At 25.7% G+C, this 115,343-nt stretch carries 91 protein-coding genes and 2 riboswitches; of the genes, 85 read left to right on the top strand and 6 right to left on the bottom strand.

Going from position 1 to position 115,343, the window contains the following annotated elements:
- The first annotated feature begins 167 nt into the window (after positions 1-167).
- From BN346_RS18520 to BN346_RS18440, 17 genes are all read left to right on the top strand, one after another.
- On the top strand, positions 168-944 hold the full coding sequence (locus BN346_RS18520) for a nitroreductase family protein (RefSeq protein ID WP_040330547.1): 777 nt from the start codon (positions 168-170) through the stop codon (positions 942-944).
- A gap of 16 nt (positions 945-960) precedes the next feature.
- Entirely contained in the window at positions 961-1,326 is a 366-nt protein-coding gene (locus tag BN346_RS18515; protein WP_040330546.1) for an ArsR/SmtB family transcription factor, read from the top strand.
- An 87-nt stretch (positions 1,327-1,413) separates the two neighbouring features.
- Positions 1,414-1,749, top strand: coding sequence for a hypothetical protein (locus BN346_RS18510; RefSeq protein ID WP_040330545.1), 336 nt, complete (start codon positions 1,414-1,416; stop codon positions 1,747-1,749).
- Positions 1,750-1,775: 26 nt separating this feature from the next.
- A complete protein-coding gene (locus BN346_RS18505) occupies positions 1,776-2,429 on the top strand; it encodes an HD domain-containing protein (RefSeq protein ID WP_040330544.1) in 654 nt (217 codons plus the stop codon).
- Positions 2,430-2,480: 51 nt separating this feature from the next.
- Positions 2,481-3,065 carry a sugar O-acetyltransferase gene (locus tag BN346_RS18500; protein WP_040330543.1) on the top strand — a complete coding sequence of 195 codons (585 nt, stop codon included), beginning with the start codon at positions 2,481-2,483 and terminating at the stop codon, positions 3,063-3,065.
- 184 nt (positions 3,066-3,249) lie between these two features.
- Positions 3,250-3,807: a class I SAM-dependent methyltransferase gene (locus BN346_RS18495; RefSeq protein WP_040330541.1), complete on the top strand. Its 558-nt coding sequence runs from the start codon at positions 3,250-3,252 to the stop codon at positions 3,805-3,807.
- Complete coding sequence (locus BN346_RS18490) at positions 3,800-4,477, top strand: response regulator transcription factor (protein WP_040330540.1); 678 nt, start codon at positions 3,800-3,802, stop codon at positions 4,475-4,477. Before BN346_RS18495 ends, BN346_RS18490 begins: the two co-directional genes overlap by 8 nt.
- The gene (locus tag BN346_RS18485; RefSeq protein WP_040330539.1) at positions 4,474-5,769 is read left to right on the top strand and encodes a HAMP domain-containing sensor histidine kinase; all 1,296 of its coding nucleotides are present in this window, start codon (positions 4,474-4,476) and stop codon (positions 5,767-5,769) included. The genes BN346_RS18490 and BN346_RS18485 overlap by 4 nt, the downstream gene beginning before the upstream one ends.
- 238 nt (positions 5,770-6,007) lie before the next feature.
- The gene (locus BN346_RS18480) at positions 6,008-6,685 is read left to right on the top strand and encodes an ABC transporter ATP-binding protein (protein WP_040330538.1); all 678 of its coding nucleotides are present in this window, start codon (positions 6,008-6,010) and stop codon (positions 6,683-6,685) included.
- 14 nt (positions 6,686-6,699) lie between these two features.
- Positions 6,700-9,207 carry an ABC transporter permease gene (locus tag BN346_RS18475; RefSeq protein WP_040330537.1) on the top strand — a complete coding sequence of 836 codons (2,508 nt, stop codon included), beginning with the start codon at positions 6,700-6,702 and terminating at the stop codon, positions 9,205-9,207.
- Between the two features lie 66 nt (positions 9,208-9,273).
- Complete coding sequence (locus BN346_RS18470) at positions 9,274-9,948, top strand: response regulator transcription factor (RefSeq protein ID WP_040330535.1); 675 nt, start codon at positions 9,274-9,276, stop codon at positions 9,946-9,948.
- Between the two features lie 4 nt (positions 9,949-9,952).
- The gene (locus BN346_RS18465) at positions 9,953-10,993 is read left to right on the top strand and encodes a sensor histidine kinase (protein ID WP_074432742.1); all 1,041 of its coding nucleotides are present in this window, start codon (positions 9,953-9,955) and stop codon (positions 10,991-10,993) included.
- Positions 10,994-11,277: 284 nt separating this feature from the next.
- Positions 11,278-12,045, top strand: a complete 768-nt coding sequence (locus tag BN346_RS18460; protein ID WP_040330534.1) for an ABC transporter ATP-binding protein — start codon at positions 11,278-11,280, stop codon at positions 12,043-12,045.
- Positions 12,035-14,053 (top strand): FtsX-like permease family protein, encoded by a 2,019-nt coding sequence (locus BN346_RS18455; RefSeq protein WP_040330533.1) that lies wholly within the window; start codon positions 12,035-12,037, stop codon positions 14,051-14,053. The genes BN346_RS18460 and BN346_RS18455 overlap by 11 nt, the downstream gene beginning before the upstream one ends.
- 218 nt (positions 14,054-14,271) lie before the next feature.
- The gene (locus BN346_RS18450; protein WP_040330532.1) at positions 14,272-14,943 is read left to right on the top strand and encodes a response regulator transcription factor; all 672 of its coding nucleotides are present in this window, start codon (positions 14,272-14,274) and stop codon (positions 14,941-14,943) included.
- Complete coding sequence (locus BN346_RS18445; protein WP_040330530.1) at positions 14,940-15,965, top strand: sensor histidine kinase; 1,026 nt, start codon at positions 14,940-14,942, stop codon at positions 15,963-15,965. The genes BN346_RS18450 and BN346_RS18445 overlap by 4 nt, the downstream gene beginning before the upstream one ends.
- 70 nt (positions 15,966-16,035) lie before the next feature.
- The gene (locus BN346_RS18440; RefSeq protein ID WP_040330529.1) at positions 16,036-16,893 is read left to right on the top strand and encodes an AAA family ATPase; all 858 of its coding nucleotides are present in this window, start codon (positions 16,036-16,038) and stop codon (positions 16,891-16,893) included.
- Between the two features lie 42 nt (positions 16,894-16,935).
- On the opposite strand, the gene BN346_RS18435 is transcribed toward BN346_RS18440, so the two are convergent.
- Positions 16,936-17,526, bottom strand: a complete 591-nt coding sequence (locus tag BN346_RS18435; protein ID WP_040330528.1) for an ATP-dependent Clp protease proteolytic subunit — start codon at positions 17,524-17,526, stop codon at positions 16,936-16,938.
- 389 nt (positions 17,527-17,915) lie between these two features.
- Here BN346_RS18435 and BN346_RS18430 point away from each other — a divergent pair, with 389 nt between their 5' ends.
- The 38 genes from BN346_RS18430 to BN346_RS18255 all read left to right on the top strand — a co-directional run bounded on the left by BN346_RS18430 (position 17,916) and on the right by BN346_RS18255 (position 69,826).
- The gene (locus BN346_RS18430) at positions 17,916-19,718 is read left to right on the top strand and encodes a 5'-nucleotidase C-terminal domain-containing protein (RefSeq protein WP_051540516.1); all 1,803 of its coding nucleotides are present in this window, start codon (positions 17,916-17,918) and stop codon (positions 19,716-19,718) included.
- 91 nt (positions 19,719-19,809) lie between these two features.
- Entirely contained in the window at positions 19,810-21,891 is a 2,082-nt protein-coding gene (locus tag BN346_RS18425) for a 5'-nucleotidase C-terminal domain-containing protein (protein WP_051540515.1), read from the top strand.
- 114 nt (positions 21,892-22,005) lie between these two features.
- Positions 22,006-23,613, top strand: a complete 1,608-nt coding sequence (locus BN346_RS18420) for a 5'-nucleotidase C-terminal domain-containing protein (RefSeq protein WP_040330527.1) — start codon at positions 22,006-22,008, stop codon at positions 23,611-23,613.
- Positions 23,614-23,723: 110 nt separating this feature from the next.
- Positions 23,724-24,257: a chromate transporter gene (locus BN346_RS18415; protein ID WP_040330526.1), complete on the top strand. Its 534-nt coding sequence runs from the start codon at positions 23,724-23,726 to the stop codon at positions 24,255-24,257.
- A 5-nt stretch (positions 24,258-24,262) separates the two neighbouring features.
- On the top strand, positions 24,263-24,826 hold the full coding sequence (locus BN346_RS18410) for a chromate transporter (RefSeq protein WP_040330525.1): 564 nt from the start codon (positions 24,263-24,265) through the stop codon (positions 24,824-24,826).
- Positions 24,827-25,126: 300 nt separating this feature from the next.
- A complete protein-coding gene (locus BN346_RS21055; RefSeq protein WP_074432741.1) occupies positions 25,127-26,989 on the top strand; it encodes a sensor histidine kinase in 1,863 nt (620 codons plus the stop codon).
- A gap of 56 nt (positions 26,990-27,045) precedes the next feature.
- Positions 27,046-27,209: riboswitch (M-box (ykoK) riboswitch) on the top strand.
- A gap of 190 nt (positions 27,210-27,399) precedes the next feature.
- Entirely contained in the window at positions 27,400-28,746 is a 1,347-nt protein-coding gene (mgtE, locus tag BN346_RS18400; protein ID WP_040330522.1) for a magnesium transporter, read from the top strand.
- 375 nt (positions 28,747-29,121) lie between these two features.
- Positions 29,122-29,286 carry a hypothetical protein gene (locus tag BN346_RS21810; protein ID WP_158644515.1) on the top strand — a complete coding sequence of 55 codons (165 nt, stop codon included), beginning with the start codon at positions 29,122-29,124 and terminating at the stop codon, positions 29,284-29,286.
- A gap of 12 nt (positions 29,287-29,298) precedes the next feature.
- Positions 29,299-29,847 (top strand): class D sortase, encoded by a 549-nt coding sequence (locus tag BN346_RS18395; protein ID WP_040330521.1) that lies wholly within the window; start codon positions 29,299-29,301, stop codon positions 29,845-29,847.
- Between the two features lie 50 nt (positions 29,848-29,897).
- Positions 29,898-33,479, top strand: coding sequence for a DNA polymerase III subunit alpha (locus tag BN346_RS18390; protein WP_040330520.1), 3,582 nt, complete (start codon positions 29,898-29,900; stop codon positions 33,477-33,479).
- 490 nt (positions 33,480-33,969) lie between these two features.
- On the top strand, positions 33,970-35,604 hold the full coding sequence (locus BN346_RS18385) for a carbon starvation CstA family protein (RefSeq protein ID WP_040330518.1): 1,635 nt from the start codon (positions 33,970-33,972) through the stop codon (positions 35,602-35,604).
- A 402-nt stretch (positions 35,605-36,006) separates the two neighbouring features.
- Positions 36,007-36,525 (top strand): DUF8052 family protein, encoded by a 519-nt coding sequence (locus tag BN346_RS18380; protein ID WP_148361122.1) that lies wholly within the window; start codon positions 36,007-36,009, stop codon positions 36,523-36,525.
- Positions 36,526-37,138: 613 nt separating this feature from the next.
- The gene (gene pfkA, locus BN346_RS18375) at positions 37,139-38,110 is read left to right on the top strand and encodes a 6-phosphofructokinase (protein WP_040330516.1); all 972 of its coding nucleotides are present in this window, start codon (positions 37,139-37,141) and stop codon (positions 38,108-38,110) included.
- A gap of 98 nt (positions 38,111-38,208) precedes the next feature.
- Complete coding sequence (pyk, locus tag BN346_RS18370; protein WP_040330674.1) at positions 38,209-39,975, top strand: pyruvate kinase; 1,767 nt, start codon at positions 38,209-38,211, stop codon at positions 39,973-39,975.
- A gap of 368 nt (positions 39,976-40,343) precedes the next feature.
- Positions 40,344-42,374 carry a methyl-accepting chemotaxis protein gene (locus tag BN346_RS18365; RefSeq protein ID WP_040330515.1) on the top strand — a complete coding sequence of 677 codons (2,031 nt, stop codon included), beginning with the start codon at positions 40,344-40,346 and terminating at the stop codon, positions 42,372-42,374.
- Positions 42,375-42,705: 331 nt separating this feature from the next.
- The gene (locus BN346_RS18360; RefSeq protein ID WP_051540514.1) at positions 42,706-44,736 is read left to right on the top strand and encodes a methyl-accepting chemotaxis protein; all 2,031 of its coding nucleotides are present in this window, start codon (positions 42,706-42,708) and stop codon (positions 44,734-44,736) included.
- Positions 44,737-44,894: 158 nt separating this feature from the next.
- Positions 44,895-45,254: a DUF1540 domain-containing protein gene (locus BN346_RS18355; protein WP_040330514.1), complete on the top strand. Its 360-nt coding sequence runs from the start codon at positions 44,895-44,897 to the stop codon at positions 45,252-45,254.
- A gap of 211 nt (positions 45,255-45,465) precedes the next feature.
- Positions 45,466-46,437 carry an MBL fold metallo-hydrolase gene (locus BN346_RS18350; protein WP_040330513.1) on the top strand — a complete coding sequence of 324 codons (972 nt, stop codon included), beginning with the start codon at positions 45,466-45,468 and terminating at the stop codon, positions 46,435-46,437.
- A 164-nt stretch (positions 46,438-46,601) separates the two neighbouring features.
- Positions 46,602-47,990, top strand: coding sequence for a 23S rRNA (uracil(1939)-C(5))-methyltransferase RlmD (gene rlmD / locus BN346_RS18345; protein ID WP_040330512.1), 1,389 nt, complete (start codon positions 46,602-46,604; stop codon positions 47,988-47,990).
- A gap of 192 nt (positions 47,991-48,182) precedes the next feature.
- Complete coding sequence (locus tag BN346_RS18340; RefSeq protein ID WP_242838456.1) at positions 48,183-49,784, top strand: methyl-accepting chemotaxis protein; 1,602 nt, start codon at positions 48,183-48,185, stop codon at positions 49,782-49,784.
- Positions 49,785-50,039: 255 nt separating this feature from the next.
- Positions 50,040-50,765 carry a LytR/AlgR family response regulator transcription factor gene (locus tag BN346_RS18335; RefSeq protein ID WP_040330510.1) on the top strand — a complete coding sequence of 242 codons (726 nt, stop codon included), beginning with the start codon at positions 50,040-50,042 and terminating at the stop codon, positions 50,763-50,765.
- Positions 50,765-52,018 (top strand): sensor histidine kinase, encoded by a 1,254-nt coding sequence (locus BN346_RS18330; protein WP_040330509.1) that lies wholly within the window; start codon positions 50,765-50,767, stop codon positions 52,016-52,018. Before BN346_RS18335 ends, BN346_RS18330 begins: the two co-directional genes overlap by 1 nt.
- A 126-nt stretch (positions 52,019-52,144) precedes the next feature.
- Positions 52,145-52,288 (top strand): cyclic lactone autoinducer peptide, encoded by a 144-nt coding sequence (locus tag BN346_RS21050; protein WP_074432740.1) that lies wholly within the window; start codon positions 52,145-52,147, stop codon positions 52,286-52,288.
- A complete protein-coding gene (locus BN346_RS18325; RefSeq protein WP_040330508.1) occupies positions 52,288-52,890 on the top strand; it encodes an accessory gene regulator ArgB-like protein in 603 nt (200 codons plus the stop codon). The genes BN346_RS21050 and BN346_RS18325 overlap by 1 nt, the downstream gene beginning before the upstream one ends.
- 279 nt (positions 52,891-53,169) lie before the next feature.
- Positions 53,170-53,823: a response regulator transcription factor gene (locus BN346_RS18320; protein ID WP_040330507.1), complete on the top strand. Its 654-nt coding sequence runs from the start codon at positions 53,170-53,172 to the stop codon at positions 53,821-53,823.
- A 2-nt stretch (positions 53,824-53,825) separates the two neighbouring features.
- Positions 53,826-55,238, top strand: coding sequence for a sensor histidine kinase (locus BN346_RS18315; protein WP_040330506.1), 1,413 nt, complete (start codon positions 53,826-53,828; stop codon positions 55,236-55,238).
- A complete protein-coding gene (locus BN346_RS18310) occupies positions 55,228-55,920 on the top strand; it encodes a hypothetical protein (protein WP_040330504.1) in 693 nt (230 codons plus the stop codon). The genes BN346_RS18315 and BN346_RS18310 overlap by 11 nt, the downstream gene beginning before the upstream one ends.
- A 94-nt stretch (positions 55,921-56,014) precedes the next feature.
- Positions 56,015-57,181: a hypothetical protein gene (locus BN346_RS18305; protein ID WP_040330503.1), complete on the top strand. Its 1,167-nt coding sequence runs from the start codon at positions 56,015-56,017 to the stop codon at positions 57,179-57,181.
- A 403-nt stretch (positions 57,182-57,584) separates the two neighbouring features.
- Positions 57,585-58,055, top strand: coding sequence for a GNAT family N-acetyltransferase (locus tag BN346_RS18300; RefSeq protein WP_040330502.1), 471 nt, complete (start codon positions 57,585-57,587; stop codon positions 58,053-58,055).
- 44 nt (positions 58,056-58,099) lie between these two features.
- Positions 58,100-59,143 (top strand): aldo/keto reductase, encoded by a 1,044-nt coding sequence (locus tag BN346_RS18295; protein WP_040330501.1) that lies wholly within the window; start codon positions 58,100-58,102, stop codon positions 59,141-59,143.
- 116 nt (positions 59,144-59,259) lie between these two features.
- Entirely contained in the window at positions 59,260-60,168 is a 909-nt protein-coding gene (locus BN346_RS18290; RefSeq protein ID WP_040330499.1) for a MerR family transcriptional regulator, read from the top strand.
- A 1,052-nt stretch (positions 60,169-61,220) separates the two neighbouring features.
- Positions 61,221-61,844 carry a CDP-alcohol phosphatidyltransferase family protein gene (locus BN346_RS18285; protein ID WP_040330497.1) on the top strand — a complete coding sequence of 208 codons (624 nt, stop codon included), beginning with the start codon at positions 61,221-61,223 and terminating at the stop codon, positions 61,842-61,844.
- Positions 61,844-62,716 (top strand): phosphatidylserine decarboxylase, encoded by an 873-nt coding sequence (locus BN346_RS18280; RefSeq protein WP_051540513.1) that lies wholly within the window; start codon positions 61,844-61,846, stop codon positions 62,714-62,716. Before BN346_RS18285 ends, BN346_RS18280 begins: the two co-directional genes overlap by 1 nt.
- An 822-nt stretch (positions 62,717-63,538) precedes the next feature.
- Positions 63,539-64,141, top strand: coding sequence for a DUF2284 domain-containing protein (locus BN346_RS18275; RefSeq protein WP_040330496.1), 603 nt, complete (start codon positions 63,539-63,541; stop codon positions 64,139-64,141).
- Between the two features lie 176 nt (positions 64,142-64,317).
- Positions 64,318-66,318 (top strand): methyl-accepting chemotaxis protein, encoded by a 2,001-nt coding sequence (locus BN346_RS18270; RefSeq protein WP_148361121.1) that lies wholly within the window; start codon positions 64,318-64,320, stop codon positions 66,316-66,318.
- A gap of 183 nt (positions 66,319-66,501) precedes the next feature.
- On the top strand, positions 66,502-67,503 hold the full coding sequence (locus tag BN346_RS18265; protein WP_040330495.1) for a CobW family GTP-binding protein: 1,002 nt from the start codon (positions 66,502-66,504) through the stop codon (positions 67,501-67,503).
- Positions 67,504-67,516: 13 nt separating this feature from the next.
- The gene (locus BN346_RS18260; RefSeq protein ID WP_040330494.1) at positions 67,517-69,082 is read left to right on the top strand and encodes a permease; all 1,566 of its coding nucleotides are present in this window, start codon (positions 67,517-67,519) and stop codon (positions 69,080-69,082) included.
- Positions 69,083-69,094: 12 nt separating this feature from the next.
- On the top strand, positions 69,095-69,826 hold the full coding sequence (locus BN346_RS18255) for a TIGR03943 family putative permease subunit (RefSeq protein WP_040330493.1): 732 nt from the start codon (positions 69,095-69,097) through the stop codon (positions 69,824-69,826).
- A 91-nt stretch (positions 69,827-69,917) separates the two neighbouring features.
- On the opposite strand, the gene BN346_RS18250 is transcribed toward BN346_RS18255, so the two are convergent.
- The gene (locus BN346_RS18250) at positions 69,918-70,328 is read right to left on the bottom strand and encodes a Fur family transcriptional regulator (protein ID WP_040330492.1); all 411 of its coding nucleotides are present in this window, start codon (positions 70,326-70,328) and stop codon (positions 69,918-69,920) included.
- 518 nt (positions 70,329-70,846) lie between these two features.
- Here BN346_RS18250 and BN346_RS18245 point away from each other — a divergent pair.
- From BN346_RS18245 to BN346_RS18180, 14 genes are all read left to right on the top strand, one after another.
- Positions 70,847-71,800 carry a metal ABC transporter substrate-binding protein gene (locus BN346_RS18245; RefSeq protein WP_040330491.1) on the top strand — a complete coding sequence of 318 codons (954 nt, stop codon included), beginning with the start codon at positions 70,847-70,849 and terminating at the stop codon, positions 71,798-71,800.
- A 1,321-nt stretch (positions 71,801-73,121) separates the two neighbouring features.
- The gene (locus tag BN346_RS18240; protein ID WP_040330490.1) at positions 73,122-73,745 is read left to right on the top strand and encodes an HD domain-containing protein; all 624 of its coding nucleotides are present in this window, start codon (positions 73,122-73,124) and stop codon (positions 73,743-73,745) included.
- A 190-nt stretch (positions 73,746-73,935) separates the two neighbouring features.
- Entirely contained in the window at positions 73,936-74,736 is an 801-nt protein-coding gene (locus tag BN346_RS18235; RefSeq protein WP_051540511.1) for a class I SAM-dependent methyltransferase, read from the top strand.
- Positions 74,737-74,868: 132 nt separating this feature from the next.
- Positions 74,869-76,695: a S8 family peptidase gene (locus BN346_RS18230; protein WP_040330489.1), complete on the top strand. Its 1,827-nt coding sequence runs from the start codon at positions 74,869-74,871 to the stop codon at positions 76,693-76,695.
- Complete coding sequence (locus BN346_RS18225) at positions 76,685-78,403, top strand: S8 family peptidase (RefSeq protein ID WP_040330488.1); 1,719 nt, start codon at positions 76,685-76,687, stop codon at positions 78,401-78,403. The genes BN346_RS18230 and BN346_RS18225 overlap by 11 nt, the downstream gene beginning before the upstream one ends.
- Positions 78,404-78,735: 332 nt before the next feature.
- Positions 78,736-79,425 (top strand): early set domain-containing protein, encoded by a 690-nt coding sequence (locus tag BN346_RS18220; protein WP_040330487.1) that lies wholly within the window; start codon positions 78,736-78,738, stop codon positions 79,423-79,425.
- A 32-nt stretch (positions 79,426-79,457) separates the two neighbouring features.
- Positions 79,458-80,504: a methyl-accepting chemotaxis protein gene (locus BN346_RS18215; RefSeq protein WP_040330485.1), complete on the top strand. Its 1,047-nt coding sequence runs from the start codon at positions 79,458-79,460 to the stop codon at positions 80,502-80,504.
- A 192-nt stretch (positions 80,505-80,696) separates the two neighbouring features.
- Positions 80,697-81,914, top strand: coding sequence for an NAD(P)/FAD-dependent oxidoreductase (locus BN346_RS18210; RefSeq protein WP_040330484.1), 1,218 nt, complete (start codon positions 80,697-80,699; stop codon positions 81,912-81,914).
- Positions 81,915-82,833: 919 nt separating this feature from the next.
- The gene (ord, locus tag BN346_RS18205; protein WP_040330483.1) at positions 82,834-83,880 is read left to right on the top strand and encodes a 2,4-diaminopentanoate dehydrogenase; all 1,047 of its coding nucleotides are present in this window, start codon (positions 82,834-82,836) and stop codon (positions 83,878-83,880) included.
- A gap of 55 nt (positions 83,881-83,935) precedes the next feature.
- A riboswitch (cobalamin riboswitch) is annotated at positions 83,936-84,132 on the top strand.
- A 130-nt stretch (positions 84,133-84,262) separates the two neighbouring features.
- A complete protein-coding gene (locus BN346_RS18200) occupies positions 84,263-85,315 on the top strand; it encodes an ABC transporter substrate-binding protein (protein WP_051540510.1) in 1,053 nt (350 codons plus the stop codon).
- Entirely contained in the window at positions 85,302-86,315 is a 1,014-nt protein-coding gene (locus BN346_RS18195; RefSeq protein ID WP_203226308.1) for a FecCD family ABC transporter permease, read from the top strand. The genes BN346_RS18200 and BN346_RS18195 overlap by 14 nt, the downstream gene beginning before the upstream one ends.
- Before the next feature lie 3 nt (positions 86,316-86,318).
- Positions 86,319-87,104, top strand: coding sequence for an ABC transporter ATP-binding protein (locus BN346_RS18190; protein WP_051540509.1), 786 nt, complete (start codon positions 86,319-86,321; stop codon positions 87,102-87,104).
- Positions 87,105-87,132: 28 nt separating this feature from the next.
- On the top strand, positions 87,133-90,918 hold the full coding sequence (gene bchH / locus BN346_RS18185) for a magnesium chelatase subunit H (protein WP_040330478.1): 3,786 nt from the start codon (positions 87,133-87,135) through the stop codon (positions 90,916-90,918).
- Positions 90,919-91,237: 319 nt separating this feature from the next.
- Complete coding sequence (locus tag BN346_RS18180; protein ID WP_040330477.1) at positions 91,238-91,885, top strand: FMN-dependent NADH-azoreductase; 648 nt, start codon at positions 91,238-91,240, stop codon at positions 91,883-91,885.
- Positions 91,886-91,971: 86 nt separating this feature from the next.
- Here BN346_RS18180 and BN346_RS18175 read toward each other — a convergent pair whose 3' ends face one another.
- Positions 91,972-92,412 carry an Hsp20/alpha crystallin family protein gene (locus tag BN346_RS18175; RefSeq protein ID WP_040330476.1) on the bottom strand — a complete coding sequence of 147 codons (441 nt, stop codon included), beginning with the start codon at positions 92,410-92,412 and terminating at the stop codon, positions 91,972-91,974.
- Between the two features lie 328 nt (positions 92,413-92,740).
- Between BN346_RS18175 and citG the strand changes: the two genes are divergently transcribed.
- The 5 genes from citG to BN346_RS18145 all read left to right on the top strand — a co-directional run bounded on the left by citG (position 92,741) and on the right by BN346_RS18145 (position 98,600).
- Complete coding sequence (gene citG, locus BN346_RS18170) at positions 92,741-94,009, top strand: triphosphoribosyl-dephospho-CoA synthase CitG (RefSeq protein ID WP_081771070.1); 1,269 nt, start codon at positions 92,741-92,743, stop codon at positions 94,007-94,009.
- Between the two features lie 376 nt (positions 94,010-94,385).
- On the top strand, positions 94,386-95,693 hold the full coding sequence (locus BN346_RS18165; protein ID WP_040330475.1) for a sensor histidine kinase: 1,308 nt from the start codon (positions 94,386-94,388) through the stop codon (positions 95,691-95,693).
- Positions 95,694-95,698: 5 nt separating this feature from the next.
- Positions 95,699-96,439, top strand: coding sequence for a LytR/AlgR family response regulator transcription factor (locus BN346_RS18160; RefSeq protein WP_242838459.1), 741 nt, complete (start codon positions 95,699-95,701; stop codon positions 96,437-96,439).
- 829 nt (positions 96,440-97,268) lie between these two features.
- Positions 97,269-98,024 carry a hypothetical protein gene (locus BN346_RS18150; protein ID WP_040330472.1) on the top strand — a complete coding sequence of 252 codons (756 nt, stop codon included), beginning with the start codon at positions 97,269-97,271 and terminating at the stop codon, positions 98,022-98,024.
- A gap of 168 nt (positions 98,025-98,192) precedes the next feature.
- Positions 98,193-98,600: a hypothetical protein gene (locus tag BN346_RS18145; protein WP_040330471.1), complete on the top strand. Its 408-nt coding sequence runs from the start codon at positions 98,193-98,195 to the stop codon at positions 98,598-98,600.
- 53 nt (positions 98,601-98,653) lie between these two features.
- Here the strand turns inward: BN346_RS18145 and BN346_RS18140 are convergent, their stop codons facing one another.
- On the bottom strand, positions 98,654-99,214 hold the full coding sequence (locus BN346_RS18140) for a hypothetical protein (RefSeq protein WP_040330470.1): 561 nt from the start codon (positions 99,212-99,214) through the stop codon (positions 98,654-98,656).
- Between the two features lie 468 nt (positions 99,215-99,682).
- Between BN346_RS18140 and BN346_RS18135 the strand changes: the two genes are divergently transcribed.
- From BN346_RS18135 to BN346_RS20730, 7 genes are all read left to right on the top strand, one after another.
- The gene (locus tag BN346_RS18135) at positions 99,683-99,886 is read left to right on the top strand and encodes a zinc ribbon domain-containing protein (RefSeq protein WP_040330469.1); all 204 of its coding nucleotides are present in this window, start codon (positions 99,683-99,685) and stop codon (positions 99,884-99,886) included.
- Positions 99,887-99,919: 33 nt separating this feature from the next.
- Positions 99,920-100,264: an arsenate reductase family protein gene (locus BN346_RS18130; RefSeq protein WP_040330663.1), complete on the top strand. Its 345-nt coding sequence runs from the start codon at positions 99,920-99,922 to the stop codon at positions 100,262-100,264.
- Positions 100,265-100,526: 262 nt separating this feature from the next.
- On the top strand, positions 100,527-101,252 hold the full coding sequence (locus BN346_RS18125; protein ID WP_040330468.1) for a lysoplasmalogenase: 726 nt from the start codon (positions 100,527-100,529) through the stop codon (positions 101,250-101,252).
- 329 nt (positions 101,253-101,581) lie between these two features.
- Entirely contained in the window at positions 101,582-103,099 is a 1,518-nt protein-coding gene (gene murJ, locus BN346_RS18120) for a murein biosynthesis integral membrane protein MurJ (protein WP_040330466.1), read from the top strand.
- Between the two features lie 85 nt (positions 103,100-103,184).
- Positions 103,185-104,012 (top strand): MerR family transcriptional regulator, encoded by an 828-nt coding sequence (locus BN346_RS18115; RefSeq protein ID WP_040330465.1) that lies wholly within the window; start codon positions 103,185-103,187, stop codon positions 104,010-104,012.
- 141 nt (positions 104,013-104,153) lie between these two features.
- On the top strand, positions 104,154-105,509 hold the full coding sequence (locus tag BN346_RS18110) for an MATE family efflux transporter (protein WP_040330464.1): 1,356 nt from the start codon (positions 104,154-104,156) through the stop codon (positions 105,507-105,509).
- A 627-nt stretch (positions 105,510-106,136) separates the two neighbouring features.
- Positions 106,137-108,221 carry a putative bifunctional diguanylate cyclase/phosphodiesterase gene (locus tag BN346_RS20730; RefSeq protein WP_051540508.1) on the top strand — a complete coding sequence of 695 codons (2,085 nt, stop codon included), beginning with the start codon at positions 106,137-106,139 and terminating at the stop codon, positions 108,219-108,221.
- Positions 108,222-108,291: 70 nt separating this feature from the next.
- Here BN346_RS20730 and BN346_RS18100 read toward each other — a convergent pair whose 3' ends face one another.
- Entirely contained in the window at positions 108,292-109,035 is a 744-nt protein-coding gene (locus BN346_RS18100; protein WP_040330463.1) for a TIGR03915 family putative DNA repair protein, read from the bottom strand.
- An 18-nt stretch (positions 109,036-109,053) separates the two neighbouring features.
- The gene (locus tag BN346_RS18095; RefSeq protein WP_040330462.1) at positions 109,054-110,358 is read right to left on the bottom strand and encodes a putative DNA modification/repair radical SAM protein; all 1,305 of its coding nucleotides are present in this window, start codon (positions 110,356-110,358) and stop codon (positions 109,054-109,056) included.
- Between the two features lie 293 nt (positions 110,359-110,651).
- Between BN346_RS18095 and BN346_RS18090 the strand changes: the two genes are divergently transcribed.
- The 4 genes from BN346_RS18090 to BN346_RS18075 all read left to right on the top strand — a co-directional run.
- Positions 110,652-110,984, top strand: coding sequence for a hypothetical protein (locus BN346_RS18090; protein WP_040330461.1), 333 nt, complete (start codon positions 110,652-110,654; stop codon positions 110,982-110,984).
- 85 nt (positions 110,985-111,069) lie between these two features.
- Positions 111,070-113,157 carry a helix-turn-helix domain-containing protein gene (locus tag BN346_RS18085; protein ID WP_040330459.1) on the top strand — a complete coding sequence of 696 codons (2,088 nt, stop codon included), beginning with the start codon at positions 111,070-111,072 and terminating at the stop codon, positions 113,155-113,157.
- A gap of 237 nt (positions 113,158-113,394) precedes the next feature.
- The gene (locus tag BN346_RS18080; RefSeq protein ID WP_040330458.1) at positions 113,395-114,783 is read left to right on the top strand and encodes an MATE family efflux transporter; all 1,389 of its coding nucleotides are present in this window, start codon (positions 113,395-113,397) and stop codon (positions 114,781-114,783) included.
- Positions 114,784-115,042: 259 nt separating this feature from the next.
- On the top strand, positions 115,043-115,343 hold a 301-nt coding region (locus tag BN346_RS18075; protein ID WP_040330457.1), incomplete at its 3' end, for a dihydrofolate reductase.

Here is a 115,343-nt window from a genome sequence, read left to right as displayed (position 1 = left end):
AGAGTGTTTGTATACTTAATATAGCAAACAGATAAGAATGCTTAGAATAATTCCAAATATGTATATTAAAAATTTAATGGTAAACAAATTCTTTACCAATGAATATAAATAATATTTAAATGCTACAATAGTTTAAACAAATAAACGAAAGGAAGATGAATATATTTATGAAAGAAAAGCACATAATTGAAGTTAATAGAAATCTTTGTATTGGATGTGGTCTTTGCAAAAATGATTGTCCGGTAAATAATATTGAAATGAAAGATAAAAAATCAGTAATAAAAAATCAAGAGTGTATAAAGTGTGGTCATTGTGTAGCTATTTGTCCCAAGGCGGCTATTACAATGAATGGGTTTGATGAATCACCAATTGAACTTGTAAAACAGCCTAAGTTAGATTCCAATGAATTGTTAATGTCAATTAAAGCAAGAAGAACAATTCGTAAGTTTAAAGATAAAGAAGTACCTTTAGACATTATAAAGCAAATTATTGAGGCAGGTCGATTTACACCTAGTGCTAAAAATGCACAAGATGTATCATACATTGTTTTAAAAGATCATAAGGAAAAGTATGAGGAAGTTGCAGTGAAGTTTTTTAGAAGAATAAAACCAATTGCAAGTATTTTTATGAAAGATGCAAAGGAAGTTACAATTGATGATAATTTCTTTTTCAAGAAAGCATCTATTGCAATAATGGTACTAACAAAGGATAAGATTAGTGGTTCACTTGCAGCATCCAATATGGCATTAATGGCAGAGTCTTATGGATTGGGTGTATTGTATAGTGGATTTTTCTCAGAGGTTGTAAAACATTCATCAAAGTTACGAAAAATTTTAAATGTAAAGAGTAAGAATCATGTAGTTACAACTCTTGTAATTGGATATCCAGATGTGAAATATAGACGGACTGCACAAAAAGAAACTGCTAATGTTAATTATTTATAAAGATTAGGAGAAACTTATGGAAAAAGAATGTCAGGAAAGATTAAAAGAAATAACATGCAAATTTAAAATATGTCGTAAAGCTTTCTCTGCTATGGGTGATGAGACTAGACAGTTAATTTTGATTACACTTTTAGAGAGTGAATTTAATGGAATTAGAGTAGGGGAGATTACGAAGAAGACGCATCTTTCGCGCCCAGCTGTATCACATCATCTTAAAATATTGAAAGAAGCAGAAATTGTGAATGTACGTAGAGAAGGTACAAAAAACTATTACTATCTTGATTCAAATGAATCCCAGTGGCAAACACTAACAGAGCTAATAAATCTTATATTTAATGGAATACAACATATTGGAAAAGATGATTTAAGAAAAGAGGAATAAACTACTGTAACCGTGCAAAAAATTATATGTTCAAGAGATTAAGAAAACAAGTTTAAAGCAAAATGGGAATTTGTAGAGGTGATTATAATGGCAAAGCATGAGTTTGGACTTATGCAAATTGAACCACAATATAAAGAAAGATTTGATGAGTCTCAACCCAACAAATATAATTGTATTAAGGTTGATGATGAGTTTATTGAACCAATTTTAATAGAATTAGAAAGCTTGAATTGTTATTGGCATACTCTTCAAGTTGAAGGAAAAGGTATTGCATATTGTGGAATTACACTTATACCACCTGAGTCAATGGATAATTTAACGAAAATTTTAGTAGCACAAAATAAATTAGAATATAATGAGTTAATTCTTTTATGTAAAAAGGCAAGAGAAGAAAATAAATATATAATTCATTTTGGAATATAAATTGTTATTTAAAAGAGGTTAAAGAAATGAGTAAGTTTGAGCAAATAGTAAATGATGAGAAGATTATTCAACAGTATAATAAGATATCTGAGTTTGAAGATTTAGATAAAGGGTGGGCACATCATAATTTAGAACATGTAAAAAATGTTTCAAAGTTAGTTGAAGTTTTATTGAAAAAATTAAATTATGATGAGAATTTTATAGAAGAAGCAAAGATAGCAGCTATATTACATGATGTTGGTGCAGTAGAAGGTAAAAATAATCATGCCTTACGAAGTTATGAGTTTGCTAAAAAGTATTTTGATGAAAATAATATTTTATTAAAAAATAGAGAGTTAGTTTTAGATTCAATAAAAAGCCATAGTGATGGATTTAATAGTGATAATATTATGACTTTAACATTAATTATAAGTGATAAACTAGATATAAAACATACTAGAGTTGCAAAAGAAGGATATAATGTAAAAGGAATGAGGCAGTTACAATATATAAAAGATATATTAGTTGATATTTATAATAAAAATTTAGAAATTAAATTTATCTGTGATGATAAAATTAACATAAATGAATTAGAAGAATTTTATTTTATGATTAAAGTGTTTAGAGCAATAAAAACTTTTTCGGAAAAAATGAATTTAACACCTAAGGTATTTTTAAATAATTGTAAATGGGAGTACTAGAATAATATTAAATTTAAAGTAGAATATAAATGGGTTAGTGAGGAGATTGTTATGACTGAAAGGGAGAAAATGCTAGCAGGAGAACTTTATGACTGTGGAGATGATGAACTAATTAAACAATGGCATAAAGCTAAAGATTTAATTAGAGAATACAATAATTGTATATCATCTGATATGAATACTAAAAATAGAATTTTAGATAATTTACTTGGAGGTAAAGGAAAGAATCTTTGGATTACAGCTCCATTTTTTGTTGACTATGGAAATAATATTTACTTTGGGAATAATTGCGAAGTTAATATGAATTGTACTTTTTTAGATGATAATAAAATAACTATTGGAAACAATGCATTAATTGCACCAAATGTTCAAATATATACAGCATTTCATCCAACGAATGCAAAGGATAGGTTTGGAAAAACTAAAGAAGATGGTTCATTTGAGTTTTGTAAGACTAAAACAGCACCAGTAGTTATAGGTGATAATGTGTGGATTGGTGGTGGTGCAATAATAATGCCAGGAGTAACAATTGGAGATAATGTTGTAATAGGTGCAGGAAGTGTTGTTACTAAGAATATTGCTTCTAATAAGGTGGCTTATGGTAATCCATGTAGAGTTGTTAGAGAAAATACTTAATAGAAAATAGTAGCATCCAATTATAATTGGGACTATTATTTTTTTTGAGTGTGCACACATTTATGTTAACAAATTTAATGATTAATAAGTAAATTATTAAGAAATCTTAAAACATTTATAGAGATTTACTTAAACAATTATTTTTATAATTAATAAAAAAGAATTTGTGGAGGTAATACTTATAATGTTTATAATAGAATATATTAAAAATCCTAGATTGGTAGGTGCAATTGCTCCAAGTGGTAGATATTTAGCTGATAAAATGGTGAATGAGATTAATTTTAATAAAGCTAAGTGTATAGTGGAATTTGGACCAGGAACAGGAGTTTTTACTGAAAAAATATTATCAAAAGTAAAAGAAGATACAAAAGTTTTATTAATTGAAGTAAATAATGAATTTTATAATATTTTAAAAGAGAAATATGGTTATAAGAATAATGTAATAATAATCAATGATAGTGCTGAAAATATTGATATAATATTAAAACAGAATAACATAAAAAATGTGGATTACATTTTATCAGGACTTCCATTTGCATCATTGCCTAAAGAAATTTCAAGAACAATTTTAAATAAAACAGCAAAAATAATTAATGAAAAAGGATGTTTCATAACTTTTCAATATTCATTATTCAAATTAAAACTTTTCGAAAACTACTTTTGTAGTATTAATTATAAAAAGGAGATACGAAATTTACCACCAGCATATATCTTACAATGCAGAGGAGAGAAAAATGGGTAAAAATATATTAGTAGTTGATGATGACAAAGACATTAGAGAACTTATAGCTGTTTATATGAAAACAGAAAATTTTAATGTAGATAATGCATCTAATGGAGAAGAAGCTTTAAAACTAATTGAAGGAAAGAAATATGATTTAGTTATTTTAGATATAATGATGCCGAAAGTTGATGGTTTACAAACTTTAATAGAAATAAGAAAAAGTTACACTATGCCAGTAATTTTTTTAACAGCAAAAGACGAGGAAATAGATATGATAAAGGGGTTAGCTTTAGGGGCAGATGATTATATAGCAAAACCTTTTAGTTCTATGGAGTTAATTGCAAGGGTTAAATCGCATTTAAGAAGATATACTATTTTTAATAACTCAGATAAGAGTTTGATAACTATAGGAGATTTGAAGGTAGACACTGATATGAGAAGTGTAGTAGTGGAAGGCAAGGAGATAAATTTAACGCCAACAGAATATAAAATATTAGAGTTATTGTGTAAAAACAGAGGGATGGTTTTTAGTGTTGAACAAATTTATGAAAACATTTGGAGAGATAAGTATGCTGTAGGAGATACATCTATCATGGTTCACATAACTAAACTTAGACAAAAAATAGAGAAGGATCCTAAAACTCCAGAATACATAAAAACTGTATGGGGTGTAGGGTATAAAATATGAAAAAGAAAATAAATATAAAATATAATTTAATACTAGGAATATTTATAGGATTTTTTTTAGCTCAGTTAGTAATGGCAGAGGGATATGCAATTTTAGTTAGAAAGCAACAAAATAATGGAACATTGGAAATGGGATTAACTTATACAGACACGAAGTTTTTAAAGATAATATCAATATTGGTTTTTGTATTAACAGTAGCTATTTTTTGTACAAAAAGACTTAGACAAATTAATTTAAATAAAATGAGTATATATTTATTGTCAGTTGTAATAATTTCGGTAATAGTAGCTATTGAAGGGGTTATGATTTTAGTAGCAATTGTATTAAAGTTAAATCCTAATATCAAAAACCTTATAGAAATTAACTATTTTATATCAGTGAATTTCTTCTTTATTATGTGTTTTATAGGAATAGCTATATTTTTAGCTACATTTATTTTTTTTGTAAATAGAAAAGTTAAGTATATAAAGTTTATAACAAAGGAAGTCAATGTTATTAAAGAAAAGGGATTTGGGACAACAATTGAAATAAAAGGCAAGGATGAATTATCTAAGTTATGTAAGAGTATAAATGATATGTCCATAGAACTTGGGAAAAAGATAGAAAATGAAAAGAAGATAGAAAATAATAAAAATGAGCTTATCACTAATATTTCTCATGATTTAAAAACACCATTAACTTCTATAGTTGGTTATTTAGAATTATTAAATAATAAAGATATTAATGAACAAGATAAAGAGAAATATATTAAAATAGCATATAATAAAAGTTTAAGACTTAAAGAATTAGTTAATGAACTTTTTGAATACACTAAGTTAACTGATAATAATATAAAAATAGATAAAGTAAAATACAATATTTCAAGTCTAATTAATCAAATAGTTGGTGAAAGTATATTAAGTTTTCAAGAAAATAATATAGAAGTAATATTAGAAAATCCATACAAAGATTTATATTATGATATAGACCCTAAGTTATTTGTACGTGTTATTGAGAACTTAGTAAAAAATGCTGAAAAATACAGTGATCCAAATTCAATATTTAAGGTAATAATTGAGAAAAAGATAGAAGATATAGAAATATTGTTTATAAATCATTGCGAAGGCTTAAATGAAAAAGAGTTAGAAAAAATATTTGAAAAGTTTTATAGATTAGATAAAGCAAGAAGTAGTGACAATGAAGGTTCAGGGTTAGGGTTAAGTATAGCAAAAAGAATAATAGAATTACATGGTGGAGATTTGACTGTAGAAAATAAAAATAAAGATATAATATTTAAGATTACTTTGTATTAAGAGCTATGTTAAAAATAATAAAATAGTATTTTAATTAAGGTTACTATATATAGTAGTAATTAAATTTGTTTGGATAGGTTTTAAATAGTCTATCCTATTTTTATGCATAAAATTATGATATAAAAGTTGAAGTTTAGAAGTGAAAAAATATTATAAATAAAATTACACTGTAAGAAGATTGTAAGAAGTATTGTTTAGAATAGAATTATAGGAAATAAGAAGTTTGGGAGTGAGATAAATGTATATTTTAAAAACAGAAAATTTAGTTAAGATATATGGTGAAGAACCTAATGTGGTTAAGGCATTAGATGGAATAAGTATAGATGTAAATGAAGGTGAGTTTGTTGCAATAGTAGGTACTTCAGGAAGTGGAAAGTCAACTTTATTAAATATGCTTGGTGGACTTGATAAACCTACTAGTGGAGAGACTATTATAAATAATAAAAGATTAAGTAGTATGAAAGATGAAGAACTTACAATCTTTAGAAGAAGAAGTATTGGATTTATATTTCAAAATTATAACTTAGTACCTATATTAAATGTTTATGAAAATATTGTACTTCCAATAGAATTAGATGGAACTAAGATTGATAAACATTACGTTGATTCAATAATAGATACATTAGGATTAAAAGAAAAACTAAGCAATATGCCTAATAATTTATCTGGTGGACAACAGCAAAGGGTTGCAATTGCAAGAGCATTGGCTACAAAACCAAGTATTATACTTGCAGATGAACCTACTGGAAATCTTGATAGCAAAACAAGTATGGATGTTATAGGACTTTTAAAAACAACAAGCAAAAAGTTTAATCAAACTATGGTTATGATTACCCACAATGAAGAAATAGCACAACTTGCTGATAGAATTGTAAGGATAGAAGATGGAAAAGTTGTTGTTAAAAATAATAAGTAATGTGGGGGTAAAAAATGAAGATTGAAAATAATAATAAAGAAATTATACAAAGAATAACAAAACGCTCACTAAAAACTAATAAAGTAAGAAATATCTTTGCAATTTTAGCAATAATATTAACTACATTTATGATTTCTTCTGTATTTAGTGTTGGTATAAGTTTTGTGAAAAATTATAAAACAATGAATACGCGTTTACAGGGGACTACAGCAGATACTTATTTACAAAGGCCAACATCTGAGCAAATAAATAAAATTAAAGATTTAAATATATTTAATAGTACAGGATCTGAAATTAATGTTGGAAAAGTTCACTTAGATAATTTAAGGGAAAATAGAACAGGTGTAATATTAAAATATCATGATAAGGACAACTTTAAAAATCAAATATCACCTGCACTTGGAGATATAAAAGGAAGCTATCCAGAAAGTAATAATGAAATTATGATATCAAGATTAGCTTTAGAATTACTTAATAAAAATAATTCTAAAATTGGAGATAAAATAGACATTCCATGTAAAATAAATGATGAAGTTAAGAATGAAAGTTTTACTATAAAAGGAATTTTTACTTCTTATGGATTAACTCAAGATGTTGGTTATATATTTGTTTCTGAAAAATTTGTTAGCGAAAATAATTTAACTATAGAAAAAAATGGATTATTTTCTATGAAAACAAAAAAGGATTATATGAATGCATCATCTGATATATTAAGTAAAGAAGTTAAACTTAATAAAAATCAAAAATTTGATTATTCTTATGCAGTTGATGATTTAACAGAACAAGCAATAAGTATTGCTATTATAGTTTTAGTAATTGTATCATTTATAATATTAAGTGGATATCTTTTAATTTATAATGTTTTTTATATTGCAGTTACAAAAGATATTAATTTTTATGGACTTTTAAAAACTATAGGTTCATCACCAAAACAAATTAAGAAGATAGTTAAAGGTCAAGCTTTACGACTTTCTATAATAGGAATTCCAATAGGATTAGCAGTTGGAGCAATTGTTTCCTTTGGAATAGTTCCAGCTGTTATGGCAATGTTTTTTAGTGGAACATCAAAATTGGCAATGCCAGGCGATGTGTCATTCAGCCCATTAATATTTATATTATCAGCATTATTTTCGTTAATAACAGTAATAATAAGTTGCAGAAAGCCAGCTAAAATAGCTGGAAATATTTCTCCAGTTGAAGCATTACGTTATACAGGAGCAAAAGCTAAAAAGCAAAAGAAAAATAGAAATACAACTAATGGTGGTAAACTTCATAAGATGGCTTGGTACAATGTATTTAGAGATAAAAAAAGAGCTATATTAGTATTTTTATCATTATTTATGGGTATAATTGCATTTTTAAGTGTTAACACATTTATAGACAGCATAAAAGTGGAAAATTATATAAATGAATATGTTCCAAATGACTTTGAACTTCAAAATGAAAATGCAACAGAAGGAAAAATGGATAATGATGTTTTAGATAACATTAAAAATATGACAGGTGTAGAAGAAGTAACAGACTTTAAGATTAGTACATTACGTTTAACTATGAATAATGACATAATAGTGCCATCACTAAAAAGTAGTTTTGAAAGATTTGGTCAAGAAGAAGAAAATGTTGATTTATTTATTGAAAATAGTAAAGAGAATCCTGAGTTTTTAGATACTAATGTAATTGGAATAGATGACAAAACTATTGAAAAAATAAATAAAAATAATAATGATAAATTTGATGTAGAGGCATTTAAAAATGGAGATTTAATACTTATAAGCAATTGGTACTATGGAGATAAGTATAAAGATATAAAAGGAAACCTTACAATTAATAATACTAAGGAAAAAATATCGCAAACATTTAATACACAAGTTATTAAATTTGATGATAGTTTGCCAGATGGACTGCCTACTCCATTAGGAATACCAACTATTTATATGAGTCAATTAGCACTAGAAGGATTAGATAAAAAATCTTCAAATTATGTTTTATATGTAAATGTAGATGATAAATATGAAGAGCAAATAAAAGCTAGTTTAGAAAAAATATCAAAAAGTCAGGGTTTAATGCTAGAATCAAAAACTGGAATGACAGAACTATTTAATAAAACTTCCATGGTGCAAAGAATTCTTGGTGGTGGAATTTCAATTATATTAATACTAATAGGTATTTTAAACTTTGTTAATGTTATGATTACAGGAGTAAATATAAGGTTAAAAGAACTTGCTGTTATGGAAAGTATAGGTATGACTAAAAAGCAGATTAAAAAAATGCTTACATTTGAGGGAGTTTACTATGCTGGGATAACAATGGCATTAATATACACAATAGGAATTGGAATTATATTTGGAGTGTCTGTGTTAACAAAAAATGTAGCAGATTATGCAGTATTCACATTTCCAACAGTACAACTTGTAACTTTAACAATTATAATATTTGTTATATGTTTAGTAACTCCAGTTATGGTATTTAAATCATCATCAAAGGAAAGTGTAACAGAAAGAATTAGAAAAATAGAAAAATAGACTATTATAAAAGTGGTAGATGGTTATCTACCACTTTTGTTATAATTCATAATAAGAGGTGATATAATGGCAACTATTTTAATTATAGAGGATGATAGAATTTTAAATAGAGGAGTTTCTTTTGCTTTAAAAAAGGAAGGCTATGATATTCTTTCAGCATATACAAAACTAGAGGGAAAACAAATAATATTAAATAATAAAATAGATTTTTTACTTTTAGATATTAATTTGCCAGATGGAAATGGTATAGAACTATGTACAGAAATTAGAGAAAAGGTTAGTTTTCCTATAGTATATTTTACTGCAAATGACACGGAAGAAGATATGGTTAAAGGTTTTGAAAGTGGATGTGATGATTATATAGCCAAGCCTTTTTCAGTAGAGTTATTAAAACATAAAATAAGCGCAATGCTTAGAAGAAATACTATAGTTAATAATAATATATTTGAGTATAAAGATTTAAAAATAGATTTTGATAAAATGGCGATTTGGATTAAAGAAAAAGAAATTGCATTAACGGCTACAGAATATAAACTTTTAGAATTACTTGTAAGAAATAAGGGGAAGGTTCTTACTAAAGAAATGTTATTAGAAAAGCTTTGGGATAATAGTGGTAACTTTGTTGATGAAAATACTTTAAGTGTAAATATAAGAAGACTTAGAAAGAAAATAGAATTTGACTCTAAAAAGCCAGAATATGTAGTAACTGTATTTGGTATTGGATATATATTTGGAGAATAAGATTATGAAGGATTCATTTAAAAAAGAAAATTTTATAAATAAATTAAATATTATTTTGAAAGCTAGTGTAATTATAATTAGTATTTTTTTTGTTGGATTAATATTATTTTTAACGAGAAGTATAAAATTAACTACTATAGCAAGTGTTTTTTCAATATTAATAATTTTAATAATGTTTGCATATGAAAAGATATATAAAATTTATATGCAAAATATATTTGTTCAGTTATCAGACATGTTAGATGCTATTATAAATATGAGAAATGAAAATATATTTTCTACAACAGAAGATACAGTACTTTCTAAGTTACAATATCAAACTATAAAATTAACTAATATACTTAAAAGTAAAAATAAAAAAATAGAAGATGAAAGAAATGAGATTAAATCTCTAATATCAGATATAGCACATCAATTAAAAACACCTCTTACTAATTTAAAAATGTATGGAGAGTTTTTACAGGATGAAAGTTTAACTGACGAAGAAAGAAAAGAATTTTCTGAGGTGATAAATACATCTTTAAATAGATTAAGTTTTTTAGTTGAAAGTATGATTAAAATGTCTAGATTAGAGAGCGGAGTTATTCAATTAAAAACTCATAAAAATAATTTAAATGATACAGTGTTGATGGTTATAGGACAAATTCAAAAAAAGGCAAAAGAGAAAAATATAGAAATTAAATTAGAAGAAATAGATAAGATAGAGCTTAATTATGATAAGAATTGGATATCAGAAGCAATACTAAATATTTTAGATAATGCAGTAAAATACACTGGGAAAAATGGAGAAATTCAAATTACATTACAAAGTTATGATATATTTTCTAGAGTGGATATTAAGGATAATGGAATGGGAATAGAGGAAAATGAAATACCTAAAATATTTTCAAGATTTTATAGAGGTAATAATACATTAGATGTTGAAGGAATAGGAATAGGACTTTATTTAAGTAGAGAAATAGTAGATAAACATGGAGGATACATTAAAGTAAAATCAAATGAAAATGAAACAATATTTTCAGTGTTTTTACCTAATAATATATAATAATTAGTAAGATAGAGTTTGAAAATAGCCTATCTTATTTTTATGTAATAATTTATTTTTTAATACTAAATTAAAACAACTATAAAATTTTTCAAAAGAGAAACATTACAAAAATGTAGCATTAATGAAAAGCAAATCAATATTATAAAAACGGAACAAAATATATAATGTATTCATAAGGTTTATAAAAATTAAAATTTAGTATAGCAAAAACATATGCAGATAAGAAGTAAGATTAAGGAAATATTTAATAAAAAAATTTATTATAAGGGAGAGTAAGTCTTATGAAAAATATATTAAGTGTAGAGAAGATAGAAAAATATTATGGAAATAAGGGCAATATTACAAAGGCTTTAGATAATATTAGTTTAAAAGTTTATGAGGGCGAGTTTGTTGGTATAATGGGTCCTTCAGGAAGTGGTAAAACAACTCTTTTAAATTGTATTTCAACAATAGATGAAGTTACTGCGGGAAAAATTATAATTAATGATAATGATATTACAAGATTAAAATCAAAACAGTTAGATAAATTTAGACAAAATGAGTTAGGGTTTATATTTCAAGATTTTAATTTATTAGATACATTAACAGCTTATGAAAATATAGCATTAGCATTAACCATTAAAGGGGAAAAACCATCAGAAATAGATAAAAACATTAAGGAAGTTGCTGGATATTTAGATATTCAAGAAATACTTTCAAAATATCCTTATCAAATGTCAGGTGGACAAAAGCAAAGGGTTGCATCAGCTAGAGCAATAGTAACAAAGCCATCATTGATATTAGCAGATGAGCCAACAGGAGCACTAGATTCTAAATCTTCAAGACTGTTATTAGAACGATTTGAAAAGCTAAATAAAGAGTTAAATGCAACTATTTTAATGGTAACACATGATGCTTTTACAGCAAGTTATGCTCATAAAATTTTATTTATTAAAGATGGCAAGATATTTACTGAAATAGTAAGAGGAAATGATTCAAGAAAAGAATTCTTTAATAGAATAATTGAAGTAATAACTCTAATTGGGGGGGATGACAGTAATGTATTCTAAAATGGCTTTAAAAAATGTTAAAAAAAGTTTTAAAGATTATACAATTTATTTTTTAACATTAACATTGTCAGTTTGTATATTTTATAGTTTTAACTCCATAGGAGCTCAAAAAGCTTTACAGGAAGTTTCTTCAAGTGGAAAAGAGTTTACAGAAACAATAACAGCTATCATATCATATATATCTATTTTTGTTTCTATTATACTAGGTGGACTAATTCTTTATGCAAACAATTTTCTTATAAAAAAGAGAAATAAGGAACTTGGAATATACATGACATTAGGAATGGGAAAAAATAAAATTTCAAGGATATTAATAATGGAAACATTAATAGTTGGAGTTATGAGTCTTATAAGTGGATTATTACTAGGAATTATAGCATCACAAGGACTTTCCGTACTAATATCTAAAATGTTTTATGTTTCTATGAATGATTATAAATTTGTAATATCAGTTTCAGCTATTTATAAAACAATATTATATTTTGGTGTAATGTTTTTACTTGTAATGATATTTAATACTATAGTAATTTCAAAATATAAAATAATAGATCTTTTAACAGTAGGAAGAAAAACACAAGATATAAAAGTTAAAAATCCATTGATTTTTCTAGGTACATTTATTATTTCAATTAGTTCACTTGTTATTGCATATAAATTTGTTTTATCAGTTGGAGTTAACATAGACAACCCTAAGTTTACTATCTCTATAATTTTAGGAGTTGTTGGAACTACATTATTTTTCTTTAGTTTAGCAGGCGCTATTTTATTCATAGTAAAAAGAAATAAAAATATATATTTTAATAAATTAAATATTTTTACTGTTAAACAGATAAATAGTAAGATAAACACTAACTTTATTTCAATGTCAGTAATATGCTTAATGCTTTTCTTAACAATTTCTATTTTATCTACAGGAATTAGTTTTAAAAACACAATAGAAAAAGGATTAGAGGCTTCAACACCATATGATGTAAGTATGCGTGGGTATGGTGATGATGAGAATTTAACTACAATTTTAGATTTTCTGAAGAAAATGGATTTTGAAATAGATGAAAAATCTGAGTATGTAGAATTTAATCAGTATGGAAAAGGATTATATGTAAGAGATTTAATTCCTTTAGAAGGAGTGAAAATAGTATCTGGTGCAGATGTGAAATTTGTTAAACTTTCTGATTACAACAAGTTAAGAGAACTTAGAAATGAAGAAACTTTTACATTAGAAAATGATGAAGTTTTGGCAATTTCAGATTCAGCAAAAGTTATTCCAGTGTTAGATAAATTGATAAAAGATAGAGAAAAAATTAAGTTTGATAATAATGACTATTCTATAAAGAATAAAAAAGTAATAGAAGAGAATTTAGTGACTGATTATCCAGAAATGTTTAAAAAGAATTTCTTAACTATAGTTACTAATGATAGTATTTTGAGTGATGCTGAAATTATGTTAAAAAATATTAATATAAATTATAATGATGGTGATAGTAAAGCTGAAGATAAGAGATATAAAGAACTTTCTAGAAAGAGATATAGTAGAGATTTAATGAGTATGGAAACAAATAAAGATGATTTAGGACTTGTTATGATAAATACAAGAACAGATATTTATGATAATAATAAAAGTGTTACAACTATTATGTTATTTGTGGGAATGTATATAGGAATAGTGTTCCTAATCAGTAGTATGGCAATTTTAGCACTTCAACAGTTATCAGAAGCAAGTGATAGTGTTGAAAGATATGAAGCTATTAAAAAATTAGGTGCAAGTAAAAAAGATATAAATAAAACTATATTTACACAGACTTTAGTATATTTTAGTTTACCTGTAATTTTAGCCATAGTTCATTCTATTGTAGGAATAAAAGTAGCATGTGGATTTTTAACTATGTATAATAGGCCAGATATAGGAGGTTCTGCATCATTAACAGCAGGAATATTCTTAGTGATTTATATAGGATATTTCTATGCAACTTATACTGGATATAAAAATATAGTAAAAATGGGGCTGTAGCATAAGCTACAGCCTTTTTACAACCTTATATCCCAACCTAAGACCGCCAAGGTTAAAACCTCGGCTACAAGGGAAAATAAAGTATTAATTACAAAGGAGAACGAAATCTCAGTTATAAAGAAAAAGGAAGTTTGCAGTTATGAAGGAAGGAAATAACACAAAACATTGAAAAGAGAAGTATTTATGTTAAGATAATTATGAAAATAGGAGGTGTATTTATGTTTAAAATTACTATTATAGAAGATGATGAAGTTATAAGAGAAGAACTAAAAAGCTTTTTAGAGAATTATGGATACATGGTAAAAGCACCTGTAGATTTTAAAAATATATTAAATTTCTTAGAAAATGAAGACAGTGATTTAATACTTCTAGATATTAATCTCCCAGTTTATGATGGTTATTACATTTGTAGAGAAATTAGAAAAAAATCTGATGTACCAATAATTATAGTAACAAGTAGAGATAGTGATATGGATGAGCTCATGAGCATGAATTTAGGTGCAGATGATTTTATAACTAAACCATATAATACACAAATTCTTTTAGCAAGGATTTCTGTATTATTGAAGAGAACTCATGGAAATAACAATATGAAAGCTATTTTAACTTATAAGGATTTTGAAATTAATTTATCTAATGCTACCATAAAACACATGGGAAAAGAAATGGAACTTACAAAAAATGAAGTTAAAATAATGTCTTGTTTAATAGAAAACAAAGGCTCAATAGTTTCTAGAGAAAGACTTATGGAGTATCTTTGGAACTCTGATTATTTTGTAGATGATAGTACATTATCTGTTAATGTAGCTAGACTACGTAAAAAACTAGAGAATATAGGTATAAAAAATGCAATAGAAACAAGAAGAGGACTAGGTTATATAATGCCATGAAGATAAGAGATTATATTAAAGATAAAGGTGTATTTTTGATTGTTAACTTTATTATATTCTTAGTCATAACTATAAGTATGATATTTTATGGAATTAGTTTTGTATTTATATTTATATTAGGATGTATTTGGTTTTTACCACTCTTAAGTTATATGGCTATAGATTATATAAAATTTAAAAGATACTTCTCAAATATAGAAAGTATCTTAGAGAATTTAGATAAAAAGTTTCTATTTCCAGAATTATTGGAGAAAGAAACTTTTGGTGTAGGAGAAAAATTTAATGAAGTTTTAAAAGAAATAAGTAGAGGAATGTATGAACACCTTAAGTATTACAAGGACATACAAATAGATTATAGAGAATATATAGAAATGTGGGTTCATGAAATAAAGACACCTATAGCGTCAACGAAGCTTTTAATAGAAAATAATAATAGTAATGAGACTGTTAAGAAAATAGATAATCAAATTAATAAAATAGAAGGATTTGTAGAGCAGGTATTATATTATTCTAGAAGTGATGATGTTGAGAAAGATTATATAATAAAAGAAATTGATTTAAATGAAGTTGTTAAAGGTGTAATAAAAAGAAATTCTAGAGATTTTATAAATAAAAAAATAAAATTAAAATTAGAGAATATTTATGAAACTGTGTATTGTGATTCTAAATGGATTGAATTTATTTTAAACCAAATAATAGTAAATGCTATAAAGTATTCTAAAAATAAAGGTGCTATAATAAGTGTTAAATCAATTGAGCTAAATAATTCAATTGTATTAATCATTGAAGATAATGGTGTTGGAATAGAGGAAAGAGATATATTAAGAGTATTTGAAAAGGGGTTTACAGGGGAAAATGGAAGGGTATTTGGGAAAAGTACTGGACTTGGACTATATTTATGCAAAAAAATGTGCGATAGATTAGGGGTAGGCTTAGAGATTAAATCTAAAGTAGATAAGGGAACAGAAGTAAATATAATATTTCCTAAGTGTAAAGTAATAGCAGAATGTAAAGATATATAATATTTAATTTTTAAATATTAGTGACAGTAAATAGGTTAAGATTTATAAAAATATGAGAGGAAAATAATATATGTTATATTTAAATACGTTTATATTTCCAAATGCAGATATGGAGTTTGATTTTATAATTGAAGAGAAAAGAAATTGTTACGATTCTTTTTATCCATTTAAAATACTATCTAAAAATGAATTTGAAAGAATTGATTTTGAGCCAATTACTATTTTGTATGGAGGAAATGGTTCAGGAAAATCAACAGCATTAAATGTAATAGCTGAAAAGACTAAGATAAATAGAGATTCTATTTATAATAAGTCTAATTTCTATTCAGATTATGTTAGGTTATGTGATGTGTATGTTGAAAATGATATTCCAGATAATAGCAGGATTATAACTAGTGATGATGTGTTTGATTATATGCTTAACATTAGAAATATTAATGAAGGAATTGATGAAAAAAGAGATGAACTTTTTGAAGAATATTTAGAGGCCAAGTATTCTAGTTTTCAGATGCAATCCATAGAAGATTATGAGGAGTTAAAAAAAATAAATAATGCTAGACGAAGAACACAATCTAAATTTGTAAGAGAAAACTTAATGGATAATGTAAGAGAATATTCAAATGGTGAAAATGCATTTAGATATTTTATTGAAAAGATTGATGAAAATGGATTATACATATTAGACGAGCCTGAAAATAGTCTTTCACCTAAACGTCAATTAGAGTTGGTTAAGTTTATTGAAGATAGTGCAAGATTTTTAGATTGTCAATTTATTATATCAACACATTCACCATTTATACTTGCAATGAAGGGAGCAAAAATATATAATCTTGATGAAAATCCTGTAAGCATAGAAAAATGGACGGATTTAGAAAATGTGCAAATATATTATAAGTTTTTTAATGAACATAAAAATGAATTTAAATAAATAAAAAACCTCAGTTTATCTGAGGTTTTTTTCTATAGATTATTATAATTCAGAACGGTTTGATATAATTTTACTAACTATGCCATAATCGATAGCATCATTAGAGCTTAACCAATAGTTTCTATCTGTATCTTTATCAACTTTTTCTAAAGGTTGACCAGTAGCTTCACTTATTATTGTATTGATTCTTTTTCTAACTCTTAAGATTTCTTCAGCTTCAATTCCTATGTCTGTAGCTTGACCATTGAATCCACCTAATGGTTGGTGAATCATGTATCTTGTATTAGGAAGAGAGTATCTGTTTTCCTTATCAGCAGCAAGGTAAATAGTTATACCAGCACTTGCTACCCAACCAGTTCCTATCATAATAACTTTAGGTTTAATAAATTTAATCATATCATGGATTGTATCTCCAGATTCAACATGACCACCTTGGCTATTTATAAATATTTTTATAGGTTCATCACTCATCTCTTCAAGAATTAAAAGTTGAGTAACTACTTTTTCAGCTAACGCTTGATTTATTTCACCAGAAATTATAATAGTTCTTGATTTTAATAATTTCTCTGTAAGTATACTTTGGTTTTCTTTAGATTTTTCTTCTTTTTCATTTTCTTTACCGTAAAAAAACATACTATTTTGTCCTCCTTAAAATTCAATGTATTTATAAACAAAAAATATGTATTATATTTATGTTTATAAATATAATATCACTAATTTAATTTCTTTCCAATATATTGAAAAATAAACATGAAAATTCGCAAAATAATTAAAATTTAAATTTGTAAAGACAAATTTCATTTTAATAAATTATTATTTGAAATTTTGAATATTAGTTATTAAAATTAAGAAAAATAAATATACTATATAAATAAATGAAAAAATATAGTATATCAAGAAAAAATACTACAAAAAACGACAAATGTTGTATACTTTTTAGTGCGTTAAGGCGAAAAAGTATTACATTTTTATAACAAATAGTGTATAATTTAGCTGATACTATTTCAATAAGGGGGAAAATTATGAAGAATTCATTGAAAATGAAAAAGATTTCATTAGCTGTGGCATTTTGTATGATATTTTCACTTGTTTTACAAGTAAATATGAATACAGTTTTTGCTGCTGATTCAGAGAAAGTTATTAATGTTTTAACTTTTAATGATTTTCATGGTTCAGTTCAAAATGCTGGAAAAGATTCAGGCGCAGCTAAGTTAGTTGGCGAAATAAATAAATTCAAAAGTGAAAATCCTAATACCATTGTTGTGGCAGGAGGAGATTTATTTCAAGGAAGTGCCATGTCAAATTTAACTTATGGAGCACCAGTAGCAGAAATGCTATCTTTAGCAGGTGTTAAATATTCTGCTGTAGGTAACCATGAATTTGACTGGGGACTTGATAAGTTTGCAGGTTGGGAAGAAAAAGGGAACTTTAGTTTCTTAGCATCAAACATATATGATAAATCTACAAATGCACCAGTTTCATGGGCAAAGCCTTATGCTATAGAAGAGATTGATGGAGTTAAAATAGGATTTATTGGTCTTACTACTCCTGAAACAGCAACAGCAACAGCAGCAGCTAATGTTGCAACTATAAATTTTGAAGATCCAGTTACAGTAGCTTCAGGACTTGCTAAAAAATTAAAAGAAGAAGAGAAAGTCAATGTTGTTATAGCATTAACTCATATGGCTAGTTCACAATCTGGTGATGGAAGTATTACTGGTGAGGCTGTTGAACTTACAAATGTAAAAGGCATAGATGCTGTAGTTTCATCTCATAGTCACTTAAAAGTTTGTGGAAAAGTTAATAATATACCTGTAATACAAGCTATGAAAAATGGAAGAGCTTTAGCAGGGTTACAAATAAAAATGAATGCGGATAAAACTATAAATGCTATAGAACCATCAATTGATGTATTATATGAAAGAGCAGATACTTTAGTTTCAGATTCAAATGCTGAAAATATGGTAAATAGATATAATCAAGAATTACAACCAATATTAGGTGAAAAAGTGGCAGAATTACAAGTTGATTTACCACATAATAGAGAAAATGGATTAAGTCCTCTTGGAGAATTTACAAGTAAATACTTGGCTAAAATAGCTGGAACAGAAATTTGTATAATGAACGGTGGAGGAATAAGAGATTCTTTAAATAAAGGAACTATAACTATGGGTGATATGTATAAAATATTCCCATTTGATAACACCCTAGTAAAAATGGAACTTAAAGGTTCTGATTTAAAGAAAGCTATAGAAAACGGTATAGCTCCAGCAGATTACGGTTGGGGACAATTTTATGGATTAAAAGTTTATTATGATAAAGATAAAGAATTTGGAAACAGAATAACTTATATGGAAACATTAAATGGTGAACCAATAGATATGGAAAAATACTATTCAGTAGCTACAAATGATTTCATGTTCACAGGTGGAGATAAATATGATTTCTCAGGCGCAATAAATTATGTAGACACAATGATACCTCTAAGAGATGCATTAGTTGATGAGTTCAAAAAAGAAGGAACATTAACTCATACGTATACTAATGCCCTTGTACAAGGTCCAAAACCAGAAACTAAACCAGAGGTTAAGCCAGAAGAAAAACCAGAAGTTAAACCTGAAACTAAACCAGAGGTAAAACCACAAGTAAAACCAAATACAGATAAAAAACCTTCAAATAACAAAAAACCTTCAAGTGATAAGTTACCTCAAACAGGTCAAAAACATGGAACTAATGATATGGTAGCTACAGGAACAGGTTTAATTATTATAGCAGGTATGATTTATGCTATAGGCAAAAAGAAAAATGAAAATGATGCAGCATAATTAAATATATGTCTGTAAATTAAAGTGATTGATAATTAAATTTATCAATCACTTTTGAATCAAACGAAATTTAACTATATAGGGGGACAATATGATAAAAAGTAATAAAAAAAGAACAGCATTAATGTTAGCACTTACCATGATGTCATCTATTGCATTAGGAAATATAAATAATAAAGTATTTGCAGCGGAAGAAAACAAAACTATTCAAATACTAGGAACATCTGATTTGCATGGATGGTTTGTATCTCATGATTATGCAAGCAATCAGGAAAATAAAAAGGGTGGATTAACACAAATCTCTACAGTAGTTAAGGAAATGAAAGCACAAAATAGCAGAACTATGGTTGTAGATGCTGGAGATACAATACAAGACAACATGTCAGATTTGTACATAAATGATGAGATTCATCCAATGATATATGCCATGGATGAAATCGGTTACTCATCTTGGACTCTTGGAAATCATGAATTTAATTATGGCAGTGAAGTTATTGAAAGAGTAGTTACACAACCTAAAAATATGAAAGTTCTTTGTGGAAATGTTTATAAAGCAGATGGAACATTACTTGGAGAACCATATACAGTTGTAAATTTAGATGGTATAAGAGTAGCAAACATCGGAATGACAACACCAAATATAATGAAATGGGATGGACCTAAATTAGAAGGATATAAAGTAACAGATCCAATAGTTGAAACTAAAAAGGCTATAGAAAAAATAAAATCAAATAATGAAGCTGATATTATAATTGCTACAGTTCATATGGGAAAAGATAAGGAATACATAGATGGAGACAATGCTACAGATTTAGCAAATGCTTGTCCTGAATTAGCAGCAATAATAGGCGGACATGCACATTCAAAAATTCAAGGAGAATCTGTGAATGGTGTTATAATAACGGAGCCAGGAAAACAAGGTGAACAAATATCTAAAATTAACATTGAGTTATCAAAAGATAATAATGGAAAATACAATGTTGCAAATAAAAGTTCAGAATTAGTTGATGTAAAAAATTATCCAGTAGATGAAGAATTAAATACTAAATTAAAGCCTTTTTATGATAAAGGTGTAAATGATGCAAATCAAGTTATAGGTACTTTAGTAGGTGGTGATTTAACTCCACAAGATGAAATTAAAGGAATAACACAAGCACAAATACAAGATACACCAGTAATGGACTTAATATTAAACACACAATTATATTACACTAAACCATATATTCCAGAAGGTGCTAGAAATGTTACTTCAGCAGCTTTATTTAGTAATAGTGCAAATATAAAAGAAGGCGAAATAAAGAAATCAGATGTAGTAAAAATTTATAAGTTTGATAATACTTTATATACATTAAAAGTAAATGGAGATCAATTAAAAAGATATATGGAATGGTCAGCATTATACTATAATCAATATAAAGAAGGAGATTTAACTATTTCTTTTAATCCTGAAATGAGAGGATATTTATACGATATGTTTGCTGGGGTAAAATATGATATAAATATATCTAAGCCAGCAGGAGAGAGAATAGAAAATTTAACTTATGAAGATGGAAGTAAAGTAAATCCAAGTGATGTAATATATTTAACAGCAAATGATTATAGAACAAGCACTAAGCTTTTAGGTGATCTTTATAAAGATGAAAATGTGGAAGTTATACATAAAAGTGCAGATACTGAAATAGGAGCTGTTAGGGATTTAATAAGAGAATATATAATCAATGTTAAAGGTGGAGTAATAACTCCGGAAACTGATAACAATTGGAAAATAACAGGATGTAACTTTGATAGTGCTAAAAGAAATGCATTAATAAAACTTGTAAATGAAGATAAAGTTCAAGTTCCAACTAGTGAAGATGGAAGAACTTATAATATAAGAAGTATAACATGGGATGAAATTAAAAGTTTAGTTCCAGTTATAGAAGAAGATGTTAAAAAAGATGAAGAAATTAAAGGTGAAGAAAACACATCAAAAGACACAGTTAATGCAGAAAATAGTGTAAATAAGAATGAGAAAACAAGTAGCAAAAACTCAAAAAATAATGATAAGTTACCACAAGCAGGACAAAAATATGGTAGTGAAGATATGATTATTATAGGATTAGCTTTAATAGTTGTATCAGGAATAACTTACTTTTCTTATAATACTAAAAAAAATAAGAAACATAGTGCATAGCAGATAAATATAAAAAAGCAGTTAAATATTATATTAACTGCTTTTTTATGTTTATTTTTGGAAGTTTAGGGTAGTAATTAAATATAAATGTTTTTTATGAATGGAGGAATAAACTTGATTAAGAAGAATAACAAGATAAAAGTAGTTATCTTTACTTTATTTTTGACATTTGTATTAAGCACAAAAAATTTAGCATATGGAATTGAAAATGATTGTGATATTAATATTTTAAGTATGAATATGAACAATATTATATCAATTACAAAAGAAGAAAAGGAAAATTTGATTAATAAAATTAAAATGAGTGTACAAGACAATAATAGTACAATTTTATTGATGAATATGGATTTAAATTATGATAGAAATAATTATGAAAATGATGATTGTATAAGTGAAATTTTGGAGTTATCAGATATTAAGTACTATAGTAGTAATCAATTTATAGACAATATAGATATTATTAAAGAGAAGGATGATATTAAAGTATTATGTTCTAATATGCAATTAAAAGATAATAAATATCAGATTTGCGAATATGAAATAAAAGAAGTTGGAAATAAAAAAATAGCATTTTTAGGAGCTAAAATATTAGATAAATATATATTAAATGAGGAAGAAATTAACTTTACAGAGCCAAAAGAAAAAATATTAAATATCATTGAAGAATTAAAAGAAAAAGAGAGTATTGATGAATTTGTGATAATTACTGATGTAGAAGAAAATAGTATACAATCAGATATGATAAAAACACAATTGAATGAAATTTCTAAGTTGAAGGATGTAAGTTTAGTAGTTAAAACAAATTCAAATAACTTAATAGTTGAAAATAAAATAGTTAAAGATATTAATAATTATGAGGTAGAAATAGTTGATGAAAACAAAAAAGAAGATGTTCAAAAAAGTGTTGAAAAAGGGTATATAGGAACACTAGAAACAGAACTCATACATGATAATATTGTTGGATTATCTCCATTAGGAGAATTTTTAAGTTATAACTTGAAAGAATTTGCACATACAGATATAGCTATGATAAATGGAGAAAATATAAAGGGAAAGTTACAAGAGGGATCAATTTCAAAAGAGAACATAGTTAGTTTATTTAAAGAGGATACTGAATATAAGAAAATAAATATAAAGGGAAATGAGCTAAAGAAAATTATAGAAAGTGGTATAAAGGAAAAAGGCTGTATTCAATTTTACGGAATAAAAGTAGAATACATTAAAGACAAAGATAATAAAATAAATATAAATAATATTAAGGATTTAAACAATAGTAGTATAGACGAAGAAAATATATATAATTGTGTTGTGGATGAAAAATTATTAAAAAAGTTAGATAACAAAAGTTATAAAAAAATAGATGAGTTTTATTTAAATAATGAATGTTTTATAGATTTGCTTTCAGAAAAAATAGGAAAAGAAAAAAATATAGAATATAGTTTTACTAATGCTCTAATAAAATTGGAAATTGATATTGAGAATGAAATGTGTGAAGACGAAAAACAAAATGAAGCAACTAATGTAAAAATAAAAAATTATGAAGATGAAGTAAAAAAATTAGAGAAAAAGGTTAAAAAACAAAATAGTAGTGATAAGATGTTACCGCAAACAGGATGTATTATAGGGGCTAATACATTAATAAAACAGGGCATAATTTTTGCTGTTATAGCAGTTACTATGAAGGAGTTTACAAAAATTAAAAAGTTGAAAAATATGGATTAAAATGATATTATAATTATAAGGTCATTAAAAAGGAGAGCTATATTTAGCTATGCTTTTTATGACCTTTTTTATTTGTGAAATACAATATATTAGTTTTTAGGGGGACAGAAATGAAGGAGTTATTAGACTTATTTTGGACGTTTTTTAGAATTGGAGGTCTTACTTTTGGTGGTGGATATGCAATGCTACCAATGATACAAAAAGAAGTTGTTGAGAAGAGAAAATGGGCAACGGATGAAGAAGTAGTAGATTATTACGCAGTAGGACAATGTACACCAGGAGTTATAGCAGTTAATACTGCAACATTTATAGGATATAAACAAAAAGGAATAGTAGGAGGAATTATTGCAACTTTAGGAGTTATATTTCCATCATTGATTATTATAATGACAATAGCTGCATTTTTGCAGAACTTTGCAGAAATTCAGTGTGTACAATATGCTTTTTCAGGAATTAGAGTTGCAGTAGTTGTATTAGTAATAAATGCAATAATTAAATTGTGGAAAACATCAGTTAAAGATAATATAGGAATTTTTATTGCTATATTATCTTTTATTGTAGTTGCTTTTTTAAAGTTATCACCTATATATATAATACTTGCTTCAGGGGCAATTGGATTATTATTAAAAGGAAGTAAGAGGTAAGAAAAATGATATACATAAAGTTATTTATAGAGTTTTTTAAGATAGGATTATTTTCAATCGGTGGAGGATTAGCAACACTTCCATTCTTGTATGATTTAGCGAATAAATATACATGGTTTGATAAAGAAATGATTGTAAATATGGTGGCAGTTTCAGAATCTACACCAGGTCCAATAGGAGTAAATATGGCAACATTTGCTGGATTTCATTCAGGTGGGATATTTGGAGGTGTTTTGGCAACTATAGGTCTTGTTGCACCATCAATAATAATAATAATAACTATTGCACACTTTTTAGAAAAGTTTAAAGAGAGTGAATATGTAAAATCAGTATTTTATGGACTAAGACCAGCAGTTACTGGACTTATAGCAGCAGCAGGATTTGAAGTCTTAAAAATTGCTATATTAAATTTAGATAAATTCAAAGAGTTTGGACAAATTAGAAATTTAATTAATATGAAAGCTACAATACTACTAGTAATATTATTGTATTTGACTAATAAATATAAAAAACATCCCATTGTATACATAGGATTAGCCGCTGTAATTGGGGTTGTGTTTAAATTCTAAAATTTATAAAATAATTTAATATATTTAAGAGCAAGTTTAATTATAAATTTGCTCTTTTTATAAGCTAAATAATATATAATTATTTAAAAATATACAAAATATTATAAAAAATATACAAAATTTAAAACAAATATTTAATTTTAAAGTTAATAAGTTGTATATACACTTGTAAAATATTATAATTAATTTAATATATGTAAAATAATTTCAATACTATATAATAAAATTCTATTTTAATATTTTGTGTTCTGGTACTAATTTATAATTTAAATTTATGAAGATAGCAGGAGGTAAAGTGTTTTGGGTGGGGAGAATTTTAGAGAGATACTAGAGGTCAGTCCTATTAATTATTTTTATTGTGAGGTTATAAAAAATAGCACTGGACAGATTAAAGACATTATTGTAATTGAAAGCAATTATAGAAATTTTAGCAATGAAAAGGATCTAGAGATATTACCAAAAACATTTAAAGATAACAATATAAATTTGATTGAAATTATAAAAAAAGTATTAAAAAATGGAAAGTATAAATATGGAGAATTAGAATTTACGAAATTATCAGAAAAAAGAATTGTTATATGGGGAAATATATTTAATCTATTTAGTGAAAATAATTTAGTTAATAATGAGTGTTTTAGCAAAAATCTTTTTAATTGCATTCCAACATCTATTTTTTTAAAAGATATGGAGGGACGATATGTTTTTTTCAATAAAGCATTAGAAAAGCATCTAGCATTAAAAGAATCAGATATATTATGGAAAAAAGATAATGAAATACCTTTATTAAAAAGTGATGCAGAAGCATTTGAAAGAACTGATAAAATTGTAATTGAAAATCGAATGAATATAAAGTTTGAACAGAAACTTTATAACAATAAAGGAATAAAACATTTAGAAGAATGTATTAAAAGTCCATTTATAGATGAATATAATAATGTAAGAGGAGTTGTTGGAATAATTAGAGATATATCTAAACAAAAAGAGTTTGAAAAGCGAATGAAGCGAAAAGAAGAGGTAATCAGGGAGATATTCGACAACATTCAAGATGCAATAATATTTAGCTCTAAAGAAGAGATATTATATGCAAACGAAGCTTATGAAAGATTAACTGGATTAAATTATAATAAGGTAAAAGGTTATAATAGCATAGAAATTTTAAAACAATGTATATACGATGAAGATAAGTGGATTTTAGATAATTATGATTATAAAAATGAATTTGAATGTAAATTTAGAATAATAAAATCAGATAATAAAATAAAATGGATTTGGTTTAAGGCAAATCCAATTAAAAATGAAAGTGGAAAAATTGTTAGGAGAGTAGAAGTTTTAACAGATATTACATTTGAAAAAAAACAACAGTTAGAATTAGAAGAATTAAGAACAGAATTTTTTGCTAATTTATCTCATGAATTTAGAACTCCAATAAATTTAATGTCTAGTGCAATACAGATATTAATGTTAAAATTGCAACACGATCAGGTAGAAGATAAAGAAAAATATATGGAGTATATATTTATATGTAAAAAGAATATTTTTAGATTATTAAAGTTAATAAATAATTTAACAGATTCAACAAAACTAAGTGCAGGATATCTTGAATATACTCCTGAAAACTATGATATAGTAAATTTTATTGAGGATATTTGTTTATCAGTTGCAGAATTTGCTAAAAATCATGAAATAAATGTGATATTTGATACTGAAATAGAAGAAAAAATTATAAGTTTTGACTTAGAAAAGATGGAAAGAATAATGCTAAATTTACTTTCAAATTCAATAAAGTTTGGGAAAAAGGGTGGTAATATAACTGTACTAATACAAGAGGGTAAAGACTTTATAAAAATATCTGTTGAGGATGATGGGTTAGGAATACCTAAAGATAAAATTGATTTTATTTTTGATAGGTTTAAAAATATTAACAACAGACTTACTAAAGTCAATGAAGGAAGTGGCATAGGTCTTTATATAGTAAAAGCATTAGTGGAACTCCATAATGGGAAAATAGAAGTTGATACAGAATTTGGAGTAGGTTCAAAATTTACTATTACGATACCAAACTTATTAAATGAATATAGTGATGAAGCATATGAATTATATAAATCTAAAAAATTCTCACTCAGTAAGATGGATGTAGAATTTTCGGATATATATATTAATTAATTAATTAAAAATAATTGACATATTTAAGCTAAAGCAATAATATGAAGTGAGGATAAAAAAATAACTGTTAGGTGAGGTTCCTATAAAGAAATATGCTACTGCCCAGAAAAATCGAGAGATTCCAACGGGTTAGCAGAAGTTATCGATAAGGTAATTTTTAATGTAGCTGGCTAGTTTGTCTACGCTTTATAGTGCCAAAGCTCCACAGATAGAGAGTTATAGGACTTTTTAGTGTGAGCTAAAAAGTCTTTTATAGTTTGTTTCTAATTTTATTTTAAGAAAGTGTGGTGGTATAAATGGAATCTGGTCCTCATAGTCAGACGTGTTCTAGGGAAAGATATATTAAGCTAGAGGAAGATAGTACGGACATTTATATCACGATTTCCTTTAGCAAATAAGGGAGGAAAAACATGAATATTGAAATAGATAAGGAGAATTTAAAAGAATTTTTACTTTACTCATCATTAGAAGAGATAAATGAAAATATTGAAGATATTCATCCAGCTGATATTTTAGATGTTATACATGAGAATGAAGAATTAATTTGGGATATATTAGGCAAAATACCAGAGTGGATGATAGCACAAATTATAGATGAAGAAGAAGATGACGATAAGAAATTTGAAATATTAAATAAGTTTCCAGAAAGTAAACAAAGAAAAATTGTTGAAGATATGTCATCAGATGAATTAGCAGACTTGTTAGGTACATTAGATGAAGAACAAAGTAATAAACTCTTAGGTATAATGCCCAAAGAAGATGCAGAAGATGTAAGACAACTGTTAACATATGATCCAGATACTGCTGGTGGAATAATGGCAACGGAGTTCATATCAATTAATGAAAGTATGTGTGTAAAAGAAACATTAAAATATCTTCAAGAAGTAGCTCCGGATGCAGAAACAGCATATTATATGTATGTTATAGATAATAATGAGATGTTAAAAGGTGTTGTTTCTTTAAGAGAAATTGTTGTAAGCCCTTTTGATACTCCAATTTCAGAAATAATAAATACCAATGTAATAAGCTTAACTTATGATATGGATCAAGAAGAAGTTGCACATATGTTCGAGAAGTATGGATTCTTACTTATGCCAGTTGTTGACCATAATGATAAGATGCTTGGGATAGTTACCGTTGATGATATTATGGAAATATTAAGAGATGAAACAACAGAAGATATTCACCGTCTTGCAGGTATGGATGAAGGTGAAAAAGTAAATGGCACTATGATTGAATCAGTTAAAAGTAGACTTCCATGGTTATTTGTAAATTTAGTAACAGCAATTATAGCATCAAGTGTAGTAAATTTATTTCAAGGAACAATTAGCGAAGTTGTTATTTTAGCTACATTTATGCCTATTGTTGCTGGAATGGGTGGTAATGCAGGAACACAAACATTAACACTTATTGTAAGAGGTATTGCATTAGGAGAATTAACTGGAGAAAATTCAAGGAAAATATTTTTTAAAGAGTTAGGTGTGGGATTTACTAATGGGATTTCAGTTGGTCTAGTAGCTGCATTGATTGGAATGATTTGGGCAGGAAAGCCTATTTTTGGATTAGTACTTGGCACAGCTATGATATTAAATATGACAGCAGCGACAACAGCAGGTTTTTTAGTTCCAGTTATACTTAAAAAATTAAAAGTAGATCCAGCTTTAGCATCAGCTGTATTTGTTACAACATGTACAGATGTTTTAGGATTCTTTTTCTTTTTAGGATTATCAACAGTATTTATACAATATTTAATATAAAATATGGAAAATGAAAGTTTTGATATAAAACTTTCTTTTTTTTATATTAAAAACACATTGTTTAATTTTCTATTAGATTTGCAGAGAAAATTAGTTGAAAACAATATAAAAACGTAGTTTTTATATATTTGTATTTTAAATATTAGGAATGAAATGAGTAATATTCACCATAACTTTTCACTCTTCACTCTTACTTCTTATTTGGTTTTAAATGAAAAAAGAAATAAACTGTAAGCTTAATAATATCATTTGAGAAAAACATTACTTTAAATTTGAAATTGGAACCCTATAAGTGAAATTAATATTAATTTTCAATTTAGCACTAATTATAGTAAAATAGGCTTATAAAATCTTTATTGGGATGAGGAGGGGGAAATGAATAAAATATTGAAAAAGTCTATTGGTAATATAGTTAAGGCAACATATAAAATAGGTGCTTTAAAAAGTCGCAAAACAGGTATTAAATTAGTTTCAAAAGAAGCTTTGTATGGTATAAAAATAGCGACTAAAGTTAATAAAATAAAGAGAAGTTTAAAATAGGGAGAGAGAAAAGTGAAGGTTGGAAAAATAATTTTTAATTTAGTTGTAATTTTACTGCTGTGTGCAGGTATAGCAATGGTTGGAATTGGTATTAACAATAAGTCTAAAACACAGAAAGCTCAAAATGAATATAAAGAGGCTTTTGAGAAGGGTGTGGATGAAGGAAAGGTACAAGATGAAAGTATTATTTGTATGTTAGAAATACCTAAAATTAATCTAAGTGTTGTTGTAAGAGAAGGAACTGAAGATGGAACTTTAGCATATGCAGTAGGGCATTTTGAAGATACAGCTATGCCAGGTGAAAAAGGAAATTTTGCAGTGGCAGGACATAGAAATTACACAACAGGAGAATTCTTTTTAAAAATTAATGAACTAGTTAAAGGTGATGAGATTAAAGTTACAACATATGAAAATAACTACACATACATAGTAACAGATAGTGAAACTGTAGCACCTAATAATATGGATGTGTTAAAAGAAACAGAAGGTGCAACTATAACATTAGTAACATGTAATGATGACGGAAGTGAAAGATTAATAGTTAGAGGAAATTTAAAATAGGTTAAGAGATTAAGTTGGAAAATGATAAAAACAAAAGAAAGGAGTTATAAATGGAAGAGAATTTAGGCGATTTTGTTCATTTGCATGTTCATACAGGATATAGTCTTTTAGATGGTTCAGGAAAGATTGATAAGCTAGTAAAAAGAGCTAAGGAATTAGGTATGAAGAGTTTAGCAATAACTGACCATGGTGTGATGTATGGATGTGTGGATTTTTATAAAGCTGCAAAAGATGTTGGGATTAAGCCTATTATTGGATGTGAAATATATGTATCATCAAATTCAATGTTCATTAAAGATAATAGAACAGAGAATAAGACCAATCATTTAGTTTTACTTGTGAAAAATGAAAAAGGTTATGAAAATCTAATGGAAATAGTTTCAAAAGCATCAATAGAAGGATTTTATTATAAACCTAGAGTTGATCATGAGTTTTTAGAAAGTCATAGCGAAGGATTAATTGCATTAAGTGCATGTTTAGGTGGGGAAGTACAATCACACTTATTAAAAAATAATAAAGAAAAAGCAAAAGAAGCGGCATTAAGGTTTAAAAAAATCTTTAAAGAGGGATTTTACCTAGAGCTTCAATATCATAACTTACAAGAACAATTAAAAGTAAATGAGATGCTTATAGAACTTTCGAAAGAATGTGATATACCACTTGTATGTACAAATGATGTGCATTACATAAATGAAAAAGATGCTAAATCCCATGATGTACTACTTTGTATACAGACAGGAAAAGTAGTTGAAGATAAAGATAGGATGAGATATCCTTCTAATCAATTCTATTTAAAATCTCCAGATGAAATGAAAAAAGTATTTGGATATATACCAGAGGCATTAGAAAATACAGTTAAAATAGCTGAGGAATGCAATTTTGATTATGAATTTCATAAGTCAAAGCTCCCAAAGTTTCCATTGCCAGAAGGTACTGATGCATATGAGTATTTAAAAAAGGAATGTTATGTTGGATTAATAGAACGATATGATTCCTTTAAGGAACTTAGAGGAAGAGAATATGATTTTGATGCTGTATTAAAAATTGGAGCAGAAAATTCTGAAGCAAAAAACCTTATTGACAGACTTGAATATGAGCTTGGCATAATAAAACAAATGGGATATGTAGATTATTTCTTAATTGTTTGGGATTTTATAAAATATGCAAATGATAATGGAGTGCCAACAGGACCAGGACGGGGCTCGGCTGCAGGAGCAATAGTAGCATATACTTTAGGAATAACTAAAATTGATCCAATTAAATATGGATTGATATTTGAAAGATTTTTAAACCCAGAAAGAGTTAGTATGCCAGATATTGATTCGGATTTTTGCTATGAAGGAAGACAAAAAGTTATAGATTATGTTGTTGAAAAGTATGGAAAAAACAATGTATCACAAATTATAACTTTTGGAACTATGGCACCTAGAGCAGGAATTAGAGATGTTGGAAGAGCTATGAATTATCCATATGCAGAAGTAGATAGAATAGCCAAAATGATTCCAACAGTTTTAAATATAACTATTGATAAAGCATTAGAGATGAATCCAGAGCTAAAGGAAGCTTATGATAATGAAGAAAGAGTCAAAGAACTTATAGATATAGCTAGAGATTTAGAAGGTCTTCCAAGGCATAGTTCAACACATGCAGCAGGAGTTGTTATAGCATCAAAACCACTTGTAAATTATGTTCCACTTCAAAAAAATGAGGATATGATAGTAACACAATTTACAATGGGTACACTAGAAGAACTTGGACTTTTAAAAATGGATTTCCTTGGTTTAAGAACTTTAACTGTAATGAGAGATTGCTTAAGAATTATAAAGAAAAATAAAGGAATTGATATTGACTTAGACAAGATAGATTTTGACGATCATAATGTATATAAAATGATTGGAGAAGGAAAAACAGTTGGAGTATTTCAATTAGAGTCAGCTGGTATGACAAGTTTCATGAAGGAATTAAAGCCAGATTCACTAGAGGATATCATAGCTGGAATAAGTCTTTATAGACCAGGTCCAATGGCTGAAATTCCTAGATATATAGAGAGTAAGAAAAATCCTGATAATGTTAAATATGAAACTAAAGAGTTAGAAGATATACTTGACGTAACTTATGGAGTTATGGTTTACCAGGAACAGGTAATGGAAATAGTTAGAAAGTTAGGTGGGTATTCTTTAGGTAGAAGTGATATGGTTAGAAGAGCCATGTCTAAGAAAAAACATAAAGTAATGGAAGAAGAGCGAAAAAACTTTATTTATGGAATTGTAGATGAAGATGGAAACATAGAAGTACCAGGATGTATTAGAAATGGAATATCTGAAGATGCAGCTAATCGAATATTTGACCAAATGATGGATTTTGCTTCTTATGCATTTAATAAGAGTCACGCAGCATCATATGCTGTAGTTGGATATCAAACTGCATATTTAATGAGATATTATCCAGCAGAATTTATTGCAGCTATGCTAAATTCAGTTAAGGGGATAAGTGAAAAGGTTGCATTTTATATTAGATTTGCAAATCAACTAGGTATAGATGTATTTCCACCAGATATAAACGAAAGTTATTCTGAGTTTACTGTTAATGAAAATAGTATAAGGTTTGGACTTTCTGCTATAAAAAACGTAGGAGACAATGTTATAAAATCAATAGTTCAGGATAGAGAACAAAAAGGTAAGTTTGTAGGATTGATGGATTTTTGCAATAAAATAGATACATCTATAGTTAATAAAAGAGCAGTAGAGAGTCTAATAAAAGCAGGTGCTTTTGATTCATTAGGAATATATCGTTCAAAACTATCAGCTGTGTTTGAAAGAGTATTGGAAGGTATAAACAATGAAAGAAAAAGAAATGTAAAAGGGCAATTAAGCTTGTTTAATGATATTTTGGAAGATGATAAGCCGGAGGAAGTTGAATTCCCTAATATAAAAGAATTCAATAAAAGGGCATTACTGGCTATGGAAAAAGAAATGACAGGAATATACCTTACAGGACATCCATTAGATGATTACGAAAATTCATTGAAAATGCAAACAAGTCATAAAATATCTGATTTGCTTAAAGATGAGGCTTTGGAAGAAGAAGCTTTAGATGATGAAGTTGAAATACAAGAAAGTAATATGAAAGTAAATGATGGAGATAAAGTTGTAGTTGGTGGGTTAATATCAACAGTAAGTAGAAAAATAACAAAAAATAATACAATGATGGCATTTTTGACGTTAGAAGATATATATGGCTCTATAGAAGTTGTTGTATTTCCCAAAACCTTTGATAAATGTAGAAATATGATAAATGAAGATGAAGTAGTTCTAATTAAGGGAAGAGTAGCAGTAAGAGAAGATGAACAAAATAAGATTTTGTGTGAAGAAATAACACCATTAATTAATATAGGAAAAGATAAAATCTATATATTAATTGAGAATAAGGATAAATTAAAAGATACAACTTCACTTATAAAGCAGGAATTTATAGGTGCTAGAGGGAATACTCCTGTATACTTATGCACTGCAAGTGATAGGAAATCTTATTTATTAGATAAGAGTTATTGGTTGGAAAATGAATATGACACATTAATTTTACTTAAACAATTATTTGGTGAGAATAATGTAAAAATAATAGAAGGCAAATAAAAAACTCAAATATAGAGGTGAATGAATTATTTCATTCGCCTCTATATTTTTGAGGACATATTAAATATTTAAATATGTATAATTAAATACTTGATTTATAAAATTGTAAGGTTTAAAATTAAGTCAAAGGTAGAAAAAGGAAAAAATTCAAAATAAATATATTTGTATAATCATAAAATAATATTAATTCAATATACATTTAGTAAGCATAGATATATAATTAACTTTAAATTTATAGAGTTTATACTTAACTTTTATGCACTTATGTTAATGTATTTATTAAAAATATTTTATTCAAGTAAAAGTTTACAAGACATTTAAAATCACATATTATGAATGCACTTAAAAATATTTCTAAAATTTTACACTAAATTATTTAAATTTTAAAATAAACTCCTAATTTAAATTAATATATATCTTTGTAAAATATATTATTCTAAGAAATTATATATTTCATGGAATCAATATTAAAAAGGGGGAGAGTATTTTTATGAATGCAGTAGTTTTATTGTTAGGAGCAGTAGTTATATTCATTATTGCTTATGTAACTTATGGAGCATGGTTAGGAAAAAAATGGGGCATTGATCTAAAGAGACAAACGCCAGCACATACTAAATTTGACAATGTTGATTATGTACCAGCAGATGCGAGAATATTATTGGGTCATCACTTTTCATCAATAGCTGGAGCAGGGCCAATAACAGGACCAATAGTAGCAGCGGTTTTTGGTTGGTTACCAGTATACTTGTGGATATTAGTAGGTAGTATATTTGTTGGAGGAGTTCATGATTATGGTGCATTATTTGCATCAATAAGGCATGAGGGTAAAAGTATTGGAGAGATTATAAAAGATACGTTGGGTAAAAAAGGAAAATTACTATTTAATATATTTGCATGGGCAACATTAATATTAGTTGTTGCGGCATTTACAGATATTTGTGCAGGATCATTTGCTTATGATGCTGCAAAACCTGAAAATTTAGCAGGTGCTCAAGCTGGAACTGCATCAATGCTTTTTATAGTGCTTGCAATAGGTTTTGGATATTTTGTAAATAAAAAAGGCAAAGGTGTAGGGGTATCCACTGTTGTTGGAGTAATACTTTTATTCTTATGTGTATGGATTGGGTACATGTTCCCAGTTATAAAACTAGGGAAAGGTGCTTGGATGATAATATTAATAATATATATAGCAGCAGCATCAATAATGCCAGTGTGGATATTATTACAACCTAGAGATTATTTATGTTCATTCTTACTATATGCAATGCTAATTGGTGGAATTATAGGTATATTTGTAAGTCATCCAAGTTTAGAAATAGCATCATTTACAGGATTTACAAATGTTAGAGGAGAGACATTATTTCCATTCTTGTTTGTAACAGTTGCATGTGGAGCAGTTTCAGGTTTCCATTCATTAATTGGATCAGGAACTTCTTCTAAACAGATAGATAAAGAAGGCGATGCAAGACTTATAGGATATGGTGCAATGCTAATAGAAGGTATTGTAGCAGTAGTTGCTCTTATAGCAGTTGGAGCATTTGCAAAAACAGAAGGTGCACCGGCAACAGTATTTGCAAATGGATTAGCAAGTTTTATGAATGGATTTGGAGTACCTGTTGATGTAGGTAGAGTATTTGTACTTTTAACATTTTCAGCTTTTGCATTAACAAGTTTAGACTCAGCAACAAGAATTGGTAGGTATATATTCCAAGAAACTTTTGAAGAAACAAAAGGTGAATTGAAGAAAACATGTACTAATAAGTGGTTTGCAACAATAATTACAGTTGTAGCAGCAGGACTTTTAACAGTTTGTGGTTATGAAAAAATTTGGCCAATATTTGGTTCTGCCAATCAACTATTAGCTGCTCTAGCACTTTTAGCATTAAGTGCATGGTTATTAAAAATGGGAAGAAGTTATGTAATGGCAATAGTTCCTATGGTATTTATGTTTATTGTAACAATTACAGCTTTAGTTATACTTATCTATAAAAACTTATTTGCTGGTGGAACTATAGTATTAGGAATATTGGGGCTATTATTATTAGTAGTAGCAATACTTTTACTAATAGAAGCATATAATCAACTAATAAAAAATAAGAATAAATCAACAACAAAACAAGCGTAAAATCAAATATAAAAGTATATATAAAGAGAACTTTTGATTTAAGTTCTCTTTTATTAATATAGGGTTCAAATCTCAAATTTTAAATAATAGCTTTTTCAAATGATACTACTAATATTACAGTTAATTCAAATTATTGTATCTAGAACCAATTACTGATTAACAGTTAACAATTAACAATTATGGTATATATTATTAACTTCGTTCTTAATATTTATGAATAAAAGTTCATAAAAACTAAGTTTTTATATAATCTTTAATTAATTTGTTCTACAAATTATTTTAAAAATTCCTTAAAAAAACTGAGCTTTCAGTTTTATCCTTCATTGTTAATTGTTAATTTTTTTACTATATTTTAAATTGCTTTTGCTCAATTGGAATAAGAGTAATTTATGGGAGGGGAAAATGATGAATAATAGTGATGAATATATTGAAAAATTAAGTAAAAAATATGAAAGGAATTTCAAGATTTATAAGGATGAAGTTATAGAAAATAAGAAAATAAATTTGTATGCAAGTTATAAAAATATAGCAGGAAGAACTTTTATAACTAAAAATGATGTTATAGATAGATATGAGATTAATGAGCATTGTTTAATAAAGAAGTTTGACAATATAAACAAAGATATTTTAATGGATTTTTGGGAATATGGAAAGAAGCTTACAGAGGTTTTAGTAAAACCTCATAGTGAACATAAGAGTAGTGATATAACATTAGTGATGATATGCAATGAAAGTCCTAGAGAAGATGAAATAAAGGCTATAAAAAGATTAAAGTATAGTAAGTTATATAAATTATCTTTTTATGGAAGTAGTCAAGTTAATTTAATTCTTGTAGATATAAATAATAAGAAAGTTTACAGTAGTAAAATGGCTAAGAACTTGAAAAAGGTTTATGCTCCTGAAGTTGTTTCAGTGATATAGGGTTCCAAGTTCAAATTTAAAGTAATGTCTTTCTCAAATGATATTATTAAGCTTACAGTTTATTTTTATATTTGGAACCAAGTAAGAATTAAGAGTGAAAAGTTATAGTTGATATTACTCACTTCGTTCCTAATATCTAAAAATGGAAATGCTTAAAAACTACGTTTTTATATTGTTTTCAACTAATTTGCTCTGCAAATTTGATAAAAAATTATTCTTTAAAATTGGAAATACAATTTTTATATTCACTATAAACTGTCAATTGATAAATTATATTAAATTAAAAATAAGGAATAAAATAAAAGTATCATTTTTTTATAGTCTTGTGATAATTTATATAGTGAATTATTTAAAAATATAAATGTAAAACTTAAAATGTAGTGTAAAACAAAGTTTATTCTTTTAAAATTAAAGATGAAACACTATAAAAAAGTATTTATATTATTAGTATTGGAAACTATAATTAATAAAAAGTAAACTTTTATGTTAAAAATAGATGAAACTCATTGATAAAAATACAAAATTTGCTTACTATTTATAATATAAAGTAATTTTACAAATTTAAGGTTCACATTGAAATCTTATAGTGTAGGTGAAGTATAGGAGGTTTTTTATGAAAACAATAGGCGTTTTAACAAGTGGCGGCGATTCACCCGCAATGAATGCTGCTATACGAGCAGTTGTAAGAATGGGAACAGATAATAATTTAAGAATATTAGGTGTTCAAAATGGATATAACGGACTTGTAGAAGGGAATATTATTGAATTAGATAGAAATTCAGTAGCAGATATAATTCATAGAGGTGGAACAATACTTAAAACCGCAAGAAGTGAAGAATTTAAAACCCTTGAAGGCAGAGAAAGAGCTAAAAAGGTTATGGATGTTTTTAAGATGGATGCGCTTGTTGTTATAGGTGGGGATGGTTCATTTAAAGGAGCGGAACTTTTAAGTGAACTAGGTGTTCAAGTTATAGGGATTCCAGGAACTATAGACAATGATTTAGCTTATACAGATTATACAATAGGATTCGATACAGCACTTAATACTATATTAGATTGTATAAATAAAATAAGAGATACATCAACATCTCATCAAAGAATTAGTATAGTAGAAGTTATGGGCAGAGAATGTGGAGATTTGGCATTATTTGCAGGCATAGCAGGTGGAGCTGAAAATGTAATTATACCAGAAGTAGAATTTAGTTTTGATGAAATATGTGCATCAATATTTGAAGGGAAAACTAAAGGTAAAGTCCACAATTTAATAATATTAGCTGAAGGTGTGGCTAAAAATATAGGTGGAGCAGAAACACTAGCAAAACAGTTAGAAGATGTGACAGGAATTGAATGTAGAGCAACGGTACTTGGATATATACAAAGAGGTGGAAATCCTAGTGCATTTGATAGAATTTTAGCATCTAAATTAGGTGCAAGAGCAATTGAATTACTAATTGATGGGAAAACAGCAAGGGCAGTTGGAATGAAAAATGGAGAAGTTATGGATATAGATATAAAAGATGCATTAGCAATGGAAAAGGATTTTGACCAAAAGTTATATTATATATCTAGAGCTTTATCCTATTAAAAATATATTTTATTAAAATAAATAATAACTGGGGTGAAAAAATGAAAAATATAGAGGGCTATACAGAAGAAGAACAAGTTGTAGAGAGGATGAAACGTATGAAAAAGACAAAAATAGTGTGTACAATAGGACCAACTACAGATGACAAAGAAATAATAAAAGAACTTATGAAAAATGGAATGAATGCAGCTAGACTTAATTTTTCACATGGAAGTCATGAAGAACATAAAAATAGAATTGACATGATAAAGGAAGCTAGAAAAGAATTAAAAAAACACATAGCTATAGTATTAGATACTAAAGGCCCTGAAATTAGAACTCATAAATTCGAAAATGATACAGTAGAACTTGTACAGGGAACAGAATTCTCTATATATTGTGGAGAAGAGATTTTAGGGGATGAAACTAAATGTTCAGTAACATATAGTAATTTAAATGAAGATATTGAGCCTAAAGATATAATTTTAATAAATGATGGATTAGTAGCTTTAGAAGTTGTAGAATTAGAAGATAAAGTTATAAAAACCATTGTTAAAAATTCAGGTGTTATAGGAAATAATAAAGGTATAAATGTACCTAATGTAGCAATAAATTTACCTGCTCTTACAGAAAAAGATGTTTCAGATTTAAAATTTGGTGCTGCCAATGAAGTTGATATTGTAGCTGCATCTTTCATAAGAAAAGCATCTGATGTATTAGATATAAGAAAAGTTTTGGCTAAAAATGGAGGAGAATCTATACAAATATTCTCTAAAATTGAAAATAGACAGGGTGTTAATAATATAGATGAAATAATAAAATTCTCAGATGGAATAATGGTAGCAAGAGGAGATCTAGGTGTTGAGATTCCAGCAGAAGAAGTGCCAGTAGTTCAAAAAATGATTATAGAAAAATGTAATATAGCTGGAAAACCAGTAATTACAGCTACTCAAATGTTAGATTCTATGATAAGAAATCCAAGACCGACTAGAGCAGAAGCATCAGATGTTGCAAATGCTATATTTGATGGAACTGATGCAATAATGTTAAGTGGTGAAACTGCTAATGGAAAGTATCCAATAGAAGTTGTAAAGACAATGGCTAATATAGCTAAAACAGCAGAAAAACACATAAATTATGACTCAAAATTATACCATAGTAGAAAAAGTCATATTCCAAATGTTTCAAATGCAATAAGTTTAGCAACATGTACAACAGCAATAGAATTAAATGCAGCAGCAATAATAACAGCAACACAAAGTGGCCATACAACTAAGCAAGTTTCTAAATATAGACCACAATGTCCAATTATAGCAGTAACTCCAAGTGAGAAAGTTGCAAGAAGTTTGGCTTTAAATTGGGGTGTATATTCAATAACAACAGAAAAAGTAGATAATACAGATGAACTTATGGATAAATGTGCAAAAGTTTCATTAGATGCAGGATATGTAAAAAGAGGAGATCTTGTTGTAATGGTAGCTGGAGTTCCAGCAAACTTTGTGGGAAGTACTAATATGATGAAAGTTCATATTATTGGAGATATATTATTACAAGGAATTGGAACAATTGAAAAAACATCATATGGAACAGCTTTCTATGCAGAAAATGCTAAAGATGCACAAGATAATATGCCATCAGGAAGCATTTTAGTTGTAAATAGATTAGGACGAGAATATATTGATTTAATAGATAAAGCTGAAGCTATAATAGTAGAAGAAGATGAAATGAGTTCAAGTGTAATAATAGAATGTACATCTAAAGATATTCCTATAATATACAATTCAGCAGATGCAAAATCAATAATAAAAACAGGTTCATTTATAACTATTCACTCTAAAAAGGGTGTTGGAATAGTTTATAGCGGAAAAGCAAATGTAAGTAAATAAAAAAAATAAATAAAAATTAAAATAATAGGTTTTCAAACTAAATTTTTTTTAGTATAATAATACTTTATAGGTTATCCATAAAATTTTTATACATGAATAATAGTGTAAAAAGATGGATAAAATTAAGAGGAATATGTTTGGCAACTGATTTATTTATTATTGACACCCTTAGGGGTGTTCTTTTTTGTGTAAATTTATAAGTTTTCATAATAATGCTGTTTACATATTCTTTGTATAATATATATAATAATGTTGTATATATGTAAATTTTTTGTTAAGAAAATGGGAAAACAAACGAAAAAAGTATATATAAGTATACATTTACATTTAATTTAAAGTGTTATTATGTGTATATTGGGGGGGTTTTTATGAGAAAAGCAAATATTAAAAATAATGAAAGAAGTATAGCATCAAAACTATTAATAAGTTTTATTGTAGTTACATTTGTAATATGTAGCTCATTAAGTCTAATATCTGGAATTATATCATCTAAAGCATTACATAATCTATTAAATATATCATTGCCAGAAACAACAGAGATGTGTTCATCATACATAGAGCAAATTATAAAAAGTGATAAAAGAGTAGTAGAAAATATTGCATTAGAAAATGATATAAAAAATAGTAGAGTTTCAATAGAACAAAAGATAAAAATTTTAGAAAATTATTTAGAGCCTAATAATTTTTTTAGAATAGGAATAGCAGACAAAAATGGAAATGGTGTTTTCAATGATAGTAAATTAAATGTATCTGAAAGAGAGTATTTTAAAGAGGCATTAAAAGGAAAAACAACAATTAGTACACCTATGCCAAGTATTAATGAAAAAGATAATGGTGCAGTAATAATTGGGTATGCTACACCAATAAAAGATGAAAAAGGGAATGTGGATAGTGTATTAATGGCAATAAGTGATGCATCAGTATTTAGCGACATAGTAAAAAATATAAATTTAGGTAAAGGTGGAGAAGCTTTTGTAGTTAATAGTACAGGACAGGTTGTAGCAGATAAAGATATTGAATTGGTCGGCAAACTTAATTTAAAAGAAGAATGTGAAAAAAATCCAAAATTTAAAGATCTTAAAGATCCATTAAATAGAATGTTATCTGAAGAAAATGGTATTGAGGAATATGGAAAAGGAACAGGAGCTATATTTTTAAGTTTTGAAAATATTAAAGATACAGATTGGACTGTAGGTATTCAAATGGAGAAAGGTGAAATTTTAAAAGACTTAAAAAATATGCAATTGTATATATCCATAGTAGCTTTAACATGTTTAGTACTAGGCAGTTTAATTATATTTTATCAAATAAGACCAATAGGTAAAATGTTAAAAGAAGCAACAAATACATTAGATACACTTGCTAATGGAGATATGACTGTAGAAGTAAAAAACAATTTAGTTAATAGAAAAGATGAAATTGGATTAATGGCTAAGGCTATGAAAAATATGCAACAATCCATTAATTTAGCAATAAGTACGGTAAAAGAAAATGCAGATATGATAGATTCATACAGTGAAAATTTAGCTAGTGTATCAGAAGAAATGTCAAGCTCAACAGATTCAGTAGCAATCTCTATACAAGATGTTGCAAAAGGAACAGAAAGTCAATCTGAAGACATGAATAGCATGGTAACAATGTTTGATGATTTTAATACAAGTATAGAAGAAGTTATGAGATCTATTAGAGAAATAGGAAAAGAAAATAGAAATATTTATGATTTATCAGAAAAAAATAATACAGATATGAATAGAGTTGTTATATCTGTAAAAAATGTAAATGAAGCATTTGAAAACCTAGTAAATAAAGTTAATTCAGTTGAAGGTAACATGAATAAGATAAATGAAATTATAACGGTTATGAATAGTATATCAGAGCAAACTAACTTACTAGCATTAAATGCTGCAATTGAAGCTGCGCGTGTAGGTGAAGAAGGCAGAGGTTTTGCTGTTGTTGCAGATGAAATAAGAAAACTTGCAGAACAAAGTAAATTATCAGCTAATGATATTACAGAATTGCTTAACACTGTATTTGATGAAACACATATTATGGTTGACACAACTGCTAATGTAAAAAATGAAATAGATTCTCAAGGCGATATAATTAATAATGCTATTGAGACATTTGAAAAAATAAAATACGCAGTTGATGATATGAATCCTAAAATTCAAAATAGTGAAGCTATGGGAAACATTATAATTCAAAAGAAAGATGAAATAAGTAATAAAGTACAAAATGTTATGTCAGTGTCAGAAGAAGTATCAGCATCATCAGAAGAAATAGCAGCTATATCAGAAGAAATGAATGCTTCATCAGAAGAAGTAGCAAGCTCAGCTTTAAAATTGACAGAAATGACAAAAAGTATGAAGGATGAAATAAATAAATTTAAAATACAATAGCATATATAGAAAATATTATTATATAAAAAGAGAGAATTTACTAAAAGGTTCTCTCTTTTTATTATTTATTTATATTAATTAAATTTCATATAGTTCATTTATTCTACATTTAATTTGAATATATAACTTTTAAAAGAAAAAAAGTATAAAAATTTTAATAAAAGTAAAATTAAACTAAAATTAAAGGAAAAGTATAAAATAATAAATATTCCATACGAGAATTAATATGTCAATGTTCATGACGTTAAGAAAATTATATTTTTAAATTATGTTTTTTTAATGTGATGAATATTATGGTGATAAATTATAAAGTAATTATGGAGGAATTAGAATGAAAAAAATTTTTGAAATGAGCTCAAAAAGCATTGGTTCAAAGCTAATTGCTACATTTATTGGTATTATACTTTTAATATCGTTATTGTTAGCAGCTATATCAATATATGTATCGGAGAGAGCTTTAGAAGACTTGTTAGGGGATACATTACCACAAACAACTAATATGTGTGCAAATTATATATATGAAAATATAGAAACTAGTTCGCTGGTAATAGAAAATATAGCATTACAAGATAGGATAATGGACGATAATATATCAAATAAAGAAAAAGTTAAAATTTTAGAGTCAAACATTGAAGTGAATGGATTTTTAAGATTAGGTATTGCAGACAAAGAAGGTAATGTTATTTTCAATAATAGTAGCACTAATATTAAGGAAAGAGAATATTTTAAAGATGCTATGAATGGAAAAACAGTAATAAGCAATCCTATGAAAAGTGTAAATGAAATAGATAATGGAAAATTAATTAGTGTATATGCAACTCCTATTAAAAATTCAAAAGGAGAAGTTCATAGTGTTATAGTAGCAGTTAAAGAAGCAAATGTATTTAGTGATACTGTAAAAAACATAGAAATTGGAGGATGTTCAGAGGCATATATAATAGATAATAGTGGTGAAGTGATAGCATCAAAAAATGAAAGTGATGTTGGCAATTTAAATTTAAATGATGAAGTATCTGCTGGTGGCAAATTTGAAGGATTCAAAGAATCATTAGAAAATATGATTAAAAATGAACAAGGTATAGAAATATATAAAAATAAAAGTGGAGAGAGTATATATTTAGCATATCATAATATTCCACAAACAAATTGGACATTGGGAGTGGAAATCAGTAAAAATGAAATTTTAAAGTCAGTAACAATTATTAAAATTGTTTCAATAATAGTATCTTTAATATGTGCTACATTAGGTGGATTAGTTGTATTTTATCAAGTTAGAGGTATAAGCAAGGCATTAAAAAAATCAACTAGTTTTATTGATAATATGTCTAAAGGTGATATGACAGCTGAATTTGATGAGAAGTTAATAGTGAGAAGTGATGAAATTGGAATAATGACTAAAGCCATGAAAAATATGCAACAATCAATAAATTCTGCTATAAGTACTGTAAAAGAAAATGCAGATATGATAGATTCATATAGTGAAAATTTAGCTAGTGTATCAGAAGAAATGTCAAGTTCAACAGATTCAGTAGCAAATTCTATACAAGATGTTGCAAAAGGAACAGAAAGTCAATCTGAAGACATGAATAGCATGGTAACAATGTTTGATGACTTTAACACAAGTATAGAGGAAGTTATGAACTCTATTAGAGAAATAGGAGAGGAAAATAAAAATATTTACGATTTGTCAGAAAAAAATAATACAGATATGAATAGAGTTGTTATATCTGTGAAAAATGTAAATGAAGCATTTGAAAATCTGGTAAATAAAGTTAATTCTGTTGAAGGAAATATGAATAAGATAAATGAAATTATAACAGTGATGAATAGTATATCAGAGCAAACTAATTTACTAGCATTAAATGCTGCAATTGAGGCTGCACGTGTAGGTGAAGAAGGAAGAGGTTTTGCTGTTGTTGCAGATGAGATAAGAAAACTTGCGGAACAAAGTAAATTGTCTGCTAATGATATAACTGGATTACTTAATACTGTATTTGATGAAACACATATTATGGTTGATACAACTGCAAAAGTGAAAAATGAAATAGATTCTCAAGGAGATATAATTAATAATGCTATTGAGACATTTGAAAAAATAAAGGATGCAGTGGATGAAATGAACCCTAAAATTCAAAATAGTGAAGCTATGGGTAATGTTATAATTGAAAAGAAGAATGAAATAAGCAATAAAGTTCAAAATGTTATGTCGGTATCAGAAGAGGTTTCAGCATCATCAGAAGAAATAGCAGCTATATCAGAAGAAATGAATGCTTCATCTGAAGAAGTAGCGAGTTCAGCGATGAAATTAACAGAAATGACAAAAGAAATGAAAGAAGAAGTTAATAAATTTAAAATAAAATAAAATAAATGTAGAAAAATGCTATTAAATAAAATTATTTAATAGCATTTTTTATACATAAAATATTCCTATTTTCACACAATATATCTATATAAGAAAATTAAACATTAAATTTATTTTAGTGCTTTAATGAAATATTTAATGAAATAGGATGTGATTTTATGAGTGGAACACTAAGTTGCACAGCACGAAATTGTCTATATAATGGAAATGGTTTATGTACAGCTAACACCATTAAAATAAGTGGAAGAGATGCAGAAAGCAGTATATATACTCAATGTGATACTTTTGCAGAACAAGGATTAAGAAATTCTTTATCCAATATATTTAATGTAAATATTGGAGGAGAAATAATGCAAGCATTTAGCAATACATCAATAGAAATGTCACCTCACATACAATGTGATGCTCAAAAATGTATGTACAATATGGGAAACACATGTACTGCAGATTATATATACATAAATGGTCATGCTGCATTATCAAACATAAGAACAGAATGTGAAACCTTTAGGAAATAAACATATTTTAAGGAGCTTGAATTTAGCTCCTTTTTTAGCAGTAAAATTATACTTGTAAATTAATTAAAAGTATAAATCTATCCATTAAATATGAAGTTGTAATGTCAATTAATAATCTTATAGTCAATATATTTAAATTTTATAAAAATAGAGGTGAATTTGAATTATTAATAGAATTTATAATTGAGGCAATGTATAGGGGGATAGCAATATGTTAAAAGAAGTTTATAAAAATATTTACGTAAATGAAATACCATTACCTAAAAATCCATTGAAAGCAATAAAAAGCTATATAATTAAATCAAAGGATACAAATTTAATTATAGATACAGGATTTAATATAGAAGAATGTAGAGATGTATTTTTTAAAGGAATTGAAGAATTAAAGTTGGATTTTAACAAAACAGAATTATTTTTAACTCATTTACATTCGGATCATTCAGGTATGGCATCAGAACTTTTTAAAAAAGGCGTAAAAATTTATGCTAGTGAAAAAGATGGACAACTTATAAATAAAATGACAACTATTGAGTACTGGGAAAACTTTGAAAAAAGAAAAGTTTGTTTTGACCTAGAAAAAGATAATGTTTCATATAGTAATCATCCAGGATACAAATATTGTCCTAGAGAAAAAATGAATTTTACATTTTTAAAAGATGGAGATAAATTGGAGGTTGGGGAATATAATTTTAAAGTTATAGATATATCAGGACATACTCCAGGACAAATTGGACTTTATGATAAGGAACATAAAATATTCTTTTGTGGAGACCATATTTTAGATAGAATAACTCCCAATATAACATTTTGGAATTTTGAAATGGATGCGTTAAAAGTATATTTTGAAAATTTAAACAAAATATATGATTATGATATAAAATATTTATTTACAGCACATAGAAGTGATGTAAGTGATCATAAACAACGAATAAATGAAATTTTTCATCATCATAATGAAAGAATAAATGAGATATTAGACATAGTAAAAAGTGACAAGAAAAGTCCTAGAGATATAGCCACAGAGATGACTTGGGCAATTAGATGTAAAGATTGGGATGATTTTCCGAATTCACAAAAATGGTTTGCAGTAGGGGAAGTAATGGCTCATTTACAATACTTAAAAAATTTAGGTAAGGTAAAAGAAGATATAAATAATAACATAATGTATTATAAAGCTATTTAAAGTAGAAATCAGAATAAATTCTAGCAATTTGTTCTGATTTTTACTTTACTATGCTTTAAAAATAAGTTGTTTTTTGATAAAATAGATAAATGTGAAATTTTAAGAGAAACTAATAATATTATTATATAAATTGAAAAAGTCCTTATTAATGAAAGGTGATTTTTATGAGTAAAGAAAATAAATTTAATAGTACAGTTGAAAAAAATCAAGAATATATAGTTGAGATTGAAAATAATGGACATCAATGTGAAGGTGTAGCAAAGATAGATAATTTTACTGTTTTTATAGACGGTGCATTAAAAGGTGAAAAAGTAAAAATAAAAATAATAAAAGTTAATAAAAATTATGGAGTAGGAAAATTATTAGAGGTTATAGAAAAATCTGATTATAGATCAGAACCAGTATGTGTGACTTATAAAAGATGTGGAGGTTGTAACTTACAACATACAACATATGAATCGCAATTAGAATTTAAAACGGAAAGAGTTAAAGAAGTTTTAAAGAGAATAGGGAAATTAGATGATGTAAAAGTACATAATACTTTAGGTATGGAACATCCATACAATTATAGAAATAAAGTTCAATTACCCGTTGGAAAAAATAAAGATGGTGAAGTTTTAGTAGGATTTTATGCTCCAAGAAGTCATGATATTATAAATATGGAATGCTGCTATATTCAAGATGAAGTTGGAGATAAGGTAATAAGTATAACTAAAGAATGGATAAAAGAATTCAATATACCAACATATAATGAAGAAACTAATACTGGAATAGTTAGACACATAATGATAAGAAAAGGCTTTAAGACAGGTAGTGTAATGGTTGTTATAGTAACTAATGGAAATAAGCTACCTAACAGTGAAGAATTTGTGGATAACATTAGAAAAAATATAGAAAATGTGGATAGTATTATACAAAATATAAATGATAAGAAAACTAATGTTATATTAGGACAAAAATGCAAAGTTTTATATGGAAGTGAAACTATTACTGATTTTATTGGTGAATTTAAATTTAATATATCTCCATTATCATTTTTCCAAGTAAATTCATTACAAACAGAAGTTTTATATAATAAAGCTTTAGAATATGCAGATTTAAAAGGTAATGAAGTAGTATTTGATGCTTACTGTGGGACAGGAACTATATCATTATTTTTATCACAAAAGGCTAAAAGAGTGTATGGGGTAGAGATAATACCACAAGCTATAGAAAATGCAATAAGAAATGCCAAAGAAAATAATGTAAAGAATGCACAATTTATAGTTGGAGAAGCTGAAAAAGAAATACCTAAGTTAATAGAAAATGGTGTTAAAGCAGATGTAGTAGTTGTTGATCCACCAAGAAAAGGTTGTGAAGAAAGCTTATTACATGCAATAGCTAAAATGGCTCCAGAAAAAATTGTTTATGTTTCATGTGATCCAGCAACATTAGCAAGAGATTTAAATATATTAGATACATTAGGTTATAAAACATTAGAAGTACAGCCAGTAGATATGTTTCCACAAACACATCATGTTGAAAATGTAGCAAAGTTAGTAAGAGATATATAAATTAGATATTGTAAATATGAAGTAAGGATTGGGGTGAATTTCCTGATCCTATTTTAAATTGTATCAATTTATTATGAAATACAAGTTAGAACAATTAATGATATGTCTTTTTTAGGTTTTAAAAATAAAGGCAAAAATTTAATTTGAAACACAATAATTTCAAAAAAATATATTAAAACAATATAAATAAATATGAAAATAAGTAAAAATATAGATTTTGAATTAAAGATTATGATGAAAAATGTCGATATTTACACTAAAGTTAAAGTTAAAGTTAAAGTTAAAAGAGGTGTAAAAATGGAAAAAGAGTCGCATTTTAGTTTTGAAAAAATACATAAGGTTAATTATATAACGATAATAGGTATATGTTTACTTATGAGTTTAACAACTATATCTATGAATAACTTTGAAATACGTATAGATGAGTTATTGCCATTCATAATAGTTAGTATACTTTCAACAGCAATATATTTTTTCAAAATAAAGGATATAATAAAAGCAATGTCTTTTAGTTGTATTATTATACTTTCTAATGTAGGATATTTATTATTAGGAAGTTTTAATGAAAAAACTGTTGCAGCAGATATATTAGTTTTTGTTGCAGGAATTATATGTTCAGCATTATATTTTAACAAAAAACTATTAATTATTAATGCAATGATTTTAGATATTTGTATTATAATTATATTCTTTATTAATCCTAGCAGTATTTTAAGTGAGAAATTTTCAATATCAAGTATGTTAAATTTCTTTGCTATATTAAATGGAGTTATAATATTAATTTATTTCCTTACTATTTGGGGAAGTAAGTTGATTGAAGCTGCAAACAAAAAATCTTTAGAAAGTAAAGAACTTATAGAAAAGTTAAATTTAATTCTGATAAATATTAAAGAAAACACTACTAATTTAGATGATAACATAGATGTATTTTCAAAAGATATTATGCTTGTTAATACGAACAGTAATAATATAAATGTTAATATGAGTGAAATAAATAATGGAGTTCAAAACATAGCACATAGTATTTCAGGAATAAATTTAGGAATAAGTAAATCAAGCTCATCATTAGATGAAGTTAGAAATATATCAAACAAAATATATGAAACATCAAATGATATGAGAAAAAATGTTATTAGTGGAGCTAAAGAAATTAAATCAATGAATGATACTATGAAAATGATAAGAAGCTCTGTAAATGTATCACTTGAAACAGTCAATGTATTAAAAGAAAGTATTGATAAGATAAACAATGAAATTAATAATATTTATGAAATATCAGAGCAAACTAATTTACTAGCACTAAATGCAAGTATTGAAGCTGCTAGAGCGGGGGAATATGGAAAAGGATTTTCAATAGTAGCGGAAGAAGTAAAAAAATTAGCTGAAGAGACAAATGATATTGTAAAAAATGTTTATGACATTATTACTGAAATTAATAATAGTACTAAAGATGCTGTTGTTAAAGTAGCTGATGGAAATGTTTCAGCAGAAAAAGGAATAAAAGTTGTAAATAATGTACATGATGCTTTTAGTGAAATAGAGGATTATTTTGAAATAATTAGTAAATATATATATGAAGAACATGCATTTATTGAAAATGTAATAAATAATTTCAATCCTATGAAAAATGAAATTGAAGGTATTGGAAATATTACCGAAGAACATTTAGTGTCTACTGATGAGATTGAAAAATTAATTAATGAACAAGGTGAAAAAATTAATTCAATGACTTTATCAATAGATGAAATTAAATTGTTAAGTAAAAACTTAAAAGAGCTTTCATCTAGCCGATAGTATATAGAGCAAATGCACATTAAAATTTGAGCATTTGCTTTTGTTATATTTTATATAAATTTACATTAATGTTACTATTTAATATAAAAAAGTATAAAATAGAACATGTTATAGTATATACAGTATAAATTTGGCAAAAAAATTGTTTATTAAGTAGAAAGAAAAAAATCTTTTGATATAATAAAAATATAGTTATTGAATTTCAATAGATAAATAAATTTCTATGGTTAATTATAAATTTATGGAGGTTAATTTATGATAAAGATTGCAATCTGCGATGATGAAAAGTGTACATGCTCAGCTATTGAAAATATTGTATTGGAATATGGAGAGGAAAAAAATTTAGAAATAGATACAGAGGTATTTTATTCAGGAGAAAAACTTTGTGATTATTTGGAAAAAAATGATTATTTTGATATAATATTTTTAGATATTGAATTAGAAAACTTGAATGGTGTAGAAGTAGGTCGATTTTTAAGAAATACATTAAAAAATCAAACTACTCAAGTTATTTATATATCTTCCAAGGAAAGTTATGCTATGAAATTATTTAAAATAAGACCTTTAGATTTTCTTATTAAACCTATTGTGGATAAAGAGATAAAAGAAGTATTAAATAGTGCATTTAATTTAATTGATAAAGAAAATGAATTTTTTGATTTTAGTATTAGAAAAGCGTTATATAGAATTCCACTTAAAGAAATTCTGTATTTTACAAGTGAAGGTAAAAAAATAAAGATAGTAACAATGAATGATAAAGAAGAACAATCATTTTATGATAAATTGGAAGATGTAAGAGATAGGTTGCCTAAAGATAAGTTTTTACTTATACATAAATCATATTTAGTTCAGTTTAATTATATTATGGAGTATAAATATGACTGTTTAAAAATGATTAATGGAGATGTACTTAATATTAGTCAATCTAATAGAAAAGAAGTTAGGCTTAAACTTATGAAACATAGAAAGGAGAATAAATAGTGGGAACAGATTGTGAGTTAGTTAATTTAGCATCAAATTTGTTCAGGGTATATGTTATCTATAGATTTGCAGGGGTTTTTTATAATAGAGAATTTATAAATAAAAAGTTAGAGTTAATACTATATTTTATATTTTATATTACAACAAGTGGTATATATGTAATTTTCAATGTTCCACTTTTAAATATTATATCAAATATTGTAGGTTTATTAATAATAGTATCTATTTATAATGACACCATACTAAAAAAAATATTATCAGTTGTATTAATTTATGTTATTAATATGGTGGCTGATAGTTTTATAGTTTTTTTGTTAGGTCAAAACGTTTCCAATGTACATCTTAGTGGTGTAGAAAGCATAATATCTACATTAATTATTTTTATATTGGAGTTAATTGTTGAAAAAATAGTGTCTACTAAAAATCAGTTTGAATTGTTAGCCAAGCATGGCGTTTTTTTAATTGCAATACCAACTATAAGTATTTTTATGATAGCAATTTTAGTTTTTAATTCAACAGAGAAAATGATGATTATTTCAGAGAGTACTTTTATACTATTTATTAATATGGTTATATTCTATCTATATGATTCTATTATAAAATCATATGAAGAAAAGTATTCTAAAGATTTATTAGAGCGTCAATTACATAGTTATGATAATCAATTAAAAATTATAGAAAAATCACAAAATAATATAAAATCATTAAAGCACGATATAAAACATCACTTATTACAACTTATGGATATGGCTAAAAAAAATAATGTTAAAGAAATAGTAGAATATTTGAATACAATGGATGAATTTATAAAAAATCCAGATGAATACGTGAATACTGGAAATAATGCTATAGATATAATATTGAATTATATGATTTTAGAAGCAAAAAAAATAACAGATAATATTAAGGTGAAAGTTTGTATTCCAGAGGATATAAAACTAGACAAATTTGATATGAATATTATACTAGGTAATTTACTAAAAAATTCCATTGAAGCTTTAGAAAAATGTAAAAATAGAGAATTGGATATTTTTATTCAATATGATAAAGGAGTTTTATATATAAGTATAAAGAATAATTATAACGGTGTAATAAAGAAGCAAAATGGAAAAATAATTACAAGTAAAAATGATAAAAAAATGCATGGTATAGGGTTATCTAATGTAGAGAAAATTGTAGAAAAATATGATGGGATGTTAACTATAGAAGAGGAAAAAAGCTACATAATAGTGGATGTTTTGTTGTATATATGACAAGAAGATATTAAAAAATATACACAAAACTGTAAAAAAAGGAATTAATATATACTAATTTTGTAAAGATGAAATTTAGCTAAATTATAGTGGTAAAATATATGTATAAAGAAGGGGGAGATAATTATGAAACAAGTATCAAAAAAATGTGGAAGTATGTTAGCAGAAATGGCAAGAAAGGTGACAACTGCAAGTGCTAATACAGCATGTCCATTCTTAACATATCAACCTAGATTACCAGAAAGCGCAAAAAAATTACGTAAATTCTAATGAAACTAATAAACCAAAGTAATGTTACGAATTGGCTAATAATTAAAGGTTTTGCAAATGAAGAAGAAAAGGAAATTATTGAATATGGATTATACCAAGGGTTTCTAATGTTAATAAACATTTTGACAACATTCTTTTTGGGGTTTATATTTAATGTATTTTGGCAAAGTATAATATTCCTAATATCCTACATGTTACTTAGAACTTATGCTGGTGGATATCACGCGAATACAAAAAATCGTTGTTATATACTATCTGTAGTTATAATGATAATATGTTTCTTTTTAATAAATAACTTTGAACTTACAATGAAGTTTGGAGTGCTATTAAGTGCTATTTCAGGAATTTTGATTTTTACATTAGCACCAGTAGCAAATGATGTAAAACCTTTAGAAGAAGTAGAAGTTAAAATATACAAAAACAAAGCAAGAAAAATTTTTGTTATAGAATTTGCAATTGCAATTATAGCAGAAATGTTAGGAAAAAATGGTATATTTGACACCATTGTATTATCAATATCAACGACATCAATATTGCTTGCTTTAGGATATTTAAAATACAATGTACTATTAAATGTTAGTCAATTAAATACAAAAGAATAGTTAAGCTCAGATTTAATTATATATAGTAATATTTAAATATATAAGATTTTATATATTTAAATATCTGGAACTATAAAAATTAATTGAACAATTTTAATATCTATAACTTTTACAAAATTTACTATAAAGACACACTATAATTTTCAACATTAATGGACTATTGAACTGATCTAGTTTCGATAGTCCATTAATGTTTTTTTATGAAATAAAAAATTACAACTTATATACATTAGGGGTATAGAATTAGAAGGATAATAAAAATATGGGGGATTAAAATATATGTTGAATATTTTAATTGTTGAAGATGATAAAGCTATTTCAAATTTAATTTGTAGTAATCTAAAATCAGAAGGCTACATGTGTGATTATGTTTATGATGGAGAAAAATCTGTTGATATGATAGATAAAAATAAATACGATCTAATATTATTAGATATCATGTTGCCGAATGTAAATGGCTATGAAATTATGGAATATGTTAGATATCTAGATATTCCAGTAATTTTTATTTCTGCTAAAAGTCAAGTTGATGATAGAATTAAGGGATTAAAATTAGGAGCAGATGATTATATAGTTAAGCCTTTTCAGATTGGAGAACTTCTAGCAAGAATAGAATGTGTATTGCGTAGATCTAATAAGTTTCAAAAAACTATATGCATAGATGATGTAAAAGTAGAGTTAGATTCACATATAGTTTTAAAAAATGGAAAGCAAATAGAATTAACTATTAAGGAATTTAAATTATTGGTTGAACTTATAAGAAATAAAAATATTGCACTATATAGAGATAAATTGTATGAAAATGTTTGGGAAGAAGAATATACAGGGGAAACACGTACATTAGATTTACATATACAAAAATTAAGAAAAAAACTGGATTGGAATGAAAAAATTAAAACGGTATTTAGAATCGGATATAGATTAGAGGTTTAATAATGAAAGTATTTACAAAAATATTTTTATCAACAGTAATAGTAATATCGCTATCGTTATCTCTATTAGAATATTACATGATATCAATCAATTTTAAAAATTTAATAGAACTTGAAATGAATAATACTCTAAATAATTTTAGAACTATGAGATTTATATTGCAGCCTAATATATCTATAGTAAATAATGTTAGTGGAAATGTGGAAAGTATATTATCTAAGATATCTTCACAAGCTTCTAATCTAGTTAGAGATAATTATTTTATGTCAATTTATGATAAGAAAAATAATGTAGTATTTTCTAATTCTAATAATAAATATAAAATAGATAAAATTTCTAATATAAATGATGGGAAAATACACTCAGTAATAAAAAAAATAGAAAATGATTATTTTGTTGTAATTTATGCAAATTTACAAAATAGTAAACAAAGTTTAAGTCTTATAATGGAAAAAAATATTACCAATATTTTTATAGAAAAAAATAAAATGGAGATAGAATGTAGATATATTTTTTTGATAATAATGGGTATAAGTACAATGATTATGTTTGTAACAACTTATATTTTAACTCGTCCAATCAAGGAATTAAAGCACATGAGCATAAAAATTTCTAATGGAGATTATAGCAAGAGGGTTCGCATAAGAAGCATGGATGAAATTGGAGAGCTTGGATATACATTTAATAACATGGCAGATAAAATTGAAGAAAATATAGAAGAATTAAAATTACAAGTAAGACAAAAAGAAGACTTTGTAGCAAATTTTACGCATGAATTAAAAACACCATTGACTTCCATAATTGGTTATGCTGACATGCTTTATAGAAATAAATTAGAGCAAAAACATGTAAGGGAAGCTGCTGATTATATTTTTAATGAGGGTATGAGATTAGAAGGATTATCTTTTAAATTGATGGATTTAATAGTTCTTAATAAGCAAGAATTTTTGAAGGAGATTATAAATATTGAAGAATTTTTTAAGGATATAGAAACTAGTATTGATCCAATTACTAGTGAGAGAAATGTAAAGTTCACAATAAAACATGATTATGTATATGTAAAAATAGAGTATGATTTATTAAAAACACTTATTTTAAATTTAATTGATAATTCTATAAAGGCAAATAGTAGTGAGATTAATTTAATAGGAGAAAAATGTAATGATAAATATATAATATCAATAATTGATAATGGATGTGGAATTCCTAATGAAGATATAGAAAGAATAACAGAAGCATTTTATATGGTGAATAAGTCAAGATCAAGAGAATTACATGGCGCGGGATTAGGGCTTGCATTAGCTTCTAAAATTGCAAAATTACATAATACACAATTAGTTTATAAAAGTACAATTGGAGAAGGAACAATTGTAAGTTTTTCACTTGTTATGGAGGGGGAATTAAATGAAAACTAATGTTGTAAGTATTTTAATTTTTGTGGTGATCACTATAGGGATATTAGGTGTAAATATTATACTATCAGACATTTTTTTTAGTAAACTAGAAGAAAATATAATAAATAAAGAGAAAACTATTAAAGTAGAAAGTACAAATGTAGTAAATAATAAAAAATATTATTATTTAGATAGAACTATAAATTTAGCATACATTAAAACAGGGGATGAAGAAGTAGAAGTAAACTTAAGTGAAGATAAAAACCTTGGCATTGAATTATTAGATGGTGCAATTGGAACATTTATTACAAGAATTCAAATATGCAAAGATATTTTTAATGAAAGACCAAGTAAATGGAATGAGTATAATTACAATATAAAAATTTATAGAAAATATTCAAGGGAAGAATTTCCTGATTTATATGTAGATAATGTAGAAATGGCAATTGAAAAATATAAGATAATAGGTACGATTAGTAAAGATGATGTAATGGTATTAAATTTACAAGTTTCAGGAGAAAATCTAGAGCAAATTGATACACATAATGTTATGAAAGAATTAAAAATATACTATGAATATTTTACTGGGGAAAGTTTTATTATAAGCAAAGATGAAAAATCTGCTGTTAGTGAAAATGGAAAATATGGATTCAAGTTGGAAAATGATAATAAAAAATTAAATGTTTCTTTATATGTAATTTAGTTAATATACAACTAATATACAACTAGATGACAAGAAGTAAACAACTCTTTGTTAAGATAAATATAATTTATTAAATAATAAGGAGGAGATTTCTATGAAAGGAAAAAATTTAATTGTAATTAGCATTATATTAGCTAGTACTTTAGGAGGAACAGCATTAGCAAAAGGTGGGAATGTAGAAGAATGTAAATATGAAAGTGGTAAAAATTATTTGATGGAAAATTATGTAGAAGAAAAACATAGTTATAAATTTCCTAACAAGTATCAAAATGAATTTGAAAAAATAACATTCGAAGCTGAGGTTATAGTGGAGAATGTTGGAGAATTAAAATCTTTTTATAAGTGTAATGCAAAACCACAAAGAATAAATAGAGATAAAGCATTGAAAAAGTTTTTAGGTAAAGAAAATATAAAAAAAGTATATGAGAGTCAAGAAGATGTAAAAGGGGAAACGACAAGTGTTTCTTATGAAGGCGAAAATGGCAACACAATCTCATTTGGAGACATACCTTCATCATGTAATTATAGAAAAAATGGTTTATCTAAATATTTATTGAATGCATTTAGATTACAAAGTAAAGACTCAAGATATAATGCTGATAAATTTTCATTAGATAAAGAATTTGAATTTTCAACAAGGGAAGAGGCATTTGATAATATAAAAAAAATGTTAACAGATATAGGAATAGAAATAGGTTCAAATTATAAAGCTTACTCACTTGACTATAAGACAATGAGAGATGAAGAATATGTAATGGATGTTAATGGAAATGAAGATAGAAGTAAATATAAACCTTCATGGACAGAAGAAGATAATGCATATTATTTTGTAATAAATCAAGATTATGAAAAATTGCCAACATATCATCCTTATTTCAATGTGTTTAAATCAAAAGAAGAATCAAACGCACCAATACAAGTAATATATTCTAAAAATGGAATTGAATACTTAGAAATAGAAAATGTAGTGGATTTTTCTTCAAAGAATAGTGAAGTGGAGATACTTCCCTTTGAAAATATAATTGAATCTATTAATAATAAAGCATTTTTAAATGAAGATGATAGAACCTTTAAGGTTACAAAAATGGAATTAGAATATATGGTAGATACTTATAATGGAAGGAAAGATGGAATTTATAAGGTAAAGCCTATTTGGATGGCTGATGTTGAAGAAGTAAATAAAGAATATAAATGTGAATTCCCAATAATTATAGATGCTGCAACAGGACAAATAATAGATAATTATTGTGAAAATTTTTAATTCAGTATATAAAATATAACTAAATTATAAGTGTTTTAGAAAAAATAGAAAATTATAAAATAACAGCTTTAAAATTAATAAATGTGTTATTAAAAATTTGAACTTGCAACCCTATAAAAGGCTAAATTTAAAAATAAAGGAAAAATAGTTTTAAAATGAAATATTATTTTAAAACTATTTTTTTGAGTAATTTAATTTAAAGTATCATTTTATATTTTTATAAAACATAAAGTAATTTTAACTTTAAAACTTTAAAAGCATTATGAAGTGTAGGGTTCATTTGAAGAAATATAATATATTTAAAAAAGAAGTACCTATATATTTTTGTTGATTAAATGTTAAAGAAAAATACATAATCAATATATATATATTTCATAAAATGTAAAAATGAGGAGTGTTGTTTATGAAGTATATATTAAAAAAGAATGTAGATAAAAGAATTATTAACAAATCTATTTATGACATTAGAGAAGTTAAGTTAGAAGAAGAGGAATTAAAGGTATTTTTGAAAACATATTTACCTAAGTTTATGGCTAATTCATTAGATCCGGATTTTGATCCATCTAAGCCAGAGAAATATATAGAAAACTTATTTGTAGGGAAATTAGGTGATGTGAATACATTATATACTATTTGTGCTTATGACAATGAAAAACCAGTAGGGATTTTGATAAGAATAGTAGATAAAAATATGATGTTTCATATATATACAATAGGAACTTTGGAAGCGTATAGAAATAAGGGGGTAGCTTCTGAATTATTGATAGAATGTATAAATGATATGTTTGAAAATGGGAATATGGAAGTTATTTTGGATGTCCATAGTGATAATATACCAGCATATAACTTGTATGAAAAATTTGGCTTTTGTTAAATTTTCATTACAAGATTATTATTATAAAAAATAGGAGTGATTTTATGGGAATTAAAGGTTATGCTACTATTGAAGGAACAGAAAATTACTTTAGAATGAAAAATATAAGTTTAGAGAAAACTAGGTTAAGTAAATATTTTAGAAGTTTACCTATGGCTATGGGAACTTTTATGGGAGATTTTTCAGAAGTTGATTCTAAAAAGTATGAAGAATCTTTGATTTATGGTCTTGAAAATGGTGTTAATTTTATTGATACGGCAATTTGTTATAGGGGGATGTTATCAGAAAGAGATGTTGGAAAAGTGTTGAAAAACATGATTATTGATAACAAAAAAATAGAAAGAGATGAAATTATAGTATCAAGTAAAGCAGGGATTATATTTGGAGATATAACTGTTCCATTAAGACCATTAGACTACTTAGATAATATATTTATAAAGGAAGGTATATTAAAAAGAGAAGACGTAAATATAGATGAATCTAAAAATTTCAAGCATACATTAGCACCTAATTTTCATAAATATGCTATTGATAAAAGTAAAGAAAATTTAGGACTAGATACTATAGATGTTTATTATATACATGAGCCAGAATGGTCTAAAAGTATAATAGGTGAAGATAAATTTTATAAACAGCTAGAAATTCTATTTGAATTTTATGAGAGGCAAGTAGAGTGTGGAAATATAATGAACTATGGTATTGCTACTTGGTCAGCACTTACATGTAATGAAAATAATTTAGAGTATTTATCATTGGAAAAAATAGTTAATATAGCAAGGCATATTGCTGGGGATAAACATCATTTGAAATTTTTACAATTAAACTATAATAAAATTAACACCAATGCAAACACTTTAAAAAATCAGAAAGTACATGGAAGTTATTATACAGCTATTGATGCAGCTAATGAACTGGGGATTATAGTAAATGTTAATGGTCCATTAAATCAAATGAAAGATATAAAAGAAAAAAATTATTCTACAGAAGAAATGTTGAAATTTATTACAGACACAAAAGGTGTACATGCTTCTATGATAGGAAACAAAAAAATTGAACATTTAAAAGAGAATATGAGGATTTTTATATAGAATTAATCAATTATAGATTATAAAAAGGTATTGCAATTGACGCGACGACAAGTGATATTATTTTCTTATGAGGTACTTCAGAGGTTAAAAAATATTAAAAAAATAGGAGTTGAATTATGAGTTTTAAACTAATTCACGATTTATCAGAAGAATTAAGTATAACAAGTCGTACATTGAGATATTGGGAAGAGAAGGGGCTTTTAAGGAGCACAAGAGATCTACAATCTGGTTGGAGAATGTATGATGACAAAGAAGTAGATAAAGCAAGTATAATTAAATTTTTAAGGGGATTTAATATTTATTTGAAAGATATAAAGGTTATACTTGAAAATAATGATTTAGAAACAATTATAAAGGTTATAAAGAAACGTATTAATAAATTAAATGATGAAAATATTGAAATTATTAGAGAAAAAGAGACATTAAATAATCTAATTTTAAAATTAAATTTTATGACAGCGTTTAAAGATGAATCTAGAAAAATTGTGGATATAGAAAAAATACTTTTACTTCAAATTCCTTGTAATAATATAGGAGATGATATTATGGAAAATAGTATTAAAAATTCAGAAGTAATGAAAATAATTAACTTACCTGAAATGAGGATAGCTTTTTATAATGTAATAAGTTCTTCACCAGAAGAAGAAGCTTTAGAGAAAGTATTAGAGTGGGCAGAAAGAGAAAATTTAATGGGTACAGCAAGGATTTTTGGATTTAATACTACTGAATATAATAAAGATACTGAAAAGTATGGATGGGCTGCTAGTATAACTATTCCTGAAGATATAGAAATACCAAAGTATATGGAAGAAAAAAGGTTGCCAGGAGGATTATATGCAGTATTGAGTAGTACAAATGAAGTATATGATTCATGGAACTTGTTAATAAAAATATTAGAGGAAGACAAAGAATACACTTCGGATTCAAATAGACCATGTTTAGAAGAGCATATACTAAAAATAAAGAATGAAAAAGGAACATGGGAATTTTATTTAAATTTATTAGAACCAATAAAAAAGTTATAATAAAAATATAAAAAAGAAAAGCTATCTTAAAAAGGGTTTAAGATGGCTTTCTTGATTATAAATATATGAATAAGTTTACATAAATAGTTTTAAAGAGTTAATTTATTGAATTATTAAAATAGTAAGTTTTAATAATATTAGAGGAATATTTATGATATATCATTGTAACTACTCCACTATGTTAGTATAATAATATATACATGAAAATATATATTAAAAAACAATAGAAAATAGTTTGTAGATAATGTAATAAATTTTATTATAAATGAACTTTAATTATGATTAAATTGATATTAAACATGACAACTTGTATTAATTTATAAGGAAACAAGTTAAAAAACTGAAATTATTCTTATTTCAGTTGGGAATTCTAATTAATTGAAAATGGAAAGTTGAAAGTGAATGTAAAAATTGGAGATCCAATTTTAAAGAGTGATTTTTTATTAGATGTGCAAAGCAAATTATTTGAAAACAATATAAAAATTTAGTTTTTAGGTATTTCTATTTTAAATATTAAGAACGAAGTGAGTAATATTCACCATCAATATTCACTTTTCACTCTTACTTTTTAATTGGTTTCCAACATTATAATAGGATAAATTGTAAGTTTAATAATATCATTTGATAAAGATGTTATTTAAACTTTGAACTTGAAACTTCATATAGGGTTCCAAGTTCATCTTCATAATTATTAGTTCCAAACCTTGGATACCCTTAAGAGTGAGACTAGCTCGGAATTATTTTATAATAAGCATTTCTTTTGAAAGTAATATATTTACAGCTAAAAGAATAGTTTTGAATTCGAGCTTGTTTCCCTATAGAAGTACCAGATAATATTAGGGTCATAAATATAATATATTTATAATAGAATGTTGATAAGTCGACAAACTAATTTAAAATTAACAATAGGAAATAAGCTAAAAATTTAACTTATAAATATCAATATAACTGTTTTAAGTGATTATTCAAAGTTATTATTAATAAACAGTATATAGTAAGTTAACGTATTAGTGAGAATCCTATAACAAGCTCAAATAAGTAGGGGGAAAAGAATGCTAGGTTTTTATAATTATACGGTTATTTTAACATACATGGGACTAGCCTGTTCTTTTATAGGAATGGTAAATGCATTACAAGGAAATATAAGAATTGCATTACTATGTCTTATGTTATCAGGTCTATGTGATATGTTTGATGGTAAAGTAGCTCGTACTAGAAAAAGTACAGATTTAGAAAAAAGATTTGGAATTCAAATAGATTCATTATGTGATCTTATTTGTTTTGGTGTATTTCCAGCTATAATAGGATATGGAATGGGAATAAGAAGTGTATTTGGATTATTCTGTATGTTTATATATGTACTTTCAGCACTAATTCGTTTATCATATTTTAATGTTATGGAAGAAGAAAGACAAAATGGAACAACTGAAAAAAGAAAAAATTATGAAGGGTTACCAGTTACAACTGTGGCAATAATTATTCCAGCAGTATTTTTATTAAAATTAATCAATGGTATTCCATTTGCAATTATTTATCCAATTATATTATTAATATTATCTGGTGCATTCACAATAAAATTTAATGTAAAAAAACCAATTGGTAAAGAGGTTGCATTAATGGTCAGTACTGGAATGATAGTATTTATATTAGTTGCTAAATTTGGAGGTAGACTATAGTGTATGGAGTAACTCGTAGTGGTGAAAAAATATTTTACGATACTAAGCAACAAAAAACTTTAGAATTTATATATGGGACTAAAATAGGAAGAATAATATTAAAAGTTATTTATAGACCTTTTATATCAAAAGTCTCTGGAATATTTTTAGATAGTAGTTTATCTAAATTTATGATAAAGAAGTTTATAAAGAAAAATAATATAAACTTAGAAGAGTATGAAGTAGAAGATTATAATTCATTCAATGAGTTTTTTACAAGAAAAATAAGAAGTGGCAAAAGAATTATAAATAATGATAAGAATATATTAATAAGTCCATGTGACAGTAAGTTATCAATTTATAAAATAGAAAGTGATAATAAGTTTCATATTAAGGAAAGTCATTACTGTGTTACAGATTTATTAGATAATGCAGAAATAAGTAAAGAGTACATGGATGGATATTGTTTAATCTTTAGATTAACAGTTGATGATTATCATAGATATTGCTATTTAGATAATGGTGTAAAAGATAAAAATATTTTTATTAATGGTGTATTACATACTGTTAATCCAATTGCAGATAAAAAATATAAAATATATAAAACTAATTGTAGAGAGTATACTGTATTACATACTAAAAATTTTGGAGATGTAATACAAATGGAAGTTGGAGCAATGATAGTTGGAAAAATTACTAATTATCATGATGAATATACTTTTTCAAAAGGGGAAGAAAAAGGTAAATTTGAATTTGGTGGCTCAACCATAGTTTTATTATTTAAAAAAGGTGTAATAAAGATAGATGAAGACATAGTTATAAATAGTAACAATGGTATTGAAACTATAGTAAAAATGGGTGAAAAAATAGGCTCAACGATTATTGATAAATAATCTTTCAATATTTATATAAATAAAAAAACTAAGCGAAACTGCTTAGTTTTTTTATTTTAAGATTAAATTAAGGTAAGTGTTATTTATAGTTAAGAAAGGATATGTATTATATATTACATAAGGTTAGTAAAAACATTACATGAATGTAATGAAGAATTAATATAAAAACATAGTTTGAAATTTAAATAAAAAATATAATATAAACATAAAATAAATTAATTTTTAGGAGGAATATAAAATGAAAAAGGTAATAGAAATAGTGAAAATAGTAATGATAGGTATATTTGTAGATGCAAGAATGTTATTAGATTAGTTAAAATAAAAAATTAGGAGGAATACAAAATGAAAAAGGTAATGGAAATAGTGAAAATAGCAATAATAGGTATATTTGTAGATGCAAGAATTTTATTAGATTAGTTAAAATAAAAAATTAGGAGGAATACAAAATGAAAAAGGTAATGGAAATAGTAAAGATAATAATGATAGGTATATTTGTAGATGCAAAAATGTTATTAGATTAGTTAAAATAAAAAAATTAGGAGGAATACAAAATGAAAAAGGTAATGGAAATAATAAAGATGATAATAATAATAGGTATATTTGTAGATGCAAGGATATTATTAGATTAAGATATTAAGAGGTAAAAAGTAATGAGTAATAAATATTATATAAAAATATAGAAAAGCTTTGATTAAATAAATAAAATCAAAGTTTTTTTATATTTTTATAATTTATAATATAAAATATAAGATTAGTTAAAAGCTAAAATGCTATATAATAAGGTTGTAAATAAATAAGAGATTAAGTTGGAGGAATATTATAATGTATAAAATAGAGTTGATAATAGAAAAAATGAAAACTACAGATTTACTAAAAGAATATTGTGATAAGGAAAAATTTATAGGTTTTTGTAAAAAATGCAAAAATTATAATAAAGTATGGTCATGTCCACCAGTTAAATTTAACAGTGATGAATATCTAAAAAGATATGATAATGCATATATTATAGGAACTAAAGTAATATATGATGAAAAAACTATAAAGAACACTAATACTGAAGAAAAAATTTCAAAAGTTACAGAAGAGACTTTTCATGATGTTAAAAAGTTATTGGCTACAATTTTTTTACAACTAGAAAAGGAATACGAGAACACAAAATTTATATCAAGTGGTGTTTGTGATATATGTAATGAATGCTCAAGAAGTTTAAATAATCCTTGTAGATATCCTGATAAAATGAGATATTCCTTTGATTCGTTTGGTATGGACTTAAGTCGTATATCATTTAAACTTTTAAATACTGAAATTAAATGGAGTAAGGGCCAATTGCCAGAATATTATACTTTGATAAGTGCATTTATGACTAATAATGAAATAGATAATTTAAAAGAAAAAATAGAGAATCATATAATTAAATATAATTAAAATAGAACTTAAAAATAACTATAATAACTTTATTATTATAGTTATTTTTATTGCTTATATGATATAATTATAAAAAAAATTACAAGAAAATTGATTTTCTAAATATGCCTATATAAAATTAACTTTAAAATATACGACATATAAATTATATAGAAGTGAAAAGAGGGATGCTGGAAATGAGAAAAAATAAAAAGAAAACATTTAGAAAAGAGATAATAAATTTATTGATTTTTACATCAATAATACCAGTATTAGTAATAGCTTTAGTAAATTTTTATGAATTAAATAAAAATATGCAAACAGATTTAAATACAATAATGAAAAATGGAGTTGGTATATTAAATGAAGCTGTAGTAAGAAATACAGCTGATATTGTAGGAGATCTGGAACACATAGCACTAGATGAAAATGCAAAAAATGCCAATGATGATAAATTTTCAATTTTTTTAGAAAAAAGCTTTGAAAGTTATATTCAAATCAATAGTGATATAATGTTTGCATATATGGGAACTAACACTGGTAAAGTTATAACTATGCCTAAAAGTGATTTAGGAGCTGATTATGATCCAAGAAAAAGAAGTTGGTATGAGGAAGCAATGAAAAATCCTTCAGAAGTTGTAATATCAGAGCCTTATGAAGATGCAGGTACAAAATCAATTGTTGTCACATATTCTAAAGTGGTTAAAAATGATAAAGGTGAAGTTGAAGGAGTAGTAGCTCTAGATCAAAAGCTAGACAAGCTTTCAGAATTAGTTAACAATATAGATATAGGAAATAATTCATCAGCGGCAATATTAAGCCCAACTGGAACAATAATTGCACATGAAAATCAAGAGTTAATAGGAAAAGGAGCCTCAGAAATTGAATGGGTAAATGAGGTTCAAAATATTAAAGATAATTCACGTGATGATGCAAAAATAGACGGTAAAGATTATATAGTATATAAAAAAGTTGATGAAAGTACTAAGATGTCTATGATTACTTTTATTCCTAAAGAAGAAATACAAAAATCAATATTCAATGGAATAGTAGTATCTTTAATAGTATTTATAATTGTTATAGTAGTCATTATTTTAGCTACTAAAATATATACAAGTAGGCTTACAAATCCAATTAAGGATATTGTAGCAGCACTTCATAGAATTAAGGATGGAGATTTTACAATAAAGGCTGTTTCTAAAGATTCATACAATGAAGAAGTATCATCTATGATAGATGGATTAAATATATTAATAGATGATATGGTAATTTTATTAAATGGAGTTAAAGAAGCTTCAGAAAAGGTAAGTGAAGGTTCAGATAATTTATTTAATATAATAAGTGAATCTACAAATGTAGGAGAAGAAGTTGCAAAATCAGTTCAACAAATTGCAGAAGGTGCAACAAGTCAAGCATTAGAACTTGAAACAAGTGTAGATGTAGTAACAAGTTTAGAAGAAGAAATAGACGAGTCGATATTAAATTCTAAGAAAATGCTAGAAGTTTCACATGAAGTTAAGGATTCTTCAGTGGAAGGAACGAAAGCAATAGAAGTTTTAAGTAGTAGTTATGAAAACAATATTAAGTCAAGTGATAATATATCAAAGAAAGTAGATGTATTAGCAAGTAAGTCAAATGAAATAGGTATTATAATTGATGCCATTGAATCAATTACAGAACAAACAAGTCTTTTAGCATTAAATGCAAGTATAGAAGCAGCAAGAGCCGGAGAAGCAGGACGCGGATTTGCAGTTGTAGCAGATGAAGTTAGAAAGCTTGCTGAAGAGTCAGCAAAGTCTGCAAAAGAAATAAGTAATGTAATTGGTGAAGTAAAAGAGAGTATAAGTGAGCTTTATGAAGAAACACAGGTTACTAAAAAATTAAATGAAGCTACAACTGAAAGTGTAGAAATAACAAAAGAAAAGTTTAATGTTATTGATGAAAGTATAAGAACACTTGAAGATACCATTAAGAACTTTACAACATCATTAGATGCGATAAATGATAAGAAAAATGTAGTTGTAAGTAAAATTTCAGATGTTTCAGCTGTATCAGAAGAAACAGCAGCAACTACACAAGAGGTAAGTGCAGCATCAGAAGAACAATCAGCTGGTCTTCAAGAAATAAATTTACAAGCAGAAACATTAAAGCAATATGCGGAAAATTTAACAGTGATAATTCAAAAATTTAAAATTTAGTATGTTATAAAACTTTAATATACATTACATTGCTAATTTTTATATAGGTAGGGAGAAGTAGTTCTCTTTATCTATTTTTTTTACACAAAATATTTTGTAATAATATAACTGAATCATAAATATGATTTATTGACAGGATATTTTTAAATTGTGCAGTAATAGTAATGATAAGGATGTGATTGTATGACAACTAAAATTGATATTATATCTGGATTTTTAGGTGCTGGTAAGACAACATTAATTAAAAAGTTAATTTCTGAAACACTATATAAAGAAAATTTAGTGATTATAGAAAATGAATTTGGCGAAATAGGAATTGATGGTGGTATTTTAAGAAAACCTGGTATTGAAATAAAAGAAATGAATTCTGGGTGTATTTGTTGTACTCTTGTAGGTGATTTTTCTACAGCTTTAAAAGAGGTTATACATAAATATAAACCTAACAGAATAATAATAGAGCCTTCAGGAGTAGGAAAACTTTCAGATGTGTTAAATGCTTGTAATAAAGTTGCAAAAAAAGAAGATGTAAAAATGAACATGTGTATATCTGTAGTAGATGCAAATAAATATAAAATGTATATGAGAAACTTCTCAGAATTCTTTGCTAATCAAATAGAGTTTTCTCAAACTGTAATTTTAAGTAGAACACAAAATATTGAACAAGACTCATTAACTAAAATAGTAAAAGATGTTCAAAAAATTAATAAAAAGGCAAATATAATAACAACTCCTTGGACAAGTATTAAATCTGAAACTATAATTTCTGTTGCTGAAAAAAATGCAGAAATAGAATTGGAATATCAAATTAATAAGGAAATAAAAAAATTTGAGAGCAAGGAGAAAGAGGTGGACTCTAATAAAACATTGAAAAGATTTCACATTAATAGTAGAAAGGAAGAAAAACATTCAGCTAATGATATTTTTGATGTCTGGGGAGAGGAAACTCCCAAAACATTTTCAAATAGAGAAATTGAAAATATATTAAGAGAATTAGGAAAAGACAAATATGGTGTTGTATTAAGGGCTAAAGGCATAGTACAAACTACTAATAAGAAATGGGTGCAATTTGACTTTGTGCCAGAGGAGATAGATATAAAATCAATAGAGGCTGACTACACAGGAAGATTATGTGTTATAGGTAAAAAGTTAAATAAAACAGCTATAAAAGAGCTTTTTAAAATTTAAAGAGGTAGTTTTTATGAGTGTACCAATAGATGTTATTGTGGGTTTTTTAGAGTCAGGAAAAACAACTTTGATTGAGAAACTTTTAAGAAGAAATATTTTAGGTAAAAATGAACGTGTTGTAGTTTTGTTATGTGAAGAAGGAATTGAAGAATTGAAAATAAACAAATATGATGAAAATATAATTGTAAAAACAATTGAAAATAGAAATCAATTAAGTTATCAATTATTTAAAAATATAAGAAAAGAATACAATCCTAACAGGATAATTATAGAATATAATGGAACTTGGGAAGTTAGTGATTTATTAAAAATTAGAGTTCCTAGTAATTATAATATAGAAAAAATTTTTTGTACTATAAATGCAGAAACATTTATATCGTATATGAGTAATATGAGAAATATTATACTTGATCATTTAATGAATAGTGATTGCATAATACTTAATAGACACAAAACTTTAAGTAAAAAAGAAATAAAAAATATGAGGAAAGTTATTAGTGGTATAAATAAGAGAAGTGTAATTATAAATGAAAATATTAATGAAGAAATAAGTAAATTTATTTGTAATGAGGAATTGAAATCAAAAGAAAATTTTATAATACTTATGATTTGGATAGTTATTTTTTATATGATTTTATCTATATTAAAGTATAAAAATATGATTCCTAATATAGAAAAAATAAGAGATGTGAATATATTATTTTTAAGTATTTTAATAGAAGCAATTCCTTTTGTATTAATAGGAGTGTTTGTATCTTCAATACTTCAAATTGTAGTTCCAGATTATAAAATAATAAATTTATTTGGAAAAAAGAGGTGGTTTAGCTTTCCTTTAGCTGCAATTATGGGTATATTTTTTCCAGTGTGTGATTGTGCTATGGCACCAATAACAGCTAGAATGGTAAAAAAAGGAGTTCCACTTTCAAAAGCTGTAACTTTTATGTTAGCAGCACCAGTAGTAAATCCTGTTGTTATAATATCAACATTTTATGCTTTTCCAAGCAATCCTAAAATTGTTTTTTATAGAATAATTTTAGGAATTATAGTTTCAATTATTACAGGTATAATAGTTGAAATGTTTTACAATAAAGAAAATAACATTGAGATAAATAATACATCAAGTTATTTAAGTTGTTCTAGTGGTGATATAGGAAAAATTTATAATCATGGGATTTTGGGCACTGTAGAAGCTATATTTAAGCATGCAGGACTTGAATTTTTGAATGTATCTAAATATGTTATAGTAGGGGCATTAATATCTGCAACAGTTCAAAAGTTGATTCCAAGAGAATTTTTTAGTTATATAGCTACAAACAATGTAAAGTCTATACTTGTTATGATATTAGCAGCATTTATATTATCTGTATGTGCTAATTCTAATGCGTTTATTGCAAGAAGTTTTCAGGGAACATTTCCAATAACATCACTTTTAGCATTTATGATTATGGGGCCTATGTTAGATATAAAAAATTTATTTATGCTTATTGGAAACTTTAATAAAAAATTTGTAGTTACGCTTATATGTATAGTTTTGACTGTAGGAGTATCTATTTTTTCATTAGTATCAATAATATTATAGAGGAAAATGATTATGAGAAAAAAAGTTAATATGGAAGTACTTGTTCAGTTGGGGATTTTATTTGGACTAGCAAGTATGCTTTTTATATCTTTAGTGAATGGAAATATAAAAAAATATGTGCATCCAAGGCTTGAGTTACTTCTTTGGGTTTCAGGGGCAGTGCTTATTATTATAGGAATTTTTATGATTCCTAATTTGTTTAAACCCAAACATTGTGAAAATGTTTTGTCATATGGAATAATAATATTTCCAATTATTGCTTTATTAATAGTTCCAAACATTGAAACAAGAAATGAAATAAATAGCAATGAAAAATTTTCATCTGTTATAAATAATTATGAGATAAATAGTTCAAATAAGGAAGAGTTTGATTCTCAGGATAATAATATTATTAATGTAAAGGATGAGGATTTTGCAAAATGGTATGTAGAGATTTATGAAAATAAGGATAAATATGATGGAACTAAGATAGAAATGAAGGGACAAGTATTAAAAAAAGATGGACTTAAAGAAAATGAATTTATTCCAGCTAGAAAAGTAATGGTATGTTGTGCGGCAGATGCGGAAGTTTATGGATTTATATGTAGAAGTTCTGAAACACATAAATTAAAAGAGAATGAGTGGGTTAAAGTAATTGGACAAATAAAGTATGAAGAATATGAAAATGAAATAGTTCCCATAATATATGTAGAGAAAATGGAAAAATCACAACCAGCAAAAATGGAGTATATTTATTTTCATTAACAGAAACTATTAAATTTTAAAATGAAAATGTTAAATATGGTTTATAAAAAAACAGATGTAAAAGATGAAGTTAGCTCTTACATCTGTTTTTTTATAATTTACTAGAACACTTTGGGCAAATGCCTGTGAATTCTAAACTATGGCCTGTAATTATATAACCAGTTTTATTGATTAATGATTCAGAAAAATTTTCTAATGGACAGTGATTTATAGGAATAACATTACCACATAAAGTACATACTAAATGATGTGTATGCATTGAATTATTAATCTGATAATAAGTTTTGCCGTCTTGATTTAAACTTTTAAGCAAAACTCCCTTTTCAGAAAGGGCTTTAAGAGCTCTATAAATAGTAGATAGATTTATTGTTACTTTGCTAGAAATAATATTGAAAATATCTTCAGCGGTAAGTGGTAATGGAGATGACTCTATAGTGGATAATATAATTTGTCGACGTTTAGTAGACTTTAAATCAACAGATTTTAATATTGTTTCATTCATAAGAAAAGCCTCCAGTATAATCATAATATATTATAAAATTAACAATTAACAATTAACGATGAAGGATAAAACTGAAAGCTCAGTTTTTTTATGGACTTCTAATCAAAAATATTAAGAACGAAGTGGATAATATTAACCATTATTGTTAATTGATAACTGTTAATTGGTTCAAAACATTATAATAGAATAAACTATAAGATTACTAGTATCATTTGAGAAAGCTATTATTTAAAATTTGAACTTGGATACCCTTAAGAGTGAGACTAGCTCGGAATCATTTTATAGTAAGTATTTCTTTTGAAAGCAATATATTTACAGCTAAAAAAATAGTTTTGAATTCGAGCTTGTTTACCTATATCTCTATACAATTTTAGTAGTGATGAATAGAATTGTCAATAATATACAGATAAGAAACTTTTTAAAAAGATGCTTGACAGTTATTTACAAGAAGGATATATTTATTATATACCAAATGCAAATGATTTGCGTTTGCATATATAGAAAGGATGAGATAAAAGTTGAAAAGAAGATTAATGCTAGTATTAACTATAATATTATCTATATTTATGATAGGATGTGGAGCATCTAATAACTCAAAAAAAGTTAGTGAAGAAACTTCTTCAAATGGAAAGTTAAAAGTGTATACAAGTTTTTATGCTATGTATGATTTTGCTACTAAAATAGGTGGAGATAAAGTTGAAGTTACAAACTTAGTGGCACCAGGAGTTGAACCACATGATTGGGAGCCAAAACCAGCAGATATAGTAAATTTAGAAAAAGCTGATGTTTTTATTTATAATGGATTAGGAATGGAACATTGGACAGATAAAGTTTTAAAATCTTTAAAAAACGATAAAATATTAGTTGTTGAGGCATCAAAAGGAGCAAACTTAATTAAAAGTGAACATAATCATGAACATGATGCTGAAGAAGATAAGCATGAAGAAAATGAATATGATCCTCATGTTTGGCTTAGTCCTTCCAATGCTAAAATTGAATTAGAAAATATAAAAAATGCATTTATTGAAGCTGATGTTGAGAATAAGGATTATTATGAAAATAATTATAAAAAATATGTTAGTGAATTAGATAGCTTAGATAAAAAATTTAAAGAAGAACTTAGTAATGTTAAAAATAAAGAAGTTATAGTAGCACATGAAGCTTTTGGATATTTATGTAGAGAGTATGGACTTACACAAGTAGCTATAGAAGGATTAATGGCAGATTCAGAACCAACAGCAGCACGTATGGCTGAAATTATAGATTTTGCAAAAGAACATAAAATAAAAGTTATATTTTTTGAAGAATTAGTAAATCCGAGTGTTGCGGAAACAATAGCTAAATCTATTGGTGCAAAAACTGAAGTATTGAATCCTTTAGAAGGAATTACTAAGGAAGATGAAGCAAATGGTGAGGATTATATATCAATAATGACAAGAAACTTAAATGCAATAAAAGCTGCATTAGAGTAATATATTTTAATAAATTAGATTTATAAAAAAGCATGTGAAAACATGCTTTTTTATTTAAGCTTAATTTTAAATATTATATAAAAATTAACAATGAAGGGTAAAACTGAAGTCTCAGTTTTTTGAATTAAATTTTATAATAATTTTCAAAGCAAATGATTTAAAAATCATATAAAAACTAGTTTTTATGTGTTTCTATTTTTAGATATTAGGAATGAAATGAGTAATATTAACCATAACTATTCACTTTTCACTCTTAGTTCTTAATTGGTTTCAGTCATGATATCAGAATAAACTGTAAGATTAGTAGTATCATTTAAGAAAGCTATTATTTAAAATTTTAGCTTGTAACCATATATTACAGAGAATAATAGAAAACATTACAGAAGTGTAATAAAAAATTAATATAAAAAGATAGTTCAAAATTGGACAAGAAAATATAATAAATACATAAAGTAAATTAAATTTTAGGAGGATTAGATATGAAAAAAACAATAGAAGTAATAAAGATAATATTAATAGGAATATTTGTAGATGCAAGAATGTTATTAGATTAATTATGAAATAGAAAAGATAAAAATAGGAGGAATAATACATGAAAAAAGCAATGGAAATAATAAAGATAATATTAATAGGGATATTTGTAGATGCAAGAATGTTATTAGATTAATTATGAAATAGAAAAGATAAAAATAGGAGGAGTAGTACATGAAAAAAGCAATGGAAATAATAAAAATAATATTAGTAGGGATATTTGTAGATGCGAGAATGTTATTAGATTAATTTAAAAATATTAAACATAGAAAAGAGAATATAAATGAATTTTAAATATTACATTAATATTTAAAGCCTTTTGAGGAACGAATTATCTCAAAGGCTTTTTTATTTGCAAAAATAAAATATAGAAAATATTAACAAGAGAAATGAGAGTTTTATAATTTAAATGTAAAATTTTATAAATGTCTTATTAAGATTTGGACATATGAAATCCAGTAACCAGCATGAAATATATGGTGCTAAATCCAGCAGTTTTAAGGCGTAAGATAAGAGTTTGTTCAGGTTTAAATTATAAAAGATGGCTAAATAAAAGAAAGGGGAACACCTATATAATTAAGTAGTAATGAGTGGTGGTATTCAAAATATACTTAAGTAGAAGAATTAGGCTGTAAAATTTGATAAATAAGAAAACTTGAACATTAATTGAATATTTACAAAATATTCAATTAATGTTATGCTTTACAGGAAAAGCTATATATTTTACAAAAATTAATACAGTTGTTAGTTTCGAAATATTCTAACGATTTTATTAGCAGGGGGAATCGTGATGTATACATTAGGAGTAGAAGTTCCAACAATAAGAGAAGCACAAAAGTTATTGGAGGAAGGATACAAATTATTTCCAGGACAATGGATTAGACATTTAACTAATACAGGAAAGGCAGCAGAATTAATAGCAAAGCAATGTGGTGATTTAGATCCAGAAGTAGCATTGGTATTGGGAATGTTACATGATATTGGATATAGATATGGGAATACGGGAATAAAACATAGTTTACTTGGCTATAATTTCGCAATGGATAGGGGTTATACAAAACTTGCACAAATATGTTTAACTCATTCTTTTGATTGTAAGGATATAAAAAAATCTTTTGCAAATTGGGAAGTATGCTCAAGTGAAGAATATGAATTTATAGATAATTACATAAAAAATGTTGAATATGATGACTATGATAGATTAATTCAATTATGTGATTCTTTATCATTACCAATAGGATATTGCTTGTTAGAAAAAAGAATGATTGATGTTGCATTAAGACATGGTGTTAAAGATGGCGTGGTAGACAAGTGGAAAAAAGTTTTTGAAAATAAAGAATATTTCGAGAAGAAAATGGGAATGTCGCTATATGATGTGTTACCAGGTGTAGTAGAAAATACATTTGAAAAATAGATACTATAAAATTAATATATATAAGAGGATTCAAAATTAAATTGAATCCTCTTTTTTTATAAAAAAGTAAATAATCAATAATATAAATATAAATAAATTATGACAGGATTAATGTTAAAAAAATATAGTATTTTGAATAAAAATATCATAAAATAAATAACGCAATAAATTTTAGTTTGGAGGAGTTTAATTGGATAGTGAATTTAAAAATAAAGATGTATGTAATAATATAAATGAAGAAGTTTGGAATAAAGAAACATATAATGCTTGGGTAAATAGATTTGGAACACCTAAGGAAGCCGCAAAGAAAATTATTGATAATCCAACAAAAAAGATTAATGTATTATGCAATAAATTTGGTGATGTTAAAGATAAAAAAATTATGAATCTAATGGGCTCAAATGGAAATAGGGCAGTAGCTTTATCAGTATTAGGTGCTAAAGTTAGTGTAGTTGATTTTTCAGAGGGAAATAAAATATATGCTATGGAACTTGCAGAGGAAGCAGGTGTAGAAATTAAATATATATTAAGTGATGTGCTTAAGTTGCCTAAAGAAGAGATAACTGGTGATTATGATATTGTGTTTGCAGAAATGGGGATATTACATTATTTTAGTGATTTAAAACCATTTATGAATTTAATATTTAATCTTTTAAAAAAAGGTGGACTATTTGTTTTAAGAGATTTCCATCCAGTCTCTACAAAATTAATTACATCTAAAGGTGCTACAGCAAAAATAAGAAAACATAAAGTAACAGGTGATTATTTTGATAATTCATTAGAAGAAAAAGATGTATCTTATAAAAAATACTCTGATGGTTCAGATGAAATTATAAAAGTTAAGCTTAGAAAGTGGAACTTAGGAGAAGTAATAACAAGTGTTGCTAGTGAGGGGTTAATTATAAAAAGTTTAGATGAGGAACCAAATTTGTCATCAGAAGTATTTGATAAGGGAATTCCAAAGACATTTACGTTAGTTGCTCAAAAATAATGAGAAAAAAAGCATGTAAAATTTAAACATGCTTTTTTTATATATAAATTATTAGAAAATAAATTCAAAAAATGGAATTTAAATTATTTATCTAAATAAAATATAGTATAAAGCAATGTGTGGAGAATGATTATGAAATTAGATAGAGAAAAGAAATGTAAGGAGTATTTTGATGAGGATAGACCTAATTTTATTGTTGAATATAGAGGGAATTTTAAGGAACAAATAGATAAGATTGATTATGCATGTGGAAATATAATAAATAGCATGTTGGGAATAATATCTGTTTCGTATGAAAATTTAGAAAGACTTAAAGGGGATGTGCCATCAATTATATATGTAGAACCTAGAAGTATTTTTGTACTTCAAGATATATCACCAACAGAAGTTGATAATATAAAAAGTATACAAGCAAATAAATATTTAAATTTAACAGGAAAGGGAATAGTAATTGGAATAATAGATACTGGAATAAACTATTTAAATAAAGAGTTTATAAATGAAGATGGTACATCTAGAATTGAAAGTATATGGGATCAAACGATAGAGAGTGATGATGAAGCATCATCAGAAGTTTACTTAGGTAAGGTTTATTCAAATGATGAAATAAATAAGGCAATTAATGAAAAAAACCAAGGGAGAAATCCGTATTTGATAGTTCCATCAAAAGATAATATGGGACATGGTACTAAAATAGCTTCTATTATTGGTGCAAAAGGATATGATAAAAGGGTTCAAGGTGTTGCTACAGATTGCAAGTTTGTTATAGTTAAACTAGTTGAATCATTTTATAATAAAAAAGTATTAAAAGAAAACAATATTCCATATGTGCCAACATATAATTCTGCTGAAATAATTTCAGCAGTAGAATATTTAAAAAACTATGCAATAAAAACGAAGCAACCAATGGTTATGGTAGGAGGAATTGGTGCCACAGAAGGAACGCATGAAGGAAATAATTTATTATCTAGGTATTTGACATATGTAGCAAACTTAAGAGGAATTGTATTAGTAGCAGGTGTTGGAAATCAAGGATTTGCAGATGGGCATGCATCTGGAACTTTGAGTGATATAGGAAGTGTTAAAACAATAGAACTTCTAGTAAGTAAAAATATGAAAAGTTTTAGATTTACTATATGGAGTCAAAGACCAACTAAAATAGCTGTAAATATAATAGGTCCAAGTGGAGAAATGACTGATTTCATAAAGCCTAAAATTAATAGATCAAAAGAAGTAAGGTTCATATATGTAAATACAGATGTGAAAGTAACTTATCATTTACCAGAAATAAATGCTGGAAATGAATCTGTAGATATAGAATTTAAAGATATAAAGGAAGGAATATGGAAAATACAATTGAAAGCTGAAATAGCAGTTTCAGGTAGATATGATATATGGTTGCCTCCATATGAAACTATTCCTGAAGGAACAAAATTCTTGGAGCCAGATGCAAATACTACATTAACATTTCCATCGACAGCAAGAAAAGTTGTTACGGTAGCATACTATAATAGTGTAACAGGAGCTAAAGTTCCACAATCCGGAAAGGGGTTTAATGCAAATGGACTTATAAATCCAGATGTAACTACAGATGGGATAAATATATTAGCAACAAATGTTGAAGGAGAAATAACAACATTATCGGGAAGTAGTGCAGCAACAGCAATTACAGCAGGGGTCTCAGCATTACTATTACAGTGGGGAATAATAGATGGAAATGACATTACCATGTATTCTACCAAGGTAAGATCATATTTGCTTTATGGTGCAAGACGAGATTCAAATAATGTTTATCCCAATAGAGCAGAAGGATATGGTTATCTTGATATAAAAGGTATATTTGATGTGATTGCAGGAAAAAGAATAGGATTTAGGAATCAACAATTTATTGAATATAAATATAGAAATTTACTAGAGCGAATTCCAAATGATATGTGGAGGGAAATTAATGGGGAATAAATATTTAGATTATAATGAAGTATTTTCAAATCCTTCATATAAACATTATATTGTACAATATGAAGGAGATATAGAATCTGATTTTAAAGGCAAAGAAGGATATAGTGTTACAATAATTAATGCTAATTATGCAATAGTGTCATTGAAAAAAAATTTAGAAATTGAAGATGGTGATCCTAAGTTTCCATCTATAGTTTATATAAAAAGAAGAGAAATATATACACTTGAAAGTATATCACCAGTACAAGCAGCAAATGTTCAATTTTTACAAAGTGAAGTTTCATTAAATTTAACAGGTAGAAATGTTGTTATAGGAATGATAGATACAGGTATAGATTACTTAAATGATGAATTTAAAGATAAATTAGGTGACACAAGAATAGAGTGTATTTGGGATCAAACTATTAATACTATGGGTAAAGATAATAATACACAAGTCCCTTACGGGACACTTTATGAAAAATCAGAAATTAGAGATGCTATAAAAAATAGCAAAGAAGGATTAAATCCATATGATATAGTGCCAAGCAAGGATGAAATAGGTCATGGAACTAATATGGCTGGAATAATTGGAGGAAATGGTAGTAAAACTGGTATTGTAAAAGTTGCACCAGAGTGTAAGTTTGCAGTAGTAAAATTAATAGAATCAGCTAATTTTAAAGAAGAGTATCCAGTAGATGTACCAGTATATAATATAGTATCAATATTTACAGCATTACAGTTTTTATATGATTATGCCATAGATAACAATGTACCTATGGTAATATATATACCACTTGGAACAAACTCTGGAAATCATAGAGGCAGTGGTATATTAGAAGAATATATAGATCAAATGACAAGTGTTGAAAAAATTGTTGTAGTTACAGGAGCAGGAAATGAAGGAGTGGCAAGAGGTCATACTTCAGGAAATATAAATAGTGAAGGAGAAATTAGTGTAATACAATTAAATGTATCACCAGAACAAAAAAGTTTAATTATAGAAATATGGGTTGATTGTCCCAATATAATGTCATTAGACATAGTATCACCTTCAGGAGAGAATACAGGGTTTATACCAGCACCTATAAGTTTAAATAGTCAATATAGCTTTATTTTTGAAAAAACCAATGTGAAAATTAAATATTTTATTCCAGAAGAAACTTCAGGTGATGAACTCATACTAGTTGAATTTTCAAGTTTACAACCAGGTATATGGAAAATGGTGTTAACTGGGGAATTAATAGTAGGGGGAAGATATAATGCATGGATTACGTACACTGGACAAATGGTAAAAGATACGTATTTTAGCCCATGTGATCCATATGGAACAATAACTAATCCAGCAACAGCATCATATATTATAACTGTTGCTGCATACAATCAAGACAATAATAATGTAGTTAAATATTCGGGAATGGCCAATCAATATGATTATATGGATAGAATTGATATAGCAGCAGGTGGTGTTAATGCTTTAACAGTAGGACCTAACAATAAGATAGAAAAGGTAAATGGAACAAGTGTAGCTGCTGCAATAGTTGCTGGAACATGTGCGCTCATATTACAATGGGGAGTTGAAGTAAGAAAAGATATATATATGAATGCTCAAACTATAAGATATTATATTATAGGGGGGGCATCTAAACGAAGTGGAGATATTTATCCCAATCCTCAATGGGGATATGGAAAGCTTGATGTATTAGGTATTTTTGAAAATATGATTTAAATATAAAAGCAAGTTGTAATTCTAAAAGATTACTAGCTTGCTATTTTTATGTGGAATTTTAAACTTTTTTAAATGTAAAAGTTAAATTTTAAGTACTATAAAGGATAAATTCATATTATGATTAAAAAATATATTAATTTATACATGTGTTAAAATTCATTTTTGTAGATATAATATACAATTTAGATTTATATTATAATTTATACTAAAACACGTTTTTTATCATAATAATATAAATAAATATAAAAATAATACGAAAATAGTAATAATATATAAAAATTTACAAAATATAAATTATAGTTTTAACTTTAATGAGTTAATGGGAGGTCATTATGAAGATTATTTTTGAATATGTAGAAAATGAAAACTTAAAGATTAACAGTATATCGGTTATAGGAAGTTTTAATAACTATGATATCAATCAAGGAAAAATGGTAAAAGAAAATAATGTTTGGAAGTTAAATTATGAACTCTCAGAAGGAGAACATTATTATAAGTTTGTTATAAATGAAGAGTTAAAGCTAAATGATTCTACTGCAAACATATATTTGCCAGATGAAAATGAAGAATTGTGGTCAGTTATAATAATTAATGATAAGGATGAAAGAATGTATAATAACATTCAATATACTACTCATATAAAGCAATATAATATAACGTGCAATGTTAATGAAGAAGAAGAGGTTCATAATAGAAAACAATTTAATATTATGTTAGATAAAAAAGTAGTAACAAGATTTAAATTTACTAATGTTACAGGTTTACATTCAGTCACTACAGCATGGTATACACCAAAAGGTGAGTTAATTCAAATAACAGAAAATAATTTATTTACACCTAAAGGACAAGAGGACAAGCCTATAACAATGTGGTTTTGGATGGATTTAGAAGATAATGAAAGAAATTATCCTTTAGGAAATTGGAAAATGAAATTTTTTATAGATGGTGAATTTATATTAGAAGACGAATTTAGTTTATCTAAATCTAATGGATATGAGTTTAATGGAAAAATAAAATATTAGATTGAAACCCTATAAATAAGGAGGTAGATTTTATGAAAATAAATAATGTGGTTAATAACAATGTGAAGGTTTTTGAAGGAGATTATAAAGCAAAGTCAAAAGAAATAGAACTTAAGAATTCAAAAACATCTATTACAGAAAGCAGTATGAAGAATATTCAAAATGAATATAAGGATTCAATAATAAATAATATTAGTGCTGATGAAAAAGTTGTTACTAAAAATACTAATACAACAAAAAGTAATATAAGTAATTTCTTTAAAAAAGTATCTGATGGATTTAATTTTGTATTAGACACTGTTAATAAAGTAGGAAAGACAGTAGTATCTATAGGTGAGAGTGTACACAAAGCAGTATCAAAGGTTTCAAGTACAGTTTTAAATGCAGCTAATACTATAACTAAGACAATATCAGATGTACAAGAATCAGTAACAAATAAAATAAATAAAACAGCATCTCAAATAGCTAGCACGGTGAAACAAATAACAACTACTGCTTCGGAATTGAAAGAAGCAGCACTAACTGTTAAAGATGCAGCCACATCAATAGTTAGTAATACTGTAAAGACAGCAGTATCAGTTGGTGCTGATGTTATGGGGGTAGTATCAAAGGTTTCATTAACAGCCGCTGGAGTAAAACAAGTATTATCTGATCCAACTAAAGGAATAATTAGAAAAGTTTCAGAAAGTGCAGCTATGATAAAAACAGGATATGATTCAATAAAGGATCCTATAACTAGAATTCCAAATACAATATCTACAGGATATAACAATATTAAAGAAAGTTATAACACTATTGTAGATACTATTAATGGATCGATGGATAATATAAATAAAGTAAAAAATACTATAGTATCTGTTAGTAAAGATGTAGTTGATACAGTTAAAACTGTGAGTAGTGAAGTTAAAAATGCTAGCTTAAAAGTTTACAATACTGTTAAAGAGTCAGCTATAGATGTTAAAGATACAGTTGTAAAAGGCTATGATGAAGTAGCAGATGCTATTAAAAATTATAAAAATGGAACAATTCCAGATAAAAATAATGAAATTAATATTGGAATAAATACAGTATTAGCTTAAAAATATTAAGTCTATATAAATAGAACAATCTATTTATATAGACTTTTTTTAATCCAAAATGTTGTAAACAAATGATTTGAATTTAGATAATAATTTGTATGAAAATAAGTTTTTATGTATATATACAGTGCCTTTGATAAAAACTATAAAAGAATAATTAATAATAGAAATATAATATTGGAGGAAACAAAAATGAATTTACAATTTGTAAAGGGAACTCCCATATTTACAAATATTAATGAAAACTTAAAGCAATATAATTACTTAACTGAAAATGTGGAAACAGAAGTAACTATTGTTGGTGGTGGCATAACAGGTGCAATTTTAGGATATTATTTTGTGAAAAAGGGAATAAAAACTTTAATTTTAGAAAAAGGCAGAATAGGTTATGGAAGTACTTCAAGTACAACATCATTATTGCAGTATGAACTTGATGACAATGCAATGGAACTTATAGATGTTATTCCAAAAGAAAATGTAGAAACTATATATAAGTTAGGATTAAAGGCATTAGATGAAATAGAGAATATTATAAGTGAATATGGAAATAAGTGCGATTTTAAGCGTAGGGATACTCTTTTATACACTTCTAAAAAGTTAGAAATTGAGGAAATGAAGAAAGAGTATGAATTTAGAAAGAATATAGGTCTTAATGTAGATTTTATAAGTGAAAATGATAAAAAATTTGATTTTGATATAAAGGCAGGAGTATATGGAATAAATGGCGGAGCTGAATTTGATCCGTATAAATATACTCATCACTTATTAGAAATTAGTAGTAAACTAGGACTTAAAATTTATGAAAATACAGAAGCAATAAAAGTAAATTATGATGATGACTTTGTTACAATAGAAACTAATTATGGCTACAAAGTTAAGAGCAAGATAATAATTGTTGCAACGGGATACAACACAAAAGCATTTACAGGTAGGGATTTTGGAACTAAAACAACTACATATAATATAGCAACAAAGCCACTAAAGGAAATAGTAGGATGGTATAAAAATGTGTTAATACGAGATAATTGTGATCCATATAATTATTTAAGAACAACAAAAGATAATAGAATAATAATAGGTGGTGAAGATGAAAGGTTTGAGCCAGACATATTTGATGAAAGTATGGCTAATAAAAAATATAACATATTAGAAAATAGATTAAAATCTATGTTTAAAAATATAAAAGATATAGAAATAGAATATAAATATTGTGGTGCATTTGCTTCAACTAAGGATAATATAGGTTTCTTGGGTAAAGACTCAAAAAATGAAAAACTATGGTATGGGTTGGGTTATGGTGCTAATGGAATATTATTTGCAACATTAGGTGGAATGTTTTTAAGTGATTTATATCTAGGAAAAGTTCATAAAGAATTAGAGCTATTTAATCCTAATAGATTTGACAATTAATATATGAAATTTTACATAGTGAGGTTATTTAAAGTTTGAATTTTATAATATTAATATGAATTTGGGAAAATATATTGTGATCAATATATATAATTTAATAATAATGCATAAAATTAAGCACCTAAATGCAAATTAATTTGCATTTAGGTGCTATTTTAGATTAAAACACTATTAATAATAATAGAGTGTAAATAACAATGCAAAAAAATATGCTATTTTATTAAAAAAGTTCTCTTAAATATTCAAAAATAAAGGTAAAACTATAAAAAATAGGTTAAAAACTAGGTAAATTTTGGCATGGAAATTGCATGTAATAATAATAGAATTTAATTAGTAAATATATATAGGGTTCCAAGTTCAAGTTTTAAATAACATCTTTATCAAGTGATGCTTATTAATATTACAGTTTATTCCTGCTTTTATATTTGGAACCAAGTAAGAAGTAAGAGTGAATAGTTATGGTTGATATTACTCATTTCATTTCTAATATTTAAAATAGTCTAATATTTAAAATAGAAATATCTAAAAACTACGTTTTTATATTGTTTTTAACTAACTTGATTGAAAAAAACTGAAACATCAGTTTTATCCTTCATTGTTAGTTGTTCATCGTTAATTTTTGTAATATGCCTTAAATTTTTTTCTCAATTAGAATAAGAATAATTTCATCTTTCAGTTGAGAAATTTAATTCTAAATTTTAATCTATAGTTTCTATAGGTAATTGACAGTGGACAATGAATGTAAAAGTTGGAGTTACAATTTTAAAGAATGATTTTTATTAAGTTTGCACATAAAATTATTTCAAAATAATATAAAACTGTATAGATAAAAACATAAGTTTTAAGTTATATATGGTTAGTAAGAGAAGTTAAAAAATAAATTTCAGTAATATTAATTAAGAAGAATGGGGGATGTATTATGGAAAATGTAAAAGTTGTACTTTGGGGATTTGGTGCCATGGGAAGTGGAATGGCAAGGGTTTTATTGAGAAGAAAAGGTATAGAGATAGTTGGTGTATGTGATATGCATCCAGAGAGAGCAGGAAAAAGTATATTTGATATATTAGGCGTGGAAAGAGGAGATAGAAAAGATATTGTTGTTAATGGAAATATAGAAGAAGTTTTAACAGAAAAGTGTTGTGATATTTGTTTGTGTGCAACTGATTCATTTACTAAAAAAGCATTTCCAAAATTAAAATTTGCTTTAGAAAAGAAGGTTAATGTAATTTCTACAGCAGAAGAAATGTCTTATCCTAAGGCACAGAATCCAGAGATTGCAGAAGAATTAGATAGAATAGCTAAAGAAAATGGAGTGTCTATTTTAGGAACAGGTATAAATCCAGGCTTAATAATGGACTTATTAGTAGTATGTTTAACTGGTTGTATGACTGATGTAGAGCATATAGAAGCAAAGAGGGTTAATAGTTTGTCACCATTTGGACCAGCAGTAATGGAAGAGCAAGGTGTGGGAATTAGTGTAGATGCTTTTAAAGAGGGCGTTGAAAATGGTAGTTTAGCAGGTCATGTAGGTTTTGCAGAATCAATTAAAATGATAGGAGATGCTATAGGATTTAAAGTTGATAAGTTTGAACAACAAATGGAACCAATAGTTACAAAAGTAGATAGAAAGGCACCATACGGATTTGCTGCAACTGGCGATGTGGCAGGTGTTAATATGACAGGTCAAGGATATGTTAATGGTGAAGTTAAAATAGATATGATACATCCTCAACAAATAGAACCAGAATTAGAAGGAACATATACTGGAGATTATATTACAATAAAAGGAACTCCAGAAGTTAATATGTCTATAAAGCCAGAAGTTGATGGTGGGCTAGGAACAATAGCAATGTGTGTAAATATGATTCCACATGTTATAAATGCACATCCAGGATTAAAAACAATGATAGATCTACCAGTGCCTAGAGCAATTATGGGAGATTATAGAAATTATATTAGAAAATAAAAAATATATTTTCTAATTTGACTTTTGCAAAAATTACCTATAGAATTGTAAATGAAAAGTAAATATGTAAATAGGTTTAATATATGTAAATATATATAATAAATAAAGGGAAGTTAGGTGAAAGTCCTACACGGTGCCGCCGCTGTAAAAGAGGAGTTTTTCTATAAGAATATCCACTGGAATAATTTCTGGGAAGGAGTAGAAAAATGTTGATACTTAAGTCAGAATACCTGCCTATTTAAAAACACTTTAACTCTACGGACTATAGGGGGTGCAGATTATAAAAGAAATAATTATATTTTATTGAATTTCTTAGTGCAACTTTGTTGTCTAGGAAATTTTTTTTGCGTTAATTTAAAAAATGAAGGGGTATGAAAAAAATATGAATAAGAAACTAGTAAACTTAATAGCAATTACATTAATAGGAGCATCAACAATAAGTTTTGTTGGATGTAGTAATAACAGTAAAAAAACTGATTCAAATGTAAATAAAAGTGTAGCATCAGCAGAAAATAAAAATAATGAAAGTAAGGAAGTAAAAGATGAGAAAGTTGAAAAAAAGCAATATCCATTAACTATAAAAGATGACTCAGGACGAACTGTTACATTAGAAAAAAAACCAGAAAAAATAGCTGCAATATCAGGAACAATTTTAGGACCATTATATGCTGTTGGTGGAGAATCTATAGCTAAGGCTGACACTAAAGGTGGTGCGCCAACACCAGAAGGTTCAAAGGATTTACCAACGATTGGACATGTTGCAAATATAGATGTAGAAAAACTTATACAATTACAACCGGACTTAGTATTAGCACAATGTGGAATACATGATAGATATAAAGAAGTGTTTGAACAAAATAATATTCCGTACATAATGTTAGAAATGAAAAGTTATAATGATGTGGTGGACAAACTTCAAGTATTAGGAAATATTGTTCAAAATCAAGATAAATCTGAGGAACTTATAAAAACATTAAAAACAAAAGTTAAAGATATTACAAAAAAACTGCCTAAAGAAGAGAAGAAAGTTGCAATTTTATATGTAACAAGCAAAGATGTATCACTAAAATTAAACAGTAGTATTGCAGGAAATGCATGTGAAATACTTAATATAAAAAATATAGCAGAAGGTGAAAAGCCAACTAAAATGGGTTCAGATAGTACTCCATTTAGTATGGAGAAAATAGTAGAACAAGATCCAGATATGATTTTAGTAACAACAATGGTATCTTCAGACGAACAGGCAAAAGAAACTATTAAAAGAGAATTAGAAGGAAATCCAGCATGGAGTGGATTGAAAGCTGTAAAAGAAGGAAAGATAAAGTATTTACCTCAAAAATACTTTTTATATAATCCAGGAGAAAAATTTTATGAGTCTATAGAATATATGGCAAAGGCTGTTTATCCAGAGGTATATGGTGATGTTGAAGAATAATGAAAGTGAAAAAATCCTATTAAGAGAGAATAAAAATAAGAGATTAATAATATTTACATTATTAATCTTAGCAATTGCAAGTTTTTTAATTAGTAATTGTATAGGTTCTGTGAATATTTCAGTTAAGGATATAGTTTTTTCTATTTTGGGAAAAAGCACTTCAGCAAATGAACAAATAATAAAAAATATTAGATTGCCAAGAGCTATATTGTCAGTATTAGTAGGAACAAACTTAGCACTTTCAGGATGTATACTGCAGGGGATTATGCATAATCCCCTTGCAGATCCACATATAATAGGGGTTTCATCTGGTGCTGGTCTTTTAGGAATAATTATTTTGATAATATTTCCGGAAAAAATAGATTTATTGCCTATAGTAGCTTTTATAGGAGCAATGGGTGCAGCTATGCTTATATATGCATTAGCATGGAAAAGAGGAATAAATACAGTAAGAATAATACTTGCAGGAGTTGCAGTATCAACTTTATTAGGTGCTGGAATATCTGCTATTATGGTATTTTATAGCGACAAAGTACATGGTGCATTAATGTTTATGAATGGGGGACTTTCAGGGAGAAGTTGGCCTTATGTAAAAATAATATTACCATATACTATATTTGGATTAATATGTTGTATGTTATTTTCAGAAAAGCTAAATATATTAACTCTTGGAGATGATGTTGCTAGATCTCTTGGCTTAAATGTTGAACTTTCAAGAATTGGATTTACAGCATTAGCAGCAATACTAGCAGCTAGTGCTGTTTCTGTTGCTGGGTTATTAGGTTTTGTAGGTTTAATTGTTCCTCATATATGTAGAATGATTTTAGGATCAAATCACAAGTACTTATTTCCATCAACAGCATTTTTAGGAGCTATAATATTGTCTTTAAGTGATACAGTTGCAAGAGTTGCGTTTAGTCCAAAGGAAATACCCGTAGGTGTAATTATGGCACTTTTAGGAGCTCCATTCTTTCTTTATTTATTAAGAAAGGAGATATAACTTATGAATTGTTTAGTTTGTGAAAATTTATATGTAGAATTCAATGACAAACCTATTCTTAAGAATATAAATGTATCTATAGAAAAAGGAAAAATAACTTGTATATTAGGTCAAAATGGTTGTGGAAAAACAACTCTTTTAAGAACTATATGTGGAAGTTTAAAGCCTAAAAGTGGACAAGTAACCTTATATGGGAAACACATAAAAAATATTAAGCCTAGGGAGTTATCAAAGACACTATCTTTTTTAACTCAACAAAGAAATTTAATAAGTGACTTAAAAGTTGAAGACTTAGTGAGATATGGAAGGTATACTCATAGAAAAATATTTTATAAAAAAAATAATGAAGACGAAAAATTTGTAAATTGGGCAATGGAAAAAGCAAAAGTAAATCATTTGAGGCATAGGTATTTAAATAATTTATCAGGTGGTGAGTGTCAAAGGGTATGGATAGCTATGGCACTAGCACAAAAAACTGAAATATTGATATTAGATGAGCCAACTACATTTCTTGATGTTTCTCATCAATTAGAGATTTTACAATTGGTTAATGAATTAAACTTAAAGGAAAATCTAACAGTGATTATGGTATTACATGATATAAATGAAGCAGCAAGATACTGTGATAATGCAATATTAATGAAAAATGGTGAAGTTTATAAACAGGGTAAATTCACTGAAATAATGGATGATTATGCGTTAGATGAGGTTTTTAATATAAGTGCAGAAAGAATCAGACATGAAGACATAAAAAAAGATATATATTACCCACTAAAAACTATAAGGTAATTATTAATAATTTATAGGAGATTAAGTTATGAAGATTTTTATTGCAACTGTATCTAATTCTATAATAAGAGAGATAGTAGATTTAAATAGAGAAATAAATGATGAATTCAACAATATATTAGAAATAAAACTTTTTTCTGTTGATAGATATGTAAATGATGAAAAAATTATCAAGATGGCAAAGTATATGAATAAAGCTGATTTTATAATTTTTGATCTTATGGGTGCAAATCATGAAATTAGTGAGTATCTTTACTCAAATTTTAACAACAAAAACAATGTTATATCTATAGGTGGAGAAAATAGAGAAATAATGGGTTTAACTAAACTGGGTGGTTTTTGTATAAGGGATTTAAAAGAGGCAATGGGTGATAAAAAATTGTCTATGGATGATATGAAAACTATGATGATTGGCAAGAAACCATCAATGAAACAGATGACTTCAATGATGAGTATGAAAGCTATGATAAGTATGTGTTTAAAGGGTTTTAATATGAAGGATATGAAAAACTATAAAACACTATTAAATTATTGGAAAAGTGGAACTAAAGAAGATATAAGAAATTTATTTTATTTAATATTAAAAGAATATGGTGGACATAAGAATTTACCTAAACTAGAAAATCCTAAATTGATAGAAAATACAACTATATGTAGGCCAGAGGATAAAAAAACTTATGAAAACTATGATGAATATAAAAAGGAAAATGATTTTGATGAATCTAAGCCTAATATAGTTATACTTTTTTATAGCCATAATTATCCTAATAAAACACATAAATGTGTAGGTGAAATTAAAGTTAAATTTGAAAAAATAGCAAATATAATACCTATTGCATTTCCAGGAGCGGCAGTGGAGCGTGGCAAAGAACTTAAAAATATATTTATAAATTTAGGTTTAAAAATAAATTTATTTATAAGTTTTATGCCATTTAGATTTACACAAGGACCTATGGGTGGTGATGCTGATTCAGGTGTAAATTTGTTAAAAGATTTTAATGTACCTATAATTCATCCATTTTTTATGAATAAAAAGTATGTAGATGAATGGATAGATTCTATAGAAGGATTAAATGGAATGGAATTTTTAATTAATGTTATGCTTCCAGAACTAGATGGGTGTATAGATTTATTACCAATAGGTGCAATGAAAAAAATCTCAAAAGATAATGAATTAGAGGTAGTTATAAATGAACTCACAATTATAGATGATAGATGTGAAAAAGTTGTAGAGATGGCTAAAAACTTAATAAACTTACAAATTAAAAGCAATAATGAAAAAAAGATAGCAATAATAGGTTACAATTATCCTCCTGGAGAAGGAAATATATTTGGTGGAGCACTTTTAAATACTTGTGAGTCTATAAGTAACATATTGAAATTTATGAAATTACAAGGATATAGTACAAATGAAATTGAAGCAGATGAACTTATAAACAGGTTTACTAAAGAATTTGTTAATTCACCAAGATGGAAAGAATATAATAAAAATAGTGAAATTATAAAATACAATAAAAATAATTATGATGAAGAATTAAAAAATCAATCATACAAAAAAGAAATGGAAGAACAGTGGGGAAAAAGTCCAGGAGAAATAATGACTTTTAAAAATGACTTTCTAATACCTGGAATATTAAATAAGAATGTATTTATTGGAATACAACCATCTAGAGGTATTCATGAAGATATAGAAAAAGTATATCATGATAAGTCAATTCCACCACATCATCAATATATTGCCTTTTATAAATGGTTAAGAGAAGAATTTAAAGCTGATGCTATAATTCATATAGGAACTCATGGAACTTTAGAGTTTTTAAAAGGTAAAGAATTAGCTATGAGTAGTTCATGTTTTCCAGATAAGCTTATAGGAACAATTCCCCATATATATCTTTATTATATTGGAAATCCATCAGAAGGTGTGATAGCTAAAAGGAGAAGTAGTGCTACAATTGTTAGTTATCAAACACCACCAATGGATGAAAGTGATATATATGGTGAATACATAAGTTTAGAAAGTTTAATATCTGAATATAATCAGTGCAAAATATCCAACAAAGTAAGACTAAGTGAAATTGATGAGCTAATAAAATGTAAGGCTAATAAGTTAAATTTAGAATATGAAAGCTATGATGATATAGAAAAAGAATTATACAAAATAAAAACATCATTAATACCTAAGGGGTTACATGTTTTTGGAAAAGGATATAGTGAGGAAGAAGCTAAAGCTTATATGAAAATTATTTCTAGTTATGATAGAGGTGATATTAAATCTTTAGAAAGAATAATTGCTGAAAGTTTAAATATTAACTTTGATGAAATAATTAAGAAAAATTTAGTAAGTGATAGAGAAAAAATAAAGGTTATTTCAGATAATATAATAAATAAATACTTACTTCAAAAGACAAAAAATACTGATTTTGAAAATTCATTGAGAGATTTAAATATTTTAGATAAAAAACAGGAGATAGAAGAAATGTTGAATTTTTCATATGAATTTTATTTAAAATCTATGAAATGTGAAGAATTAGAAGGATTGAATAAGGTTTTAAATGGCGAGTATCTAGAAGCTAAACTTGCAGGTGATATTATAAGAAATCCAGATATACTACCATCTGGTTATAACATATATCAATTTGATCCTAGGATGGTTCCAACTGTATCAGCTTACAATAGAGGAAAAGAAATAGCTGAAAATACAATAAAGGAATACAAAGGTAAATATAATAAATATCCTAAAACTATAGCAACAATACTTTGGGGGCTTGAAACATCAAGAACACAAGGAGAAACTGTTGGACAAATACTTCATTATTTAGGGGTTAAGGTGGATAATAGTAATCCATTTAATACTAAATTTAAAATAATACCAGTAAGTGAATTAGGAAGACCAAGAATAAATGTTGTTATAAATATTTGTGGATTCTTTAGAGATATGTTTCCAAATCTTTTAAATTCATTTAATGAGATATTTGAAAAATTACAATCATTAGATGAAAATTATGAGGAGAATTACTTTAAATATGAAAGTGATGTTATTTTAAAAAATTTATTAGATGATGTCTATGATGAAAAAATAGCAAGAGAACTGTCAATAGGAAGAATATTTGGTCCAGAAGAAGGTGAGTATGGAACAAATTTAACATCTATAGTAGAAAGTAAAAATTGGATTGAGGAAGAGATATTTGGAAAGTCTTATATAGATAAATTAAATCATATATACACTAAAAACTATAGAGGAAAAAAGTGTGATAAATTATTTGAAGGAAATATAAAATCTGTAGAGTTAATATCACAAGTAAGAAGCAATCCAGAATATGAAGTTACCGATTTGGATCATTTTTATGAGTTTTTTGGTGGACTTTCAAAATCAGTTGAAATAACAAGGGGAGAAAAAGCGGAAGTATATATTACAGATACCACATCACATATTATAGAAACTCAAACTGTAGATAAAGCAATTCTAAGAGGGTCAAGAACAAGGTTATTAAATCCGAAGTGGATAAATTCAATGGTAGAACATAAATATCATGGAGTACAAGAAATTAAAAAGAGATTTGAAAATATATTAGGACTTGCAGCAACAACTAATAAAGTTGAAAATTGGATTTTTGATAATATGAATACAACTTATATAGAAGATGAAAATCTAAAAAATATATTAAAAGAAAATAATAAATGGGCATATTTTGAAATGGTAGAAACTTTAATAGAATGTAATCAAAGAGGGTATTGGAATACAAGTGAAGATGTGCTAAAAAAATTAAGAAAAACATGCTTAGAAATAGAGGGTGCAATAGAAGAAGAAATATAAACTATTAAATTGGAACACTATAGGAATCCAATTTTAAATAATGATTTTTTATTAAATTTGCACAGCAAATTAGATTGAAAACAATATAAAAACGTAGTTTTTAGGTATTTCTATTCATAAATATTAAGAACGAAGTGAATAATATTAACCATCATTGTTAATCGTTAATTGGTTTCGAATATAACAATGGAATAAACTGCAAGATCAGTAGTATATTTGATAAATATACTATTTTGAATTTGAACTTGGACCCCTATAATGTATTTAATTTTGAAATAGGTTAAAAATATGTTTATAAAAAATATTAGGAGATGAACTTATGAAAAAATTATTATACATTACAGTAAATTCAAAGCCAGAAGAACTTTCAGCTAGCAAAACTGTTGGTAGAGCATTTGTAAACAAGTTTTTAGATTGTCATGATGATTTTGAACTTCAGGAGTTAGATTTATATGAAGCACATATACCACGTTTAGAATATCAATATTTTGAAAAGAGAAATTGTCTTTTAAATGATTATGATTTAAAAAAATTAGATGAAAAAGAGCAAAAAGAAGTTAGAAAAATAATAGCATTATGTAATCAATTTAAGGAGGCAGATGTTTATGTTATTGCAGCTCCAATGTGGAGTTTATCATTTCCTGCACCTTTAAAAGAGTATATAGATTGTGTAATACAAGATGGGAAAACAATAAAAATAGCACAAGACAAAGTAGACGGATTATTAAATGATAAAGATAGAACTATGATTTATATACAATCATCTGGAGCTAGTATTCCATGGATACTAAAAAAAGCATTAAATAAAGGATTAAATTATGTTGAAGATATAATGAAATTTATGGGAATAGAACATTTTAAAGAAATATTAGTAGATGGAACTGGATTTACAGAAGAAGAAAAAAATAAAGCTATAGAAGAAAGTCTTGAAAAAGTAACTAAAATAGCAGAGGAAATAAAAGCTTAATAATTGGAAAGATAGAATTATATATAGTAAAAAGAGAATTGAAGATTTTTCAATTCTCTTTTTACTATATATAAAACTTATTTATTTTAATCAATTCTAATTCTAGTAGAGTTATCAATAAATTTATTGTTTAATTTAGGCAGAACTATTGATAAAATACCATTATCGAATCTAGCATTTACTGAAATTTTATCTATGTCATCAATGTAAAAGCTTCTAGAAAAATTGCCGTAATGTCTTTCTTTTCTTATATAATTATCATTATTTTCTTCAATAACTTCTTGTCTATTAGCTGAAACAGTTAAATAATTATTTTTATAATCAATAGTTATATCTTCTTTTTTTATTCCAGGTAATTCTGCATCTATGATGTATTCATTAGGTGTTTCTTTAATATCAGCTTTGAAGTTTCCCATCATATTTGATGAAGTTAAAAAGTCATCATTAAAGAAATTAGAAATAAAATTGTCAAAAGAATTAACATTAGAATTTATTAAATTTTTTCTAAAAGGTACTAATCCAAACATACTAAAAACCTCCTATATAAATTAAGTTATCTAAACTATATTTATATATTAAACTAAAAGTCAAAGAAGGTCAAAGTCTAAAAATATCTAAAAATTAGTATTATATAAGAAAATAAGTTAAATAATTAAATAGGATATAAATTATTAGTGTTTTTTTAGATTATCATCAATAATGATATATTATTTTAAATTTAAATATATAAATATTAAAACAAAAATGAAGAGATGGTATAATAAAAAACAAAGAATTTAATTGAAAAACTGTAGTTGAGAAAGGAATTTTTCTAGATATGTATTAAATATTATTTAGAAATTTGAAAGAGAAGTTATGAGTAAAATGGAAACAAATCAGAATGAAGAAATATTAGTTAAAAAATATAAAAAGTCAGTTTTAACATTAAAGATAAGTTATAAAGGTGAACAAGAATGTACTTATTTTGAAAATGAAATTGTAACAATTATAGAGAGAGAAATAGATGATTTATATGAAAATTATATAATAGATAAGTATAGTTATAATAAAGAAATGAGTAAGAATGTGAAATTTGTATTAGATGTAATACCTGGTGATTTAGAAGTGAGCATGAGAAGTATAAAAAATAATCATATATTAGGTAAATGCATAGATATGGATATCTTATATCTTATAGATAATGAAATAGAGAAAATAAATTTACAGAATAATGATAAATGCAGTATGAAAGAAATAAATGAATACTTTAGACTTTTACATAATGAGTATTTAAAATACATAGAAACTAGGGAAGATATAAGTTATAGAATATCCCAAGAAGCTTTAAATGCAATGATTAGTGAGGTTTCAGCTATGCCATCTTTTGGTCTTGTATCTCCAGCTACTATGGGATCTCATAAGGATATGGATTATTACACATTTTTAAAAAGCTCCTTTGCAATAACTCCATATATAAGAGAAATGATAAAAGTAGGGTATTCTTATAAAAGATTAGAAGAGATATTTAAAGATATAAGAAAAATTGGAGTTGAATGCGAAAAAGAAATGTTTAAGGCAACTGAGGGTGTTAACACACATAAGGGAATGATATTTCTTATGGGAATAATTTCTTCAGTTGTAGGAAAAGTTTTATATGACAATAAAACTTTTGAATATATTCAAGAGTACATGAAGGAAATGGTTAAGGATATATTAGATGATTTCAAAAAGATAGACACAAATAAACCAATGACACATGGAGAAAAGTTATATATAAATGATGGTTTTACAGGAATTAGAGGTGAGATAAAAGAGGGGTTAACAGTAGTATTTAATGATGTACTTCCTAAATATGAATTATCAGTACTTAAAAATAATGATTTAAATGTTCAAATTTTATTAGAACTTATGTCAAAAGTAGAAGATAGCACTATTGTTCATAGGCATGATATAAATACTTTGAAAAATGTAAAAAATGATGCTAAAACAATTTTAAGTTTAGGCGGTATGAAAACAGAAGAAGGAAAAAAAGAAGCATTTATATTAGAAAAAAGGTATATAGAAGAATATATAAGTCCAGGAGGATCAGCTGATTTATTAGCAATAATTATATTTCTAAGAAAAGTTAAAGGTATGTTTTTTTAAAATGAAATTTTAGTAGAACTTAAAAACTATTCATTAATATAAATAAAAATAAATTTTAATGAATAGTTTATTTTATGTATAGAACAAATGGATGTTAAATTTAATTATTTTATGGTATTATATAAATGAAATATTTTACAAAAAAAGTTGACAAAAATGTTTTTTGTGAATTAATCAGAAAATAATCAACATTTCAAAAATGGAGTGATTAATATATGCACTCAAATGTATAATTAAAATGATTTGGGAATAATTTATATTTTTAATTTTATAACAATAGAGTTGAAAATTAAGTTTTAGTTTAGGTGTGATTTAAATTCAAATAATATTCAAGCTAAAACTATATTAATTTAGAAAGATAAGGTGTGAATTAAACATGGGGTATATTTATGCATTATTATTTTCCATAAGTATATATATATGTGTTTTAAATTTATCAATAGTAAAGTTTGAAAAAAAGAATATGATTTTATGGATTGGTGTAGTTAGTTTAATAGCTGGAACCATAGGACTTATAAATAATGGGTTAATAATCCTAGTTGTTAATTTAAGTGTAGTATTGATGATGTATTTACAACAAAAAATAGTTTTAACAGGAATTATAACTTCTATATTTTCTACAATAATTTTTGTTGTAAGTGATTATGTTAGAGAATTAATAGCAATTGAAGTATTTAATGTGGACATATTTGAAAGTATAGGATTTCTTGAATATTTATCTATGTGGATACTTGTTTATCTTATAAGTTATTTAATAAGTTTAGTTTTAGGTTTTTTTATAAGAAAAAAGGTATCGTCAATGGAAATGTATTTGAGATTTAAAACATGCATATTAATAGTGATAATATTAATTTTAACAGTAGTTATTTATTATATTAATATTATATTAAACGAAGGATATACTCCATCTAGCAATCTTGTAAAAGTTAATGGTGCATTATTTATAACATATTTTATACTTCTCTTAGTAGTAGTTTTTTCTGTATTAAGTACAGTAAAAAAAGAAATTAAATTGAAAGATGATATAAATCAATTAGAAAACTTAAGAGAATATACAAAAAATTTAGAGGATTTATATTTGACATTTAGAAAATTCAAGCATGATCATACTAATATTATCACATCTATGGCAGGATATATAGAAGAAAATGATATGTCAGGATTAAAAGAGTTTTTTGAAAAAAATATATCGCCACTTACGTGTGAATTAAATATGGACAAGTATTCTATATTAAGATTACAAAATATAAAAGCTATAGAACTTAAAGGAATTTTATCGTCTAAAATAATAGTTGCACAAAATCAAAATATAAAAGTGTCAATTGATATAATAGGAAGCATAGATAAAATTAATATTGAAGCATTAGATATTTGTAGAATTATAGGAATAATATTAGATAATTCCATAGAAGCTGCTGTAGAGTGTAGGAATCCAGAAATAAAGATAGCATTAGTTAATAATATCAATAATAATTCAGTTCAAATGATATTTGTAAATAATTATTGTAGAAAATTATCAGTGCCAAACATATCTAAAATTTTTGAAAGAAACTATTCAACAAAGGGAAAAAATAGGGGATTAGGACTTTCTAACTTGAAAGAAATTATAAATAAATATGACAATGTAATATTAGATACATCTATAAAAGAAAATAAATTTATTCAAATATTAGAGATATATTGAATGGGGTGACAACTATAAGAATTTTTATTTGTGAAGATAATAAATTTCAAAGAAATAAAGTTTGTGAAGAAATAAGACAAGTAGGAAAAGAAAATAACATTGATTTAGAGATAGTTTTAGAAACTGATAGTCCTAAAGAACTTATAGATTATGTTAGTAAGAATAGAGATATAGGTGTTTATTTTTTAGATGTAGATTTGAATGATGATATAAATGGAATTATGTTAGCAGCAGAAATAAGAAAATATGATTCAATGGGAGTTATAATTTTTATAACTGCTCATATAGAGATGAGCTATCTTACATTTATATACAAAATTGAAGCTATGGATTATATAACTAAAGAAGATTATAGAAATTTAAACAAAAGGATAAGAGAGTGCTTGTTAAAAGCGAAAAAAAAATTAAACAATGTAGATGTAAAGAGTAATAATACATTTACGATAAAGTCATATGATAGAGTTATAAGTATGGATTTTGATGAAATAGTTTTTTTTGAAACATCTAGCAATATGCATAAAATAGTTATGCATACGGAAAATAGGCAAGTTGAATTTTATGGAAGACTTAAAGAGATAGAAAAAAATTTAAATGATAATTTTTATAGAAGTCATAAATCATATATAGTAAATAAGAGTAAAATAAAAGAGATAGATACTAAAAATAAAATTATACATATGAACAATGGAGAAAAGTGTTTTGTATCTTTAAAATTGATGAGCGAATTAATAAAAAATATATCTTAATAATAAAAGTTCAAAGGAGCAAAGTAGGATGACTTTGCTCCTTTTATAGTTCTCAAAAGGTGGGAAATTAATATGTTTAGAAGAGAACTACATAATTAAATATATCTGAATTTAAAAGTATTATAAAAAATATTTAAGTTAATTTTAATAGTAATTAATTCAATTTGAAAGTGATTTTACGTAAAATAGTAATTTTCATACTTGAAATATATGGGGATTAAGATAAGAATACATATAAATTATATTTTAAGATATAATTTATAATTAATAAATTTTAAAAAGTATGGAAGAATATAATTAGAAAATTAAAAGTTATATATATAGGGAAACAAGTTTAAACTTTAAGTTATTCATGTTTCAGTTGAGAATTTTAATTTTGAGTTTTAATCTATATTTTTAAAATTGACAATGGACAATTGACAGTGAAGGTGAAAATTGGATTTCCAATTTTAAAGAATGATTTTTTATTAAATTTACAGAGCAATTTAGTTAAAAACAATATAAAAACTGAATTTTATAAAATACCCAAAGTAATAGTGATAGTTACTATTGAAACTGTGATTAGTAAGAACATTATGATGGGGAATTTATTCTCCAAAATGAACTTTTTATGGATAAATATTATACAGATTTTATTTGAAGTACAAATAAAACATTGTAGCGGGGATTTCAATCCCTGGGATATTCACCATCACTTTTCACTCGTAACTCTTACTTGGTTCCAAATATAAAAATAGAAATAAACTGTAAGATTAATAATATCATTTGATAAAGATGGTATTTAAAATTTGAACTTGGAGTTCTATAAATTGTATTAAGGAGGAAAAAGATGAAAGGAATAATAATAGTTTTATTAACGTTAGTTTTATCTACTCAACTTGTTGGGTGTGGTAAACAAACTGAAAAAGTAAAAAATAGTCAAATGCCACCGTTACAAGGTGATAGTGGAGTAAATCATAACACTATTTCACAAGATGAGGTACAAGAAGAAATATTAGATATATATACAGAAATAGAAGAGGAGTATTTAAACCAATTGGTTAACAAAAATGAAACTAAGTGGAATGAATTAAAGGGTGAAATAGGTGAGGATATAGATACACTTAGATCAGTTAGTGAAAATGATAATTTAAATAATGCATTAAAAAATATAGAAAATTTATATTTAGAATACGGGAAAATATTACAAGAAAAAGGTGACAAGGAAAAAATAAAAAAAATAAAAAATGAATTAGATAAAGAGTTAAAAGTATATTATGAAGAAAAAAGTGCTAAAGATTATGATAAGAAAAATTTAAATATTTCAATTATGAAACAAGATATATTTGAAGTATATAGAGATATAGAAGAAGAATATTTAGAAATGAAAAAAAATTATGTGGAAAGTGAATGGGATGAAGAATATGAAGATTTAAAAAAAGAAATAAATGAATTAAAAGCTAAAGTAACTGAAAAGGAACTTATAAACAGTATAAGTGATTTAGAAGATTTACTTAATCAATACAATAATGTATTAAAAGGAACTGGAGATGATTCAAAAATAGATAATATAAAATCATCTATAAAGAAAAAGTTAGGAATATAGAAGAATATAAATTTAAAATTGTTATGATAAATCTAACATAGCAATTTTTATTTTTTATAAAATTATAGAAAATAATGAATTGAAAAAAGATTATAATTATAGTATAGTTTTAATTAGATAAAAAAATATAGAAAAATAAAGTTCTATTTAAAAGTAGGGGGAATGTAAATGTTTTTAATGGATTTAAAGGAAGAACATAGAAAAACATTCCTTGATTTAGCCCAATATACTATGAGAGTAGATATGTGTGTAACATCAAGTGAAAGTTGGATGCTTATGAAATTCACAGAGGAATGTGGATTTTTTGATAATGAATATAGGCCTAGAAAAAGACCACTTGAAGAGATCATGAAAGATTTTGAAAGTACAAGTAGAAGTGATAAAAAAATAATAATTTTTGAACTATATAGAATGATATTGGCAGATGGACAGTTCCATGAAAAACAAAAAGAATTAGTTAAAACAATAGCAGAAAGATGGAATTTAAAAATGGAAGAGATAAATGAAATAATTGATTTATCACAGAAGTTAATTGATATGTCTTTAAAATGTTATAAAAAGCTTGTTGTAGATTAATAATTAAAGGTTGTCCGTAAAATGACAACCTTTAATTTATGTAGTTTATTAAATTAATTATGTAATATTGCTAAAGTATTAGTAGTTTTATATTCGTTTATATAGCCTTCGTAAACAAACTCCTTATTTGGAATTTCTAGTAAATCAAGAGGTTTCATAAATTGAGGTAGTTTTGTAGTAGTATGAATACCACTTTCTATAAATAATTCTGATATAAATTCAGAACAAAAGTAATAATCATCTCTTTTAAGAGGAATATTTAAATGTAAAGCTAATAAGCCTAAGAAATTATATCTATATTTTTCACGTTGATTGTAGTGAAAATCAATTGATTGTTTTAATGTGTTAAATTGAGTTTCTGTTACATCTAATTTATAAATTAAACATTTACTATTAGAAAAATTTTTAAAAACTCCATCATGTATATTTTCTTTTACTAGGCCTCCTGAAAAAGGGTTGCGAGGATTTTTTCTACCTAAAGAATACATTTCGCTAAATGTTTTATCAAAGCTAATTGAAACATGTACATATTCATCAGAAGTAAACCAATATATAACATTAGATAGCCATGTTCCAGTACGAGTAAAAACTAAATATATTGTTTTTGTATTCATTTAACTACTCCTTTTCACAATTAAAAATATTTAAGTTTTAATTAAATATTTTATGAGGGTAAAAATTAATTATAATTATTTTAGAAGTTATAAAGGTTATATGGAATCAAACTCTACTTTTATAATAATTCTATTTTAAAAGTGATTTTAAGCATGTCCCAATATTGAAGTTATATACTTATAAAATAATAAATTATAGTTTTTTAGTTCATATTTAAATTAAAGTATAAATATGTCTAAAATCATATTTGTACATTTATTTGTTTTAAGTTTATAAAAATATAAAAGCTATTCTATTATATTTTATTTTTTTGGTGATGTAAAGTTTGTAAATAAATGAATTTATTAAATATTTTAAATTTTAATACATAATTATACATTAATACATATTTTAAGAAAGTAATTGAATATGTATTACATTATGTATATAATTATGAATTGGAAAATTATACAAAGGGAGTTAAGTGTATGAATTGTTTGAGATGTAATAGTGAAATGAAATATTTAAAGGAGTATAGATTTGAGTCACAAGATAATAATAGAGGCTTTTTCGCAGCAGTATTTGATTATGAAGAACATTTAATTTTTGACGTTTATGTTTGTTCAAAATGTAAACATAGTGAATTTATATATAAAGGAACTTTATCAGGATTAGATGCTATAATAGATTAAAACTAATAAAATGATAAGATAGAGGTGAGTTTTATAAATATACAAATTTTTGGAACTAAAAAATGTTTTGATACAAAGAAAGCAGAAAGATTTTTCAAGGAAAGAAATATTAAGTTTCAATTTATAGATTTAAACATAAAAGGACCAAGTAAAGGTGAATTAGAAAACATTAAAAGGGCTGTTGGTCTTAGAAATTTGATAAATTCAGGATGTAAAGATTATATAAAATTGAATTTAGATAAAATAAGAAGCGAAGAAATGAAAATGGGAATTTTATTAGAAAATCCTAAATTATATAAAACCCCTATAGTTAGAAATGGTAAAAATGCGACTGTTGGTTATTGTACAGATATTTGGGAAGAATGGATTAAAGAATAGAAAAATAAAAAATGATGATGAATCAAAAGTGTTCATCATCATTTTTTATGTTAATTCAAACATAAAAGTATGGATAGAATTAAACTTTAAAAGAAATATATTAAGTTTGTAATAATGGTAATATAAAAATAGTAATATTGAATATGTAAATAAATTTTAAAAAATTTTTAACTTTAATGAAAATAAACATATAAGTTAAGACACTGTGATAGTATTTAGTATATACCCAAAACATCTTTTGGTGTATAAAGGGGGGGGATTTATGGAATTACAAAATGAATGGATTATAATTATAGCAATTATTCAGTTTGGTATGATAATTAGTGATAGTTTTTATAAGTTAAGGAAATGTAGAAAAATTAATGTGGTAAATGGTGAATTACATTCTCAAGTAAAAATGATGTTTAGTTTTTCTATGATACTTATGGCATTTGTATTTTGGGAATGCTCAGCAAATGAAAAATTGAAGCCATATCTTATGTTGTTATTTATAGGTATGACGTTTTCAACTATAGGTGATATTATTATGGCTAGGATTGTAAAAGTTAAAGATAGATTAAGCTATGCTATAATATTTTTCATACTAGCACATGTGTCTTATATGGGAAGTTATATATTAGCAACTTCAAAATTAGAGGGGAATTTTATTTGCTTAATTTTTATAATACCAATTGGATATATATTTACAACGATTATATGGTCAAAGTTTGTTAAAAATAAAATGAAATCTAAAAAAATTAATTATCTAAGTTTAGTATATTCCTTAGTAATAGTAACAATGATGATGATATCCTTAAATTTAACTATTACAACAACAACTAAGTTTTTGTTAACTACAGTAGGTGCTATAGTATTTATATTATCAGATTTAATAATAGGAGTATCGGAGATAAAGGAAAAGGGACCTAAAAATCAATCTATATGGGTATGGATTACTTATGTTATAGGACAAATGTGCATAATTTATAATTATTTATTGTTTATATAGATTTTAAAAATTATAGATAATAGAGATATTGTCTATAATTTTTTTATTTTAAATAAAATAAAATTGTATATAATGTATTTATAAGGGCTTAAAATAATATGAAAATAAATTATTTAAGTATCAAATGAGAATAATGTTATTTCTACAAAGAGAAATTTAAAATATAGTACTAAAATTAGCAATTAACGATGAATAATATTAACTATCATTGTTAACCATTAATTGGTTCCAAATATGATGATGGAATAAACTGTAACATTAGTAGTATCAATTGATAAATATATTATTTTAAATTTGAACTTGGAACCCTATAGTTTTTGGAGGAAGTTATGAAGAAAAAATTAGCAAAAGCTGCTACTGTAATTATGATTATGACTTTAGTAAATAAAGTTATTGGTTTTTTAAGAGATGCACTAGTAGGCAGTGCATTTGGAACTACATTTCAAACGGATGCTTATAATATTGCTATGAATGTTTCAGATTTTCTATTTATAATGATATCATTGGTAATAACTACTACTTTTATACCAATACTAAGTGATACATTAAATAAAAAAGGCAAAGATGAAATGTTCAAGTTTGCAAATAATATAATGAATATAGTTAGTTTAATAGGTGTTATTCTTATAATATTAGGAATGATTTTTACACCATTTATAGTTAAGATTATGGCATCACAAGCAACAGGAGAAACTTTTGAATTAGCAGTTAAATTAACACGAATAAGTATAGTGAGTATAATATTTTTAATCATGCATTCTGGATATACTGCTATACTTCAAACTTTGGACGATTTTTTAGGACCAACAGTAGTTGGGTTAATATTTAATTTGCCAGTTATAATTTATATAATTTTTGGAGCAGGTGGAGGTATATATGGGCTTACCATAGCCACTGTTATTGGTGGGATACTTAGAGCAGTAGCTCAAATTCCATTTTTACATAAGCATGGATTTAAAATAACACCTATATTAGATTTTAAAGATAGTAGGATAAAGAAAATGATACTATTAATATTACCAGTAATTATAGGTGCAACAGCAAATCAAATAAATAAATTAGTAGATCAAAATTTAGCATCAGGACTTGATTATGGTAGTATATCTGCATTAAGCTATGGACAAAGAGTTTCAGATGTTATTTATGCAACATTTGCAGTAGCTATAATAACAGTAATATTTCCAACACTATCTAGAGCTATTAGTGAAAAGGATGAGGTTAAGTTTGTAGGATATATAGAAAAAGGTATTAACAATATGAATTTAATTTTATTACCTTGTTCTGTTGGACTTATATTATTGAGTACACCAATAGTAACGATAATATTTAAACATGGAAACTTTGATGATAGAAGTGTTCAAATGACATCCGCGGCATTAATGTTTTATTCAATGGGTATACCTTTCTTTGGTTTAAGAGAAATTTTCAATAAATCTCTTTATGCTATGCAAGACACTAAGTCTTCAACAATTAATGGAATTATAGCAGTAGTAATAAATATAATTTTCAACTTTTTACTAATAGGCAAATTGGGTATTAAAGGTATAGCATTGGCAACATCAATAGCATCAGCTATAGCATCATTATTATTATTTATAAATTTAAATAATAAAGTGAAAAACATAAATTTGAAAGACATTTCAATAACTACAATGAAAATAATTATATCAGTTGTAGTTATGGCTATAGTAGTTAAAACTTCTTATAATGCAATAATGGGAATTAATATACTTTTAGCAGTAGCTATATCTACTGTTTTGGGAATGATAACATATTCTATATGTTTATTTGCATTAAAAGTAAATGAATTTAAAGAACTTATAAAATTTAATAAAGTTATAAAATAGAATAAAAGTATTATAGACATAACAATTATATATGTTTATAATACTTTTATTTTAACAAGTAATTTTTTTATGAAAGGATTTACATATGAAAAATAAAGTATTAGTAGGAGAAATGGCTAAACTTCATAATGTATCAGCTCAAACATTGAGATATTATGACAAGATTGGATTATTTACACCAGAACACATAGATAAGGAAAATAATTATAGATATTATGATATTAATCAATTTCCTATACTAGATTGTATATTGTTTTTAAAAAAATTAGGGATTCCATTAGATGAAATAAAGGAATATTTCCATGAAAGAGATATAGATAAAATGATGAGTATTTTGAAGCAACAGGAATCTATGTTAAAAGAAGAAATAGAAATTTTAAGTAATCATTTAAATAGTATAAAAAGTAAAATAGAAGACGTTGAAATACATAGAAATGATAGTAGTATATATGAACCATCAATTAAATATTTTAAAAAGAGAAAAATGATAAAATATGATTTCAAAAATGGTGGAAATAGTATAGATTTTGAATATGGACTAAAAGAGATATATAAAACAGTAAAAGATGATATATCAATATTTAATAGTAATATTTGCTCAATAATTTCTAAAGAAAATACATGTAAAGAAAAATTTTTATACTTAGATGCAGTAGGAGTAATATTAAGTGGAAATAAAGCTAAAATAAAAAATAGTAAAATAATAGAAGAAGGACATTATGCAACCTTAGCATTTAATGGAACTGATGAAGCAGCTAGTGAATATTATGAAAAACTTATCAATTTTATAAATTATAAACAATACGATATAATAGGCGATTCTATGATAGTTACTATAATAGATAGTACATTTTCAGATTATAGTGAGGAATATATAAAAGAAATACAAATTCCAGTTGATGAAAAAGTTTAAATATAAAGAAAATAAGAACATATCAAAGAGGTATTGACCTTATAGTAACTATAACCTTTAAAATAACTTCTGGCGTTGAAATTAATATAGTTAGAAGGTTAGGCATATTTAATTTTATGTGCCTTATAAGAAGGTGGGAAAATGAATAAAAGAGTAGATTTATTAAAATCAGATGTAAAAGAAATTTTTATAAAGTATTTAATACCAAGTATAGCTGGAATGATGGGGCTATCTTTAAATATATTATTTGACACAATATTTATTGGTCAAGGTGTTGGAAGTGAAGGATTGGCAGCACTGAATATAGCTATACCTATATTTAACATATTTTCTTCTATAGCATTATTATTAGGAATTGGAGGAGCTACAGCTGTTTCAGTTTCCATGGGAAAAAAAGAATATGATAAAGTAAATAAAATATTTACAACTTCAATGATTATAAATGTTTCAATAGGAATATTTTTAACTGTAATAGGAATATTTTTTACAGAAAAAATATGTTACTTATTAGGAGCAACTCCAGATGTATTAGATATGGTAAAGAGTTATTTAGGTGTTATTGTATGGTTTAGTTGGGCATTTTTAATGTCAAATACATTAACTGTTTTTGTACGTAATGATAAAAATCCAAGATTAGCTATGTGGAGTATGCTTATAGGAAACTTTGCTAATATAGTATTTGACTTTGTATTTATATTCATATTTAACTGGGGAATGAAAGGTGCAGCTATTGCAACAACAATGTCACCAGTAATAACAATTCTTCTTTTAAGTACTCATTTTATAAGAGGAAATAACACTTTAAAATTTAAATTAGATAAACTAAAAATAGATAAAAATATAATCAATAGAATACTAAAAAATGGATTTCCAAGTTTTATAATGGAATTATCAAGTGGATTAATAATATTTGCATTCAATATGTCTATATCTAATATAGAAGGCGCTATAGGAGTATCAGCATATAGTATAATTGCAAATATATCACTTGTATGTGTAGCAATATTTAATGGAATAGCACAAGCAATTCAACCTATAATTAGTATAAATTATGGTGCAAAGAAATATGAAAGAGTACATGAAGCATTAAAATTAGCAATAAAAACTTCAGTAATATTTGGGGCTATATTTTATGCCGCAGGAGTATTATTTCCAGAAAAAATTGTTTTACTATTTAATAGTGGTGATGCAAAATTAATGGAAATGACATGTAGGGGAATAAAATTATACTTTATTGCATTTTTATTTATGGGAGCTAATATAGCAAGAGTATCTTATTTCCAATCAATAGAAAATTCAAAGGCATCCACATTAGTTTCATTATGTAGAGGTGTAATATTTGTACTTATATCATTATTAATTTTACCAATGATTTTAGGTATAAATGGGGTGTGGATAACTATTCCAATTGTGGAAGTTGCAAGTATGATTATAGCATGTGTATGTATGAAACGAATCGACTTAAATGTTTCTAAAAATGAAGAATTATTAACTTAACATTAAAATAAAACAAGTTAAAAAAGATATACATAAAAGTATATCTTTTTTAACTTGAAAATTAAATATATGCTTAAATATTAAGCTGAAAAGTTATTTTTTAATTTTTTTAATAACTTTTGTCTTTTTAATAACTTTCTTTTTTAATGTTTTAATTATTTTTTTGAATTTTTTTATCTTTATCTTTTTCATAAAAATACTCCTTTAATTTATATCTTCATAAAATAAGTCTTATTTAATTATAAAGTGATATTGTTTTAAAATAAAGAAATTTGAAAAAATAATTTTAAAACAAAACTAAATAGTATATAATAAACCTATAATGGAAAAAATAACTAATTATTGTAAATTAAAATTAAAGAACTTAAATTTATAAGTATTTAAAATTTATAAGTATTATTTACAGATATTATACCATATTGTTAAAATTAGTTAATACCATATTTAAAATATCATAAATAAATATTCCGAGTTTGTTTTTAAAAGGATTAGTTTCTAAATTTGGATATATTAATATAAGTATAATAAGTTTTTAATAGTAATTATAACAAAAACTAAATCATCAACAATTTTTATGAAATGTAAAAAATTTTAATTGGAAATATGAATTTGATGAGGTGTTATTAAATGAATTTTAAAAAGGACAAGCATTATACGTGTTTTTTTAGTAAAGATAGTCAGTTCTCTCTAAATAAAGATGAAAATGAACTTTATTTAATAAAATGTCCTGATAATTTAAATAAAATTTTATTTGAATGGAATGTTAATAGAAATATTTTAAATTTAAGTTTATTAGGATATAGATTATTAGGAATTGAAGATTATATTAAAAGAATAAATACTATACAAATGTGGAATCAATTTGTATATCCAGAAGATTTAAAAAACAAATGTGTTTATGAAAATAAATATAGAGTAATAAGATCTGATGGAAAATTACTTCAATTAATTGTTAATAGAAGTGTAAAAACTAATGATAAAAGTGAGAAGATAATTGTTGAGAAAGTGTGTAAAATCATAGAACTAAATGATAATTTTATAAGCAATAATAAAATTATTCCTACATTAGATGGAGTTTTACATGGCATAGGAAAATTAAATATAAGGAGTAAAACATTAAAGGTAACCCCATCAATAAACATAATGTTAGAAGAAAATAGATTTAATAAAAAAATATATCACATAAATGATATATTTGATATTTTTCCACGAGAAAGTATAGAAAAATACAAAAATAGTTTTTTGAATTTTTTGAATAGTAAAGAAAGATATTATTTTGAGAATTATAAAGTCATATCATCTGAAGGAAAGGAAAAATATATACAGGTTATAGGTGAACATGAAAAAGATGATAAATCTAATGTATATTTAGCAATTAAGGAAATAAACAAAAGTGAAAAAATGTATAATGAATTTTATAAGTTTAATTATATTGATGAAATGACGGGTCTACCTAATAAATTTGCATTAATTGATATAGTAATGAAAAAGTCTAGGGAAGAATTTATAAATTTAAATAGAACTGTTAGCTTGATGTCTATAAATATAATTGATTTTAGAGAAATAAATAAACATTTAGGTTATAGTATGGGAGATAAAATTTTAGTGTTTATTAGCCAAAAAATAAAAAGGAATATATCAGAAAATGAGATTTTATTTAAGGGAAATGCTGATAATTTTTTTATTTTTTCAGAAGGAATAGATAGTTATAGCGGATTAACCTCTAAAATACAAAATATAATAGAGCTATTTAAGGAACCTATTCAGATTAATAATAAAAAAACATTTATAGGAATAAATATAGGTGTAGCTCTTTATCCAGAGCATGGGAAGGTTCTTAGTGAAATAATTTATAAGGCAGATATTGCAATGCAAAAGTCAAAAATACAAGGAAGAAATTCATATAAAATATTCCAAGTAAATGATGTAGCAAAATTAAATAAGATTTTTACTATAGAGAAAGATTTATCTAAAGCATTGAAGTTAAATGAAATGTATATGGTATTTCAACCTAAGATAAGTACAATAAATGAAAAAACTGTAGGGCTAGAGGCACTTTTAAGATGGAATCATACAGAAAAAGGATTAATTCCACCATCAGAGTTTATTCCGATTGCAGAGAATACGAAACTTATAATTCCAATTGGGCGATTTGTTTTTGAAGAGTCTTGTAAAAAGTGCAGGGAATTTATAGATATGGGATATGATGATTTTAAAATATCTATAAACTTATCTAAAATTCAATTAGAAGATAAAGAACTAACAGGATTTTTTATAGACACATTAAAGAAATATAATTTAAACTCTAAATATATTGAATTAGAAATAACAGAAAGTGTTATAATGAATGCACTAGAAAAGAATTTAGAAGTGCTTGAAAATATTCATAATCAAGGAATAAGCATGTCTTTAGATGATTTTGGAGTAGGGTTATCTCCTATAAAGTATTTAAAAATACTTAATTTAGATTGCTTAAAGATTGATAAAAGTTATATAGATGATATAGGGGTAAATAATAAAAGTGAGAGAATTATTGAAGGACTAATAAAACTTGCACATAGCTTAGATTTATCTGTTATAGCAGAAGGTGTAGAAAAAGAAGACCAAATAAAGTATTTAAAATCACACAATTGTGATATTGTACAAGGATATTATTATGCAAAGCCAATGAACTTTGAGGATACAATAAAGTTTTTAGCAAAAGAAAAGTAATGGCTAAAAATAAAAACTAGGTATATATAGGAAGTAGACTATAAATATTTTCCTATATAATTTCTAGTTTTTATTTTTGTGTTTCTAAAATATGCTTCCAATATTTTTTAGGCATTTGTCTACATTGAAGCCTAGGGTTTTTTCTTGAATCAATTGAAGCAGAAGAAAAATAGTTTTTCCACAAGTTTTCATAAATTGAGTCATTTAAAGTAGAAATTTTTTTATAATAATCACCATCTAATTCAGTAATAAAATAATCATTGCAGTTGTAAATAAGAGCTAAATTTCTTTTGATATCATGAATAATAAAATATTGATTACTAAATCGAGAAACAAAATGTTTAGATAATAAAACTAATATATTATTATCTGGTTCAATAGAAGCATAAAACTTATTAGTTTCGAATTCTTTAAATCGAACAAAGCCAGTAAATTTATGAGCTTCTAATTGAACAGATTTTGAAATTTTAGAAGCATCTAGAATAAAAGAGTTATTTAAGTACATATCTACGTCAGATTTAAATTTAAAGGCTAATCTAATATAATTATATAAAATCCAATATTTGTTTTTATTATTACTTAGAAAAACATTAAAAATATTTTTTAATGTTTGATTTGTAAAATTTTTTTCCATGGAAATATATACTTTTGAAGATTTTTTGATATCAGTAGTTATTTCTAAAGGGATATCAATTAAATTATTGGTATAACTTTCTTTTATAGATATACTATCAGGCTTTATTTCGTTATAATAGGATTCATAAATGCAGGTAAGAAAACCCTCAAAAGTATTATCAAAAACATATACATACATAAATTAATCACCTACCAATTAAATTTGTCCTGTTATTACTTTAATTTTGTCTTCTTTAGATGGTATTGGAGATCCAAAGAGTGAAAGTTGTTCAAAATTTAAATTACTATTTTTAGTACTATCTTTTTCTAAAATTAATTTCTTTTCAATTTTTTCTCTCTCCATATCAATTTCACCATAATATTTTCCTTTACAGGTTATGAAGTATTTAGCTCTTTTCAAAACTATACCTAGTTTTTTTAAGTCTTCAAAAGAAAGAAAAGACACTTTTCGTGTAAGAACAATTCGTTTTGCAGATTTCAAGCCTATTCCAGGAACTCTAAGAAGCAGTTCATATGGTGCAGTATTTATTTCAACAGGAAACAATGTTAAATTATTAAGGGCATAGAATGTTTTAGGATCTAACTTTTCATGAAAGTTTGGATTATCTTCATTAAGAATTTCATTAGATTTAAATCCATAAAATCTCATAAGCCAATCTGCTTGATAAAGTCTATTTTCACGAAGAATAGGTGGATTATCTATATTAGGAAGATTACCACCATGATTTACAGGAACATACGCAGAGTAATAAACTCTTTTTAAATCATATCCTTTATATAAACTTTCACAAAGTTTTAGAATGCTTAAATCATTATCGTTAGTTGCACCAACTATTAATTGAGTACTTTGACCACCAGGAACAAAGTTTGGTGCTGATTTGAAAATTTTTTTATTTTCTTTAGAATGAATTATTCCATTTTTTATAAAAGACATAGGTTTTAATATGCTGTCTTTATTTTTTTGTGGTGCCAAAAGTTTTAATCCATTAGATGAAGGAAGCTCTATATTAACACTCATCCTATCAGCATACATACCGGCTTCTTCAATAAGTCTATTGTCTGCACCAGGTATAGCTTTAATATGAATATAACCATTAAATTTATATTGAAGTCTCAATGTTTTTATAACTTTTAAAAGAAGTTCCATAGTATAATCAACATTTTGTATAATAGCAGAGCTTAAAAATAAGCCTTCAATGTAGTTTCTTTTATAAAAATTTATAGTTAAATCTACCACTTCTTCTGGCGTAAAAAATGCTCTTGGAACATCATTACTTATTTTATTTATGCAATATTTACAGTCATAAATACAGTAATTAGTAAGAAGAATTTTTAAAAGTGATACGCAACGACCATCAGGAGTAAAAGTATGACAAATACCATTTGAACTACAGTTTCCAATGCCACCGTTAGCATTTTTACGATTACTACCACTTGAAGAACATGATACATCATATTTTGCGGCATCACTTAAAATCTCAAGCTTTTTAAAAATATCCATTGAATCACCTCCAAAAATAAATTTTCTCAAATTTCATTTATATTATTATACAATAAATTATTAAATATAAATCCAAAAGAGTTACAATTTTAAATTTTAATTTATATATTTGTAAGATTACAATTACAATTTTAACATTTAGATCAGATTAATTTATACTAATTAAAATGTGAATAAATAGATTATATGGTTTATGTTTAAAAAAGAGTGATATCATTTAAGTAGTTAGATATGATTCCAAATTATTTATACTTTCATATTTGGAAGGAATTAAGAAAATGGGGGTCTATATTATGAAAAAAATAAGAATGTTATTTAAGTATTTTATATGGCAAGACATTGAAAAGTCACATTTTTTACTTAGAATATTGAATTTAATATTTGCTATATTCTTGAGCTTTTGCACATTAGCATTATTACATGGAATTAATATAAATATAGTTTTTAAAATAGTTATAGGAATTTATCTAATACTAAATTTTATGTCATTTTGGTCAGCTTATTATTTAATTGAAAGAAAAAGTGAATCTGCTAGTTTTATATTTATTATTTTAAAAGGTACTTGTATACTTTTTTCATTTATAATACTTTTAAAGTATGTTTTAAAAAAGGATATTTTAGATTAAAATATGTTTGCAATTTGCAAAAAAAATAATTATGATATTATAATTAACTTAGGATACTACTTAAAATTAAGAAAGAGAGGAAAGTATGAGAGTTGAATATATATCATATATGGATAAATTACCAATAGATATTTCATTAGTAAATGTTAAAGAATATCCAATACATTGGCATAAATCTTTAGAAATTTTGTTTGTTTTAAAAGGTAAAATAAATGTTACTATCGAGTCAGATACTTATGAAGTTGAAGAAAAAGAAATAGAAATAATAAATTCAGAAGAAGCACATAGAATTTTTTGTGATAATGATGAAGATAATGAAGTACTAATATTTCATATTGATTTAAAGTTTTTTGAACAATTTTATGAGGATATGGAAAATATATTTTTTTATGTTAATTCATCTGATGAAGGAGCTCAAAATGAAGAAAATTATGAAGTGATTAGAAGATATTTGTCTATAGTAATTTGTGAATTAGTTCAGAAACAAGATGATTACGATGAAATTATAGAAGATACACTAATAGAACTTTTATATCACCTTATAAATAATTTTCATTATCTAATGTATGAAAAAGAAGAAATTAAGGATAATGATGAGCAATTACAAAGATATCATAGGATAGCAAAATATATATATAACAATTATAATAATAAAATAAGTCTTCAAGATATAGCTCAAAAAGAATTTTTGAGTACACATTATCTTTCACATGAAATAAAAAATACAATGGGTCTTAGTTTTAAGGATTTTGTAAATTTAGTTAGGGTGGAAGAATCTATAAAATTACTTTTAGATACTGATATGACTATATCTGATATATCAGAAGAAGTAGGATTTTCACATAGTAGATATTATAATAAACATTTTAAAAAGCATTATAACTTAACACCAAAACAATATAGAAAAACTTATAAAATAGATGATAAAGACTTAGAAAAAATTAAAAAGATAGAAACGTTAGAAATAAATAAAGAAACATTAGAAATTATATCTGATTATTTAGAGGACTATGAAAGATATGATTATGAAGAAAAAATTATAAGATTAAATATAGATATGGAAAAAAATGAAGGAGTTTTTGAACATAATTATAAAGAAGTAATATATTTAGGATATGGATATGATTTGTTAAAGGAAAATTGTAGGAATTATATAAAGGATATTCAAGCAAATATAGGATTTGAATATGGAAAAATGACTAAGATGTTTTCAAAACATTTGGGTATATTTGAGAATAGCGAATTTATAAACTTTATGTATCTAAAACAAATCATGGATTTTATTTTAGATTTAGATTTAAGACCATTTATAGTTATAGAAAAAGAAAATTTTGAGGATGATAATTTGCTTTATATGTTAAAGTATTTTATTAAATATTTTACAGAAGAATATGGTTGGTATGAATTTAAAAAGTGGAAATTTCAATTTCATAATTCCATAAATGAAAGTTTAAAAGAAAAAATCATTGAATTATTTACGGTTCAATATAGTTTACAAATAGAAGAAACACCATACATTGAACACACAAGTATTAATCCTATATATGATACATCTTATATGCTGCCATATATAATTAATAAGGCGATAAAGAAGGAAGATGGTATTCTTATGAAGGTTGTAGATGTAGTGCAAAAGGAAACTAGCTTTCATAGTCAATTATTTATGGGAGATAGAGGGATATTTAATGGGTTTGGAATAAGAAAACCATCATACTTTGCATATTATCTTTTAAATTTATTAGGAGATACTTTAATAGCATATGGAGAAGGATACATTGTAACAGCAATGGGAGATGATTATCAAATTCTTTTATATACTTATAGTGAAGAATTAGAAAGCCTAGTTGATATTAAGGAATTCAACAAAAAAAGAGGAAGTAAAAATGTTAGTGAAAAGAAATTCTTCCTTAATATAACTAATCTTTATGACGACTATAGAATGACTTTTTATGAGATAGGTGAAAGAAAGGGATCAGCCTTTAATTATTGGTTAAAGCTTGGAAAACCTAATCTTATAGAAGAAGATGAGATTGAACTTTTAAGTAAAGCTGCATTTCCAAAAATAAAATTTAGTTATGCAAAAAAAGCAAATGTATTTCATATTGCACCTAAGATAGATGGGTATGGAGCAACACTAATTTTACTAAGAAAAGTACAAAAGCACCCTTTTTAATGTGCTTTTGTACTTTTTTTAAATATAAAATTTAACCCAATGTCCTTAAAAATGTACATTTTATACAGCTTTTTAGTGAGTGTAAGTATTATTTTGAACATATATAATAGTAGTATAAGATATATAAGATAAAAAAATGTGAAAATAAGTACAAAATAGATTTTAATATTCACATATGGCAAGAAGATATAAAATGCCAAAGTATATCGTAGCAATTTAGATACGAGGTGTATAAAGATGGGGTTAGATAACAAAATATTCTCGGAAGGAAAAATAAGTAGAATATTATTTAAGTTTGCAGTACCCGCAATAATATCATTATTTGTTTCAGAATTATATAATATGGTAGATACTTTCTTTGTAGGAAGAGCAGTTGGTGCAAATGCAATAGGGGGACTTACGATAGCCTTCCCAGTGCAAAGGCTATTAATATCAATAGGGTTATTAATAGCAGTAGGTACATCAACAGCAGTAGCTAGATGTTTAGGTGAAGAAAATTATGATAAATTAAAAGAAAATATAAATAACGCATTTGTTTTAACTATAATATTACTTAGTGTAATTCCAACTATAATATTCATATTTAAAAATCCTATAATAACTAAATTAGGTGCAAGTGATGTAATTTATCCTTATGCTGAAAAATATATAAGTATAATATTAATTGGTGGTATATTCCAAGCATTAACAGTTGTGGCTTGTTATATAATGACAGCTTTAGGAAATACTAAAATAACTTTAATAGCAACATCAATTGGTGCAATTTGTAATATAATAATTGATGCTATATTAGTAAATGTATTGTCAATGGGAGTAGCAGGAGCTGCTATAGCAACTGTTGTATCACAATTTATAAGTTTTATATTTATGGTTTATAAATTTAAAGAAGTAAAAAATACATTAAAGCTTAAATTTGAATTTAAGCTAAGAATTGAAATAGTAAAATCCATAGTAGCAATAGGGTTTTCTACATTCATAATAGAAATATCAGATGCTATAGTATCTGCATTATTAAATAACTTATTAGTTTCTAGTGGTGGTGGCGATAACGCAATTATAATGGTTGGAGTTGTTACAAGAGTTTCAATGTTCTTGTATATAACAGTAATAGGAATAAGTTCAGCTATGCAGCCGATTGCAGCTTATAATTATGGAGCTAGAAATTATAAGAGACTAAAAGAAATAGTAAAACAATCAGTTAAGGGAGCAACAATAACAGCAACTATTTTATGGGTAATAATGATGGTATTTACAAGACCTATAATTGGAAGTTTTTTAAGAGAAAAAGCATTATTAGAAGAGACAGTTGTTGCATTTAGATTATGTATAGCAATTTTCCCAGTACTAGGATTATATTATGTGTCTATATATTTCTATCAATCAATAGAAGAAGCAAAATCAAGTTTTATTTTATCAATATATAGACAACTTATATTATTTATACCAATAGTTGTGGTTTTAGTAAAAATCATAGGAATCAGAGGGGCATTTATAACATTCCCAATAACAGATATAATATCATCTATTACAGGATTTTATTATATAAGAAAAGCTATGGCTATATTAGAATCAGAAAAAAATGCTTACTTAAAAGAACAAGAAGTAAATGGATTAAAATTTTCATAATAAATAATATGTGAAACTTATATTAAAAATGTAGCTTAAAAGCACAAAATTCCTTTGCAAGATTTTTAGTAACTAGCACCTACTAAAAATTAATAATATAAGTATTCACATTTAAAATAAAAATTATGGATTATCTCTAAAATAGAGATAATCCTATTTTTTATGTTCCATAAACTTATAATGCATTTAAAATTGGAACACTATGCAAACTGTGCTAAAATTATTATAAGATAACAAAATGACTTTAAGAGGTGGGGAAATGAACTTAATTGTAGCAATAGATAAAAATTATGGTATTGGATATAAAGGTGAACTTTTAGTTAGCATAGAAGAAGATTTAAAAAACTTTAAAGAAAACACAATAGATAAGGTTGTAGTCATGGGGCGAAATACTAAGGAATCTTTGCCTAATGGTAAGCCATTAAAGAATAGAGTAAATATAGTATTAACTAAGGATAAAAATTACAGTGCAGAGGGATTTATTGTGTTAAATTCAAAAAAACAGTTATTTGAAAAAATAAAAAAGTATAATAGTGATGATATATTTTTTATAGGCGGGG

Origin of the sequence: Clostridium ihumii AP5 (genome assembly GCF_000612845.1) — a bacterium.
Taxonomy (GTDB): Bacteria; Bacillota; Clostridia; order Clostridiales; family Clostridiaceae; genus Clostridium_J; species Clostridium_J ihumii.
The sequence above is the reverse complement of the archived record's forward strand: the minus strand, read 5'-3'. Positions and strand labels throughout refer to the sequence as shown.

Coding starts and splice junctions, on each gene's coding strand:
- BN346_RS18520 (WP_040330547.1), top strand. CDS start 168: ATGAAAGAAAAGCACATAATTGAAGTTAATAGAAATCTTTGTATTGGA.
- BN346_RS18515 (WP_040330546.1), top strand. CDS start 961: ATGGAAAAAGAATGTCAGGAAAGATTAAAAGAAATAACATGCAAATTT.
- BN346_RS18510 (WP_040330545.1), top strand. CDS start 1,414: ATGGCAAAGCATGAGTTTGGACTTATGCAAATTGAACCACAATATAAA.
- BN346_RS18505 (WP_040330544.1), top strand. CDS start 1,776: ATGAGTAAGTTTGAGCAAATAGTAAATGATGAGAAGATTATTCAACAG.
- BN346_RS18500 (WP_040330543.1), top strand. CDS start 2,481: ATGACTGAAAGGGAGAAAATGCTAGCAGGAGAACTTTATGACTGTGGA.
- BN346_RS18495 (WP_040330541.1), top strand. CDS start 3,250: ATGTTTATAATAGAATATATTAAAAATCCTAGATTGGTAGGTGCAATT.
- BN346_RS18490 (WP_040330540.1), top strand. CDS start 3,800: ATGGGTAAAAATATATTAGTAGTTGATGATGACAAAGACATTAGAGAA.
- BN346_RS18485 (WP_040330539.1), top strand. CDS start 4,474: ATGAAAAAGAAAATAAATATAAAATATAATTTAATACTAGGAATATTT.
- BN346_RS18480 (WP_040330538.1), top strand. CDS start 6,008: ATGTATATTTTAAAAACAGAAAATTTAGTTAAGATATATGGTGAAGAA.
- BN346_RS18475 (WP_040330537.1), top strand. CDS start 6,700: ATGAAGATTGAAAATAATAATAAAGAAATTATACAAAGAATAACAAAA.
- BN346_RS18470 (WP_040330535.1), top strand. CDS start 9,274: ATGGCAACTATTTTAATTATAGAGGATGATAGAATTTTAAATAGAGGA.
- BN346_RS18465 (WP_074432742.1), top strand. CDS start 9,953: ATGAAGGATTCATTTAAAAAAGAAAATTTTATAAATAAATTAAATATT.
- BN346_RS18460 (WP_040330534.1), top strand. CDS start 11,278: ATGAAAAATATATTAAGTGTAGAGAAGATAGAAAAATATTATGGAAAT.
- BN346_RS18455 (WP_040330533.1), top strand. CDS start 12,035: ATGTATTCTAAAATGGCTTTAAAAAATGTTAAAAAAAGTTTTAAAGAT.
- BN346_RS18450 (WP_040330532.1), top strand. CDS start 14,272: ATGTTTAAAATTACTATTATAGAAGATGATGAAGTTATAAGAGAAGAA.
- BN346_RS18445 (WP_040330530.1), top strand. CDS start 14,940: ATGAAGATAAGAGATTATATTAAAGATAAAGGTGTATTTTTGATTGTT.
- BN346_RS18440 (WP_040330529.1), top strand. CDS start 16,036: ATGTTATATTTAAATACGTTTATATTTCCAAATGCAGATATGGAGTTT.
- BN346_RS18435 (WP_040330528.1), bottom strand. CDS start 17,526: ATGTTTTTTTACGGTAAAGAAAATGAAAAAGAAGAAAAATCTAAAGAA.
- BN346_RS18430 (WP_051540516.1), top strand. CDS start 17,916: ATGAAGAATTCATTGAAAATGAAAAAGATTTCATTAGCTGTGGCATTT.
- BN346_RS18425 (WP_051540515.1), top strand. CDS start 19,810: ATGATAAAAAGTAATAAAAAAAGAACAGCATTAATGTTAGCACTTACC.
- BN346_RS18415 (WP_040330526.1), top strand. CDS start 23,724: ATGAAGGAGTTATTAGACTTATTTTGGACGTTTTTTAGAATTGGAGGT.
- BN346_RS18410 (WP_040330525.1), top strand. CDS start 24,263: ATGATATACATAAAGTTATTTATAGAGTTTTTTAAGATAGGATTATTT.
- mgtE (WP_040330522.1), top strand. CDS start 27,400: ATGAATATTGAAATAGATAAGGAGAATTTAAAAGAATTTTTACTTTAC.
- BN346_RS21810 (WP_158644515.1), top strand. CDS start 29,122: ATGAATAAAATATTGAAAAAGTCTATTGGTAATATAGTTAAGGCAACA.
- BN346_RS18390 (WP_040330520.1), top strand. CDS start 29,898: ATGGAAGAGAATTTAGGCGATTTTGTTCATTTGCATGTTCATACAGGA.
- BN346_RS18385 (WP_040330518.1), top strand. CDS start 33,970: ATGAATGCAGTAGTTTTATTGTTAGGAGCAGTAGTTATATTCATTATT.
- BN346_RS18380 (WP_148361122.1), top strand. CDS start 36,007: ATGATGAATAATAGTGATGAATATATTGAAAAATTAAGTAAAAAATAT.
- pfkA (WP_040330516.1), top strand. CDS start 37,139: ATGAAAACAATAGGCGTTTTAACAAGTGGCGGCGATTCACCCGCAATG.
- pyk (WP_040330674.1), top strand. CDS start 38,209: ATGAAAAAGACAAAAATAGTGTGTACAATAGGACCAACTACAGATGAC.
- BN346_RS18365 (WP_040330515.1), top strand. CDS start 40,344: ATGAGAAAAGCAAATATTAAAAATAATGAAAGAAGTATAGCATCAAAA.
- BN346_RS18360 (WP_051540514.1), top strand. CDS start 42,706: ATGAAAAAAATTTTTGAAATGAGCTCAAAAAGCATTGGTTCAAAGCTA.
- BN346_RS18355 (WP_040330514.1), top strand. CDS start 44,895: ATGAGTGGAACACTAAGTTGCACAGCACGAAATTGTCTATATAATGGA.
- BN346_RS18350 (WP_040330513.1), top strand. CDS start 45,466: ATGTTAAAAGAAGTTTATAAAAATATTTACGTAAATGAAATACCATTA.
- rlmD (WP_040330512.1), top strand. CDS start 46,602: ATGAGTAAAGAAAATAAATTTAATAGTACAGTTGAAAAAAATCAAGAA.
- BN346_RS18340 (WP_242838456.1), top strand. CDS start 48,183: ATGAAAATAAGTAAAAATATAGATTTTGAATTAAAGATTATGATGAAA.
- BN346_RS18335 (WP_040330510.1), top strand. CDS start 50,040: ATGATAAAGATTGCAATCTGCGATGATGAAAAGTGTACATGCTCAGCT.
- BN346_RS21050 (WP_074432740.1), top strand. CDS start 52,145: ATGAAACAAGTATCAAAAAAATGTGGAAGTATGTTAGCAGAAATGGCA.
- BN346_RS18325 (WP_040330508.1), top strand. CDS start 52,288: ATGAAACTAATAAACCAAAGTAATGTTACGAATTGGCTAATAATTAAA.
- BN346_RS18320 (WP_040330507.1), top strand. CDS start 53,170: ATGTTGAATATTTTAATTGTTGAAGATGATAAAGCTATTTCAAATTTA.
- BN346_RS18315 (WP_040330506.1), top strand. CDS start 53,826: ATGAAAGTATTTACAAAAATATTTTTATCAACAGTAATAGTAATATCG.
- BN346_RS18310 (WP_040330504.1), top strand. CDS start 55,228: ATGAAAACTAATGTTGTAAGTATTTTAATTTTTGTGGTGATCACTATA.
- BN346_RS18305 (WP_040330503.1), top strand. CDS start 56,015: ATGAAAGGAAAAAATTTAATTGTAATTAGCATTATATTAGCTAGTACT.
- BN346_RS18300 (WP_040330502.1), top strand. CDS start 57,585: ATGAAGTATATATTAAAAAAGAATGTAGATAAAAGAATTATTAACAAA.
- BN346_RS18295 (WP_040330501.1), top strand. CDS start 58,100: ATGGGAATTAAAGGTTATGCTACTATTGAAGGAACAGAAAATTACTTT.
- BN346_RS18290 (WP_040330499.1), top strand. CDS start 59,260: ATGAGTTTTAAACTAATTCACGATTTATCAGAAGAATTAAGTATAACA.
- BN346_RS18285 (WP_040330497.1), top strand. CDS start 61,221: ATGCTAGGTTTTTATAATTATACGGTTATTTTAACATACATGGGACTA.
- BN346_RS18275 (WP_040330496.1), top strand. CDS start 63,539: ATGTATAAAATAGAGTTGATAATAGAAAAAATGAAAACTACAGATTTA.
- BN346_RS18270 (WP_148361121.1), top strand. CDS start 64,318: ATGAGAAAAAATAAAAAGAAAACATTTAGAAAAGAGATAATAAATTTA.
- BN346_RS18265 (WP_040330495.1), top strand. CDS start 66,502: ATGACAACTAAAATTGATATTATATCTGGATTTTTAGGTGCTGGTAAG.
- BN346_RS18260 (WP_040330494.1), top strand. CDS start 67,517: ATGAGTGTACCAATAGATGTTATTGTGGGTTTTTTAGAGTCAGGAAAA.
- BN346_RS18255 (WP_040330493.1), top strand. CDS start 69,095: ATGAGAAAAAAAGTTAATATGGAAGTACTTGTTCAGTTGGGGATTTTA.
- BN346_RS18250 (WP_040330492.1), bottom strand. CDS start 70,328: ATGAATGAAACAATATTAAAATCTGTTGATTTAAAGTCTACTAAACGT.
- BN346_RS18240 (WP_040330490.1), top strand. CDS start 73,122: ATGTATACATTAGGAGTAGAAGTTCCAACAATAAGAGAAGCACAAAAG.
- BN346_RS18230 (WP_040330489.1), top strand. CDS start 74,869: ATGAAATTAGATAGAGAAAAGAAATGTAAGGAGTATTTTGATGAGGAT.
- BN346_RS18225 (WP_040330488.1), top strand. CDS start 76,685: ATGGGGAATAAATATTTAGATTATAATGAAGTATTTTCAAATCCTTCA.
- BN346_RS18220 (WP_040330487.1), top strand. CDS start 78,736: ATGAAGATTATTTTTGAATATGTAGAAAATGAAAACTTAAAGATTAAC.
- BN346_RS18215 (WP_040330485.1), top strand. CDS start 79,458: ATGAAAATAAATAATGTGGTTAATAACAATGTGAAGGTTTTTGAAGGA.
- BN346_RS18210 (WP_040330484.1), top strand. CDS start 80,697: ATGAATTTACAATTTGTAAAGGGAACTCCCATATTTACAAATATTAAT.
- ord (WP_040330483.1), top strand. CDS start 82,834: ATGGAAAATGTAAAAGTTGTACTTTGGGGATTTGGTGCCATGGGAAGT.
- BN346_RS18200 (WP_051540510.1), top strand. CDS start 84,263: ATGAATAAGAAACTAGTAAACTTAATAGCAATTACATTAATAGGAGCA.
- BN346_RS18195 (WP_203226308.1), top strand. CDS start 85,302: ATGTTGAAGAATAATGAAAGTGAAAAAATCCTATTAAGAGAGAATAAA.
- BN346_RS18190 (WP_051540509.1), top strand. CDS start 86,319: ATGAATTGTTTAGTTTGTGAAAATTTATATGTAGAATTCAATGACAAA.
- bchH (WP_040330478.1), top strand. CDS start 87,133: ATGAAGATTTTTATTGCAACTGTATCTAATTCTATAATAAGAGAGATA.
- BN346_RS18180 (WP_040330477.1), top strand. CDS start 91,238: ATGAAAAAATTATTATACATTACAGTAAATTCAAAGCCAGAAGAACTT.
- BN346_RS18175 (WP_040330476.1), bottom strand. CDS start 92,412: ATGTTTGGATTAGTACCTTTTAGAAAAAATTTAATAAATTCTAATGTT.
- citG (WP_081771070.1), top strand. CDS start 92,741: ATGAGTAAAATGGAAACAAATCAGAATGAAGAAATATTAGTTAAAAAA.
- BN346_RS18165 (WP_040330475.1), top strand. CDS start 94,386: ATGGGGTATATTTATGCATTATTATTTTCCATAAGTATATATATATGT.
- BN346_RS18150 (WP_040330472.1), top strand. CDS start 97,269: ATGAAAGGAATAATAATAGTTTTATTAACGTTAGTTTTATCTACTCAA.
- BN346_RS18145 (WP_040330471.1), top strand. CDS start 98,193: ATGTTTTTAATGGATTTAAAGGAAGAACATAGAAAAACATTCCTTGAT.
- BN346_RS18140 (WP_040330470.1), bottom strand. CDS start 99,214: ATGAATACAAAAACAATATATTTAGTTTTTACTCGTACTGGAACATGG.
- BN346_RS18135 (WP_040330469.1), top strand. CDS start 99,683: ATGAATTGTTTGAGATGTAATAGTGAAATGAAATATTTAAAGGAGTAT.
- BN346_RS18125 (WP_040330468.1), top strand. CDS start 100,527: ATGGAATTACAAAATGAATGGATTATAATTATAGCAATTATTCAGTTT.
- murJ (WP_040330466.1), top strand. CDS start 101,582: ATGAAGAAAAAATTAGCAAAAGCTGCTACTGTAATTATGATTATGACT.
- BN346_RS18115 (WP_040330465.1), top strand. CDS start 103,185: ATGAAAAATAAAGTATTAGTAGGAGAAATGGCTAAACTTCATAATGTA.
- BN346_RS18110 (WP_040330464.1), top strand. CDS start 104,154: ATGAATAAAAGAGTAGATTTATTAAAATCAGATGTAAAAGAAATTTTT.
- BN346_RS20730 (WP_051540508.1), top strand. CDS start 106,137: ATGAATTTTAAAAAGGACAAGCATTATACGTGTTTTTTTAGTAAAGAT.
- BN346_RS18100 (WP_040330463.1), bottom strand. CDS start 109,035: ATGTATGTATATGTTTTTGATAATACTTTTGAGGGTTTTCTTACCTGC.
- BN346_RS18095 (WP_040330462.1), bottom strand. CDS start 110,358: ATGGATATTTTTAAAAAGCTTGAGATTTTAAGTGATGCCGCAAAATAT.
- BN346_RS18090 (WP_040330461.1), top strand. CDS start 110,652: ATGAAAAAAATAAGAATGTTATTTAAGTATTTTATATGGCAAGACATT.
- BN346_RS18085 (WP_040330459.1), top strand. CDS start 111,070: ATGAGAGTTGAATATATATCATATATGGATAAATTACCAATAGATATT.
- BN346_RS18080 (WP_040330458.1), top strand. CDS start 113,395: ATGGGGTTAGATAACAAAATATTCTCGGAAGGAAAAATAAGTAGAATA.